The 115,343-nt window shown below is 47.4% G+C and carries 96 protein-coding genes (2 of these 96 cut by a window edge); 93 read left to right on the top strand and 3 right to left on the bottom strand.

Going from position 1 to position 115,343, the window contains the following annotated elements; translation table 11 throughout:
* The 56 genes from LK536_RS44815 to LK536_RS44540 all read left to right on the top strand — a co-directional run.
* Positions 1–228: the 3' portion of an alpha/beta hydrolase gene (locus tag LK536_RS44815; RefSeq protein ID WP_227796226.1), read on the top strand. It extends 576 nt beyond the left edge of the window; only the last 228 of its 804 coding nucleotides appear in the window; the start codon falls outside the window, past its left edge; it ends in the stop codon at positions 226–228.
* A 214-nt stretch (positions 229–442) separates the two neighbouring features.
* Positions 443–2,230: a cache domain-containing sensor histidine kinase gene (locus LK536_RS44810; protein ID WP_227796227.1), complete on the top strand. Its 1,788-nt coding sequence runs from the start codon at positions 443–445 to the stop codon at positions 2,228–2,230.
* Positions 2,223–3,830 carry a response regulator transcription factor gene (locus LK536_RS44805; RefSeq protein WP_025486011.1) on the top strand — a complete coding sequence of 536 codons (1,608 nt, stop codon included), beginning with the start codon at positions 2,223–2,225 and terminating at the stop codon, positions 3,828–3,830. Before LK536_RS44810 ends, LK536_RS44805 begins: the two co-directional genes overlap by 8 nt.
* Positions 3,831–4,461: 631 nt before the next feature.
* On the top strand, positions 4,462–5,493 hold the full coding sequence (locus tag LK536_RS44800) for an ABC transporter substrate-binding protein (RefSeq protein ID WP_227796228.1): 1,032 nt from the start codon (positions 4,462–4,464) through the stop codon (positions 5,491–5,493).
* 199 nt (positions 5,494–5,692) lie between these two features.
* On the top strand, positions 5,693–7,210 hold the full coding sequence (locus LK536_RS44795) for a sugar ABC transporter ATP-binding protein (protein ID WP_227796229.1): 1,518 nt from the start codon (positions 5,693–5,695) through the stop codon (positions 7,208–7,210).
* Positions 7,203–8,162 (top strand): ABC transporter permease, encoded by a 960-nt coding sequence (locus LK536_RS44790; protein WP_050927259.1) that lies wholly within the window; start codon positions 7,203–7,205, stop codon positions 8,160–8,162. Before LK536_RS44795 ends, LK536_RS44790 begins: the two co-directional genes overlap by 8 nt.
* A gap of 12 nt (positions 8,163–8,174) precedes the next feature.
* Complete coding sequence (locus LK536_RS44785; RefSeq protein WP_120057803.1) at positions 8,175–9,158, top strand: ABC transporter permease; 984 nt, start codon at positions 8,175–8,177, stop codon at positions 9,156–9,158.
* Between the two features lie 14 nt (positions 9,159–9,172).
* Complete coding sequence (locus tag LK536_RS44780) at positions 9,173–10,132, top strand: ribokinase (protein WP_227796230.1); 960 nt, start codon at positions 9,173–9,175, stop codon at positions 10,130–10,132.
* A gap of 20 nt (positions 10,133–10,152) precedes the next feature.
* A complete protein-coding gene (gene hxlB, locus LK536_RS44775) occupies positions 10,153–10,722 on the top strand; it encodes a 6-phospho-3-hexuloisomerase (protein ID WP_227796231.1) in 570 nt (189 codons plus the stop codon).
* A gap of 901 nt (positions 10,723–11,623) precedes the next feature.
* Positions 11,624–12,547, top strand: a complete 924-nt coding sequence (locus tag LK536_RS44770; RefSeq protein ID WP_227796232.1) for a tyrosine-type recombinase/integrase — start codon at positions 11,624–11,626, stop codon at positions 12,545–12,547.
* Positions 12,548–12,878: 331 nt separating this feature from the next.
* A complete protein-coding gene (locus LK536_RS44765; protein WP_227796233.1) occupies positions 12,879–13,610 on the top strand; it encodes a CpsB/CapC family capsule biosynthesis tyrosine phosphatase in 732 nt (243 codons plus the stop codon).
* A gap of 43 nt (positions 13,611–13,653) precedes the next feature.
* Positions 13,654–14,418: a YveK family protein gene (locus LK536_RS44760; RefSeq protein ID WP_331472189.1), complete on the top strand. Its 765-nt coding sequence runs from the start codon at positions 13,654–13,656 to the stop codon at positions 14,416–14,418.
* Between the two features lie 15 nt (positions 14,419–14,433).
* On the top strand, positions 14,434–15,162 hold the full coding sequence (locus LK536_RS44755; protein ID WP_130789692.1) for a CpsD/CapB family tyrosine-protein kinase: 729 nt from the start codon (positions 14,434–14,436) through the stop codon (positions 15,160–15,162).
* 122 nt (positions 15,163–15,284) lie between these two features.
* Positions 15,285–16,244, top strand: a complete 960-nt coding sequence (locus LK536_RS44750; protein WP_506092163.1) for an LCP family glycopolymer transferase — start codon at positions 15,285–15,287, stop codon at positions 16,242–16,244.
* A gap of 62 nt (positions 16,245–16,306) precedes the next feature.
* The gene (locus tag LK536_RS44745) at positions 16,307–16,984 is read left to right on the top strand and encodes a hypothetical protein (RefSeq protein WP_227796236.1); all 678 of its coding nucleotides are present in this window, start codon (positions 16,307–16,309) and stop codon (positions 16,982–16,984) included.
* Between the two features lie 95 nt (positions 16,985–17,079).
* Positions 17,080–19,023: a polysaccharide biosynthesis protein gene (locus LK536_RS44740; RefSeq protein WP_420315230.1), complete on the top strand. Its 1,944-nt coding sequence runs from the start codon at positions 17,080–17,082 to the stop codon at positions 19,021–19,023.
* Between the two features lie 234 nt (positions 19,024–19,257).
* Positions 19,258–19,770, top strand: coding sequence for an antiterminator LoaP (gene loaP, locus LK536_RS44735; protein ID WP_227796237.1), 513 nt, complete (start codon positions 19,258–19,260; stop codon positions 19,768–19,770).
* Positions 19,771–19,866: 96 nt separating this feature from the next.
* Positions 19,867–21,051 carry a nucleotide sugar dehydrogenase gene (locus tag LK536_RS44730; protein ID WP_227796238.1) on the top strand — a complete coding sequence of 395 codons (1,185 nt, stop codon included), beginning with the start codon at positions 19,867–19,869 and terminating at the stop codon, positions 21,049–21,051.
* 30 nt (positions 21,052–21,081) lie between these two features.
* Positions 21,082–21,753, top strand: a complete 672-nt coding sequence (locus tag LK536_RS44725; RefSeq protein WP_227796239.1) for a PIG-L deacetylase family protein — start codon at positions 21,082–21,084, stop codon at positions 21,751–21,753.
* A gap of 13 nt (positions 21,754–21,766) precedes the next feature.
* Positions 21,767–22,441 (top strand): sugar transferase, encoded by a 675-nt coding sequence (locus tag LK536_RS44720; RefSeq protein WP_227796240.1) that lies wholly within the window; start codon positions 21,767–21,769, stop codon positions 22,439–22,441.
* Positions 22,438–23,595, top strand: a complete 1,158-nt coding sequence (locus tag LK536_RS44715; protein WP_227796241.1) for a carboxylate--amine ligase — start codon at positions 22,438–22,440, stop codon at positions 23,593–23,595. The genes LK536_RS44720 and LK536_RS44715 overlap by 4 nt, the downstream gene beginning before the upstream one ends.
* The gene (locus tag LK536_RS44710) at positions 23,592–24,791 is read left to right on the top strand and encodes a glycosyltransferase family 4 protein (protein ID WP_227796242.1); all 1,200 of its coding nucleotides are present in this window, start codon (positions 23,592–23,594) and stop codon (positions 24,789–24,791) included. Before LK536_RS44715 ends, LK536_RS44710 begins: the two co-directional genes overlap by 4 nt.
* Before the next feature lie 9 nt (positions 24,792–24,800).
* Positions 24,801–25,847, top strand: coding sequence for an acyltransferase family protein (locus tag LK536_RS44705; protein ID WP_227796243.1), 1,047 nt, complete (start codon positions 24,801–24,803; stop codon positions 25,845–25,847).
* 3 nt (positions 25,848–25,850) lie between these two features.
* Entirely contained in the window at positions 25,851–26,873 is a 1,023-nt protein-coding gene (locus LK536_RS44700) for a beta propeller repeat protein (RefSeq protein WP_227796244.1), read from the top strand.
* 18 nt (positions 26,874–26,891) lie between these two features.
* Entirely contained in the window at positions 26,892–27,500 is a 609-nt protein-coding gene (locus LK536_RS44695) for a CatB-related O-acetyltransferase (protein WP_227796245.1), read from the top strand.
* Entirely contained in the window at positions 27,497–28,648 is a 1,152-nt protein-coding gene (locus LK536_RS44690; RefSeq protein ID WP_227796246.1) for a glycosyltransferase family 4 protein, read from the top strand. Before LK536_RS44695 ends, LK536_RS44690 begins: the two co-directional genes overlap by 4 nt.
* A 23-nt stretch (positions 28,649–28,671) precedes the next feature.
* A complete protein-coding gene (locus tag LK536_RS44685) occupies positions 28,672–29,889 on the top strand; it encodes an O-antigen ligase family protein (protein ID WP_227796247.1) in 1,218 nt (405 codons plus the stop codon).
* 33 nt (positions 29,890–29,922) lie between these two features.
* Positions 29,923–31,140: a lipopolysaccharide biosynthesis protein gene (locus tag LK536_RS44680; RefSeq protein WP_227796248.1), complete on the top strand. Its 1,218-nt coding sequence runs from the start codon at positions 29,923–29,925 to the stop codon at positions 31,138–31,140.
* 38 nt (positions 31,141–31,178) lie between these two features.
* Complete coding sequence (locus LK536_RS44675) at positions 31,179–32,219, top strand: polysaccharide biosynthesis protein (RefSeq protein ID WP_227796249.1); 1,041 nt, start codon at positions 31,179–31,181, stop codon at positions 32,217–32,219.
* A 10-nt stretch (positions 32,220–32,229) separates the two neighbouring features.
* A complete protein-coding gene (gene wecB, locus LK536_RS44670; RefSeq protein ID WP_235712171.1) occupies positions 32,230–33,402 on the top strand; it encodes a non-hydrolyzing UDP-N-acetylglucosamine 2-epimerase in 1,173 nt (390 codons plus the stop codon).
* 40 nt (positions 33,403–33,442) lie between these two features.
* Entirely contained in the window at positions 33,443–34,642 is a 1,200-nt protein-coding gene (locus tag LK536_RS44665) for a polysaccharide biosynthesis C-terminal domain-containing protein (RefSeq protein ID WP_227796250.1), read from the top strand.
* 99 nt (positions 34,643–34,741) lie between these two features.
* Positions 34,742–35,281, top strand: a complete 540-nt coding sequence (locus tag LK536_RS44660) for a VanZ family protein (protein WP_227796251.1) — start codon at positions 34,742–34,744, stop codon at positions 35,279–35,281.
* Between the two features lie 143 nt (positions 35,282–35,424).
* Positions 35,425–36,783, top strand: coding sequence for a phosphoglucosamine mutase (gene glmM / locus LK536_RS44655; protein ID WP_227796252.1), 1,359 nt, complete (start codon positions 35,425–35,427; stop codon positions 36,781–36,783).
* A gap of 1 nt (position 36,784) precedes the next feature.
* On the top strand, positions 36,785–38,638 hold the full coding sequence (gene glmS / locus LK536_RS44650) for a glutamine--fructose-6-phosphate transaminase (isomerizing) (protein ID WP_008718941.1): 1,854 nt from the start codon (positions 36,785–36,787) through the stop codon (positions 38,636–38,638).
* A 43-nt stretch (positions 38,639–38,681) separates the two neighbouring features.
* Positions 38,682–39,161: an AfsR/SARP family transcriptional regulator gene (locus tag LK536_RS44645; protein ID WP_008718940.1), complete on the top strand. Its 480-nt coding sequence runs from the start codon at positions 38,682–38,684 to the stop codon at positions 39,159–39,161.
* A gap of 22 nt (positions 39,162–39,183) precedes the next feature.
* Entirely contained in the window at positions 39,184–40,137 is a 954-nt protein-coding gene (locus LK536_RS44640; protein ID WP_331472192.1) for a sugar phosphate nucleotidyltransferase, read from the top strand.
* Entirely contained in the window at positions 40,134–42,392 is a 2,259-nt protein-coding gene (locus LK536_RS44635; protein ID WP_227796253.1) for a hypothetical protein, read from the top strand. Before LK536_RS44640 ends, LK536_RS44635 begins: the two co-directional genes overlap by 4 nt.
* A gap of 21 nt (positions 42,393–42,413) precedes the next feature.
* The gene (locus LK536_RS44630; RefSeq protein WP_268886791.1) at positions 42,414–43,610 is read left to right on the top strand and encodes a nucleotide sugar dehydrogenase; all 1,197 of its coding nucleotides are present in this window, start codon (positions 42,414–42,416) and stop codon (positions 43,608–43,610) included.
* Positions 43,611–43,672: 62 nt separating this feature from the next.
* A complete protein-coding gene (locus LK536_RS44625; protein ID WP_329602242.1) occupies positions 43,673–43,942 on the top strand; it encodes a glycosyltransferase family protein in 270 nt (89 codons plus the stop codon).
* A 1-nt stretch (position 43,943) separates the two neighbouring features.
* Positions 43,944–44,795 carry a glycosyltransferase family 4 protein gene (locus tag LK536_RS44620; RefSeq protein WP_329602243.1) on the top strand — a complete coding sequence of 284 codons (852 nt, stop codon included), beginning with the start codon at positions 43,944–43,946 and terminating at the stop codon, positions 44,793–44,795.
* 38 nt (positions 44,796–44,833) lie between these two features.
* A complete protein-coding gene (locus LK536_RS44615; protein ID WP_227796254.1) occupies positions 44,834–46,363 on the top strand; it encodes a lipopolysaccharide biosynthesis protein in 1,530 nt (509 codons plus the stop codon).
* On the top strand, positions 46,360–47,403 hold the full coding sequence (locus tag LK536_RS44610; RefSeq protein ID WP_227796255.1) for a glycosyltransferase family 2 protein: 1,044 nt from the start codon (positions 46,360–46,362) through the stop codon (positions 47,401–47,403). The genes LK536_RS44615 and LK536_RS44610 overlap by 4 nt, the downstream gene beginning before the upstream one ends.
* 4 nt (positions 47,404–47,407) lie before the next feature.
* Positions 47,408–48,676, top strand: coding sequence for an O-antigen ligase family protein (locus tag LK536_RS44605; protein WP_227796256.1), 1,269 nt, complete (start codon positions 47,408–47,410; stop codon positions 48,674–48,676).
* Entirely contained in the window at positions 48,673–49,944 is a 1,272-nt protein-coding gene (locus LK536_RS44600) for a hypothetical protein (protein ID WP_227796257.1), read from the top strand. The genes LK536_RS44605 and LK536_RS44600 overlap by 4 nt, the downstream gene beginning before the upstream one ends.
* Positions 49,941–51,740 carry a diguanylate cyclase domain-containing protein gene (locus LK536_RS44595; RefSeq protein WP_227796258.1) on the top strand — a complete coding sequence of 600 codons (1,800 nt, stop codon included), beginning with the start codon at positions 49,941–49,943 and terminating at the stop codon, positions 51,738–51,740. Before LK536_RS44600 ends, LK536_RS44595 begins: the two co-directional genes overlap by 4 nt.
* Before the next feature lie 15 nt (positions 51,741–51,755).
* Positions 51,756–53,450 carry a glycosyltransferase gene (locus LK536_RS44590; RefSeq protein WP_227796259.1) on the top strand — a complete coding sequence of 565 codons (1,695 nt, stop codon included), beginning with the start codon at positions 51,756–51,758 and terminating at the stop codon, positions 53,448–53,450.
* Positions 53,451–53,480: 30 nt separating this feature from the next.
* Complete coding sequence (locus LK536_RS44585) at positions 53,481–54,335, top strand: 6-hydroxymethylpterin diphosphokinase MptE-like protein (protein ID WP_227796260.1); 855 nt, start codon at positions 53,481–53,483, stop codon at positions 54,333–54,335.
* Entirely contained in the window at positions 54,332–55,348 is a 1,017-nt protein-coding gene (locus LK536_RS44580) for a glycosyltransferase family 2 protein (RefSeq protein ID WP_227796261.1), read from the top strand. The genes LK536_RS44585 and LK536_RS44580 overlap by 4 nt, the downstream gene beginning before the upstream one ends.
* Positions 55,349–55,388: 40 nt before the next feature.
* Positions 55,389–56,054, top strand: coding sequence for an acylneuraminate cytidylyltransferase family protein (locus LK536_RS44575; RefSeq protein ID WP_008718915.1), 666 nt, complete (start codon positions 55,389–55,391; stop codon positions 56,052–56,054).
* A gap of 21 nt (positions 56,055–56,075) precedes the next feature.
* Positions 56,076–57,281, top strand: a complete 1,206-nt coding sequence (locus LK536_RS44570) for a glycosyltransferase (RefSeq protein ID WP_227796262.1) — start codon at positions 56,076–56,078, stop codon at positions 57,279–57,281.
* Positions 57,282–57,292: 11 nt separating this feature from the next.
* Positions 57,293–58,291 carry a radical SAM protein gene (locus LK536_RS44565; RefSeq protein ID WP_227796263.1) on the top strand — a complete coding sequence of 333 codons (999 nt, stop codon included), beginning with the start codon at positions 57,293–57,295 and terminating at the stop codon, positions 58,289–58,291.
* A gap of 24 nt (positions 58,292–58,315) precedes the next feature.
* The gene (locus tag LK536_RS44560; protein ID WP_227796264.1) at positions 58,316–59,989 is read left to right on the top strand and encodes a two-component system response regulator; all 1,674 of its coding nucleotides are present in this window, start codon (positions 58,316–58,318) and stop codon (positions 59,987–59,989) included.
* Positions 59,990–60,027: 38 nt separating this feature from the next.
* Complete coding sequence (locus tag LK536_RS44555) at positions 60,028–60,204, top strand: hypothetical protein (RefSeq protein ID WP_008718910.1); 177 nt, start codon at positions 60,028–60,030, stop codon at positions 60,202–60,204.
* Between the two features lie 50 nt (positions 60,205–60,254).
* The gene (locus tag LK536_RS44550; protein WP_227796265.1) at positions 60,255–60,764 is read left to right on the top strand and encodes a hypothetical protein; all 510 of its coding nucleotides are present in this window, start codon (positions 60,255–60,257) and stop codon (positions 60,762–60,764) included.
* 77 nt (positions 60,765–60,841) lie between these two features.
* Positions 60,842–62,245, top strand: coding sequence for a sugar transferase (locus LK536_RS44545; RefSeq protein ID WP_227796266.1), 1,404 nt, complete (start codon positions 60,842–60,844; stop codon positions 62,243–62,245).
* 260 nt (positions 62,246–62,505) lie between these two features.
* On the top strand, positions 62,506–63,063 hold the full coding sequence (locus LK536_RS44540) for a transglutaminase domain-containing protein (RefSeq protein ID WP_162158544.1): 558 nt from the start codon (positions 62,506–62,508) through the stop codon (positions 63,061–63,063).
* Positions 63,064–63,102: 39 nt separating this feature from the next.
* Here the strand turns inward: LK536_RS44540 and LK536_RS44535 are convergent, their stop codons facing one another.
* Entirely contained in the window at positions 63,103–64,371 is a 1,269-nt protein-coding gene (locus tag LK536_RS44535) for a glycosyltransferase (RefSeq protein WP_227796267.1), read from the bottom strand.
* Positions 64,372–64,383: 12 nt separating this feature from the next.
* Entirely contained in the window at positions 64,384–64,893 is a 510-nt protein-coding gene (locus LK536_RS44530; protein WP_008718902.1) for a DedA family protein, read from the bottom strand.
* Between the two features lie 311 nt (positions 64,894–65,204).
* On the opposite strand from LK536_RS44530, the gene LK536_RS44525 reads away from it, so the two are divergent.
* From LK536_RS44525 to ilvD (LK536_RS44455), 15 genes are all read left to right on the top strand, one after another.
* Positions 65,205–65,843, top strand: a complete 639-nt coding sequence (locus LK536_RS44525) for a hypothetical protein (RefSeq protein ID WP_227796268.1) — start codon at positions 65,205–65,207, stop codon at positions 65,841–65,843.
* A 259-nt stretch (positions 65,844–66,102) separates the two neighbouring features.
* Positions 66,103–66,633, top strand: coding sequence for a GNAT family N-acetyltransferase (locus LK536_RS44520; RefSeq protein ID WP_025486099.1), 531 nt, complete (start codon positions 66,103–66,105; stop codon positions 66,631–66,633).
* Between the two features lie 421 nt (positions 66,634–67,054).
* Entirely contained in the window at positions 67,055–67,735 is a 681-nt protein-coding gene (locus tag LK536_RS44515) for a FadR/GntR family transcriptional regulator (RefSeq protein ID WP_025486100.1), read from the top strand.
* 396 nt (positions 67,736–68,131) lie between these two features.
* Positions 68,132–69,352 carry a DUF3798 domain-containing protein gene (locus tag LK536_RS44510; RefSeq protein WP_025486102.1) on the top strand — a complete coding sequence of 407 codons (1,221 nt, stop codon included), beginning with the start codon at positions 68,132–68,134 and terminating at the stop codon, positions 69,350–69,352.
* A gap of 157 nt (positions 69,353–69,509) precedes the next feature.
* Positions 69,510–71,111 (top strand): sugar ABC transporter ATP-binding protein, encoded by a 1,602-nt coding sequence (locus LK536_RS44505; protein ID WP_008718892.1) that lies wholly within the window; start codon positions 69,510–69,512, stop codon positions 71,109–71,111.
* Positions 71,112–71,113: 2 nt separating this feature from the next.
* A complete protein-coding gene (locus tag LK536_RS44500) occupies positions 71,114–72,196 on the top strand; it encodes an ABC transporter permease subunit (protein ID WP_008718891.1) in 1,083 nt (360 codons plus the stop codon).
* Positions 72,197–72,198: 2 nt separating this feature from the next.
* Positions 72,199–73,536, top strand: coding sequence for an ABC transporter permease subunit (locus LK536_RS44495; protein WP_120057808.1), 1,338 nt, complete (start codon positions 72,199–72,201; stop codon positions 73,534–73,536).
* A 9-nt stretch (positions 73,537–73,545) separates the two neighbouring features.
* Entirely contained in the window at positions 73,546–74,751 is a 1,206-nt protein-coding gene (locus LK536_RS44490) for a M20 metallopeptidase family protein (protein ID WP_130789718.1), read from the top strand.
* 106 nt (positions 74,752–74,857) lie between these two features.
* Positions 74,858–76,252, top strand: a complete 1,395-nt coding sequence (locus tag LK536_RS44485; protein ID WP_165443065.1) for a Sapep family Mn(2+)-dependent dipeptidase — start codon at positions 74,858–74,860, stop codon at positions 76,250–76,252.
* 8 nt (positions 76,253–76,260) lie between these two features.
* On the top strand, positions 76,261–77,337 hold the full coding sequence (locus LK536_RS44480; RefSeq protein ID WP_227796269.1) for a M24 family metallopeptidase: 1,077 nt from the start codon (positions 76,261–76,263) through the stop codon (positions 77,335–77,337).
* A gap of 25 nt (positions 77,338–77,362) precedes the next feature.
* Complete coding sequence (locus LK536_RS44475; protein ID WP_008718886.1) at positions 77,363–78,766, top strand: Sapep family Mn(2+)-dependent dipeptidase; 1,404 nt, start codon at positions 77,363–77,365, stop codon at positions 78,764–78,766.
* A gap of 64 nt (positions 78,767–78,830) precedes the next feature.
* The gene (locus LK536_RS44470) at positions 78,831–79,769 is read left to right on the top strand and encodes an ABC transporter ATP-binding protein (protein WP_040380016.1); all 939 of its coding nucleotides are present in this window, start codon (positions 78,831–78,833) and stop codon (positions 79,767–79,769) included.
* Complete coding sequence (locus LK536_RS44465; RefSeq protein ID WP_227796270.1) at positions 79,766–82,030, top strand: ABC transporter permease; 2,265 nt, start codon at positions 79,766–79,768, stop codon at positions 82,028–82,030. The genes LK536_RS44470 and LK536_RS44465 overlap by 4 nt, the downstream gene beginning before the upstream one ends.
* Positions 82,027–83,442, top strand: a complete 1,416-nt coding sequence (locus LK536_RS44460; RefSeq protein ID WP_227796271.1) for a DUF4340 domain-containing protein — start codon at positions 82,027–82,029, stop codon at positions 83,440–83,442. The genes LK536_RS44465 and LK536_RS44460 overlap by 4 nt, the downstream gene beginning before the upstream one ends.
* Positions 83,443–83,495: 53 nt before the next feature.
* On the top strand, positions 83,496–85,280 hold the full coding sequence (ilvD, locus tag LK536_RS44455; RefSeq protein WP_235712172.1) for a dihydroxy-acid dehydratase: 1,785 nt from the start codon (positions 83,496–83,498) through the stop codon (positions 85,278–85,280).
* Positions 85,281–85,352: 72 nt separating this feature from the next.
* On the opposite strand, the gene LK536_RS44450 is transcribed toward ilvD (LK536_RS44455), so the two are convergent.
* On the bottom strand, positions 85,353–86,816 hold the full coding sequence (locus LK536_RS44450; RefSeq protein ID WP_227796272.1) for an FAD-dependent oxidoreductase: 1,464 nt from the start codon (positions 86,814–86,816) through the stop codon (positions 85,353–85,355).
* 298 nt (positions 86,817–87,114) lie between these two features.
* On the opposite strand from LK536_RS44450, the gene LK536_RS44445 reads away from it, so the two are divergent.
* From LK536_RS44445 to LK536_RS44340, 22 genes are all read left to right on the top strand, one after another.
* Positions 87,115–89,265: a M13 family metallopeptidase gene (locus LK536_RS44445; RefSeq protein WP_227796273.1), complete on the top strand. Its 2,151-nt coding sequence runs from the start codon at positions 87,115–87,117 to the stop codon at positions 89,263–89,265.
* Positions 89,266–89,389: 124 nt separating this feature from the next.
* The gene (locus LK536_RS44440) at positions 89,390–90,274 is read left to right on the top strand and encodes a LysR family transcriptional regulator (protein ID WP_506092162.1); all 885 of its coding nucleotides are present in this window, start codon (positions 89,390–89,392) and stop codon (positions 90,272–90,274) included.
* 200 nt (positions 90,275–90,474) lie between these two features.
* On the top strand, positions 90,475–91,287 hold the full coding sequence (locus tag LK536_RS44435; RefSeq protein ID WP_025486122.1) for a DUF3100 domain-containing protein: 813 nt from the start codon (positions 90,475–90,477) through the stop codon (positions 91,285–91,287).
* 14 nt (positions 91,288–91,301) lie between these two features.
* A complete protein-coding gene (locus LK536_RS44430) occupies positions 91,302–91,763 on the top strand; it encodes a hypothetical protein (protein ID WP_025486123.1) in 462 nt (153 codons plus the stop codon).
* A gap of 58 nt (positions 91,764–91,821) precedes the next feature.
* Positions 91,822–93,159, top strand: coding sequence for an amidohydrolase family protein (locus tag LK536_RS44425; RefSeq protein WP_227796274.1), 1,338 nt, complete (start codon positions 91,822–91,824; stop codon positions 93,157–93,159).
* A gap of 247 nt (positions 93,160–93,406) precedes the next feature.
* Positions 93,407–95,194, top strand: a complete 1,788-nt coding sequence (locus LK536_RS44420) for a sensor histidine kinase (RefSeq protein WP_227796275.1) — start codon at positions 93,407–93,409, stop codon at positions 95,192–95,194.
* Positions 95,195–95,212: 18 nt separating this feature from the next.
* Positions 95,213–96,763 carry a response regulator gene (locus LK536_RS44415; protein WP_008718873.1) on the top strand — a complete coding sequence of 517 codons (1,551 nt, stop codon included), beginning with the start codon at positions 95,213–95,215 and terminating at the stop codon, positions 96,761–96,763.
* A gap of 72 nt (positions 96,764–96,835) precedes the next feature.
* Entirely contained in the window at positions 96,836–97,711 is an 876-nt protein-coding gene (locus LK536_RS44410) for a carbohydrate ABC transporter permease (protein WP_025486129.1), read from the top strand.
* 2 nt (positions 97,712–97,713) lie between these two features.
* Positions 97,714–98,517, top strand: a complete 804-nt coding sequence (locus tag LK536_RS44405; RefSeq protein ID WP_227796276.1) for a carbohydrate ABC transporter permease — start codon at positions 97,714–97,716, stop codon at positions 98,515–98,517.
* Positions 98,518–98,548: 31 nt separating this feature from the next.
* Positions 98,549–100,429 (top strand): glycoside hydrolase family 43 protein, encoded by a 1,881-nt coding sequence (locus tag LK536_RS44400; RefSeq protein WP_227796277.1) that lies wholly within the window; start codon positions 98,549–98,551, stop codon positions 100,427–100,429.
* 85 nt (positions 100,430–100,514) lie between these two features.
* Positions 100,515–101,921, top strand: coding sequence for an ABC transporter substrate-binding protein (locus LK536_RS44395; RefSeq protein WP_025486131.1), 1,407 nt, complete (start codon positions 100,515–100,517; stop codon positions 101,919–101,921).
* Positions 101,922–102,223: 302 nt separating this feature from the next.
* The gene (locus tag LK536_RS44390) at positions 102,224–102,742 is read left to right on the top strand and encodes a hypothetical protein (RefSeq protein WP_227796278.1); all 519 of its coding nucleotides are present in this window, start codon (positions 102,224–102,226) and stop codon (positions 102,740–102,742) included.
* A 407-nt stretch (positions 102,743–103,149) separates the two neighbouring features.
* Positions 103,150–105,177, top strand: a complete 2,028-nt coding sequence (locus LK536_RS44385) for an oxidoreductase (RefSeq protein WP_227796279.1) — start codon at positions 103,150–103,152, stop codon at positions 105,175–105,177.
* A gap of 11 nt (positions 105,178–105,188) precedes the next feature.
* Positions 105,189–106,211 (top strand): zinc-dependent alcohol dehydrogenase, encoded by a 1,023-nt coding sequence (locus tag LK536_RS44380; protein WP_227796280.1) that lies wholly within the window; start codon positions 105,189–105,191, stop codon positions 106,209–106,211.
* A gap of 15 nt (positions 106,212–106,226) precedes the next feature.
* Positions 106,227–106,994, top strand: coding sequence for a 3-ketoacyl-ACP reductase (locus tag LK536_RS44375; RefSeq protein ID WP_227796281.1), 768 nt, complete (start codon positions 106,227–106,229; stop codon positions 106,992–106,994).
* Positions 106,995–107,023: 29 nt separating this feature from the next.
* On the top strand, positions 107,024–108,118 hold the full coding sequence (locus LK536_RS44370; RefSeq protein WP_227796282.1) for a TAXI family TRAP transporter solute-binding subunit: 1,095 nt from the start codon (positions 107,024–107,026) through the stop codon (positions 108,116–108,118).
* Between the two features lie 31 nt (positions 108,119–108,149).
* A complete protein-coding gene (locus LK536_RS44365; protein WP_025486137.1) occupies positions 108,150–110,072 on the top strand; it encodes a TRAP transporter permease in 1,923 nt (640 codons plus the stop codon).
* Positions 110,073–110,074: 2 nt separating this feature from the next.
* The gene (gene ilvD / locus LK536_RS44360; protein WP_025486139.1) at positions 110,075–111,745 is read left to right on the top strand and encodes a dihydroxy-acid dehydratase; all 1,671 of its coding nucleotides are present in this window, start codon (positions 110,075–110,077) and stop codon (positions 111,743–111,745) included.
* A 24-nt stretch (positions 111,746–111,769) separates the two neighbouring features.
* Positions 111,770–111,994: a hypothetical protein gene (locus LK536_RS44355; protein ID WP_025486140.1), complete on the top strand. Its 225-nt coding sequence runs from the start codon at positions 111,770–111,772 to the stop codon at positions 111,992–111,994.
* A gap of 12 nt (positions 111,995–112,006) precedes the next feature.
* Positions 112,007–113,968, top strand: coding sequence for an FAD-binding protein (locus tag LK536_RS44350; protein ID WP_506092161.1), 1,962 nt, complete (start codon positions 112,007–112,009; stop codon positions 113,966–113,968).
* Positions 113,969–114,084: 116 nt separating this feature from the next.
* On the top strand, positions 114,085–115,086 hold the full coding sequence (locus LK536_RS44345; protein WP_025486143.1) for a LacI family DNA-binding transcriptional regulator: 1,002 nt from the start codon (positions 114,085–114,087) through the stop codon (positions 115,084–115,086).
* 18 nt (positions 115,087–115,104) lie between these two features.
* A protein-coding gene (locus LK536_RS44340; protein WP_025486145.1) for a cupin domain-containing protein crosses the window boundary here: on the top strand, positions 115,105–115,343 show its 5' portion. The gene runs 139 nt beyond the window's last position; only the first 239 of its 378 coding nucleotides appear in the window; it begins with the start codon at positions 115,105–115,107; its stop codon lies off the right edge, out of view.

Raw genomic sequence — 115,343 nt, 5'->3', positions numbered from 1 at the left:
ACACTTAAAAAATTAAAGGCCCGGGGAACGGAGCTGCCGAAACTGTATCAGGCGTGCGGTACCGAGGATTTTATATATGGGTTAAACTGCCATATCCGGGATGAAATCCGCAGTATGGGCGTGGACCTTACTTATGACGAAGAGCCGGGCGCCCATACATGGGATTACTGGGACCGGAATATCCAGAAGGTACTGGACTGGCTGCCGCTGAAACGCGATCTGGTTTAGGGGAATGGCATAGGGATGCAGGGGAATGGCATGAAGCTGTTCCCCTTTTTTATCATTTTGTTTCAAATCCATTTAAAATACAACACCCGAGGAGTATCCCAAGGAAAGATATCTGCTGCCCCATCCTTCCCACAAATCCAATGGTCAGACACAACGCGATATGATACAATGATAACCATCAAGATTAACAATCAAGAGAAAAACGAGGCTGATTATGAGAAGGAACTTTAAAAAATGGAAATATTCCATTCAGGCCAGACTTTTAATCTATTTTGCAATCCTGGCAGCGCTCTTCCTGGTGAGCATGGCCGTGTGTTATTTTATCAGTATGAACAGCGTATACCGTCTGACAGCGGATTCGGTGGGGAATTCCCTCCGCCAGATTAACATTGATACGGACCGGGTCCTCTCGGATGCCCAGCATATGGCGGAGGTGACCTCGGAGGACAGTGATATCCAGAAGGCCCTTCGAAGGCCGCTGCCGGATACGGATAAAGAAATTTATAAGGAACGGATTAATTTCAATAATTCATTGTATTACACCTGGAGGAGTTCGGAGAATATCAACGGGATTTACGTGCTGGGGGCCAACGGGGCTATTTTCCGCAGCTATTACAGCCTTCATAAGGAGGAGTACCGGGACGAGCCGTGGTTCCGGACCGTGATGGAGACAGGTAAACCCTTATGGATGGAACCTCATGAAGGCTCCAGTGTGGCCAACAACCTGAACCTTCTGACCATCAGCATCATAGTGCCCATACATGATAAGGCATCCACGGATATACTGGGCGTCACCGTGGTGGACGTGCTGGTGGAAGACCTTAAGTCCATCCAGGACGGGGAGATGGTTTTCGGCGGGAATACCTTCATCTTAAACGAAGACGATAGGATCATATATGCCAATAATGATGAACTGTCAGAGGAAGATATAGGGACAATCAATGCAAGCATTGCAGGGCAGGACAGCCTTCATGAGGGCGACGCCCTGGAACTTGACATCGGGGGCAGGAAGTATCTGGGAGAGCTGATTCCGCTGTCTGACAGCAACTGGAAGATACTGGGACTTATATCTTATAAGGATATGTATGCAGAGGCCCAGGTGATGCGCAACACAATCCTGGTTTTCATTGTGTTTTTCGGCGGCGCATCCCTGTTCATGGCCTGGTTTGGGGCTAAGAACATCGCCGGACCGCTGGGCAGGGTCCTTGACGGCATGAGGAAGGTGGAGGATGGGGACTTCTCGGTACGGATTGAGGAGGACAGGAAGGATGAAATCGGGGATTTGATCCATGGCTTCAACCACATGGTATATAAGGTGGATGACCTGATGGCCAGGGAGAGGGACACCAGGCAGAAGCTGGTGCAGGCGGAGTTTAATGCCCTCCAGGACCAGATTAAGCCGCATTTCCTGTATAACACCCTGGATTCCATCAACTGGATGGCGCGTATGAACCGGACGGATAAGGTGTCGGAGATGATTGATTCCCTGACAGGCTTTTTGCGGATTGGGCTTAGCCGGGGGAAGGATTTCATCAGCCTGGCAGAGGAGATCAGGCATGTGGAAAGCTACATTTCCATCCAGAAAATACGATATGACAGGATACTTGATTATAAGATTGATGTCAGTGAAGACCTGATGGGGTACAGGGTGATTAAGATGATTCTGCAGCCTCTGGTGGAAAATGCCATCTATCACGGGATTAAGGAAAAGGATGAGCACGGCACCATCACCATCACCGGGGAAGAGACAGAGGACCGGCTGGTTCTGTGCGTATCTGACGACGGGCTTGGTATGAAGCCGGAACGGCTGGCGCAGATTAGGGCCATGATGGCATCCGGGGCAAGGTACAATGACAATGCGTACGGGGTAATCAATGTCCAGAGGAGGATTCAGGCATATTTCGGGGAGGAATATGGTCTGGATTTCAGAAGTGAGTATACAAAGGGGACGCAGGTATATATCACATTGCCCAAGAAGGAGGAGGCAGCGCAAAATGCTTAAATTAATGATTGTGGAAGATGAGGAACTTCTGCGCATGGGGCTGGTAACCTGTGTGGATTGGGCGGACCTGGGCTATGAGATCATCGGGGAGGCAGGGGACGGCGAAAAGGCGCTGAAGCTGGTGGAACAGAATCCGCCGGATGTAATCATTACGGATATCAAGATGCCGCGGCTGAACGGCATTGATATGGCGGAGAAATTAAAGGCGGATTATCCTGGGATACGGATTGTGGTCATCAGCGGATATGATGAGTTTGAGTATGCCAGGAGGGCACTCAAGATGGGGGTATCGGAATACATCTTAAAGCCCATCAACCTGGAACAGCTAAAGAAAACCGTGGTGGAACTGCGCATGGAAATCGAGGAAGAGCGGAAGAAGGACCGGGAATTCATGGAGCTTAAGTCCATGCGGTATGAGGACATGCAGGCGCTCCGCCAGCAGATGTATACAAAGCTCCTGCTGCAGAAATGCAGTGTGGAGGAGCTGGGGGATTACATAGGACGTCTGGGTGAGCCTGTGCTGGACCGGTATTATGGAGCCGGAATCCTTGCGATTGAGGGATTCCCGGTCATCAGCATGGAGTGCGATTATCTGCATGTCATCGATATGGACAGGAGTCTGGAGGATTTTGTGAACCGTACCTTAAAAGGGCTGTACGGCGAAGACGGACAGAACGGACTTACGGTACTGCGCGCCAATGCGGGGGAGCGGATCCTGTGCATCTGCGGTGAGTCGCCTGGGGAGGTGAAACAGGAGGGCAGACGTGTCCGGGAAGCCTTTGGGACATTTAATGAGGAGACAGGGCCGGTGGAACTGTTCTTTGGAACCATATCCAGGGGGCTGGAAGGTCTGCATCAGTCCTATCTGAATGTCAGGAAGGACAGCGAGGTCCGCTTCATGAAGAGCCTTGCGGCACCGGACAGCAGCGGTTCTGCATTTTCTTCCTTTGATTTACCGGAATTTGACAAGGAAAACCTGTTCTTTGAGATAAAAAGCGGAAGTCCCCAGGGAATTGAGGATGCGCTGAGGGAACTGCAGGATACCTTGTCGGGAAGGCAGGTCCTCTCCTATATGCAGCTGGTGCTGATCATCACCAATCTATATGGGGAATGCATCCGGCTGCCGGAGGAGGCGGGCGGGAACGCCGAAGAAATCCTGGGGGACCCAAGGCAGTATTATCAGAGGATTCTTGAGAAAAAGAAGCGCAATGACATGATTGAGGAGCTGGGCCGCGCATGCTTCTTAATCCACGCCTATTTTGAAAAGATATCCGGTAGCCGGTACAAGGGAATCATGGAGCGGGCCGCGCAGTATGTGGAGGAGCATTATTCCGAGGAAGGCCTTTCCATGGGCGATGTGGCTGCCTATGCCCACGTCAGCGTATCCTATCTGGGGATGATTATTAAGAATGAGACCGGGCAGACCTTTATCGAGTATCTGACGGGAATCAGGATAGAGAAGGCGAAGTATTTCCTTAAGCATACGAATATGAAGAATTATGAGGTGGCGATTGCCTGTGGGTATGCCACGCCGTCTTATTTCAGCACGGTGTTTAAGGGGATGTGCGGGATGACGCCGTCGGAGTACAGGAATGGGTAGGTGAGGGAAACACGCGTATGAATGCGTATGAAGACGCGCGTATGAGCGTGTGAGCGGTCATCCTGCGTTGCGTCTGGATTTTCTTAATGCTAAAATATATATGTATAATTGAATATAGAAGTAAGAGGATAGTCTGATGGTTTCCTTCGGAAATAATCGAAGGAGGATATGTAATATGGATACGCAGAATGTGTTGACATTGGTGCTGGTGATATTTGCGGCACTTGCTTACATAGATAACCATCAGAATAGAAAATAGCTATCCTCTACCGCCATAGAGGATAGCTCGTAACTATAAATTACCGTAGTAATCCGAAGCGCAATCATCAGACACACCACGGTCTTTTGATTACTTCTAAGTAAATTATACACAGGGTACTTGATTTTTTCAAGTACCCTTTTGAATTTTTGTTGCCATATTGGATGCCATATCCACTACCCATTGCAAAATATTAAAAGAAAAACAGCAAATATTGAAAGCATATCCCTTTTACCAAAACAGCAGGCCCTGTTTTCGTTCCATCCATTGCTGAATTTTAAAATAAGTGTGGGAAATATTGAATTTCAATCCATAGGGGTGTCCGCTATAATAAAGCTATCAAATCAAACAGGGCAATCGAGGAGGTTCTAAATGAAAAAGAGATTAGTAAGCGTATTACTTGCGGGAGCGATGATGATTTCCATGTGTGCCTGTGGAAGCGGCGCCGGTACGGACAGTCAGGCAGCCGGGACAACCGGCGGTAACGCGGCTGGTACAGAGGCTGTGGAAGCGGCGGGGAGTGCGGCGGCCGGGAAGGGGCTGGAAGGCATGACCATCGGATTCTCCCAGTGTGACAACAGCAGTAACTGGAAGATAGTGGAAACAGAGAGCATCCAGGAGAAGGCCAAGGAGCTGGGGGTAAACCTGATTTATACGGATGCGTCCGGCAACATTGCCAAACAGGCGTCTGACATTGAAGATATGGTTTCACAGGGAGTGGAATATATCATCGTGGCTCCTCAGGAGGAGGATGGGCTGCAGTCCGCGCTTAAATCTGCCATGGACGCGGGAATCGGAGTAATCCTCATTGACCGTTCCATTAACGGCGAGGCAGGCAATGCATACACCACCAAGGTCATGTCAGACTTTGTATGGGAAGCGGAACAGGTTGCCCAAAGGGTAATCGAGGTGACCGGCGGCGAGGGCAACGTGGTCATCATCCAGGGGACCCAGGGAGCCACATCCACCACGGAGCGTCAGAAAGGATTCATGGACGCCATTGCGGATACGGACCTTAAGGTCATAAGCGACCAAGTGGCTAATTACAGCATGCCTAAGGCGCAGGAAGTGATGGAAAATGTGCTCCAGGCCCAGGGCAATGATATCGATATCGTATACTGCCACGGTGCAGACATGGCCATGGGCGCCATTGCAGCCATTAAGGCAGCCGGATTTGAGCCAGGCAAGGATATGCAGGTGGTATGCGTGGACGCGTCCAAGGATGCCATGGAAGCCCTGATTGCAGGTGAACTGCTGTGTACCTGTTCCTGCTCCCCTTACTTTGGCGAGGTGACATTTGACCTGATTGGGAAAATGGCGGCAGGGGAGACGGTGGAAGCTTCCTACATCAATGAAGATACGCTGTATGACGTCAACAATGCAGATGTGTCCCTTGGATATTAGGGCCTGTTTGAAAATAGGATAAGATTGACAATGTTTTTCTGATACGCCGGAGCAGGACTATAAAAGTAACAGACAGCCATTCTGATTATAACGGTAAGACAAAAGCACTGAATTTGGGATGGCTGTTTTTTGTACGCAAAATCAGGGAAATCACGGATAAAAACCCAGGTTTCCCATTGAAACAGACAGGGGTGAGAGGATGTCAAGAGGAAAAATCATATTATCAATGAAAGGAATCGTAAAGGAATTTCCGGGGGTGCGCGCCCTGAAAGGGGTGGATTTCTCGGTGGCGGAGGGAGAGGTCCATGCCCTGATGGGGGAAAATGGCGCCGGGAAATCCACATTGATTAAGGTACTGACAGGATTTTACCAGAAAGATGGGGGCAGCATTGAGTTTGACGGCCGGGATATTAATCCAAGGACTGTCCTGGAGGCACAGGAGGAAGGAATCAGCACCATTTACCAGGAACTGAACCTGGTGCCGTTCCAGACCGTGTACGAGAATATGTATCTGGGCAGGGAACTGATGACCAGGTACAGGACCATTGACCGGAAACGGATGATATCCGAATGCGGACATATCCTGGCTGATTTGGGAATCCATGTGGATGTGACCAGGCCGCTGTCCGACTATGGGACCGCGGTCCAGCAGATGGTGGCCATCGGGCGGGCCATTTCCGTCAACGCCAAACTGGTCATCATGGATGAGCCTACCTCTTCCCTGGATACAAAGGAAGTGGAAGTGCTCTTCGGCGTCATCCGCAAGCTGAAGGCAAGGAATATAGCCGTTATCTTCATCAGCCACCGCCTGGATGAGATATTTGAAATCTGTGAACGGATTACAATCCTGCGGGACGGGGCGCTGACCGGTTCCGTGGACATCCATGAGATAGACCAGAGACAGCTGATATCAGCCATGATCGGCAAGGAGGCAAAGCAGCTGGAGCGGACGAAAAAAGGGTATCTTCTGGAACAGGCACAGGTCCTGGCCAAGATGGAAGGAATCCGGCAGGGCACCAGGCTGAACGGTCTGGGGATTGAAATCAGGAAAGGCGAGGTAGTGGGGCTTGCCGGCCTTTTGGGAGCCGGGCGCACAGAGCTTGCCAAGGTACTCTTCGGTGCGGCGGTGCCGGACAAAGGAACCGTCTACTGGATGGGTAAGGAATGCAGGTTCAGATGTCCGGCAGACGCCATTGCCTCGGAGATGGGATTCTGCACAGAGGACAGGAAGGTGGAGGGAATCCTTCCCCACCTGTCGGTCAGCGAGAACCTGACCGTGGCCCTCCTTCCCAAAATCAGCCGTTTCGGAGTGATTCCCAGAAAGAGACAGGCTGAAATCGTGGATAGCTACATAAAAAGCCTGGGCATTAAAACGCCCGGACAGGGACAGGCAATCAGGACACTCAGCGGCGGAAACCAGCAGAAGGTGCTGCTGGCCAGATGGATGTGCACAGACCCTAAGCTTATCATCATGGATGAACCGACCCGCGGAATTGATGTTGGGGCAAAAGGCGAGATTGAGGCACTGATACGGGAGCTTTCGGAAAAAGGAATCAGCATCCTCATGATATCCTCTGAGATGGCGGAACTGGAGCGGAACTGTGACAGGGTGGTGGTCATCCGGGACGGACGTAAGATGGGGGAGCTTCTGGGCGATGAAATCCGGCAGGATGTCATTATGGAAATGATAGCCGGGGGAGGTGAGGACAATGAGTAATCAGGCAAGGACAAAAGCAGATAACCGGGCAATGATCCAGAAATACAGCGCATTTATCTTACTGGCAGCCATACTGCTGCTGAACATAGCGGTTACCCCCAACTTCTTCAGCGTAGGGACGGCCTGGAACATCGTGACGCAGACATGTGTGGCAATCCTTACAGGAATGGGGATGACCATGGTCATTGCCACGGGCGGGATTGACATATCTGTGGGAGCCGTCATGGCGCTGGCAGGCATTGTTTCAGCTAAGCTTCTTCCCTATGGACTGTTGGCGGCCATCCTTGGCGCGCTGATCCTGTGTTCGGTTTCGGGCATGATAGCAGGCGTCATGGTGGGAAAACTCCGCGTACAGCCCATGGTTGTCACCCTGGCCCTGATGATTGGAGTCCGGGGCGTGGCCCAGGTGTTAAACGATGCCAAGATATTCAACATAACAGGTCCCCACGCAGAGGCGTATAAAATGCTGGGAAGCTATAAACTCTTCGGAATACTGCCCTTCCAGATCATACCCATCGTGGCGGTAATCGCCCTGGTGTATTTCATCATGAGGAAAATGGTGCTGGGCCTGTACATACAGGCAGTGGGAGACAACCAGAGAAGCGCAAGGATGGCGGGCATCAGCGGGGCAAAGACCATCATGTTCGTCTATATGGCAAGCGCCGTGCTGGCCGGAGTGGCCGGAATCCTGGCAACCGCTAAAATCGGCGCAGCGGACGGCAATTCCCTGGGCCGTCTGGCGGAACTGGACGCAATCGCCGCGGTTGCAGTGGGCGGGACCAGTATGTCGGGAGGCCGTGTGAAGATATTCGGGACCGTGGTGGGCGCGCTGATCATGCAGCTTCTGACCATCATGGTGAACATGAATAACATTCCATATGAGTACGCCAATATCTTTAAGGCCGTGATTATCGTGGCTGCGGTGTATATTCAGCGGGAAAGGTCCGTATAAGGAGGGGCAGACGTGAATATCAAGAAGAAAACAGACCAGTTGATTCAATCCAAAAGTACCATTGCAGTGTTTTTTATCCTGTTCATCCTGTCCGGTATCCTGTTTGCGGACAGAAATTTCCTATCCTTTGCATCGGTCCAGAACCTGGTAAAAAAGGGAGCCAGCGACGGCGGTTTCCTGGCGCTGGGAATGACCTTTGTCATATTGATTGGCCAGATTGACCTGTCCGTGGGGTCCGTGCTGGCGCTGGGCGGCGTGCTTATGGCAATGTTCGGCAATGATAACATGCTCCTGGGCATAGGGCTGGGACTTCTGGCCGGCGCTGCATGCGGTTTCCTGAATGGATTCATGGTGGCTAAGATGAAGATTTCATCCTGGATTGCCACCCTGGCCATGATGCTGGCAGTGCGGGGTATGATCATGCTGATGACATCCAAAAAACCCATTCCCATCACCAATCCGGCCATATCCCTGCTGGGGGACTCAAGGCCCTTTGGAATCCATATCCTGATTATCGTATTGGCTGTCCTTACCCTGGCCTGCATGTTCGTCAGCAGAAGGACGAAACTTGGGATGGCGCTCTATGCGGTGGGCGGCAACGAGGAGGCGTCCAGGATGATGGGGCTCAAGGTAGATACGGTGAAGATTGCGGCATTTACAATCTGCGGACTCTTTGCATCCCTGTCCGGCATGCTGCTGGCCTCCAAGCTGTATACCGCCCAGCCCACGGCCGGGGACGCATGGGAGACAACTGCCATTGCCATGTGCGCGCTGGGCGGGGTGAAGCTGTCCGGAGGCGAGGGCAGGTTCAGCGGTACATTTTTCGGCATCCTCATCATTTCCATCATCAACACCATATTTAATTATGCGGGAAACTTAAATTCCTGGTGGCAGAACATTGTGATGGGGGGATTGATATTGGTATCCATCGGTCTGCAGTCCGATATCTTCCATTTTTCTAAAAAAGCAAAATGTGCGGAAGGCGTGCAGTCATAGAGGAGGGGAGTCAGATGAAGGAAGGAAAACCTAAGATCCTGGTTGTGGGAAGCATGAATATGGATTTAATCATGTACAATGTGGAGCGGATCCCGAAGATGGGCGAGTCCATTTACTGTACAGGTTATGAATATGTTACAGGCGGAAAAGGCTCGAACCAGGCTTACGCGGCATCCATGCAGGGAGCAGATGCGTATCTGGTGGGGCGGATCGGCACGGACGACAATGGCCGGGCGCTTATGAAGCAGCTGGAGGAGGCTGGAGTGGATACATCCTTTGTGGTCAGGGATGAGGGACATCTTACGGGATTGTCCACAATGAACATTGACGCGGACGGAAATTATTTTTCCATCTTTGCATCAGGGGCCAATGACCATATAAAGCCGGAGGATGTTGAATGGGCAATGGACCAGGTGGATTTCGACATGGTGGTCATGCAGCTGGAGATGCCCCTTGAGACGGTTTACCAGACTTACGGGATGGCCAGGCAGAGGGAAATCCCGGTATTCCTGGATGCCGGCCCGGCCATGTCCATACCCCTGGAGCGGCTGAGGGGGATTTTCATCATATCCCCTAACGAGGCTGAGACAGCTGCGCTGACAGGAATCGTGCCGGATACAAAGGCGCATACGGAGGAGGCTGCCAGATGGCTCTATGAGAAGGCGGCTCCCAGGTATGTGCTCCTGAAGCTGGGAAGCAGGGGAGCGCTGCTCTATGACGGCAGGGAAATGAAATGGGTGAAAGGGTACCATGTAGACGCCGTTGATACCACCGCAGCCGGGGATACATTCGGCGCCGCCCTGGCCGTGCAGTACTGTAAGGGGGCTGATATGGAAACGGCTATAAGGTATGGACACGCGGCGGCAGCTATCTGTGTCACGAGGAAAGGCGGGCATCCGTCCATTCCGACGGCAAAGGAAGTGGAACGGTTCCTGCTTGAAAATAAGGTTGGAAGGCGGGAGCAAAATAAGTGAGAACGAAAGGTGGGATTATCATGTTTAATCAGGAACTATATAACCATATGGAGAAAACAGTCATAGCAGAATGCGGGGAAGCCCTGGCAGCCATACGGTACGATGAAATCCAGGCATACCTGGACGCCATATTAAAAGCCGAGAAAGTATTTTTCGTAGGCGTGGGGCGTGTTCTCCTGGCCCTCCAATGCATCGCGAAGCGGTATGCCCATCTGGGGATACGGACCGTGGTGGTGGGGGAGATTACAGAGCCGGCCATCACGGATAAGGATGTCCTTGTGGTAGGTTCGGGAAGCGGCGAAACCCTGTTCCCGGCAGGCATTGCCAGAAAGGCAAAAGCGCTGGGGGCCACGGTTGTACACATTGGTAGCAACCCCAGAAGCGGGCTTAGGGATGTGGCGGATGTGTTTGTCAGGATTCCGGTGGAGAGCAGGGCAAAAGCTGAGGATGAAATCCACTCGAAGCAGCCCATGACTTCCCTGTTTGAACAGTCCCTGCTGCTGTTTGGGGACACCACGGCCATGATGATGGTGGAGGACAGGGGGATTGACGTGGGGAAGCTTTGGCAGTATCATGCGAATCTTGAATAAAGTGGATTTGAGACAGTAAATGTTCCTGGGAAAATAAATGATTTTATTGCCGCTATATGATATGATGATACAAATGGATTTACCAGAAACGTACCCAAGCTTTCATGTTCACGGATTATCGGATTCCCAATCAGAATATACATTGTTGATGCATTCTATTGGATAATATGGATTTAAGGTAAATATCATAAGATGAATATCAGGAAGTGATTGGCTATCGGTATGTCTTTGGTAATGGAATCCATATATTTTCTATAAATATTGGGAAATGCTGAATCAAGCTATAATCCCCGTACAGATGGAAAAAGCTTTGTTGATATTTAATATTTTTATAAAGGGTGATTAACTCTGACGTGAAAGTTATTACAAGCATCCGTTCCACTGCAGCAATTCATAATGCTGCAATGGAATAGATGCTATTCGTTGTATTATAAAACAGCATTTATCATACACCATTGACACTGTTGGCGCTATAGTTTAGAAATGCAGCAAAATCGCGCTGTAACAGATATATTTATATTTATGAAACGGGGGAGTATAATATTATAGGAAGATTTGAAAGGACACTCTACGTATTGTTCGTCAGGATGCGTTTGAGGGGGGACAACAATTGATATATGGTTATTTAAGGCAGCCTTGTAAAGAGCGTTTCTTTACGAGGCTCTTTTTTTGCAGGGGGGTTATTGCTTTGGGATATTGAGAATCCTATTCCCACAAAACATGGTGGATATTCTGCATGTACGGTTATGTTTGGAAATAATGATAGCTCTAAATAATCGGACAATATTAAACATTCTGCGTAGTATGAAAAGATTCTAAATCAGGGAGACTAAAATCAGGAATAATCAATTAACTTTATCAGGAATATTAATCAGGCATGTGAAGGACAATGGAGGCGTTTATGACAGAAGGATGTATCAATGAATTTCAAAGCTACCTGAGAAATGAAGAAAAAGCCGAAACAACAATCAGTAAATACCTGCACGATGTAAAAGAGATGCTGGTCTTCATTGAGGAGATGGATTTAAACAAGGAGTCCCTTATAGAATACCGGAAGTATCTGAGCAGCCAGTACAAGCCGCAGACTGTAAATGGAAAGCTTTCAGCAATCAACGCATTTTTAAAATTTAAGGATTTATTGGAATTTAAGGTGAAATTCTTAAAAGTACAGAAACGGGTATATGTAGACGAAAAACGGGAGCTTACGGAACAGGATTTCAAAAGACTGATAGCGGCGGCCGACAGAAACGGAAATAAGCAGCTGTACTATTTAATGATGGTCTTATATGGTACAGGGATACGGATTAGTGAACTTCCCTTTGTCACAGTGGAAGCCATAGAAACTGGAAGGGCTGAAATATCCATGAAAGGAAAATACAGGGTAATCATCTTTCCTAAGAATCTGGTCCGTTTATTAAAAGAATATACAAAAGTATCCAACATAAGACAGGGCTGCATCTTCCGGACAAGAAGCGGAAGAAACCTGGACAGGAGCAATATATACCATTCCATGAAGAGACTGTGCAGGGATGCGCAGGTCCAACCATCAAAAGTATTTCCCCATAATTTCAGGCACCTTTTTGCAAAATGTTTTTATTCCATTGAAAAGAACCTGTCCCATCTTGCTGATATCCTCGGACATTCTTCAATCGAAACCACAAGGATTTATGTGGCGGCCAGTATTAAACAGTACGAAAAAATCATGGACAAGATGAGGATTGAAGTTGACAAACAAAAACCACAGAATAACTATTCTGTGGTGCCTCCATCGAAGGAAAGACCACAGAATAACTATTCTGTGGTACTTAGCAGTTACACGATTTAACAAAATCTAGTGTTGCTTGTATTTTATACCAAAATGTCGGTGGCGTCAATATACATATAGCTATTTTTTCCATACCACAAGAAGGCCGGGAGCAAAATAATGTCTAACCGGCCTTTTTGGCATGGATGTTATTTTGTTGTTTGTATCAGAATATTAAAACAATCTATTTTCGTAATGAAATTTATGACTAAAACCGTTAGGAATGTACCACAGAATAGTTATTCTGTGGTATGCATAAATATAAAGGATTTCAGAGGGCAGCCAGGTTTGAAAAAGAACTGTAACAATAGCTGTTATCTGAACTCTTTATAGGCGCATGGAAGAGGTATTGATGAATACGAAGTTTCCTAGCAAAGGCTGGATTGATATACATGCACATATATTACCAGGAGTGGATGACGGAGCCCATGATTGGGATGAAGCCATAACATTATTAAAACTGGCATACGGGCAGGGAATCCGGCACATTATAGCCACGCCGCATTTTACATGCAATCAGGACACAGGGCTGCTTCAGGAGTCATGCATCTGTCTGGATTACCATGCGAAAGCCATAGCAGACGGCTTTGGTGTCAGCCTTGGACAGGAAATAAAGTATTTTGAAAATCTCATTGAATATCTGAATCAGGGAAGGGCCCTTACATTGGCTGGCAGCAGGTATGTGTTGGTGGAGTTTGAACCGTCGGATAGTCTTGGCAGAATGAAGAGGGCTGTGCGCCAGCTGATTCAGGCATCCTATTTCCCGGTAATTGCGCATGTGGAGCGTTATAGATGCCTTTTTGAACAGGAGCGCGCACAGGAGCTAGTTGAATATGGGGCGTACCTTCAGATAAACTCCCGGAGCCTGAATGGGGGATGGATGGATAAAAAGGCCCGCTGGTGCAAAAAAAACTTAAAAAAAGGAACGATTCATTTTATTGCCACGGATATGCATAATTCATCGGACCGTTCCCCGGACATCCAGACAGCGGTTTCGTGGGTTGAACACAATATGGGGGTAAGGACATCTGACCGGATTACCAGGACGAATCCAGGGTTCATCCTGCAGGACAGAATGTTATAGCAAAAGAAAAAGTATGGAAAAGGTAACTGTAATGGAAAACAAAATGTATGAAGAAAGAAATGAAGATGCAATTGAGATTGATGTGGTTGAGCTGCTGTTTGCTTTAAGAAAAAAACTATGGATGATTATTTTGGCAGCAGTGATAGGGTGTCTTGGGGCGGGGATATACAGCAAAATAATTTTAAGTCCGGTTTATACATCCACTTCCATGGTGTATGTGCTGTCAAAGGAAACAACACTCACTTCCCTGGCTGACCTGCAGATAGGAAGCCAGCTGACAAAGGATTACAGTGTAATGATTACCAGCAGGCCCGTGCTGGAGGAAGTAATCGAAAAACAGAAACTGAGTTTATCCTATAACCAGTTAAAAAGTATGATCCGCATCTCAAATCCTGCCGATACCAGAATTCTTAACATGTCTGTGTCAGATACTGATCCGGTCAGGGCAAAAGCCATTGTGGATGCAGTAGCAAAGGCATCCTCAGACTATATTGGGGATATCATGGAAATGATACCGCCAAAAATCATAGAAAATGGTGTCGTGCCTGACAACCCCACCTCCCCTAACATAAAGAAGAACGCTGCTTTGGGAGGTCTTGCTTTATCCGTGGCGGCATGTGGATTTATTGCGCTTCAGGTCATCATGAATGACACCATCCGTTCAGAGGAAGATGTATCCCGTTATCTTGGCATCAGCGTACTGGCCGTTATTCCGGAGAATAACAGCGAGGAAAAGGATGACCCGGCAAAGGGCAGTGAAGGCAGGAGAAGCAGGAAAAAACGGAAAAACCAGGCAAAAAAAGGCTGAGAGGAGAAGTAAGACGTGGAACAAATTTTGAATCTGCAGAATACAGGTGAGAAGGACTATCATTTTGAAGAGTCCATCAAGACACTGAGGACTAATTTACAGTTTTGTGGAAGCAGCCTGAAAACAATCATGTTTACAAGTTCATTGCCCAATGAAGGAAAAAGTGAAATCACTTTTTCTGTCGGAGCATCCTTTGGAAGTATAGGAAAAAAGGTTTTACTGATAGACGCGGACATACGTAAATCTGTATTCATAAAAAGATATGAAATTAAAGGTAACCCCAGCGGGCTGTCCCAATATCTCAGCGGCCAGAAGACAATGGATGATATCTGTTATGCCACTGATGTGGAGAATTTCGACATGATTCTGGCTGGTCCATATTCCCCCAATCCGGCAGAACTTTTGGAAGACCCATTATTCAATGAATTATTGGAAAAAGCCAAGGAGAAATATGATTATATCATCATAGATACGCCGCCCATGGCAAATCTTATTGATGGAGCCATTATTGCCGGTCAATGTGATGGAGCGGTCATTGTAATCGAAAGCGGTACAATCAGTTACCATCTGGCCCAGAAAGTGAAGGCACAATTGGAAAAGAGCGGATGCCGTATTCTAGGAGCGGTCCTGAACCGGGTGGGGATGGACTACGAAAATGGATATTATAAAAAATATTATAGGAAATATTATGGTAAATACGATGGGGGGGGGGGTGAAAATCAGGCTGTGGAAAACAATAGATAAAGGACAATATGAGACGGAGAAAAAACATTCGGTTCCAAAACTGTAAAAAAAGGATGGCTGCAGTCTTGGCATTGGCATCGGTTCTTACTGCATTTTTTCTTTACCGGACAGGCCAGCTGTATTTGGAAAAAAGAGCATTGGCAGAAGATGTCCTGCAGTGGCATCAGGAACAGGACTTTGATGGGGAAGAAAGTAAGATAGATAGAATAGAGTATCAGGGTAAGATTTTCCGCCGCAATACCTATGTCAAGGCAATCCTGTGCATGGGAATAGACAGGCTTGGAAGTCTGGAGGAAACCATGGTTGCCGGGTCCGGAGGCCAGGCAGATGCAATCTTCCTTGTTGCCCAGGATATAGCCAGGGATAAGATTAAAATCCTGATGATACCAAGGGATACCATGACGGAGATAACCCTGACTGATTTAAGCGGCAATGTCCTGGGCAAGGATATACAGCACCTTGCATTAGGTTATGCCTATGGAGATGGCAGGGATAAAAGCTGCCGGTATATGAAGGAGGCTGTGAGCAATCTGTTAGGAGGACTGGCGATTGACGGGTACATGGCAATCAGCATGTCTGCCCTTCCAATCATGAATGATGGGGTGGGAGGCGTTACCGTTACCGTGGAGGAACAGGGGATGGAACGGGTGGATCCTGAATTCATTTACGGAAAGACAGTCACGCTTAAAGGCACGCAGGCAGAGGCGTATATCCGTTACAGGGATACCGGACAGGCCCAAAGTGCATTGGGACGTGCGGAACGCCAGAAGTCTTATATAGAAGGGCTGCTTCAGGCTGCAAAGATAAAGTCAGGAACAGATGACAGCTTTGTGTCCGGACTGTTAAAGGAGATGGAACCTTATATGGTGACTGACATGACAAAAGACAGGTATATGGACATGGCCCTAGCCTTTTTAGGAGGAGGCCAGGAACTGGGAGTGACAGATATGCTGACACTACCGGGAAAGGCAGTGGAGACCCCTATTTATGACGAATACCATCCTGATAAACCGCAGATTCAGCCGATTATCCTGGATATGTTTTACAGAGAGGAAACGGATGGCATGGATAAAGGAAAATAGGTATGAAAACCAATACTTATTATAAACATTCAATTTAATTCAAGAAAGGAAGGGTAAAGATTATGAGAAAAGGGATTACAACAATTGCGTTAATAGCTGCACTTGCAGCATCACAGGCAGTGATTTCCTTTGCCGCTATCAGTCCCGGTACAGGCCCGGTAATTGGTGGAGGAGATAGTGATTATGACATTGGGGAGAGGGTAGATAGTGTGTTAGGTGGAGGCGCCTCAGCAGGAAGTTCTACCGTAACCGGTTCAGGTCAGGGAACCAATGCGGTTGGAATTGGCGTTGGCCAGGCAGTTGGGGAAACAACGGTTACAACAAACAGCAGGGGACAGGCTGTTGTGGGAAATACTGCACTTGAGTTTGTACAGGGAAGCGGCGGAGCTGTATCAGGGCTTCCTGAGACCGTAGTAAATGCCATTAATGGTATAAACAGCGGGCTGCCACTGAACCAGGTAATCCCTGATGTGGATTTAACCGGTTATAATGCGTTGGTAGGCACCCATGCAATTGTGACTAAAGATGCGGAAACCAATGCAGAAAAAGCAGGACCGGTGGAAGTCCCGTTATATGTTCCGAATCTCGTTGATGGACTGGGGGAAGTGCAGGTACTCTTTTATAATAACCTGACAGGTACCTGGACCGTAATACAGCCAAGCAGGATTGATGCAGCGTCCAAGATGATTTGGTTTAATATTCCTAACTCAGGTACGCTTTCTGTAATCTACAAACGATGACGCCCTGAATTACGGCACAAAAGGGGAATGTGAAAGTGAAAGGTAAAAACAAACTTGTATTAGAAAAATACCTTCCCCACAGTAAAAAGGTGAGGATGAGGATACTCTGGGGTTATGATATGGTCATGGTATGGATCTGCGCATGCCTGGCCCTGGGCTTAAGATTTGACCTGAGTCTATCCTCAATTCCCATTGAGTATGCCAGGGAAGTATGGAAGTACGGACTTTTGCAGATGGCCGTGGTGTCCCTTATATTTTATGCGGGGCACCTTTACGCCATCATGTGGGGAGTTTCGGGCGTCCGGGAGATGATGCAGGTCCTGCTGGCTTGCCTGGTTGCTGCTTTGGCACAATCCGTAGGAATTTTGTTATTTGATGCGCGGATGCCAAGGAGCTATTATGTGCTGTGGTTTGTTCTGATGTCTGGGGCAGCCATGAGTGGACGGGTCAGTTTCCAGGTGCTTCAGAAAATTACGGACAGGATAAACCGCTTCCTTGAGAAAAGCATTCCGCCCCGGGTGATGATAATCGGTGCGGGAAAAGCGGGAACGCTTATACTTAGGGAAATGAAAGCCAGTGAAAAGGTCCATGGATATCCTGTCTGCTTGATTGACGATGACAAGGATAAACAGGGACGGGTCATTGACGGAGTATCCATTGTTGGTGACCGAAAGGATATAGCAAGGATTGTAAGGGAGATGCAAATTGATGAGATTTATGTGGCCATTCCTACTGCTTCTCCTGAGGATATAAAGGATATTCTGAAAATCTGCCAGGGAACAGGGTGTCAGGTCAAAATACTTCCCGGTGTATACCAGATCATGAACGGCGAGGTTACGATTTCAAGACTCCGGAAAGTGGAGATAGAAGACCTGCTGGGAAGGGAACCGGTAAATGTTAATCTGGATGAAATCATGGGCTATGTCAAGGGAAAAGTAGTGCTGGTCACCGGTGGAGGCGGTTCCATTGGCAGTGAGCTGTGCAGGCAGCTGGCAGGCCATAAGGTAAAACAGCTTATCATATTTGACATATATGAAAATAATGCTTATGAAATCCAGCAGGAATTAAAACGTAAGTATCCCCATCTGAATCTGGTGGTACTGATAGGCTCTGTGCGCAATACGAACCGTCTTGATTATCTTTTCTGTACATACAGGCCTGATATCGTCTACCATGCAGCGGCTCATAAGCATGTGCCACTGATGGAAGACAGCCCCAATGAAGCAATCAAGAATAATGTGTTAGGCACTTATAAAACAGCCAGGGCCGCCATTAAATATAAGGCAAAACGTTTCATACTCATCTCAACGGATAAGGCAGTGAACCCAACGAATATCATGGGGGCAAGTAAGCGCCTTTGTGAGATGGTGGTTCAGATGAGCAATCAGAAGAGCAGTACGGAATTTGTTGCGGTCCGCTTTGGCAATGTGTTAGGAAGCAATGGCAGTGTGATTCCGCTATTCAAGCAGCAGATTGAAAGCGGCGGCCCGGTGACAGTTACGCACAAGGATATCATACGTTATTTTATGACAATTCCGGAAGCAGTAAGTCTTGTGATTCAGGCCGGCGCCTATGCAAAGGGCGGAGAAATATTTGTGCTGAATATGGGCAATCCGGTCAGGATTCTGGACATGGCAGAGAACCTGATCCGTTTATCCGGTTATGAGCCATACAAAGATATAGATATCTGCTTTACCGGATTGCGTCCAGGAGAAAAACTGTATGAAGAACTCCTCATGGATGAAGAAGGATTGCAAAAGACGGTCAATGACAGGATATTCATTGGAAAGCCGATTGATATGGATTATGACCGGTTTGAAAGGGCGTTAAACCGGCTGGGGGAGGCTGCCCTTAGTGAAACAGCAAATGTGAGATGGATTGTGCATGAACTGGTACCTGAATACCATTATAAGAATATGGATTCAGACATTGCAGCTGCAGAGGCAGCGGTCAGCCGGGATTCCGCAGTTACACCTTTGAATCCGGAACGGTTTGCACTGCATAAGAAGATAGCAATGTATAATCTGGGAGTGAAGTAAGGAAAAGGGTATGAAGGCAGAATTGTCGCTTTGCCGCATTCTGATGTCATACCTGTTATATTATTAAGTATGTCTACGGGCAGATTCACATTACTTTGGATAAAAGTAAAAATTCTGGTTCTGTCTGTGGAAGGGCGAAGCATACCCTTTTGCACAAAGTAACGAACCATAGGATAATATATACTTTGTGGGGCGAAACACGATTAAGTCCTAGAAAAGTTGGAGGATAGGCGAATGGACAACTGGTATGTAGTGCAGGTAAGAACCGGTAGAGAAGAAGCAATCCTACAGTTAGTAAAAAAAATTGTTGATAGGACTGTATTGATTGACTGTTTTGTTCCATATTGTGAACGTTTAAAACGCTATCGAGGAGAATGGCATAAGGAGCAACATATTTTATTCCCAGGATATATTTTTTTGGTAACAGGACAAGTGGAAGAACTATTTTTACAACTAAAAAAGATTCCTGAGTTTGTAAAGATACTTAGGAATGGTATGGAGTTTATTCCTGTAAAGGAAGAGGAAAAAGGGATTCTTAAGAAAATGGGGGGAGAATCGCACTTATCTGAAATATCTAAAGGGGTCATTATAGGAGATAAGGTTGCTATTACATCTGGCCCTTTAGCTAAAATTAAAGGAGATATCATTTATATTGATCGTCATAAGCGGATGGCTATAATGAGAATTGAAATGTTTGATAGACAGTTGATGCTAAAGATGGGACTGGAAATTGTATATAAAGAGTGAATGTGAAACTGTATTGAACAAGCTGGATTTTTTCGAATCAATAAAAATAGATACTGATTTTTAATATATGATTAGTCACAATAGGAGTAATAAAGTATGAATATAGCAGTAGCAGGTACCGGATATGTTGGGCTTTCTTTAGCGATATTATTATCACAACATAACAAAGTGACAGCGGTAGACATTATAAAAAGCAAGGTTGACTTAATAAATACTGGAAAGTCCCCGATTGTTGATCCTGATATAGAAAAATACCTTTCAACAAATAGTTTAAACCTTACAGCAACTACCAATGGAGATAAAGCATATGAAGATTCAGAACTCGTTATTATATCAACTCCAACTAACTACGATGAGAAGAGAAACTATTTTGATACTTCTTCAGTAGAATCAGTTATAAAACAAATCATTAGGGTTAACTCTAAAGCAATCATAATTATAAAGTCTACAGTTCCGGTAGGTTTTACAGAAGAGATGAGAACACGATATTCTTATGATAATATTTTGTTTTCTCCAGAGTTTCTCCGTGAGGGAAGAGCCCTTTATGATAATTTATATCCATCTCGTATTATTGTAGGGGTACCAGCTGAAAATATAAGGCTGATGAAAGGCGCAGAAAAATTTGTTAACCTTCTTAGGGAAGGGGCAGAAAAAAAAGAGATTGAGATAAGATTCATGAAACCAACAGAAGCCGAGGCAGTCAAGCTTTTTGCAAACACATATCTTGCGCTTCGTGTTTCTTTCTTTAATGAGTTGGATACATATGCAGCAGTCAGGGGGCTGGATACCAAATCAATTATTGAAGGCGTTGGGCTTGATGCACGCATTGGTAACCATTATAATAATCCTTCCTTCGGATATGGTGGATATTGTCTACCAAAGGATACAAAACAACTCCTTGCTAATTACAATAATGTGCCTCAGAATATAATCTCGGCAATCGTTGCTTCTAACAGTACCAGAAAGGATTTTATAGCCGAACAGGTTCTTTCAATAAATCCGAAAACGGTTGGAGTATATAGATTGACAATGAAATCTGGCAGTGATAACTTCAGACAGAGTTCTATCCAAGGCGTAATGAAGAGAATTAAGGCTAAAGGGATAAGGATAGTAATCTATGAACCAACAATAAAAGAAGAATATTTTTATAATAGTCGTATTATAAAAGATTTAGATGAGTTTAAAAAAATAAGCGATGTAATCATAGCAAATCGGTATAATAATGAAATTCAAGATGTAGTTGATAAAGTTTATACAAGGGATTTGTACAAAAGGGATTAGAATTCTAATATAAAAACAGGGAGGAGCAAAATGAATTATTTGTTTGTAGTTGCACATCCAGATGATGAAGTTTTGGGAGCGGGTGCAACAATACACAAGTTTGTAGAAGAAGGGAATGAAGTGGCGATTGCGACACTTGCGAATCACGTAGCTGCACGGGCAAATATTTCTTCAACACTTACCCAGGACCAATCTAATGCTATGAAAATTCTTGGCGTATCAAGATGTTATACCGCGGATTTCCCAAATATACAGATGAATATTGTACCCCATTTAAATCTTGTTCAGTTCATTGAAAGGTGCATTGAAGACTTTGAGGCTGATTCAATATATACCCATCACCCTGCAGATACTAATAATGACCATGTGATGACAAGTTACGCGGCTCAGGCTGCATCGAGGTTGTTTCAACGTAAGGAGGGGGTACCATCACTTAAACAGTTTGTTTATATGGAAGTGCCCTCGTCAACAGAGTGGTCACTAAATACTTCTGCCAATAGATTCTTGCCTAATCTTTTTGTGGAGATTGGTAAAAGTGGGGTAGAAATCAAATTGCGTGCATTATCTGCATATGAAGGGGTAATGAGGAGTTATCCCCATCCTCGGTCTATAGAGGCTATTCAAGGTCTAGCCGCATACCGTGGTGGACAGGCAGGATGTAACTACGCAGAAGCTTTTGAAACTGTATTTCTTAGAGATTAAAGGGAGTAACTAGGTGAAGCGCACAGTTTATTTATTATCAAAGAGGCTGTTTGATATTATTTGTTCAGTAATTGGAATCATAATCACTTCTCCTATATGGTTAATAGCTATTATTGGAATTGAACTTTCAGATTACGGTCCTGTTTTTTATATAGCTAGAAGAGTTGGTAGGCATAATAAAGAATTTAGGATGTATAAATTTAGGTCAATGCGTATAGAAACGAATGCAAATGAATATGGGTTTAAAGCGGATGTTGACAGAATTTTTCCTTTTGGTTGGTTCATGAGAAATAGTAAAATTGATGAATTACCTCAGCTTATAAACATTTTGTTAGGCAATATGAGTATTGTAGGACCACGTCCAGCATCAATTGATCAGGTTAAGACGGTCAGAATGGGTAAATACGAGATATCCGCCAATGTAACGTCCGGGTTAACGGGCCCATCTGCGCTATACGATTATATCTATGGCGATACGATTGATAATGAACTTGAATATAAAGAGAAAGTTCTTCCAACTAGATTGGAACTGGACGCCTGGTATGTGAAGCATATGACCCCTTGGCTGGATATTAAAATGATTTTGTATACAGTTGTCTGTGTGTGCACATCAATTTTGAATAAAAAGCAGGAAAAGATTCTTAATGAAATTATAGAATACATTGAGTCGGAGGATGATATGGTATGAATTTTTATGGAAAGCGCATCTTGATTGCGGAAGGACGGGCGAGACAAAGCCTTCCATTATCTCGTGCCTTCAGGAATTTGGGTTGTAATGTTTCAGCGCTATGTGGATCAAAATTAGATGTATCTTATGCTTCTAGATTTATTAATAATAAAATACTCGGTGTATGTGACAATGAAAGAATTGATGAAACAACGAAACAACTGAAGGTTTTGATAGAAACGGGAATTTATGATTTGGTGGTTCCAACAACAGATTTTTCTGCATCGATTCTTTCAAAAAATAAATCCTATTTATCGAAATATACGAAAGTAGCATCAAATGATTGGGATATATTTCGGATAGCTAGTGATAAACTTAAAACAATGGAAGTCTGTATGCGTGAAAATATTCCTTGTCCCTTTACTTTATCTGAAGTAACCGATTTAAATCAGGTACTTAATTCGCACATCAGATTTCCTATAGTAGTAAAGCCACGTATAGGATATGGGGCGATTGGTTTTAAAATTATTCAATCAAAGCATCAATTAGTAGAACTTTTTAAAGATGGTAATGATGACTTATCTCTTTATGTTTTTCAGGAATTCATTCCACAGACTGACATTCAATATGAATGCGCAATGTTTATGGATGATAACAATGATGTAAAAACATCAGTGGTATTTAGTAAAAATAGATGGTTTCCAATAGATGGAGGCTCAAGTACACTAAACATAACCGTGAATCGGCCTGACATAGTTAAAAGCTGCACACAATTGCTGAAGGCAATCCATTGGCATGGCGCTGCGGATATTGATTTGATACAAGATCCAAGAGATAATTTGGCAAAGATAATGGAAATTAATCCCCGAGTATCGGGTAGTGTAAAGATATGCTTTGATGCTGGTGTAAATCAGGCTCTCCAAATGCTTGAACTCGCATTTGGCGAGCCTGTTACGAAGTATGAATCTTATGAGGCTGGTTGCAGACTACGTTGTTCTCAATCTGATTTGCTGTGGTTTATAAAATCCCCTAATCGTTTTAAAGCATCCCCATCGTGGTTTAGTTGCTATAACACAAGAGACCAGATATTTACTTTAAGTGATCCCTTACCATGGTTTGTTTTTTCGCTTCATGGTCTACTTGATTATAAAAAGGAAATGAATAAAAGAAAATGAAGATATTGATTGTATCCCAGTATTATAATCCAGAACAGTTTTTAATAAATGATATTGCGCCGGCACTTGTGAAAAAAGGACATGACGTAACTATATTAACAGGTATTCCTAACTACCCACAGGGAAAAATATATAAAGGATATAGATTTGGAAAAAGGTGTGAAACAATAGATGGTGTGAAAGTAATTAGGTGTTTTCAATTTGGTCGGGGTCGAGGGAAAGTAGGGCTGATGCTTAATTTCATTTCGTTTGCTATATTTGGTTCTATAAAATCTCTCTGTATATCAAGACAATTCGACTGTGTGTTTTGTTATCAGCTTTCTCCCATAACCATGGCATTACCGGCTATCGTTTATAAACGAAGAACACATACACAAATATTTTTATACTGTCTTGATATATTTCCAGAGTCTATTCTTTCGCATATCAGTAAGGACGGGGTATTGTATAGGATGGTTTCTGTTATTTCAAGAAAAATTTATAATTACTGTGATTGTATCGCGGTAACATCTAAACCGTTTATGGAATATCTAATGAAAGAGAATCTGGTTGTTGAGAAGAAAATTGTATATATTCCACAGCATGCAGATGCTGATATGCTGTTATATGATTTTGCTTCAGAAGAGGATGGTATTGCAGATTTTTTGTTTGCCGGTAATGTTGGATATGCACAAAATATGGAAACAGTTGTTGCCGCAGTTGATTTTTTGAAATTACGAAAAGATTTTAAGGTACATATTGTTGGTGATGGTTCAAGGCTTTCTTATTTGAAAGATTTAATTTCCCAAAAGCATCTTGAGTCTTTTTTTGTATTTTATGGAAAACATTCAAAAGAGAAAATGCCTGCTTTTTATCAAAAAGCAGATGCACTTCTTCTTACCCTTAGAGGAGATAATCAGGTGGGGAATACAATGCCAGGAAAACTACAAACATATATGACAGTTGGTAAACCAATTATTGGTGCGATAAATGGTGCGGCAAAAGAGGTGATTAAAGAATCTGGAGCCGGAATTTGCGTTGATTCTGGAGATGCATCTGGTTTGGCAAAATGTATGCAGATGTATATTTGTAATCCTAAAGCGTTTGAAAACTGTGGAAAGAATGCTCGGAATTATTATATAAATCACTTTACTTTGGATATATACTTAGAAAATATAATTAAAGAATTAAAACAAATCAGTAAAAAAAAGAATTGAGATGAAATTATGAATAAGAAAAAAAAGAAATATACGTATATATCCATAATGCAGATAATAAGTGCACTACTTATTCTTTTATTGCATTCTAATCCTGATAATGTCTCCTCCGTTGTAATGAGTAAGGGTTGGTATAGAATATTTTATTTTATTTTATACCAAATCAGGGTGGATCATATAGCGCTAGTTGTATTTATGGGAATTAGCGGAATGTTGTGTACACTGTCATCTACAAACCTTTGGGAGCGAAAAAGTTATCTGGAGTATGTAAAAAGAAGAGCCTTAAGACTATTGCTACCCTATATCGTGATAAATATACTTTTATATTTGCCAAAAGCCTTGCTCAATGATTATATGCAGGCTGACACACAGTTAAGTGTTAAGTTTTTTTTGAATATGATTACTAATCCTCGAAGTGGTGTTAGTGCGAATTTATGGTTTTTGCCAACATTATTTTGGCTTAGTGTTATGTCACCGATTCTGCAAAAAATAGCAAAGTACGAAAAATTATGGGTAAGATATACGTTCATGGCATTGTTTGTCCTAATACACTGTCTACCTGATGTGACGAATACACTAGCCTTAAATGATGTAAAAAAGTATCTTATGTTTTATTATCTAGGAATGTTAATAAACAAACAAATCATTGATTTTAGTTATACACAAATTAGATACATATTATTATTGCTGGGCTGCGGATTGATAGGTTTTGTAATTACCTTGTATTTTCATGACAATTTGTTTGTTGATACTATTTATCTATGCTTTGGTGGTATTGTGGTATTCACACTTTCCCTACTTTTGGAAAGATTCTTTTATGAGAATAAAGAACCATATTTAGGTGACAAAACAATGAGTATATATTTGCTATCATTTCCTGTTACTACGGCCATTGATATTATCTTTGGTGTTCTGGGAATTAATACAATTATTACAGTAATATGTATGTTTTTATTTGGCTTGTGCATACCGGTCATAATACACATATTGTTCAATAGATTTTGTGAAAAGATAGGAAGGAAACTGCCAGTTCTAGCGGCAATCATTGGTGGCTGATTTATGGAAAATATACGTAAAATAGGAAAAGTTCGTGTACTGTATGCAAATGATAAAGAGATATGGGTTGCCAGTGGAATGAAGTTTTGGAAAACGGATTATTCAGGACAGCGGCTGACTCCTAAGTTTAAAGTGGGTACTATGAAATCTGGTATATTTGCATTTAACAGACTGTCAAGCCAGCTATTAAGAGTTGGTATACATCATATTATGCCATTAAAAAATGGTAATACCCTTGTATCTACAAAAAAGGCTACATATATTGTTGATTGTGATGGTAAAACAATAAGTATTTTTACTGATTTTAGAGGTAATAAACCTGCCCAATTCGGAATATGTGAATCTGATAATGGCTACATATATTTTGGCGAATATACAATTAATCTCGGAAACGATCATCCAACATCGTTGTACTGTAGTTACGATAATGGAAAAAGTTTTAAGGAACTATACCGCTTTGAAAAGGATCAAATCCGGCATATCCATTTTATTCAATGGGATGGTTATGAACGATGTTTGTGGATGGGAACAGGAGATAAAGATAAAGAGTGTCTGCTGATGAAGAGTGAAGATTATGGCAATCATTGGTCTATAGTCGGACAAGGATCACAGTTGTGGAGAGCTATTGGAATTGTATTTACTCCGGATTTTTTATACTGGGGAACAGATGCAGGTAGTGTGCCTGATCAGAATCATGTTATTAGAATGAAACGTTCAGATTATCAACTTGAAATTATTGCAGATTTACCAGGTCCATGTCACGGTATAACATCTACATCGGATGGAAAAATATATATTTCCACGGGAGTAGAGGGGGGAGAAAATGAGAAGGATAGATTTGCACGTATTTTCAAAGTGGAAGGAAATAATATTACGGAAATTATTAAAATTAAGAAAGATGTATTTCCTCTTATTCTGCAATATGGTGTTTTCCATTTTCCCAGAAACAGTGGAGAATGTACTAAGCTTGCGTTTTCGGCTTTCGGTTTGAAAAAGAATGGAGAATCTTCATTTACAATCGATTAAACAGAGGTGAAGTATACAATGAAATTATCTTATATATGGGCAAAAGTACTTTTAAAATTGCGTGGCAAGGCTGTTAGAGGAAGTTATATTGATAAAACAGCATTTATAAACACTGGTTGTAATATTGTAAATTCATATATTGGCCGTTATTCATATTGCAGCTATGATGCATGGGTTATAGAAACAAAAATTGGCAGTTTTTGTTCTATTTCTAATAATGTAAGAATTGGAGGTCCGGCACATCCAACCGAATGGGTTTCAACCTCTCCGGTTTTTTATAGTGGAAACAATGTTTTTAGCAAACATCTGGCTGAAATAGAATATGAGCCATTTCAGAAAACAATAATTGGGAATGACGTTTGGATTGGTGAGAATGTATTGATAAAAGCAGGAGTAAATGTAGGAAATGGTGCGGTGATAGGTATGGGAAGTGTTGTGACGAAAAATATTGGAGCTTATGAGATTTGGGCTGGTAATCCAGCGAAGTTCATTAGAAAACGCTTTAATGATGAACTTTGCATTCTGATTAACAACAGTAACTGGTGGGAACTCAGTGATAAACAGTTGGCAAAGTGTGCATTGAATATTTCAAATCCGGAATTATTTATAAAGGGGTGTAAACAATGAAGAAAATACTGCATCTTTGTCTCTCCTGCTTTTATATTGATGGTTATTCTTATCAGGAAAATTTGTTACCCAAATATCATAAGAAATTGGGGTATGATGTGGAAATTATTGCCTCTCTAATGACGTTCGATAGTTGTGGAAAAAGAAGTTACTTACATAATGCATCCAGGTATATGAATGAATTTGATATTCCAGTTCAACGACTGGCGTACAAGATACCAACTAAATTGGGCAAAGTTTTCAGGGTATATGAGGGGACCTTTAGTTCTATTGAGAAAGCTCGACCAGATATCATTTTCATGCATGGCATACAATTCGCAGATATTAATTCCGTAATAAGATATGTCGAGAAATATCCAAACACTATGATTTATGCAGATAATCATTCTGATTTTTCAAATAGTGCAACAAATTGGATTTCGAAAAATATACAGCACAAAATAATATGGAAATATTTTGCGAAAAAGTTAGTGCCATATGTAAAAAAGTTTTACGGTGTTCTTCCGGCCAGAGTCAATTTTATGGTCGATTTATATGGGCTTCCAAAGGAAAAGGTCGAGTTATTGGTTATGGGAGCAGATGACGAACTTGTAAATCAGGCAGTAAATACAGATATTCCGAAACGTATTCGTGTAGCACATGGTATTGATGAAAAGGACTTCTTAATCATTAGTGGAGGTAAGATTGACCAATGGAAACAGCAGACTCTTTTATTAATGGATGCTGTTAATAAAATAGAAAGAAATGACGTAAAGTTAATTATATTCGGCTCAGTAACAGATGAATTAAAAGATGCAGTGGAAGGGCGATGCTCAACTAGGGTTCAATATATAGGATGGGTAAAATCAGAAGAATCATATGGATATTTTGCTGCTGCCGATTTAGTAGTGTTTCCGGGGAGGCATTCTGTGTTTTGGGAGCAAGTTGCCGGGCAGGGAATTCCAATGATTGTAAAGTATTGGGAAGGTACTACGCATATCGATTTCAATGGTAATGTTGAGTTTTTATACAATAATCAAGTTGAGGAAATAGCAGATTCTATCACTAAATTACTTGATAATGATACTTATACTAAGATGAAACAAGCTGCTCAAGATGCAAAAGGGAATTTCCTATACAGTGATATTGCAAAAAGGAGCATATCATAATATTACATACAGGAGAAAGCAGCATGGAAGGTTTATTGTTTCTAATCTCAGTTTTTAATTATTCCTTTGGTCTGGTACTAGCGTTTGTATTTAATATAGATGAAAGCACCATGGTTAGAGCTACTGCTATTTTTGCCCTTTGTTTTTCGTTTTATGAGTTATTAAAATCATGGGGAGGTTTTGAGTCCAAAGTTGCAAGAAGCAGAAAATATAAGTTGTTGCTGTTTTTCGTGTTTTTGTTATTAAGTTTGATTATGACAATATTACTTCATGGAGGAGAACTTCCACCAAAAGTAAAAAGTGCATTTCTGACGCTTGGCACACGTGTATTATCCGGAATATTGCTTGGAATTGCATGGAACAGAAGGAACGTTGCTAAAAAAATTGTATCATGGATTGAACCATACTGTCTTTTTAATACAATTGTCTTGCTTTATGCAGTTAGCTTGAATAAAGGACAATTGGCTATTAATCTTGCAGTTAGCCGGCAGACTTTATCGTACAGTGGCGCTTATTGTATAGCTCTTTTATTGTTTCTCAATTTTAATCATAGTTCTTTAAGTTTACCGATATTGTTAAAATACACTTTTTGGAAGTGGATAAACTGGGGACTGGTTGTATTAGACTTATATATCGTTTTTGCTGGTGCCGGGCGTGGTGCTTTTGTTCTCTCAGGAGTTATATTAATTTACTTTGTATTTACTCAAATAAAGACAATGGACTTTATGAAAATTGCAGAGGTGGCAGCATTGATATTCATCGCTTTTGCAGGCATTGTTTATGCCTCAAAATCAAGCTCAATATCAAGTGGCTTCCAAGCTATTGAGAGTCTTTTTCTTAATGGTTTTACCGACCGAAGTTCAACAGAACGACTTGATTTTTATTATGAAGCGTATGAATATGCAAAGAATAATTACTTTATAGGTGGAGGTACCTGTACTGTTGAATACGTATTAGGTAACTATTCTCATAATATGTTTATGGATATATTGGTTGATTTTGGTTTGATTGGTGTATTATTTGCACTTTATAAATTTGGGGGAATTGTATGTAAAGGTATGAGACTAGCGGATAAACATTCTTATTTTCAAATGCTTTTTATAATGTTTCTGTGTGGCTTTATTGGATTGCAATTTAGTGGTTCATGGTTAGCTGAAACAGCACTTTGGTTTCCTTTTTCTGCCATATATCTATATATTGAAAAGAATAGAAAAACACAGGAAATCATATTGCAGATATAGAACGTTGTGGATAATTAATATGGAGAGATTTGCGTGAACATTTTAAAACGGTTCGGAGAAAAAATAAAAACAGTATCCAGAGATTTCATATATAATATTATGGCATCGGTGATACTTACTGGAACAATGCAGTTAATTGTATATCCTTTTCTTGCCAAAAAGTTAACATCTGGTGATTATGGAACAATTGTTACTGTTATGGGAGTCATTAATACGATTGCGGGTAGTCTTGGTACGGCACTGAATAATACGAGAATAATTATGAACAATGATTATGCTAAGAAGGGGGAAATAGGAGACTTTAATCCTTTATTGATTGTGGTACTATTTCTATCTTTTTTCAGTATAATTGGTATTTCATTTTTTTACTTTGGATACGCCTTTGGAACTTCTTTGATATTAGGATTAATTTCACTTTTTGTAGCGGCAAGACAGTATATAACGGTTGAGTATAGGTTAATATTAAATTTTAAGAAGTTATTAGTTAGTAATATATTTGGTGCAATCGGATATCTAATAGGTTTATTTTATGGTGGAAGATATTGGGCTCTGATGTTTTTGACCTCTGAAGTATTTGCCATGATATATGTCCTATATTCAACATCGATTTGGAAAGAAAAATTAATCGTCACCCGTTACTTTGAAACAACTGCAAACAAAACAATGATACTATTAATATCCGTATTTTTTTCAAATACACTGACTTACTTTGACAGAATCTTTTTGTATCCTACCCTGGGTTCTGAAGCGGTATCAATATATACGGTTGCATCATTTATGGGAAAGTCTTTGGCTATTGTATTTACGCCTATTGGCGGTGTTCTGTTAGGCTACTTTGCACAAAATTCATTTAGAATGAGTAAAAAAAAGTTTAGATTATTTAATGTATCGATACTGGGCATTTCAGCTTTTTTTGCAATATTAATTTTTCTAATAGGACCATTTATAACAAGATTACTATATAGCGAGATATATCCTATGGCTAGGGAGTATTTGTTTATTGCCAATGGTGCAGCTGTTGTTGCTGTTATCTGTAATATGATTCAGACAGTAATTCTGAAATTTTCACCTACCTATTTCCAAATAGTAAAAGAAATATTATACCTCTTTACATATCTATTGCTGTGCTTTTTATTAATTCCTACATATGGACTTGTAGGGTTCTGTATAGCAACCTTACTTTCAAATATTATAAAATATATTACTATAACCGTTATGGGAGAACTTACATTTAGGGCTATACATAGATAGAGGAATAGAGGAATACTTAAATAAGAAGGAGAAACAACATGTTTAAAGATAAAACACTAATGATAACTGGTGGAACTGGATCCTTTGGTAATGCGGTCCTTAATCGATTTATAAGGACTAATATAGGAGAAATAAGGATTTTCTCCAGAGATGAGAAGAAACAGGATGATATGCGTCATGAATATCAAGCAAAAATGCCGGAAGTAGCAGACAAGATTAAGTTTTATATTGGTGATGTAAGAAACCTTGAGTCAGTAAAAAGTGCAATGCATGGCGTGGACTATATCTTTCATGCAGCTGCGTTAAAACAAGTTCCTTCATGCGAATTTTTTCCAATGGAAGCTGTCCATACCAATGTAATAGGTACTGAACATGTGCTGACAGCAGCAATCGAGGAAGAAGTCAAGTCTGTTATCTGTCTGTCTACTGATAAAGCTGCGTATCCTGTCAACGCCATGGGTATTACTAAGGCGCTGGAAGAGCGTGTTGCAGTGGCAAAAGCAAGGACTACAGAAAAAACGAAAATCTGCTGTACGAGATACGGCAACGTGCTGTGTTCCCGCGGATCAGTAATTCCATTGTGGATTGACCAGATTAAAAATGGTAATCCAATTACCATAACTGATGGAAATATGACACGATTTATTATGTCACTGGATGAGGCGGTTGATCTTGTTTTATTTGCATTTGAGCATGGGAGCCCTGGAGACATTCTTGTACAGAAAGCACCTGCGTGCACCATCCAAGTCCAGGCAGAGGCGGTCTGTGAACAGTTTGGTGGCAATAAGGAAAAAATTAAGGTCATAGGTATTCGTCATGGAGAAAAAATGTATGAAACACTGCTTACGAATGAAGAATGTGCGCAAGCTGTTGATATGGGGAACTTTTATAGGGTACCCTGTGATAAAAGAGGATTAAATTATGATAAATACTTTAATGAAGGTTACGCAGAACGCAATACACTAACTGAATTCACCAGTAACAATACCACCCTTTTAACGGTAGAACAGGTCAAGGAAAAGCTTTTGACACTGCAATACATTAGAGACGAACTGGATTTCATGAAAATAAATTATTGAGGTAAAAAAGATGTTTGATGATGTAAAATGGCAGGATAATGGTAAATTAAAATTGTTAATTATTGTTGGTACACGGCCTGAAATAATACGCCTTTCTGCAATAATTAATAGGTGTCGCCTATACTTTGATACCATTCTTGCCCATACAGGGCAAAATTATGATTACAATCTCAATGGGGTGTTTTTTAAAGAACTAGAACTTTCTGCCCCGGAAGTTTATCTTGAGGCAGTTGGTGCAGATTTAGGGGAAACATGTGGTAACATTATTACTAAGTCGTATCGATTGATGACAAAAATCAAACCAGATGCCGTTCTGGTGCTTGGTGATACAAACTCATGCTTATCTGTTATAAGTGCAAAGAGGCTGCATATTCCGATATTCCATATGGAGGCAGGAAATCGTTGTAAAGATGAGTGCTTGCCAGAGGAGACCAATCGCAGGATTGTAGATATTATTTCCGATGTGAACATGGCATACAGTGAACATGCACGCCGCTATCTTGCTGAATGTGGCTTGCCAAAGGAAAGGACATATGTTACAGGTTCCCCTATGGCAGAAGTATTGAACAATAACCTCATAAAAATAATGATAAGCGATATCCATACTCGTCTAGGTCTAAAAAAGAGTAAATATATCCTTCTTTCTGCTCATAGAGAAGAGAATATTGATACTGAAAAGAACTTTATTAGTCTATTTACGGCTATTAATAAGATGGCTGAGTGGTATGATATGCCGATCTTATATTCATGCCATCCAAGATCTCGAAAGCGTCTGGAATCATCGGGTTTTATACTTGACAAAAGAGTTATACAACATGAACCACTTGGATTCCTTGATTATAACTGCCTTCAGATGAATGCTTTTTGTGTTGTCTCAGACTCGGGTACCTTACCAGAGGAAAGCAGTTTTTTTACATCTATTGGTCATCCGTATCCAGCGGTTTGTATCCGCACATCTACAGAGCGTCCTGAGGCATTGGATAAGGCTTGTTTTATACTTTCGGGTATTGATGAGAAGGGATTGATGCAGTCAATCCATACCGCTGTTACAATGAATGAAAACGGGGACCATGGTACTCCTGTGCCTGATTATATTGAAAAAAATGTTTCGTGCAAAGTGATTAAAATTATTCAGTCCTATACAGGCGTTATTAATAAAATGGTTTGGAGAAAAGAAATTTGATATTTGAAATTTTAGATAAAATGATAGAAGGATAACAAATATGAATATATTGGTAACGGGATCTGCAGGATTTGTGGGCCGCAATTTGGTAGAAAACTTAAAGAATATAAGGGATGGAAAAAATAGAACAAGGCCAAAGATACAGATTGAGGATATTTATGAGTACGACCGTGGGAATACAGCAGAGGATTTGAATAGATATTGCAGGGAATGCAACTTTGTTTTCAACCTTGCTGGGGTAAACCGGCCAGATAATTCAGAAGATTTCAGGGTTGGTAACTTCGGATTTGCTTCTGAGTTATTAGATACTCTTAAGATCCATCATAATACATGCCCAGTAATGTTAGCATCCAGTATACAGGCAACATTAGAAGGACGTTTTGGTAATAGTAAATATGGCCGTTCAAAGAAGGATGGGGAGGAGCTATTCTTTCGCTATGAAAAGGAGACCGGTTCTCATGTTCTGGTTTATCGTTTCCCGAATTTGGCAGGTAAGTGGATACGGCCAAACTATAATTCTGCGATTGGCACGTTCTGTCATAATATAGCAAATGATATGCCAATTACCGTCAATGATCCCAGTATTGAATTAGATATTCTTTTTATTGATGATTTGGTAGAAGAAATGTTTAATGCATTGGAAGGAAATGAACACCGTTGCGAGTATAAAGGTGTAGAGCCTATTTTATGCGAAAATGGAAGATACTGCTTTGCGACAGTAACGCATAAGGTTACTCTGGGATATATTGTAAAATGCCTTCATGAATTTAGTAATCAGCCAAAGACGTTTATTATGCCTGAAATCCCTCCTGGTAGTTTTGAGAAGAAGCTTTATTCCATGTATCTCTCTTATCTGCCAAAGGATAAAGTGGCCTTTGACCTGAAGATGAATAAGGATGATAGAGGCTCATTTACAGAACTTTTAAGGACAGCTAACTGTGGTCAATTTTCGGTGAATATCAGTAAACCAGGTATTACTAAAGGACAGCACTGGCATAACAGCAAGTGGGAGTTTTTTATTGTCATTTCTGGTGAAGGATTGATTCAAGAGAGGAAGATAGGGACAGATAAGATATATGAATTTAAGGTATCTGGAGATAAAATCCAGGCAGTTCATATTCTTCCAGGATATACACATAATATTATTAATCTATCTGAAAAAGAAAACCTGATAACAGTAATGTGGGCAAATGAGCAGTTTGAGCCAAATCGCCCTGATACATTTTGGGAATTGGTGTGATGCGAATATTAAAATCAGTTCTAAGAACTAAAGGTTTGATTCTGCTAAACAATCTATGAGTTATAACAAATAAATATAAAGGAAACGAGGCTTTAAAGCTTGGATTTATATCAGGTCTTTATTACTCATAATGGGGCATGGACTATTCAAGATATTATCTGCCTTTTAGCTTTATTCATTCTGGCAGCAATATTTACTTGTAGACAGCTTTGTAGACAGCGCATTGTAATGTCACAGGCTGTGGCGGGCTTGGCACTATTCCTATTTATAGGAGTGGTTTTCGGTTCCACAGTATTTACACGTATGCTTGCGGAGCGAAAGTACAATTTAGAACTCTTTTGGTCTTGGAAGGAGATTATAAATGGTAACCGGGATTTGTTAAAGGAGAATTTTCTAAACTGTATACTTCTGATTCCTATGGGATTACTATTACCTGCAACACTGAACCATAGAATTAGCTGGTGGAAAGGAATGCTAATAGGGGTAACGACCTCAGCAATAATAGAAACCAGCCAGTTGATTTTTTGTAGGGGATTGTTTGAATGGGATGACATGATTCATAATGGAATTGGTTGTATGATTGGGTGTGTCATAGCAAATATGATAAAAGAATGTTTAAATAAACATAAATTGCAGTAATATGATAAAGATTAACTGAGTTTATTAATAATCTCTATAAAATATAATGGAATTCGTATTAGTATATTCTCTCAATTCGTTATCGATTAAAATTGGATTCGTGTTTGATTGTGTCCCATATCACTTAAATAAGGAGAAACATCATGGCAAAATACTTCGGCACCGACGGCTTCCGCGGCGAAGCCAACAAAACACTAACAGTAGAACACGCATACAAAATCGGCCGGTTCCTGGGCTGGTACTACAGCAGAAATAAAAAAGATAAGAGATGCCGGGTTGTCATTGGAAAAGACACCCGGCGTTCTTCATACATGTTTGAATATTCCCTGGCCGCCGGGCTTACGGCATCCGGCGCGGACGCCTATCTTCTTCATGTGACCACAACTCCCAGCGTTTCCTATGTGGCCCGCACCGAAGGCTTTGACTGCGGCGTCATGATATCAGCCAGCCACAATCCCTACTATGATAATGGCATTAAATTGATTAACGCCCAAGGAGAAAAAATGGACGAGGATACCATCCTGAAGATAGAAGCCTACATCGATGGCATCTCAGGTGAAATCCCGCTTGCAGTCAGGGAACAGATTGGGCGTACCGTGGACCATGCGGCAGGCAGGAACCGCTATACGGGTTACCTTATTTCCCTGGCAACCCGTTCCTACGAGAATATGAGGGTGGGCCTGGACTGTGCCAACGGAAGCGCCTGGATGATTGCCAAAAGCGTGTTTGACGCCCTAGGAGCAACCACCTATGTGATTAACAATGAACCGGACGGCCTGAATATCAATACTGACTGCGGTTCCACCCACATGGACGGACTTATACGGTTTGTCAAGGAAAAGAAATTGGATGTGGGTTTTGCGTTTGATGGGGATGCGGACCGGTGCCTGTGTGTGGATGAAAAGGGCAATTTAGTGGATGGGGATCTTATCCTCTACATATATGGCCGCTATATGAAGGAACGGGGGAAACTCCAGGGCAATAGGATTGTCACCACGGTCATGTCCAACTTCGGCCTGTACAAAGCCCTGGATGAGGCCGGAATTGAATATGAGAAAACAGCGGTGGGGGATAAATACGTATATGAAAACATGGCCTCCAACGGCTACCGTATTGGCGGCGAACAATCCGGTCACATCATCTTCCGCAAATATGCAACCACGGGGGACGGAATCCTCACAGCCATCAAGATGATGGAGGTCATCCTTGAGAAAAAGCAGCCTCTCAGCAAGTTAGCAGAGCCGGTGCATATCTACCCGCAGGTCCTTAAGAATATCCGGGTAAAGGATAAGAAGGCAGCCAGGGAGGATAAGGATGTACAGGATGCTATTAATCAGGTGGAAGCGGCTCTGGGAAAGGATGGCCGGATCCTTGTAAGGGAAAGCGGGACAGAGCCTGTCATGCGGGTGATGGTGGAGGCAGCGGAACCGGCCAGATGCCGGGAATTCGTTGACCGGATCATAGAGGTCATCATATCCAAAGGCCATCAGGAGGTATTGTAGCATGTGCGGGATTGTAGGATATGCAGGAGATATGCAGGCTGCCCCCATCCTGTTGGATGGCCTGGCAAGGCTTGAATACAGAGGCTATGATTCAGCCGGAATCGCGGTGGCGGGCAGGCCGGAGGGCAAGGAAGAGGATGGAACAGGAACACTGGAAGTGGTTAAGGCAAAAGGCCGCTTAAAGGTTCTGTGTGAAATGACGGATAATGGAAGGGCAGTGGCCGGTACCTGTGGTATCGGCCATACTAGATGGGCCACCCATGGGGAACCATCGGTGGCCAATTCCCATCCGCACTGCGCAGGGAATAAGAGGGTCGCGGTAGTACATAATGGAATCATAGAAAATTTTCAGGAAATAAAAGATAAGCTGCAAAAAAGCGGTGTGGAATTCATTTCCCAGACCGACACGGAGGTACTGGCCCATCTCCTGGATAAATATTATAACGGGAATCCCATTGAGACCATAAGCAAAATGATGGTACGGATCCGCGGATCCTATGCCCTTGGCATCCTGTTTAAAGACAGGCCGGGAGAGATATACGCTGTCCGCAAAGACAGCCCATTGATTGCAGGACGTTCCGGCTGCGGTAATTTCATAGCGTCCGATGTGCCGGCCATCCTTAATTATACCAGGGATATCTGTTTTGTTAAAAATATGGAAATCCTCAGTATAACAAAGGATGGCATCCGGTTATATAACATTGACCAGGATGAGCTGGAGCCGGAATTTTCCCGTATAGACTGGGACACGGAAGCAGCGGAGAAGAATGGGTTTGAGCATTTCATGCTGAAGGAGATCCATGAACAGCCAAAGGCAGTACGGGACACCCTGAGCCCAAGGATAAAAGACAAACAGATCGTGTTGGATGAGTTAAAGATGACGGACGAGGAAATATGCGGTTTAAAGAGAATCCAGATGGTTGCATGCGGTTCCGCCTATCATGTGTGTATGAGTGCAAAATACATTTTCGAACAGTTGGCGCGGATACCTGTGGATGTGGATCTAGCAAGTGAACTGCGCTACAGGAATCCTGTGTTTGAGGACCACACCCTTGCCATTGTGGTGAGCCAGTCAGGGGAGACGGCGGATACCCTGGCGGCATTGAGGGAGGCCAGGAACCAGGGACTTCCGGTCATGGGGATTGTCAATGTGGTGGGAAGCTCCATTGCCAGGGAGGCGGATTATGTGTTTTACACATGGGCGGGTCCTGAGATTGCGGTGGCCACAACCAAGGCATACAGCGCCCAGCTGGCAGCGGTCTATGTACTGGCCATCTATTTTGGCCGGGTAAGGGGAAAACTGGATGACGGGACATATCAAGGTATGATTGAGGAACTTTTACTCCTTCCTGATAAAATCAGCCGGATCCTGGAGGAAAAAGAGCGGATTCAATGGTTTGCCAATAAGTTTTCCCATAACAATGATGTATTCTTTATCGGCAGAGGCCTGGATTATGCGGCTTCCATGGAGGGTTCCTTAAAACTCAAGGAGATATCCTATATGCACTCAGAGGCGTATGCTGCCGGAGAACTGAAGCACGGGACCATTTCCCTGATTGAGGACGGTATATGGACCATCGGTATTGCAACACAGGGCAGCCTGTTTGAAAAATTAATCAGCAACATGGTGGAGGTCAAAAGCAGGGGAGCAAATATCCTGGGGATTACTAGTTACGGGAATTACAGCATGGAGGACACGGCGGATTGTACCATATACGTTCCCAAGACATTGGAATGTTTTTATCCCAGTCTGGTTGTCATCCCTCTTCAGCTTCTGGCCTATTATGTATCCCTTTCTAAGGGACTGGACGTGGATAAGCCAAGGAACCTGGCAAAATCGGTGACCGTGGAGTAGCGGGTAACAGAAGGCTTGATACAAGAGAGGAGGGAAGACAGTCATGTCTGCAGACAGTCATATTTTCATACAGACCTTTAGCGGTTTTGATCTGTTCGTTGACAATCAGGTAGTCTATTTTTCCAGCAAAAAGTCGAAGGAACTATTGGCCCTCCTGGTCAGCAAAAGAGGAGGCAGCGTACCTCTTTCCGAGATAGCGTATATCTTATACAGCAATACACCGGAAAGAACAGCCAAAAATAATATAAGGGTCATTGGGTACAGGCTGCGCCAGATTTTAAGGGAGTATGGATGTGAAGGACTGTTGGTCCACAGGCCCGGGGTATACTCAGTCAACACAGAACTGTTTATCTGTGACTACTATGAATTCATGAAAGAAAACAGGACGTACATTACTGCCTATACGGGGAAATATATGCCGGAATATTTGTGGGCATCTGAGGCAGTTCCATATTTAAATGCGATATACAACTCATATAATGAAAAGCATTCCCTGCAGGAGAATCAGGTTAACAAATGCTAAGACAATACTAAGAGGGAAAGAAATGAGGCAGATGAATACAACATTAATTATAATGGCGGCTGGAATTGGAAGCAGGTTCGGAAACGGTATTAAGCAGCTGACAAAGCTTGGTCCTTCCGGGGAAATCATCATGGATTATTCCATCCATGATGCAATGCAGGCAGGCTTTAATAAAGTAGTGTTTATCATACGTAAGGAGATTGAAAAGGAATTTCAAAAAACGATTGGAGACAGGATTAAGGGACTGGTGGATATAGAATATGTATTCCAGGAACTGGAGGATGTACCTGACGGATACATTGTACCGGATAAGCGGAAAAAACCGTGGGGAACCGGTCAGGCGGTTTTATGTTGTAAGGATATAGTCAGGGAACCTTTTGCTGTTATTAATGCGGATGATTTTTATGGGAGTGAAGCCTTTGAAAAACTCCATGAATTTCTGGTGGGGAATCATGACGGTGCCTATCAATATGAAATGTGTATGGCAGGTTTCCGTCTGAAGAATACATTGTCTGTAAATGGCGGGGTTACCAGAGGTATCTGCATATCAGATGATAATGGACTACTGAAGGGCGTGGTTGAGACTCCCAATGTCCGTATGGGCTGTAATGGAGACATCCTTCATGATGGAATAAGGGATATGCAGATAACAGCGGATCAATATGTATCCATGAACATGTGGGGCGGATACCCTGCATTTTTCGGGTGTCTGGAACAGGAATTCCGGGGATTTTTAGATGATCTTACAGACAGTACGCAGGACAGCGGGGAGTTTCTTCTGCCGGCTGTCATAGATAAGCTGGTAAAGTCAGGGGAGGCAAGGGTAAGGATTCTTAAGACCAATGGCAGATGGTTTGGGGTTACTTACGAGGAAGATGCCCAGTCTGTCAGACAGGCATTGAAACACCTAACCGTTGAAGGCGTCTATGAAAACGCTCTGTGGAGTAGTTTCCGGCAAGGAGTAATTACATTATGAAGAGAAAAAAAATCATGCCAATCATCATCTGCACCGCCGCATTCGTGACAATCCCGTCCATATCCGCATTTGCCTTGGACGGATGGCAGCAGGATTCTGCCCAGGAATGGATTTATAAGGAAAATGACAGGAAACTGGTGAATCAGTGGGTTGCATGGGCAGACGGAACCCTGCGGTATGTAGGGGGAAATGGACAGATTGTTAAGAACAACTGGGTGAATTCAGGCGATGGACGGTACCGCTTAAAAGAGGACGGTACAAGATATGAGAACCAATGGTTCAGCACCACCTCCAATCCCGCGTTGCCTTCCTCAAAGCCGGTCACCAACTGGTATTATGCGGGGGCTGACGGTAAGATACTGAGGAATGGCTGGTATGAACTGGGAGGAAAATATTATTACTTCTATGAGTGGGGCAATTCCCCCAGAAAAATGTTCTTCAATCTTGAGGATAAGCGCTACTACGTGGATGAGGAAGGCGCCAGGAAGGCGCCTGGCTGGTTTTCCATTGACAATGTGAACAGCAAGGGACAGCCTTATACCAACTGGTATTATGTCACGGAAGATGGTTCCGTCTTGAAGGATGGGTGGCATGATTTGGAAGGAATGACCTGCTATTTCGATGCCTATGGCATAGCTTACCGCAGCAGATGGTTCAATCTGGGGGATGACCGCTATTATGTGGATGGGAACGGGGCGCGGCAGAGTGGGTGGTTTTCCATTACAGGCACCAACAGCAATGGACAGGAGTATACCAACTGGTATCACGCTGATTCCAATGGCGTGTTATGGCGCAATGGCTGGAGGGAGTTGGACGGGAACTGGTATTATTTCGATGCCAACGGCCTTAATTACCGGAAACGCTGGTACACAGACGGGAATGGGGACAGGTATTACCTGGATGAAAATGGAATCCTTCAGGATGACGGCTGGTTTAAGCTTGAATATACCAACAGCAGTACCGGAGCCATAACTGAAAACTGGTATTATGCATCTGAATCCGGTTCCGTATTCAAAGGCGGTTTCAGGGAACTGGAGGGAAAACGATATTATTTTGACGCTAATGGCCTTAATTACCGGAAACGCTGGCTGGCTGAGGAAAACGGTAAGAGACGCTATATTGGGGATGAGGGATATTTATATCAGGACCAGTGGTTTGTCATCAGCGGCCTGGACTCCAGGAATTCAGATTACAATAACTGGTACTATGCGGCAAATGATGGATATGTGCGTATGGACGGCTGGTATAAAATTGACGGACAGCATTATTGTTTTAATACTTCAGGCGTCATGCGGACAGGCTGGCTGACAGAGACAGCGGATGATGACGATGATGAATACTCTTATTATTACTGTGGGAAGGACGGAGCCAGGGTAACTGGCTGGCAGTGGCTGGAAATCCCGGAAAGCTGGATGGATAATTCGGATGTGGTGGATTACGTACAGGACCACGGCCAGTCAGCTTATTTTTATTTTAGTAAATCCAACGGAAATAAGAAGCGTTCCTCCAGTGGAAAAAGGGAAGTCAAGGTGGATGGGGTAACCTACTGTTTTGATGAAAAGGGTATCATGCACCAGGGCTGGGTAAAACTCAGCACAGCAACGCCGGAGATAAAAGGTTACCGTTACTTCTACCAGCCGGAATCCGAACAGGATAAGACATTCATCCAGGGTGAACGGGCAGATGGGACATGGTTAAAAATAGACGGCCCAGCGGACCTTAACAGTTCCGGGCAAAAGGAATGGTATTACTTCGACCAGTCAGGAAAACCGAAATGCGGCAATGAAAACAGCTATGCCGTTGAGAAAATCCACGACAGCTACTATGTCTTTGACATGTATGGGGGTGCGCAATACGGTCTCATTGATGTGAACGGGGAATTCTATTATTGCGGAGGTCCGGACGGGAACCGGAAGTGTGTCACTGGTAAGACCATGCTGAATGACGGCATAGGTGCCGCCCGTTCCCAATATTATTTTGACCTTAAGGGAAAAGGAATCACCGGCATCAAGGACGGGGCATTTTACTATAAGGGAAGGCTTCAGAAAGCGGATTCCTCGGCAAGATATGAAGTATTTGACATACCAGGAAACGGAAAACGGTTGGTTAATTCTAGCGGGAAAATCATGAAAAACACCAAGGTAACTGACGGGAATGACCAGAAATGGGTTCTTGGCTCAGGCGGGAAGATCCTCACCTATGGTTCCGATGAGGTGGCTGAAATACTGGCGCCCGAGGCTACTGTTTCCTATTGATGTGGCAAAGGAGGTGGGCGGATGGAAAAACAGATGAAAATAGCAGTGGCTGGAATGGGGTATGTGGGACTGTCCAATGCGGTGCTGCTTTCCCAGTACAATCCTGTGTATGCAGTGGACATACTTCCTGAAAGGGTAGATGAAATTAACCGCAGGCAGTCCCCGGTTGCGGATTCTGAACTGGAATCATACTTAAAAGAGAGAAGCCTTAATCTGCTGGCCACGGCTGATGCAGAGGAGGCATATGGAAATGCTGATTTTGTCATCATAGCAACCCCGACTGATTATGATACGGAACAGTCCAGGTTTGATACATCCTCTGTGGAGATGGTCATTGACACGGTAATGCGCATGAATCCAAGGGCCTGTATTGTCTTAAAGTCAACGGTTCCATTGGGATTTACCGATGAGATGCAGGCCAGGTACCGGACAGGCTGCATCCTGTTCTCCCCTGAGTTCCTGAGGGAAGGCCGGGCTTTGCATGATAATCTGTACCCATCCAGGATTATTGTGGGCCTGGATACACGCAATCCCGTCCAGCAGGAGAAGGCCCGCATATTTGCAGGCCTGTTAAAAGCCGCTTCCCTAAAGGAGGAGGTGCCAATCCTCTATATGGATTCAACCGAGGCAGAGGCCGTAAAACTGTTCTCCAATACATACCTGGCCATGAGGGTGGCTTTTTTTAATGAGCTGGACACCTATGCGGAGGCATTCGGCTTGAATACTGAAAGTATCATAAACGGGGTGTGCCTGGATCCGAGGATTGGCAACCACTACAACAATCCTTCCTTTGGATATGGCGGATACTGCCTGCCAAAAGACACACAGCAGCTGCTGGCCAATTATGGTAATATACCCAACTGCATCATGACAGCCATTGTAAGGGCCAATCAGACCAGGAAGGATTTCATTGCAGGGCAGATATTAAAGAAATCCCCTGAGGTTGCAGGAATTTACCGCCTGACCATGAAAGCGGATTCAGATAACTTCCGGCATTCCTCCATCCTTGGAATCATGAGGCGGCTGGAAAGGAAGGGCGTGAAAATGGTCATCTATGAACCTGCAATCAAAGCAGATTCGTTTTTAGGGATGAGGATTATCCGTGACCTGGAGGAATTTAAACAGATATCGGATGTGATTGTGGCCAACCGGTATGACCGGCAGCTGGCAGATGTACGGGGAAAGGTGTATACAAGAGATTTATTCCAGTGCGATTAAGCATCCGGGCAGCATAAGATAAAACATGGAATACCGTACAGGATGGAGGGGAGCGGGACAGCATGAAGATTGCAATGATTGGACACAAACGGGTACCATCCAGGGAAGGCGGGATTGAGGTTGCCGTGGAGGAACTGTCGGTCCGCCTGACAGCCTTGGGACATCAGGTTGACTGCTATAACCGGTGGCAGGATTTTGGCGCCGGGGCAATCCGCCTGCCCCGGGAATATAAAGGAATACGGCTCATAAGGATACCTACCTTGGCGAACCCCTCCCTGAATGCGTTCATCTATTCCGTGCTTGCCGTGCTGCGCGGTAATCGGCCGGTATGACGTGATACACTTCCATGCAGAAGGCCCCTGCGCCATGACATTCCTGCCCAGGTGGCTGGGAATCCCGGTTGTATCAACCATACATGGACTGGATTGGCAGAGGGCCAAGTGGGGCCGGTTTGCAACGCGCTACCTCCTGTGGGGAGAACGGAATGCGGCGCGCTATTCCGATGCCCTGATTGTATTGTCAAATGGGAACCAGCGGTATTTCAGGCATACATATGGGCGGGAGACAATCTATATCCCCAACGGTGTAAACCTGAAACCCTGCCTGGAGCCGGAGGAGATTGGCCGCAGATGGAATCTGGAAAGTAATGGTTATATCCTTTTCCTGTCCAGGCTGGTGCCGGAGAAAGGCCTGCATTATCTGATTAGTGCATATAAAAAAATGGACACAGATAAGCGGCTGGTAATTGCAGGTGAACTGACGAAAAACAATGAATATGTAAAGTTGATACGCGGTATGGCCGGAGATGACCCAAGAATCCTGTTCACTGACTTTGTCCAGGGGCAGGTGCTGGAGGAACTGATGGCCAATTGCTGCGTATATGTGCTGCCCAGCGATATCGAGGGCATGTCCATCAGCCTTCTGGAGGCCATGAGCTATGGCGTCCGGTGCCTGGTCAGTGACATTGAGGAAAATGTTGATGTTTCAGGGGGATTCGCCATGAGCTTTCCAAAAGGAAATGCAGCCATGCTGCAGTCATGCCTTGAACGGATGCTGGGTGAGGACGTAAGCCTTCATGACCGGGAAGGGCAGATTGCATTTGTAAGGGAAAAGTACAGCTGGGATCATGCGGTGGATGAGCATATACGCGTCTACGGACAGGTAAAGAGGAAAAAAACAAAATAAGATAACATCAAAATTAGAAAAGTATGTCTGGTGTCCATATGAGAACAGAAAAAAGTATACGTAACATAGTTTACGGCGAGGTGAACGTAATCCTGACCGTCCTTTTGAGTATGGTTACCAGAACCGCCCTGGTCCGTATCCTGGGACTTTCAGCGGTCAGCCTCAATGGTTTGTTTACAGAAGTAATCGCTGTCTTATCCCTTGCGGAACTGGGGGTGGGTTCTGCCATAACATATAATCTCTATAAACCATTGGCAGGACAGGACGAACAGAAACTGACGCAGCTGATGTGGTTTTACAAAAGCGCATATCGGCTCATAGCAGGATTCATCCTGGCGGCCGGATTATGTTTCCTGCCCTTTGTATCATGCCTAATCAGGAATGCGGAATATGACATGGGATATCTTAGGCTTGTGTATGTGATATTTTTGCTGAAGACAGTCAGCTCCTACTTCTTTTCATACAAACGGACCCTGCTGGATGCGGACCAGAAGATGTACCTGATTTCAGCCGCCAATACCCTGTTCCGTTTCATTACGGTGGCTTCCAATCTGGCGGTTTTGATGCTGACCCACAATTTCATTGCATACCTGCTGTCGGACGTAGGTGTGACCCTGGCCAATAATGTGGCCATTGCCCATATTGCGGACAGACAGTATCCTTTTTTGAAAAAAAGGGACAGGCTTCCCACGGAAGAAAAGAAAAAGATTTTTGCCAATATGAAACATATTTTTATTGGGACCTTATCCGGGAAAATCACCAACTCCACGGATAACATACTGATATCAGTTCTGGTGGGGACCCTGCAGGTTGGTCTGTATTCCAATTATTCATTAATTATATCAAATGTACGGAAGATATTGCTTCTGATTCCCGATGCGGCGGCCGGGAGCATAGGGAACCTGGCCGTGTCGGAAAGCAGGGAGCGGTGCCACCAGGTCCTATGCAGGATGACATTTATCATATACCTGGTAACCACATTCTGCTCCGCCTGTATCCTTTGTATGTCGGACCCCTTTGTTGAAATCCTGTTTGGCAGGAAATATCTGATGGATGATATCCTGCAGTATTCCTTTGTGGTGAATTTCTTTTATTTTGTGGTCAGGGAGCCACTGTGGCGGATGATGATGGTGTCGGGATTGTTTGCCAAGGATAAGAACATATCGATTCTGGGAAGCAGCATAAACCTGGTTGTCTCCATTGTGCTGGGGCTTAAGTGGGGCATACTTGGAATCATGCTTGGAACCACGTGCACGTTAATCATCCAGATCATATTAAAAACCAGGCTGCTGTACCGGGAATTCCTGTACCTGGATGCGGCACATTATCAATGGCTTCTGATTAAAATATCCGCGGCTGCCTTTGCAGGGCTGTATATCAGCAAACTCCTCTGCCATATGATGATACCGGCATCTCCATATGGAAGGCTGTGGGTGTATTTTATGGTGGCGTGTATTGTATCGGTGTCCCTGAATGTGGTCCTTTTTTATAGAACAGAGGAATTCATCTACTGCAGGAACCTGGCTGTCAGGATGCTTAAGGAATATGTGAGTGCGAAAGGTAAATGAAAATGGAATTTTCTCTTGTGGTACCTGTATATAATACGGATCCGGCTTATTTTCATCAATGTATGGATTCCATACTGGGACAGGATTATGAAGGTGACTATGAAGTAATCCTTATTGATGATGGATCCACTACAGATATAGGAAGCGTATGTGACAGCTATGGGAATAAGGATTCACGTATCATGGTTGTACACCAGGAGAACCGAGGGGTATCTGAGGCAAGGAATGAAGGCATACGCAGGGCGGGTGGGGACTGGATATATTTTATTGACCCGGACGACTGGATTGAATTAAATGCACTCTCAGGTGCGGCTGACATATTGGAAAAATACAATCCGGACATCCTGTACGTTGCCTATGAAGAAAACATGGCCCATGCCTCGGTATTGCATGGATATGGCCCTAAAGGCTGGCTGGCGCTGGATACGGATGGTAAGGAGGACCTGGGTTTAGGACTGCTGGACAATACATACTGCGGCCTTCCGTGCTGTTTTGGTTCGGTATGCACCCAGTTCTACAGAACCGGTTTTTTGAAAAAGAATCAATTGTATTTCCTGCCGCAGCTTCGCAGGATGGAGGATACCATGTTCAATCTCCATACGCTGGATGCCGCCTCCAGCCTGGGTGTCCTGGACCAGGTGGTTTATCATTACAGGAAGAACCCACAGTCCATCTGCAACCGGTTCAACCCTGCCATCCAGGAGTATATATTGGAGTTTAACAAAGTGTTACATGAGTACATCCAGGGAAAACCAGAGGACTGGAACCGGGCGTTTGAATATAAAGCCACAAGGAATTACTGTGAAATCCTCCGCCTGTATTACCTTAACCCCGGTTGGAACGCGGACAGGAAACACAGGAAAGCGCAGTGGGAACAGTTAATAAGACGCACTGCCTATGCCTGGTATCTGGGAAAGGACAGCTATAAACGTATTCTTAAAAAGAGCAGGAGATACGCAGTCATACTATTCCTGACCTATAACATACAGTCCTTTTTCCTGTTGGAATGTTTTTGGAAAGCATATAATCTGGTCAGGTGATTCTTTGGATATAAAAAACAGTGAAATTGTAAAAAAGAGTATGGCAGCGGCATTCATCCTGATTATGACTGCTGCATTTTACGCCACCGCTGAATACCGCGGCGGCCTGCCTGCATTGCCGGTGAGTACACGTTACGTGGCGGACGTCCTGGTGATTGGCATGGGACTCTTATGGATCCTGGTTACGGTGGACTTCCAAAGGATACGGTTCCTATATTCTGTCTCAATGATCATGATGGTCCCGATAATCGGCATCGGGCTTATATCCATGGTGATATGGCTGGTGCGGTGCCAGGAAACATCCTTTGTCACAAGGGGGACCATCAATGTTGTATGCCTTCTTCTTAATATACTGTGCGCGGCAGCGGGCTATTATATGTTTGGGAAGAAGACTGTTTCGTATATGCTGTACGCGTCCTGCACAACGGTTTTTGTGATTTTGCTGGACCTTATCAGGAACCATGGAGCCGGAAGCTTCCTGTCGGAATATATCGCGTTGATTACTACCTTTGCGGATACAACAGGCCCAATCATGAGGAAGATGGAACTGCATGACCTGACCCAGGGGCTGGGTGTGTTTGTGATGTATTATCTGTACTGTGCCAGGAATAAGCAGTGGTATGTTGTGGAATTCATATGCGCAGCATTTTTCTTTTCCACCGGATTAAAGAGAATCGATGTGCTGGCTATCCTGGCAGCGTTATTGGTGGGAATCATATATGACGCTGTGTCTGAGAGAATGAAGACCGCATTCCTGGCCGTTATTGTGTCAGGAATGTTTATTTTTTCGTACCTGTACCTGTATCTGATTAAAAAGGGCTGGTATCAGCCGCTTATGGATTACTTTGGGATTGACACCATGAGCAGGGGGTATTTATATGACTTCTTTAAAGAATACTATGAGATGTCTCCCGCATTCCTGGGATATGGAATCCGTTATATCTTTAAAATCAGGAACGATTATAAGACAACAGGGGTGGGCACCTATGTCCCGGGCATGGCCCACAATGATATAATGACACATTTCATCGAATTGGGTTTTTGGGGATTCATCTACTGGCTGTGGAGCAATACCTGGTATAAAGTTTCCGCTGTGAAGAAAAAATTCGGTTCCAGGGCATCCGGATTCATGCTTCTGACGGTCATATACACATTCATTACATACCTTACGGATAATACCTTCTTTTATTATTCAATTAACATAGTGGCACACATTACGGTTATTGCATATGTGGATGAACACAGACTGGTTCAGGAGGAGGGCAGCTTATGAGTCATAAAGGCAATGTATTCTTAATCATAAATACATTCCGTACCTATAAATGGAAACTGATGCTGTGCATGGCCATTGTCACGCTGGGCCTGGGATGCAGATTCTACATAAGCAGCTTCCAAGCCTCAACCATCTGGTTTGCATATAACTATGAAAGGGCGTCCAAAGGGCTGAATCCCAATGGTTCACGTTTCAATGCATATGAAATCAAGTCAGAGGCAGTGCTTGAAAGGGCGCTTGAGCTTGCCGGGGTCACGGAGATAAGCTCGGAAGAACTGGGGGAGAACATAACCATCCAGGTACCGGTGAAAAGCGGAAGGGATTACATCGCAACCCAGTACAAGGTTACATATATTGCCAATAAGGAACTAAAATCCGTGGACGCCCAGTCCATGCTTCAGATGGTCGCCTACGCGTATCTGGAATATTTCTATGACAACTATACGGACAATACATCAATCCTCCAGTACAGACCGGCGGATACGGAGGGCTTGGAGTATCGCCAGATTGCCCGTTATTACAACACCAAACTGATACAGCTTAAGAATTATGTGAATGGCAGGATTGAGGAGAACAAAAGCTTTGTCTCGGACGAGGGCATCACATTCCAGGATATCAGGGCCAAGGTCGATAACCTGCTGCGTATCAACCTGTCTAATTTCCGTTCATTTGTTACCGAGAAAGGCCTTTATAAAGAGCGCCAGTCCTATGTTGAACTGCTGGATTATAAAAATTATAAGGATGACAACATATATTCCCTCAATACAAAGACATATAACCTTTATAAAAGCTGCATCGAGCAATATGACCCCAAGCTGACCGGGGTTGTGCTGGTCCCGTCGGTTGACAGGAATCAGGATTTCTATATGTCCAAGACAAAGACGGGGATTGACCATCTGGCGGAAAATGCAGTGGGCGCGGAGGAAACCGCTGAAAAGAAACGGGCGGATATAAAAAACAGGCAGTCCATCATTGACCATATTAAGGAATCGGATAATCAGGCATCCGATCTTAAAAAGGCCGATGAAATGATATGGAAGATTGACGCGGAATTAAAGAATGTGTCCAACCAGGCCATGCAGATAGATGTGGAATACTCCAGATATAAAAATAAGGATTATGTGACGGTAAAAGATAATCCGTTGGGGCTCATGACCAGGATGAATTTCACAAAGGCAGTTTTGCTGTCAGCGGTATTTACAGCAATGGCGGCAACGGCCGTAATGTACAGGGAGAATAAGCGCAGTACAAGGGAGGACGGGCAGTGAAAGAATTCCAGATTGTTCGATATGTAAGCAATTGGAAATACCTGATTGCTTTGTGCACGGTCCTGGGCGGCATTATTTTTTATGGTTATTTCAGCCGGCAGCAGGTATACACTGCCTACGCAATCATTTCCTATACGAATACAGAGGCTAAAAGCGGAAAGACCCCGTCAGGAACGGACATCGATGTCAGTGAAATATACTCCCCCAATGTGGTGGCGGATGCAATTGAAAAATTGGAAAGCAATGTCAGCGTGGATTTTGTTAGGAGCAGGATTAAAGTTGAACCCATTATTTCAGATGAGGAGCAAAAGCGCAAGGAAGCCATCCTGAAGGAGGGGGAGGAGTATGAAGAGTCCCCTACGGACTATTATATATCCTTTTCCGTGGGAAAGGACTATTCTGAGGATTTTGCTAAAAACATGCTGAACACGGTCCTCAGCAGCTATTTTGATTTTTACAGTGAAAAGTATGTCGCAAAGGCAGTCATACCCAACAATGTGGAAAATATAGGTAAGGGTAATTACGATTACATTGAGAGCATCGATATCATGAAGCAGTCCATCGGCGAGATACTGGAGTATCTAAACAGCAACCAGGCAAGCTTTCGTTCTTCCAGGACAGGATACAGCTTTTATGATTTGATTACATCCTACCAGCTGCTGGAGGAAGTAAGCCTGGACCGGCTGTATGTGGACGTGCTTTCGGGGCGTAAGACCAAGGACCGGGCGGTCCTGGTTGAAAAAACCAATGATGAAATCCAGAGCCTTCAGATCCAGCTGGAAAAGATGAAGGCACAGTCGGACGAGCTGCTTCTTACCATAGGGCAGTATAATCCGAAAATCCTGGAAGCCCAGGAATACAGCACGGATACGAAAGGTGCGGAAACCGCCAACTCCATCATCCTTCAGGATATCTATGAGAGAAGGGATGAGGAGGGGAATATCTTCTACAGTGAGAATACATATGATACATTGATATCCCATTATGTGGATTATAACAAAGAGATATTCAGCCTGGAACAGCAGATTGAGGAAAAAAAGTATATCCTCGAATGCTTTCAGGACAATACCGGGGCAGCCTTGTCTTTGAGCAATGAAATGCTGGAGGGCCGTATCCGCCTTGTGGCAGACAGGATGGATTCCCTTTATGGGATTGTGGCCCGGACCGGGAGGGAATATAACAGCTATCTGGTCAGTAAGAATATTGCAATGCAGAACAGTGTGGATGCATATGCGCAGCTGAACCTGAAGCTTTATATGACAATGGCGTTTGTCCTGTTCTTCGGCATCGGATGCTGCGGGGCAATCCTCATCGGCCGTATCGGTGATATTGTGGAATACACTTTATATGTGGACAGGAAGACCAGGCTTCCAAGCAGGCTCAGCTGCGATGAACGGATTGAGAAGATTAAGAAAAGAGGGGCGCTGGGAACATTTACCTGTGTGGTGCTTTCCATTGAAAACCTGAAAGAGGTCAACCGCACCATCGGGTATTCCGCAGGCGACAAGGTTCTGGAAGAAATTGGAAACATATTAAAATCACTGTCAAAGGAATATGGATTTATTGGCTATAATGGGGCGAACCAGTTCCTGTGTCTGCTTGATAACTGTACCTATGGAAAAGCGGAATTCATGGTGAGCCTGTTAAGCGAGGCCATTAAACACTTTAACGATGGGAATCCAGGGGTCATGATTGAGATGAAGGCCAGGATTGCGGATTCAAAGAAGACAGGGATTTATCAGATTAACAAACTTATTTCAAAAGCTTATGAGATGGAAGGGATAACAATAGGTTAGACAATGGAAGCAGGTTTGGTCAGTGTAATAATCACCACATATAAACGGGAATTCACCATGCTGAAGGAAGCGCTTGACAGTGTGCTGTCCCAGACATACGTCCCTGTGGAAATCATAGTGGTGGATGATAACGGAGGGAACGGGGAATATACCCTCCGGATTGAGGAGGGACTGAAGGCATACCCGGAAATCATATACATAAAGCAGCCTCATAATTCCGGTGCACAGGCAGCAAGGAATACGGGAATCATGGCCAGCCATGGGGAGTTCATTGCGTTTCTGGACGACGATGATTTATGGGAACCGGAAAAGCTTGCCATGCAGATTCCGTGCTTTGAGGATCCCGGGGTAGGGCTGGTGTTCTGCCAGGGATATGTGTTTGATGACGGCGATATAGGGAACAGGCGCTTATACCACCAGGAAGGAACGTTTAAGGAGGAGCCTGATTTTAACGGGATGCTTGAAAATGACACAATCGGAACCACTTCCCAGGCCGTTGTCAGGAGAACCGTATTCGATGACTGCGGAATGTTTGATGTGGGCTTCCCGGCAAGGCAGGACTACGAGATGTGGCTGCGGATTCTGAAACGGTATAAGGCAGCAGGGATAGATGTCCCCCTATTCAATATGAGGGTGCACAAGGGGGAGCGGATTACCTCTGATCCGATGCGGGGAATCCGCGGATACCAGAAGGTATATAAAAAATATAAAAAGGATTTCAAACAGAACAGGGCAGCCCGCACCAACCTGCTGAATGAAATCTGCTGGAGATTGTGGAAACAGGCGCACCGGTACCCGGAAAGCATCCTGTACGCAGTCCGGCTGTTCTTTGTAAATCCTGGTTTTGTGCTGGGCAAGGGGCGTATGGGGAAGCTGGGCCGCATTTTAAAAAGAGTCATGATTGGTATTGTAGCCTTATTGGCCCTGGCGGCTGTGTGGCAGAAAATAATGTCGGACCAGGATACGCTGGAACTTTCCTTTTATCATGTCAAGTCGGAGAAGGTCAGGGAAGGGTTCCGTATTGTACAGCTGTCGGACCTACACCTTAAGGAATTCGGGGAAAATAACCAGGAACTTGTTGCAAGGGTGAAGCGACTGGAGCCGGATATCATTGCCATTACCGGGGACATGAATATGGAACATAATGATGACTATCATGTGGTCCTGGATCTGTGCAGGCAGCTGGTGGATATAACCGATGTATATTATGTGATGGGCAACCACGAACTGGTGGACTATGCGCACCGCAAGACCAAAATACGGGATGATATTGAACAAACAGGCGTGCACATGCTCTTTAACGATGCGGAAATGATTCAGGTAAATACCAATGACATCTATATTGCCGGTTTGATTAACGAACCTTACAATTACGTGGAGTACGGCGGGAAGCGGTTTATGGATGAATATGTCAGGAGTGAGGAGTTCAAGCTGCTGCTGGTGCACTATCCGGAGTATTTCATGGGGGAACTGGAGGACATGCCGGTTGACCTGGCTCTCTGCGGACACGCCCATGGAGGGATAGTCCGGATTCCTTATCTGGGAGGTGTCTATGCCACGGAACAGGGCTTTTTCCCGCCTCTTACAGAAGGACAGCATGAGATAAATGAATCGGTTGTCATTATCAGCAGGGGCCTTGGGCAGAGCCATCCCTTCCCGCGGATTAATAATAAACCGGAAATTGTTGTGGTGGACGTGAACTGGTATTGATGGGTGACAGATGGGAAGGTGGGGGAACCAATGAAGGAACTGATTAAAGACATAGTGGTCCGTTCGGATTTTTTGTCAGCCCTGCGCAGGTGGTTCAGGGCCGGTGTGGGGGCGCTGTCATTTTACAGGATGAGGAAATCCTATGGCAAGACCACCTATGGGACGAGAATCAACATGTATAAAGGAGTCTATGAAGGACAGCGGTGCTTCATCATAGGAAACGGTCCAAGCTTAAAACCTGGGGATCTGGAGCTTTTGAGGAATGAATACACCTTTGCGGCAAACCGTATCCACCTGATGTATGACAGGACCAGATGGCGGCCCACATTTTATCTATGCCAGGATAAGGATATGCTGAAAGCAGAGGAGGAAAACATAAGGAAAATCCAATGTGACTGCTTCATTGGTTATAATTCCATGGTGAGGAATGGAACCTGCCTTGCCAATGTCAATGCATATCTGATGGATGACAGGGCAATCCTGCGGAGGAAAAAGAAGATTCCGTTTTCTTATGACTGTGAAAAGACAGTGGTCGATGCCTCCACGGTGACATACTCAAGCATCCAGCTGGCGGTGTATATGGGGTTTTCCAAAATCTATCTCCTGGGAATGGACCATCATTTCCCCCATACGATTGATAAAAACCGAAGAATCACATATGATGCATCGGTCCAGTCGCATTTTGACACAAGATATAAGGATGTGTATAAGGCTGCGGAGCAGAAGAAGAAAATCGTTCTTGCTGTCTACGATAAGGAGATGGCGGAAGAGGCATACAAGAGTGCATTGGAAGCAGCCGGGCAGATGGGGACAGAGATTTATAATGCAACCAGGGGCGGGGAACTGGAAGTGTTCCCAAGAGTCAGATTGGAACAGGTGATATGAAGAAACGGCTGTCAGTTATTATTCCCATGTACAATGCCCGGGCCTACATAAAGCGATGTATTGATTCAGTTTTAAACCAGGGATTTGAGGGATTGGAAATCATTGTAGTTGATGACGGTTCAACCGACGGAGCCAGCTCCGTAATCCAGGGCTATGGCGATGAACGGATCCGTCTGGTCAGTCAGGAGAAGAAAGGCGTATCCGCGGCCAGGAACGCCGGACTGGATATTGCACAGGGAACGTACGTTGTTTTTGCGGATGCGGATGATTACCTGCTGGACGGTTCACTGAAAGCCATGTATGGCACCATATCCGCACAGGATGTGGAATTGGCTGTATTTGGCTATATCAATGAAAAAAACGGGGCGTTTTATAAGAAGCAGTATGCCGGGCTTCAGGTCATGGAGCGGGAGTCTGCCTTTGTCCAACTGTTCAGGAACCCGGCATTCCGAGGCGTTTTATGGAACAAGATTTTCATCAGGGACATAATAGAGGAAGCGCAGATCCGTTTTCCCGTGGAATACACCCACGGGGAAGATCTGATTTTCGTGACCAGGTATCTGAAACAATGCAGCAATATCTGCGTGAATCCCAGGCTGGTGTACATGTACGCTGAGAATCCCGATTCACTTTGCAGGCAGATGTACCATAAAAATGAGTTCAATGGAAAGTATCTGGTCCTGTACGATGCGGAAAAGGTTGTATTTTCCTGTATTGCCCAGGAGAGCCGCCCGGTATTGGAAGCATTTGACCTGAAGCATGTGGAAACCTGCATCGATATATTGAACCGTCTGGCGCATTTTAAGCTGTACAATCATGAAAAGGCCGGCGCGGTTGCTTCTGATGTAAAAAGCCACGCAGTTCAGTATCTGTCCGCGCAGGACCAGCATCCAAGGAAGACGGTGAATATCATAAGCATACTGCTTATCTGCCTCTCCCCACGGCTGTTCATGAGGGTATACCATACGGTGAAGACACTGGCCTGGAACCTGGGATTCAGGAGCAGGGCATGAATGTTAATTGGAATGTCCCACACAAAGGAGGAACTGTCTTATGAAGACTGCGTGTTTTATTCCTATCAAAGCCAATTCAGAACGTGTCCCGGGCAAAAACTTCCGGGTGCTGAATGGCAAAAAGCTATATGAGTACATTATTGAACATACCATGGATGCGGACTGCTTTGATGACATTTATATTGATACCAACAGTCCTGAAATCACAGGCTATGCCCTTGATCATGGACTTCATGTGATTGAACGCCTGGATGCGCTCACACATAATACGGCCAATGGGAATGACCTGCTTGTTTACCACCATCAGCTTCATCCTGAATATGATTACTATTTCCAGCTGTTTGCCACGGCGCCGTACCTTCAGGCGGATTCCATTAAAAAATGTGTCAATACGCTGATTGACAGTGAGACATATGATTCCTGTTTTACTGCATTGAAGAATCACGGCTTTTACTGGGTCAATGGCCAGCCGGTAAACTACCGTCCGGGTATCCTGCCGAGAAGCCAGGATATGCAGCCGGTGATTGAGGAAACCACTGGTCTATACGGGATTTCCAAGGATTCCCTGGAGCGGTACCGCTGCCGTATCGGCAGGAAGCCGTATATTTACTTTGTGCAGAAATTCGAAGCCGTGGACATCAATACGGAAGAAGATCTGGTAATGGCTGAGTACGTAGGCAGTACCTATTGGCATTATAACGGATGAATCCCCAGACAGGAGGACGGGATGAAGGTTTTAATCGTAAATAAATTCTTAAAGCCAAAGGGAGGCTCAGAAACCTATATCATCAAGATTGGCGATTGTCTGAAACAGAAAGGCCATCAGGTCCAGTATTTCGGCATGGATGAGCCGGGCCGCACCCTTGGGAACCGCATTAATCAATATACAGCCAGCCTGGATTTCCACACAACCGGATACAGGCGTCTTCTGTTTCCATTTAAAATCATATATTCCAGGGAAGCCAGGGTAAAGCTGATGCGTGTCCTGGAGGATTTCCAGCCGGATGCGGTCCATATCAACAATTTTAATTATCAGCTGACCCCTTCCATCCTCTATGGTATCCGGGATTTTGAAAAAAAATCGGGAAAAAGGACAACCGTCCTGTACACTGCCCATGATTACCAGCTTATATGTCCAAACCATATGCTCAACTCCCCCGGGGACGGACAAAACTGCGAGCAGTGTGTGGGCGGTCGTTTTTTTGGCTGTATCAGGAAGCGCTGTATCCACCAGTCCCTTGTAAAGAGCATACTGGGCGCTGCCGAGGGAGCCATATACAGAAAGCTGAAGGTTTACCGCTGCATTGACCGGATTGTCTGTCCAAGCTATTTCCTGGAAGATAAATTGAACCAGGTGGAATTATTCAGGAACAAGACCATTACATTACATAATTTTGCTGACCGGATGGAGGCAGGACCTGCCCGGAAGAGAGACTATGTCCTGTATTTTGGAAGATATTCCAGGGAAAAGGGAATCGGGACCCTTCTTAAGGCGTGCAGGGAACTGCCGGATATCCCCTTTGTCTTTGCAGGGGACGGACCGCTGGCAGACAGTGTGACCGGGATACCTAACATTAAGAACGTGGGATTCGTTAAGGGGGATTCACTGGCCCAGCTGATACAGGAGGCCAGGTTCAGCATTTATCCGTCGGAATATTATGAAAACTGTCCGTTTTCCGTCATCGAATCCCAGCTTCTTAAGACACCTGTGCTGGGAGCCAGGATTGGAGGAATCCCGGAGTTGATACAGGAAGGTGTAAACGGCTCCCTGTTTGCCAGCGGAAACCTGGAGGAGCTGAAAGAGAAGATACGGCATCTGTGGGATTCCCCGGGGCTTTGCGCCAGTTGGGCGGAAAACTGCGGGGACATCCGGTATGACACCCTGGAGATGTACTGTGACAAGCTGCTGAAACTATATGAAACAAAACAATGAGGTAAGGAAATATGGCAAGAAACCTGTATGGAACCGTGATTGTAACATACCGCTGCAATGCACACTGCAACATGTGCGACTGTTTTAAACATCCCACTAAGCCGGAGGAGGAGATTACCCTGGATGTAATCAGGAAACTTCCGGAAATGGCATTTACCAATATAACCGGAGGGGAACCCTTCATCCGCAGGGATATACCGGATATCGTAAGGGAGCTGTATAAAAAGTCGGACCGCATCGTCATTTCCACCAACGGCTACTTTACGGACCGTATCATCAGCCTGTGCAGGGAATTCCCCAAGGTGGGCATACGCATCAGCATTGAAGGGCTTCAGAAGACCAATGACAGCATCAGGGGCATCCCGGATGGGTACAGGCGGGGATATGGGACGCTGACGGCCCTGGTGGAGATGGGACACCCGGACGTGGGATTCGGAATGACGGTCCAGGACATGAACTGCGGGGACCTGGTGCCGCTTTACCTTCTGTCGGATAAGATGGGGATGGAGTTTGCAACCGCGGCCCTTCACAACTCCTTTTATTTCAGGAAATACGACAACCGGATTGTGGACAGGAAACGGGTGGCTGAAAATTTTGAGAAGCTGATTAATGAACTGCTCAAAAGCAATTCACCGAAAAAATGGTTCCGGGCCTACTTCAACCATGGCCTGATTAATTACATATATGGCAATAAGCGTCTTCTGCCGTGCGATATGTCCAGGAATGCATTTTTTATCGACCCGTTCTGCGATGTGATTCCGTGTAACGGGATGCTGCACAAGGCGGTCATGGGAAACCTGAAGGAACAGGAGTGGGAGGAACTGTGGAATTCAGAGCAGGCCAGGCAGGTGCGGCGCATCACAAAAGAATGTGACAGGAACTGCTGGATGATTGGAAGCGCATCGCCTGCCATGCACCGGTATATATGGATACCGGCCTGGTGGGTGATAAAACATAAATTCCTGCAGGGCGGAAGGTATTCCCTGGATGAAAATCCCTTTATCAGGTAAATGGATGATGGAAGGAGGGAAGCCATGGATGAATACAGAAAAACCATAATGGTGGTTGAAAGCCGGCCCGAAGAAAGGGAGGCGGTAAAGAAGATACTTTCTGAAGAATATAAGATCCTGGAAGCCGGAAGCGCAGGGGACGCCATGCTGCAGATATCATGCGGAAGTATGGTGGATGCCATCCTGCTGGGAAACCTGCAGCAGGACGGCAGGGAAGTGGGATTCCTGGATAAAATCCATAACTCAGGATATGCCTCCATTCCGGTCCTCGTTATCCTGGAGGATGCAAAGGAGGATCCTGGCCTGGAGGCCCTGGACCATGGGGCATGGGATTATGTGACCAGGCCCATCCGGGCTAAGACATTAAGGAACCGGCTGGACCGTGCGGTCCGGCACTGCAGGATACCGTCTTATGAAGGACTGCTCTATATGAGTGAGCGGGACAGGCTTACGGGGCTGTATAACCGTGAGAAGATGTTTGCGGAAACCAGGCGCATGATAGACCGGCATATGGATATCCTGTTTGTATTCCTGCGTTTCGACATAGACCGGTTCCGGCTGTATAATGCCGTATTCGGTGAGCTGAGGGGAGATAAGCTCCTTATAACGATGGCGGAAATCATAGAGGGCATAGCCGGCTGCTTTGAGTTCAGTACCTATGGAAGGATTAACGCAGACACATTCTGCATATGCGAGCCTTATGACAGTGAAAGGCTGCACATGCAGGTCCAGATGGTAAAGGAGGGACTGGCCGGGTTTGAGAAGAATTATCTCCTGGAACCCACAGTAGGCGCCTATATCGTGGAAGAGCCTGACCTTGCAGTGGAGGAAATGTACATAAGGGCTTTTATCGGCAGCAAAAAATGCAAGAACAAGTTTGCGTCTTACCTTGGATTCTATGATATGGATGAGGGAATCCGGGAAGTGGAGGAGGCAGCCATTGTCAGCAGTATGCAGACCGCCATGGACGAGGAACAGTTTGTGGTGTATTTCCAGCCTAAATTTGATATTGCCAATGACAGGGATATAGGGGCGGAAGCGCTGGTACGCTGGAAACATCCCGACACGGGCCTGATGCCCCCGAAACATTTCATACCTATTTTTGAAAAGAACGGCTTCATTTCCAGGCTGGATTACTATGTGTGGGAGCATGTATGCCAGCTCATACACAAATGGCTTGGGGATGGGATCTGTCTGGATCCCATCACGGTGAACATCTCAAGGATCAGCCTTTATAACCCCAGGCTGGCGGACATACTGTCCGGCCTCATTGAACAGTACGGCGTGCCCATCGGCCTGCTGAACCTGGAGATAACGGAAAGTGCATATGTGTCCGACCCGGAATTAATCCAGGAAGCAGTCAGGAAGCTGCACCAGGCAGGCTTCATACTGCTGATGGACGATTTCGGCAGCGGGTATTCTTCCCTGAACATGTTAAAGGATATCGATGTGGATGTGCTTAAGATTGACATGCAGTTCCTGTCCGGCGGGGAATCGCCTGGCAAGGGGAAAATCATACTGGAATCCGTAATCCAGATGGCCAATAACCTGGGGATGCCTGTCATAATGGAAGGGGTTGAAACCCAGGAACAGAAGCGTTTCCTTTACAAAATAGGGTGCAATTATGTCCAGGGGTATTACTATGCCAGGCCCATGCCCCAGGAAGAATATGAGAAAAAGTATATATACAGATTATAAGATCCAGCGGATAAAGCAATACGGAGGAGTCTACATCCATGAAAGAGGAAATACGTAAGAAAATCCGCCTTTACGGGATGGACTGTGCAGAGCATTTAAAACAGTATGGGTTCAGCATAACGCCCTATAGGGTGAAGGACTGTCTGGACAGGAAAATGATTAAGAAACTTTCGCTGATACCGGACGATACTGTATTCTTCTGCAGGAGTTTATAGGCGGGCCGGAGTGGATGGAGCATACATACATTAAGAAAAGGAGTTACATTATGAAACAGAACGAAGACAGCAGTCAGGATATTGATAAGTACCTTGAAGATATGGCCGCCTCAGGCTGGTTCAGCATCATGCTTATCTGCATGCAGGGAAAGACCCAGGATGGCGTCTATGGACATATCTGCAGCTATTATCTGAAAGACCCGGTACCGTTTACCGGCACCGGGGACATGGTACTGAAAATGGATGAAATCTGTAACTGGCTGGGGGCGCCCCAGCGCACGACAGACCCACGTTTCATGAATAAGGAAATGAAAAAAAGATATGAAAGCGCCGTGGCTGCCCATCCACAGGGCTTAAAGGACAGGATGCTGGAACGAAGCAGCCTGGTGCCTTTCCCGGAGGCGCGAAAGGCAAAGGAAGTGCTGATTGCAATTGTAAAATACCGTCAGAATTCCACTATGCAGGGCAGCATCAGGGGCAGGCTGACCAACAGCGTGGATGTGAACTTCAGAAGTGCGCTGGAACTGATGCGCATGGTGCAGATGATAGAAATCGTATAGACAGGTACTGCCTGGGGGAGCCTGTCCGGCCCCAGGGACCGGCAGGGCGGGCGTGAATCCATAAGGGGAGGCGCGGAATGAAGAACGCAAGGACGAAACATCTGGATTTTATCATTGGGGATATGGTGGCCTTAGGCCTGGCCCAGTTCCTGATGGTGTTATTGAACCAGGACAAACTGAATCCGGTGCTGTATGTGTATTATGTCCAGCTGGGTCTGCTTCTGGTCATCATCACGTTATCAGTTGCATTCCTGACGGATGGTTATAGGAATATCCTGCACAGGGGATATCTGAAGGAAATCATTGCAGTCATCCATCAGATGACCATAATCTTTGCCACGGAGGTCATATGCCTGTTCTCCTTCCGGCTTGTCGGACTGTTTTCCCGCCTGGTCCTGTTTGCCACGTTTTTTGTGGGGATCCTGTTCATGTATGCGGAACGGCTGATGATTAAGAACTGTCTGCGCCGGAAATTCCAGAATATCAAATACGCCAGGACCATCATGGTAATTGCAACGGAACAGCAGGCGGGAATCCTGATCAGGCAGTTGTCCTCCAGGATCCTGACCATCTTCAAAATCCAGGGAGTAGCAATTACGGACCGTGACATGAAGGGACAGACAATCCAGGGAGTCCCGGTCAGCTGCTCCATGGATGGGTTATCAGAATACATAACAGGCCATATTGTTGATGAGATACTTTTAAGCATTCCGGATGACCCCAGGCAGGAGGCGGAGCTGGCAAAACAGTTTCTGTCCATCGGTATGGTGGTCCATATCTACATGGAACAGTTTTTGCAGGATATCCCCAGGAAAACACTGGAGCGGGTCAGCAACATGAACGTGATAACCTGCTTTAACCGGGAGATACCCATGCGGCGTCTGTTCTGTAAACGGCTCCTGGATATCCTGGGCGGTGCAGTGGGATGTGTGATGACCCTTGTAATCGGACTCATAATCGGCCCCATGATTTTCATCCAATCCCCTGGCCCTGTCCTCTTCTCGCAGATAAGGGTAGGTAAGAACGGGCGTAAATTCCGTATATATAAATTCCGTTCCATGGTCATGGACGCGGATGAACAAAAGGAAATGCTCATGTCCCGTAATAAAATCCGGGGAAACATGTTTAAAATGGATGATGACCCCAGGATCATCCCGGGAATCGGCCATTTCATAAGGAGGACCAGCCTGGATGAATTTCCCCAGTTCTTTAATGTTCTCAGAGGGGACATGAGCCTGGTGGGGACAAGGCCGCCAACCGTGGATGAATATGAAGCCTACAGCTTTTCCCATAAAAAGCGTCTGGCCATGAAACCGGGAATAACCGGATTGTGGCAGATAAGCGGGAGAAGCGATATTACGGACTTTGAGGAAGTGGTGAAACTGGACGGGCAGTATATAGATCAGTGGGACCTGGAAATGGATGTGAAGATTATTTTTAAGACAATCCTTGTAATCCTGAAACGCAGGGGAAGCGTATGATAAGGCCCGACAGGAAAGGGAGGAGGTCCGGGCAGGCCGTTTTCCGCGCAATCATGCGGGCCGGTCTGGGGCTGATGCTTTTAATCGCCCTTACATACATACCTGCAGATATGAGTAGGGTCCGCGCTGAGACAGTCCCATTGCCTGAGGACCCCTCTGCTTATACACAGAAAAAAAACAATTATATACCAGAATACGAATATTGCATGCACCGGCTCTTCTCCCAGTTGCCAGAATTGGGAAATGAGCCGGTTTTTGTTATGGTTCCGGGATTTTCCGGGGATATGGAGGAAGTCAACGCATTTGCCCGGTACGTCTATCAGAACTACGATTATACGGGCAGGCTGCTGCTTTCCTATCTACCGTCCAATGTGCAGGGACAGTATATCCTGCAGGTACGGCTGGACAACCCTGGTGAGATATACAGGATGCAGGAGGCGGTGGAATCGGAATTAATCCGTTTCAGCCGGACATTGGACGGGATGGCGGAACGGGATAAGGTGATAGCCATAAACGGCTGGATAGCCGCAAACGCCGTATATGATACCACCCTGGAGAAATCCAGCTGTTATTCCAATATCATGGAGGGCACCTCTACATGCAACGGTTATGCAAGGGCTTTTCTTGCCCTGTGCAGCTACTCTGGGATCATATGCGAAAATGTAAGAGGATACACGGACGGCAAACTTCATATGTGGAACCGTGTAAAGCTGGGAGACGGCTGGGAATACGTAGATGTAACCTGGAACAGCATGGCAGGGTCTGACCGATGGCTGCTGGTTTTGGAGGCAAGGATGAGGATGGACCATGTGTGGTGATGGCTTACCAGTAAATCGGTAAACCGCCACCCCGCCCGGTCAGGCCGCTCCGAACAGCCGCAGAATAGACGGTACAAACATTCTTTTTCCATGTTCCCCATAACCGGCATCCTTCTTCTGCCTAATCATGAATCCGTACTGTTCTGCCGCCAAGGCTGCAATCCGTCCGGATTCATATGATTGGGCCGTCCTGCGGGCTTCATCTGACATCCTGGACCATACATCCTGATCCAGGACCAGCCGGGCTGCAGCCGCGGCAAAGGCATCCGGATCTTCTGCGGTCATATACCCGTTTACCCCCTGCCTGACCACATCCACCACACCGCTTGCCCGTACGGCTGTTACGGGACAGCCCGCAGCCATGGCCTCCAGGAGCACGATTCCCTGAGTTTCAGACCTGGATGTGAAAAGAAAGGCATCTGCCGCATTCAGATAATGCCGTACCTGGGTATTCTCAATCTTCCCTGTAAATACAATCTGGCGGCTGATTCCAAGCAATCCGGCTAATTCATCCAGGCGGGCCCTCTCGGTGCCGTCCCCAATCACCATCAAACGGAATCCCTCGCCCAGTATGCCCTTGAGACATGCTGCTCCCCGCAGAAGGAACTCCAGGTTCTTTTCCTTCTCCAGACGGGCGGTGGTGGCGAACAGGTATGGACATCCGTCACTGTACAAAGCCCTGATTCCGGCGGAATGTATCTTATCGGATTCAAATGCAGCCTGGTCCAGCCCTGTGGGCAGTACGGATATCCTGGTTTTGGTTCCCTGTTCCAGAAGATGCTCCTTTATGGTGTTGGTAGGGGCAAATACCAGGCCGCACTTGTTGGTGAAAGCGGTGATGAGGGATGGCACCAGGACCTCCTTTCCGTACCTTGCAATCCAGCTTACCGGATATTCCTCGGAAGCCATGGCCTCATATAATTTAAAATGGTGGAGATATTCCTCATACCGGGTGTGGTAGGTGTAGGCCACAGGTATATTGTATTTCTTTCCCAAATACAGGGCAGTCTGTCCCACCAGTACAGGATGGTGGACATGGATTACGTCAAATTCCCCATCCCTGAAACATGTCTCAATTTTCTTATCAAAACAGTTTCCCAGGGCCATCCCCCGGTCCGCCTTCCGGTAAATAACCTTAAAACGAACCACATCCTCTTCAGGATTCCCTGACAGTCTGCCATCTGGTTCCGGGGCAAAGACGGTCACCTTATGCCCAAGTGACCTCAAGCCTTCCGACAGCCGTTCAATGGAAATCGGCACCCCTCCAATAAATGGTTTATAATTGTTGGTAAACATTGCAATATTCATGTGGACCTCCTCCTATGATAACAGATGAAACACCTGGTCACCCATCATATACCCTGCCCCAATCAGGAAAAAATTCCATACAAAGATGCCGAGGGCTGAACTTATGGTGTATTTAACAAAATTCATCCGGATAACGCCGGCAGGAATGGAGATAATGGTACGGATCATAGGAATCAGCTTGCTGATGAAGATTCCTGTTGCGCCCCTGGTCCTGATCAGGTCAAAATTTTTTCGGATGACTGGTTCATGTTTGGGGAAACGTTCCAGATAGCGGTCCAGAAACAGGTTCCCGCCCATCCGGCCGATGCCGTATAAAATCCAGCTTCCCAGAAGCCCGGCCGCCAGGGCCAGGGCCATTACCATGAAAAAACTGATCTGTCCCCTGGCTGCCCATATGCCCGCCAGCGGCATGATGATTCCTGCCGGAAATCCCGGAAGGTTCATGTATTCCAAAAGAATGATGACAAATATAAAAACAGCTCCATATTGCAGGAAATATTGTGTTAATACCTGAATATCCATATTATGAGTCCTCCTGATGGACCATATCATAAGTCAGGAATCTAAACAGGCCCCATAGAAAAAGCAAAAATATTTCTAAAGAAGTTATAAGTAATCACCTGTCCCTTATTAAGAAAAATCCGGGAATTTCTGTTGTTGGAATTAAGATGCTATGTAAAAATAGGATATTGCCACTTATGAGCAGGCAGGAGAGGATATACAGATAAGTGATTTTATTGCCGGTATGTGATATGATGGAGTTATAAGAAAGATTTACTGTCAGGCAGGCGCCTTGGCCCGCCAGGCCTGCAGCATCATGATACGGAGCAGATATGGAACAGAAGAAAATATCCTGGTACAGTCATATAAGATGGGGATGTATCATTTACCACTACAGCGACACCGCAACGCTGATTGGTAACTTGGGAATGATTTTTGTTTTTATGGGTGGAATGCGCCTTTTGGCTGCGGCTGGCGGTTTGGAAATCATATGGAACCTTGAGGACATCCTGTTCTGTATGACGGGTATCTTGGGCCTGTTCATGCTTTACGTGGCATATCGGTTGAATGACCGGGCAAAGAAGCGTTATGATGAGGAGCACGGCACATTGATCGAGCAGTTTGAAGCGGTTAAGAATCGGAATCTGGTGTCAGATAAGCCTGTTGGAAATATGCCCAGGAAGCACGCAGCCACTGCAAAAGTCCGCGGGAGAACCGTCAGGACGATACTTCAGTCATTTGGGGCAGAACGGATTACGCTGCGTTCCGGTCCGTGCTGGATGCTGAACGGGGTATATTTCCGCTTAAGTGTCTTAAAATTACCATCCAGGTCATTTCTGGTTATTAAGTGGACGGACAATATTGAGGCGGCAGGGAACAATGTGTTTGAAAAAATCCAATCATTTCCCTGGGATTTGGATGATGAGGAATTTGCCGGGGAATTGATACATGTTTTGTACGGGTTTATATAATGGCATGTTCCAGATGTATACAGGCCAATTAATAGTACCTGCATCGGTGGAGGAGGAAGGCCTGTAAACTTAGCTGGCGGGGATGGAGGTTACCGGTAGACATTGCGGTCTATCTGGACCATGATTGAAGGTGTGTATGAAAATGAGGTTTTACTTATACCTCCATATAGTGTATACTGGGATTTAATTGCGCCGTCCATTGTGTCCGGCGCTGGGGAGGAAGCATTTTCCTCTATATAACCTGCCTGGAGGATGAGTGATGATAAGGAAAGCAACGGAACATGATATTGATGCGGTGGAGCGGGGCTACACAGAGTTGTTGACCCATGAAAAGGATAACGGCAGCAACTCCAACTGGGTGCTGGGCGTGTACCCCACCAGAAGCGTGGCTGAGGACAGCTGTAGGGCCGGGACGCTCTATGTAATGGAGTGTGATGGCGGAATCTGTGCCAGCATGATACTGAACCAGGTGCAGTCCGAGGAATATTACGGGATTGCCTGGGAATATCCGGCCAGGGATGATGAGGTCCTGATACTGCATACACTGTGCATACCGCCCTCAAACGCCGGACGCGGATACGGAACAAAGATGGTGCGCTACGCCATAGAGGAGGCAAGGCGGATGAAGTGCAGGGTAATGCGCCTGGATACATATGCGGGCAATCAACCGGCTTCTGCACTTTACACAAAGCTGGGATTCCGGTACGCAGGCATTGCTAGCGTCATGCTTCAGGGGCTGATTCCGGAGGAACAGATATTTTTTGAGTTGGATTTAGATCATGGTATGTGAATCATGGGTTGTAGTTACCGGCTCATCTGGAACCGGTAAAACTACAACCGCATCAGTTGCTGCAGCTGAATCTACCTGTGGCAGCCTTTACGGCGTTTCAAGTCATTTTTCTGCATATCCATCCATTATCTCAAAAGAACCAGGTTCGTCATCCTATGCGCCGATGTGAAGGATTTCAATACACCTGCTGTCCGCCATGGTTTCAAAACATATTTCCCCATATAATGGATTGACCTCCATCCAATAGGAAATAGACAATTCTGAATGCTCTGCTTTCTTGTGTCATAATCACTTCTGTTCCATATTATAGCGGATAATCTGTCTTGACAACAGGCGGCCGACCGAATAATATGGATTAGAAGCGCGTATGCAATAAATGGAAATGGCATAGCCGGGAGAGCGATTGGAATTGGAGGGGACCATGGAGAAACAGGATGAACGTTCGCTGCCTGAGAAGGTATCGGAGCGCCTCATTGAATACATATTGGAGAAGAAGCTGCAAAAGGGTGACAAGCTTCCCAATGAGCATTCACTTGCACAGATGTTATATGTGGGCAGGGGAACTATCAGGGAGGCGGTCAGGATATTGGAATCCAGGAACATTGTAACGGTAAAGCAGGGGGCGGGTACATTTGTCTGTGAAAAGTACGGGGTATCGGATGACCCGCTGGGGCTTTGCCTTATAGAGAACAAAGAGAAGGCTGTAAAGGACCTGGTGGACATGAGAATTATCATTGAGCCTGAAATTGCTGCCCTGGCTGCCCAGTACGCAAAAGAAGATGATATCAGGGAACTGGAACAGCGGTGCCTGGAAGTGGAATATTGTATTAGAAGCGGGAAGTCCCATGTAAAAAGTGATGTGGCCTTCCATTCACAGATAGCAGTGTGCAGCCAAAATTATATTGCAGCCAATATCATTCCGATTATTGCATCTTCCGTACGGATTTTTTCGGAACTTACCAACTATACCTTATTGGAGGAAACCGTGGTGGGGCACAGGGAGATAACGGAGGCAATTAAGCGGCATGACTGCCGGGATGCAAGGGAGTCCATGATGCTGCATGTCATGGCTAATAAGAGGAGGCTTTCACAGCCGCTATGATGGCTGTGAAAGCCTGTAAACTCTGTCTGGTTACAGTGATAATAGGAAACAATAATAACAAGGTGGTATGATGATTTTGTAAAATGCAGAAAGTCATCATATCTTTTTTTTATTTTAAAGCCCCCTCCCGTTGCTTGGAAAAGGTAAAAAAACATGCAAAATAACCAAAAAATAAGAAAAAATATAGGTAAAACTAACATTATTATGATAATGAACAAAAAAATATTGACGTTCGATTAGCATGTTGCTATAATACAAATTAGCGATACGTCATACCTATTTGGCAAAAGTCCTTTTTAAGAACAAGGGGAGGATTTAGGCGGGTAATGACATATTAATGGCACGAATGCCAGCTTAATGAAACGTTAAGCATCATACAAAAGGAGGATTTTGATTATGAGAAAGAAAATTCTATCAGTAATGCTGTCAATCACCATGATGGCAGGTCTTGTGGCCTGTGGCGGCGGCTCCCAGGCACCGGCTACCACAGCAGCAGCGTCCGGGACAACGGCAGCCGAGGCAGCGGCAGACAGCGGGGCAGCTGAGGGCAGCGAGGCTCCTGCGGAAGCAGCAGGCGATTACAAGATTGGTATCATGACCACGACAGTTTCACAGAGTGAGGAGAGCTACCGTGCGGCTGAGATGCTTCAGGAACAGCATCCGGATACGGTTGTGCTGGCAACCTTCCCTGATAAATTTGCAACTGAGCAGGAGACAACCATTTCCACAGCCCTGAGCCTTGCCTCTGACCCGGATGTGAAGGCAATCATCTTCAGCCAGGCCGTACAGGGCACTGCGGCAGCATGCCAGAAAATCCGTGAGGTACGTCCTGACATCCTTCTGATTGCAGCAGGCTACCAGGATGATTCCGCCACAACATCTTCAAACTGTGACGTTTTCTATCATTCCAATGTTCCGAAGATGGGCTTTCAGATGGTGGATGAGTTAAGCGATATGGGCGCTAAGACATTCGTGCACTACTCCTTCCCCCGTCATCTGGCATGGCAGCCAACCGCTGACCGTCTGCAGAACATGAAGGACCGCTGCGCAGAGCTGGGCCTGACCTTGGTAGAGACCACCACACCTGACCCCATGTCAGATGCAGGTACCTCCGGAACACAGCAGTTCGTATTAGAGGATGTTCCGCGCGCAGTTGACCAGTATGGCACGGAGACCGCTTTCTTTGGCACCAATACCAGCCAGCAGGAGCCGATGATTAAGTGCGTGGTTAACACAAAGTCCTACTTCACCATGCCGTCCGATCCTTCCCCATTCGTCGGTTTCCCATCAGCCCTGGGAATTGAGGTACCGGCTGACAAGTTATATGATTCCGATTACATGATGAACGCCATTTCTGAGAAACTGGCAGAGGCAGATATGACAGGCCACATGGGAACATGGACCGCACCGCTTATGACCCTGTTCATGACAGGAAGCTATGCTTATGCTGAAGCGTTCTGTGAAGGCAAGACAAACGGAGAGAAGCTGGATGCAGAAGTATTTAAGCAGACCCTGAGCGAAGCAGCAGGCGGCGAAGTGGACGTAGAGAACATCACGGACGGCGGAACCACATATGACAACGGCTTCTTCATCATGTGTAGCTACGAAAGATTTTAAGGATTAAATCTCTCTCTATCAATTTTTATATGGGGAACGAAACTTCCCTGATGCTTTCAAAAGGAAGGGATGCAGATAAGCAGCATCCCTTCCTTTTATAAAAGACAGGTAAGTAAAACCCTGGGATAGCTACGGGTTACTGGAAAGGAGAAGAACATTGAGCAGTAAATACATATTAGAGATGAATCACATTGAAAAGGATTTCTTTGGAAATAAAGTCCTGAAGGATGTGAGCATAAAAGTGAAGCCAGGTGAGATTGTGGCATTGATTGGGGAAAACGGCGCTGGAAAATCCACCATCATGAATATCCTCTTCGGCATGCCCGCAATCCAGCAGACGGGAGGCTTTAAGGGCAGCGTCCTGATTGACGGAGAGGAAGTACATATCAAATCCCCCATAGAGGCCATGAAATACGGAATCGGCATGGTGCATCAGGAGTTCATGCTGATTGACGGCTATGATGTGGCTGAAAACATTAAGCTGAACAGGGAGAATGTGAAAAAGACACCGGCCAGCCTGGTCTTTGGCAAACGCCTGGACCTGGTGGACAGGGCGTCCATGCACAAGGAGTCCAGGGCCACCCTGGATTCCCTGGGAATTGAACTCAGCGACAGGACCAGGGTGGGAAGCCTTCCGGTGGGATATAAGCAGTTTGTGGAAATTGCCAGGGAGCTGGATAAAAAGAATACCAAGCTGATCGTGCTGGACGAACCCACCGCGGTGCTCACCGAGACAGAGGCAGAGCAGTTCCTGGCCTGTGTGCGCTCCGTGGCGGAGCGCGGGATTGCTTTCATTTTCATCAGCCATAAGCTGGATGAGGTGAAGAATAATACCCATCACGTGTTTGTCCTCAGGGACGGCGAGATGGTGGGGGATTACCACACGGCTGACCTGAGCACGGTTAAGATGTCACAGCTTATGGTAGGCCGCGAGGTTGAGATACTGAACCGGGAGATGGGCCATGAGGTGGAAAATGAGGAAATCTGCCTGGAATTCAACCATTTCGGGGTCAGCATGCCCGGCGAGGTTGCCAGGGATGTGTCCTTCCAGGTAAAGAAAGGCGAGATTTTCGGAATCGGAGGACTGGCCGGACATGGGAAAATCAGCATTGCCAACGGGGTCATGGGGCTTTATCCTTCCAAGGGTGAGGTGAAGGTACACGGCAAGGTCCTGGATGTGACAAAGACAAAGGACACCCTGGACGACGGGATTGCATTTGTGTCTGAGGACAGGCGCGGCGTGGGCCTGATGCTGGACGAGTCCATTGAGCTGAACATTTCCATTGCGGCCCTTAAGACAAAGGACAAGTTCATCGTGAAAAAGTTCGGCATCCCCTTTTATGATAAGAAGGGCGCCGTTGAATATGCAAAAAAGATGATTAAGGACCTGGATATCCGCTGTACCGGACATGCACAGCCGGTAAAGAGTTTATCAGGAGGCAACCAGCAGAAGGTGTGTATTGCCAGGGCGCTGACCCTGGAGCCGGATATCCTGTTTGTATCGGAGCCCACCAGGGGCATTGATATCGGCGCAAAGAAGATGATACTGGATTCCCTGATGAAGCTGAATAAGGAAAAAGGGGTTACGGTCATCATTACCTCCAGTGAGCTGGCAGAGCTGCGTTCCGTGTGCAACCGCATTGCCATTGTCACGGAGGGAAAGATAGCCGGAATCCTCCGTTCCGATGATAAGGACTACAAATTCGGACTGCTGATGAGCGGTTCTAAGCTGGTAGATGCAGATGAGGAGGCGATATAAGAATGAACCAGATAAAAAGAGCTGTTAACTTCCTGGGCGTTTCGCGCCTTGTGGTAATTGGATTCCTTTTGGTGCTCATGGTTTCCGTATTCCCTCTGGGAATCAATCCCGGCATGATATATTCAGACTGCCTGGTGCGTATCGGCATGAACGGATTCCTGGTCCTGGCCATGATGGTCTCCATTGTCTGCGGGGCCGGACTGAACTTCGGCCTTCCCATCGGCATCCTCTGTGGCCTTCTGGGCGGCTCCATCGCGGTCCAGTTTAACTGGAGCGGTCTGGCGGGGTTCTGGGGCGCGTGTATCGTATCGGTGCCATTTGCCCTCATAGCGGGGTATTTTTACGCGGTGCTGCTTAATAATGTAAAAGGCTCTGAGATGACGGTCGGAAACTATATGGCGTTCTCCATCGTATCCCTGATGTCCATTGCCTGGCTGGTGCTCCCGTACAACAATCCCAAGATTGTGTGGCCCATCACGGGCGTGGGACTGCGTACGACCATGACGCTGGAAGAAAACTATGACAAAGTGCTGGATAATTTCCTGAGGATTGATTTTAAGCAGATGGGTATCCTGCAGAACAATCCGTATTGGAAGGATTTCTCCGTGTCAACCGGACTTTTGCTGGTATTTGCAGTGGGCTGCCTTCTCATGTGGCTGTTCATGAAGACAAAGGCAGGGGTCATCATGCGCTGCAGCGGCGTGAACCCGGGCTTTTCCAGGACCTTGGGCGTGAATAACAACAAGGTCCGCACCATGGGTATCGTGGCCTCCACCGTGATTGCGGCCATCGGCATTAACATCTATTCACAGAGTTATGGTTTTTACCAGTTCTATTCAGCTCCGTTGATGATGGCGTTTCCGGCCATGGCAGCAATCCTGATTGGCGGCGCCACACCGAAAAAAGCAAGCGTATTCAATGTGGTCCTGGGGGTCATCCTGTTCCAGTGCCTTCTGACCCTGGCAACCCCGGTTGCCAATGCGGTCATCAATGCGGGAAGTATCTCTGAGGTGGTCCGCATCATTGTCCAGAACGGCATCATCCTGTACGCATTGACCAAAATTAGAGCGAATGGAGGAAAATAACCATGGAAAATAAGAAACGTAATAAAGTGTTAGACTTCCTTCAGGGCAATATGGTCCCTATCCTTTTCACCGTACTGTGTCTGGCAAGCATTAAGATATCCGGACAGAATGCGGGCTATGTGATCACAGAGACCGTATCACGTGTTGGCAGGAACGCAATCCTCATTGTATCCCTGATCCTCCCGGTGCTGTGCGGCATGGGACTGAATTTCAGTATCGTGCTGGGCGCCATGGCAGGTGAAATCGGACTGATCCTGATTACCCACTGGAGTTATGACGGCTTAAAGGGTATCATCCTGGCTGGCATCATTGCAACGGTCCTGTCCATTGTCCTTGGAACCCTTACAGGAATCCTTTTTAATAAGGTAAAGGGACAGGAAATGATCACGGGCATGATACTTGGGTTCTTTGCAGTGGGTGTATATGACCTGATTTTCATCTTCATGGTAGGAAGCGTCATCCCGATGGTAAACCCCGAAATCATGCTGAATTCCCAGAACGAGGCAGGCGAGACCATCTATGTGGGCCTGAGGAACACCATTGATTTCCACGCCGAGACAAAGTACGCGGTGGACAATGCATGGAAGGTGATGTTCGTGAAGCTGCTTCCATGGCTGCTGGCTGCTTTTGTGGCGGTGACCGTGTGTATCCTGGCTTATAAGATAGTGAAAAAGAAATCAGATGTCAGGGAAGCCCTGTTTACGACCAAAGGATTTCTGGCGGCCAGCATTCTCCTTGCAGTGCTCCAGATCCTCATGAAGACCGTTAAATCCGTGCAGAAGGCATTTTTCATTGTACAGATTCCCATGCTTACAGCCATCGTGATTGCGGTTGTCTGCCTTCTGGTGGTGTTCATCACAAAGACAAAGCTTGGACAGGACATCAGGACCGTGGGCATGAACATGCAGGTGGCCACGGCGGCCGGTATCAATGTGGATAAGACGCGTATCGTGGCGACCGTGCTGTCAACCGTGATTGCGTCCTGGGGGCAGATCATTTTCCTTCAGAACATCGGTAATGTGCAGACCTTCAACAGCCACGAACAGGTGGGGACCTATGCCGTGGCAGCCCTGCTGGTGGGCGGCGCGTCCATTGACAAGGCAACCATGGGCCAGGTGTTCTCAGGAACCATCCTGTTCCATATCCTGTTCTTCATCACCCCCCTGGCCGGCAAGGTGCTCTTTAACGATCCCCAGCTGGGCGAGTATTTCCGGGTATTCCTGTGTTACGGCATCATCGCGGTATCGCTGATCCTGTATGCATGGAAGAAGATTGCAGCGGACAGGAGAAGGATTGAAGAAGAAAACCGTCAGCAGCTGGCTGAACTGGATGCAAAATAGGAGGGACATATGTCAGATATCATTACAAAAGATCTTGCTAAATCAGTGGAAAATCTGGTCATCGGCTGGAGAAGGGAACTTCACCAGTGCCCGGAGCTTGGGATGAAGACCGTGGAAACCGAGAAAATCATCCTCAGGGTGTTAAAGGAAATCGGGATAGAGGAAGTGCGTTCAGGAATCGGCGGGGAGGACTGCCACGGCGTGGCGGCCGTGATCCGTGGCAGCCTTCCGGGGAAATGCCTTGGAATCCGGGCTGACTGTGACGCCCTGCCCATCCTGGAAGAGACAGGACTTCCGTTTGCCTCGAGGAATCCTGGCTGTATGCATGCCTGCGGCCATGACGGTCACACGGCCATGGGCCTGGGAATCGCAAAAATCCTGTTCGAGAACAGGGATAAGCTTCGCGGCACCGTGAAAATGATATGGCAGCCAGGCGAGGAAGGGGATAACGGGGCGCTTAAGATGATAGAGGACGGTGTGCTGGAAAATCCGAAGGTGGACGCCATGATTGGCCATCATTCAGGCACCAGCCGTTTCCAGGAGGTAGGGCCTGCCCAGATCGGCTGGACACCGGAACCTTCCTCCTTCTGTATCACTGGCTGGTGGGCTAAATTCCATGGAAAGAGCGCCCACATCGCGGAGCCCCATCTTGGGGCGGACCCGCTGCTGGCTGCCTGCTACGCGGTAACAGAGCTTCAGGCCGTGCTCAGCCGGGAAAAGCAGCCCAACAAGCCGGCCATCTGTGCGGTGAGCATGTTCCATGCAGGGGATAAGAATAATATCATCCCCGATACCTGCTGCCTGGAAGGTTCCATCCGCTCCAACAACGAGGAGGACCAGGCGTTCTATTACCAGCGTCTGACGGAAATCTTCGAGGGCGTGGCAAAGACCATGCGCTGTACGGCTGAAGTTGGATACGGCCATTACCTGGGCACCACGGACAACGACCCTGAGATGGTGCGAAGGTTTGTCCCCATTGCCGAAAAGGCCCTGGGAAAGGAAAATGTGATAGAGGTAAAAATCGCAATCCCTGGCGGGGAAGATTTTAGTGAGTTTACAAAACGGGTTCCCTGCGTGTATTATTATCATGGGGGAAACTTTGGGGATGAAAGGGATTTCCCGCAGCACAGTTCCAGATTCGATTTGAATGAACAGACCCTTTGGTCCGGTGTGGCAGTCATGACCCAGTTCGCCTTTGACTGGCAGGATATGTAAACCCCCAATCCATACGTATCATCATACGGACCCCTGCCTGACCATACGGTTCGGCAGGGGTCCTGTTAAAAGAAAAGCACATTACATGCCCATAAGGAGGAGAGATATGACAGAACAGGAATTACTGCGCAAGGCAGATGCGTTCATAGAGGCAAACATGGAGGATATCATAAAGGATATAAAGGCAGTGGTGGATATCCCCAGTGTGAAGTCGGAGGCGGAAACAGGCGCCCCCTTTGGCAGGGAGATAAGGCGCGCCCTGGACAAGGCATTGGAGATTGCAGGCCGTATGGGATTTAAGACCGTGAACTGTGAGGATTACCTGGGCTACGCGGAGCTTCCCGGCGAAAAAGAGGCGTACATCGGCACCATTGCACACCTGGATGTGGTTCCTGCGGGCAATGGATGGAATACAGACCCGTATGACATGGTGGTAAAGGACGGTTACCTGATGGGACGGGGCGTTGTGGATAATAAAGGCCCCCTGATCCTCACCTATTATATGGGAAAGTTTTTTAAGGACCTGGGCGCCCCCCTTCCCTACAGCCTGCGGATGATGGCAGGATGTGATGAGGAAAGCGGCATGGAGGATGTGGAATACTATATCCATCACTATGAGGAGCCGGTATTCCTTTTTACACCGGATTCGGAGTTCCCGCTGTGTAACGGGGAGAAAGGCTGCCTGTGCGGCAATTTTACAAGCGGGCGGTTTGAAGACGGGGCAATCATGGATTTCCAGGGCGGTATGGCCCATAACGCGGTAGCCGATCAGGCGTCCGCGGTTATCCGCGCCAATCCGGAACAGTGCCCGGAGGCAGACCGGATTACGGTTACTGCCGTGGACGGGGGCGTAAGGATTGAGGCTGCCGGTATTGGAGGCCATGCCTCCCATGCAGAGGGGACCATTAATGCCATCGGCCTGATTGCGGATTATCTCCTGGAAAACAGCCTTGTGACCAAAGAGGAAGAAAAATTCCTGAAGGTCGTTTCCCTGCTGTGTGAGGACTACCAGGGGCATGGGCTGGGTATCCAGTGTGACGATGGCATTTTCCCGCCGTTAAGCATCATCGGCGGGATGATAAGGATGGAGGACGGTGTGCTGAAGCAGAACTTTGATTCCAGATATCCAACCAATACCACTGGCAGTGACCTGGTGAAGAAGCTGTCCGATCTGGGCGCCCAGTATGGGGTAAAGGTAACGGATGTGGAGGACAGCGTTCCCTTCTATATCGGTGTGGATAAGCCGGAAATCAAAGCCTGCCTGGATGCCGGCAATGAAATCCGCGGGGTGGACGGCAAGCCTTTTACCATGGGCGGAGGCACCTATGCCCGTCATTTTAAGAACGCAATCAGCTTTGGGACTGAGATCCCGGCTGAGCCGCTTCCTGATTTTGTGGGGAAGATACATACATTTGATGAGGGAATCGGCATTGACCGGCTTAAGATGTCATTGAAGATTTATATCCTTGCGCTGTACAGGCTGATGCAGATTGAATTTTAGGAGGGCATATGAAGAAGACGAGAGTGGATGAAGTACTTAACAGGCTGGAACGGATGGGACTGGAACAGATGATCATAACCGACGCCAACTCCATCTTTTACCTGACAGGCATCTGGGTGGATGCAGGGGAGCGCCTGGTGGCATTATACCTGGGCCGTCACAGGGATGACTGCTTCTTTGTGAACAATATGTTCACCCTTCCGCCAGATCCCGGTGTGAAGACCGTGCGTTTTTCTGACACGGACCCGTATCTTCAGATGCTGGCAGACTGTACGGACCATGCCAAACCCTTGGGAGTGGATAAAAATATGCCGGCGCGTTTCCTTCTGCCCCTGATGTCCATGGGATGCGGCACGGAATATGTGGATGCATCCATCTGCGTGGACGGGGCCAGGGCCGTGAAGGATGAGGAGGAAATGGAGGCCATGCGCAGGATTTCCGCCATCAATGACAGGGCCATGGCTGAATTTAAGGCGCTGTTAAAGGAAGGCGTGACGGAGCGTGAAGTGTCCAACCAGATAAAAGAGATATACCAGAGGCTGGGGGCCGATGACCTGTCATTCCCTCCTTCCGTGTGTTTTGGGTCCAATGCGGCCATAGGCCATTACCGCTGTGGGGACGTTGCCCTTAAAAGAGGGGACTGCATACTTCTGGATGTGGGATGCAAGAAGGACAGTTATTGCGCGGACATGACAAGAACCTTTTTCTGCGGGGAAGTGTCCGATGAAGAACACCGCAGGGTTTATGAACTGGTGCTTCAGGCCAACCGGGCAGCAGAGGCAATCATAAAACCAGGCGTCAGGTTCTGTGATATTGACGCGGCGGCCAGGAAGGTGATTGAGGACGCTGGTTACGGCGATAAGTTCACCCACAGGCTGGGGCATTTTATCGGGATTGAGGTCCATGATTATGGGGATGTGTCCAGTGCGAACCAGGAAACAGCCCGTCCGGGCAATATCTTCTCCATAGAACCAGGTATCTATCTGGAAGGAAATGTGGGCGTGCGCATTGAGGACCTGGTGCTGGTGACCAGGGATGGGTGCGAGATACTTAATTCCTACAGCAAGGAACTGGAGATTGTCTGACAGGGAGAAAGGATGGATCAGGACGATGATGGAAGAATTAAACAGTTGTATTGAAAAGAACAGCGCGCAGATGGTGGAGTCGCTTTCTGAGATTGTACGCATACCCAGCAAATACGGCGAGCCGAAGGAAGGCGCACCCTACGGGGAGGCGTCCCGGCAGGCCCTGCAGTTTGCCATGGACCTGGGCAGGAAGCTGGGCTTTGAGACGGTTGTAAATGTGGGCGACAGGGTATGCTATATTGAATACGGCACAGGAAGCAAGGTGGTTGGGGTGTTTGCCCATCTGGATATTGTGCCGGAGGGGGATGGATGGACGTATCCTCCCTTTGGCGGTGAAATCCACAATAACCGGGTTTACGGACGTGGCACCGTGGACAATAAAGGCCCCTTCATCGCTTCTCTTTATGCCCTTCATGCCATTAAGGAATGCGGACTGCCCCTTGGGGATTACCGTATCCGCATCGTGGGCGGGACCAATGAGGAAAAGGGCATGGATGACATGAAGTATTATGTATCCCAGTGCGGGGCGCCTGACGCCGGATTCACGCCGGACGGACTTTTCCCCATGTCCTTTACGGAAAGGGGGATTAACTATTATTTCATGTCCTATGGTTTGGCTGGGAAATCCACTTCCAAGGTCAGGGTCGTGGGACTGCATGGAGGGGAAATCCTCAACATGGTACCGGACAGGGCTTCGGCAGAGCTGGAGGCCTCGGATGAAACAGAGGCAGGGCGCGTGATGGGACTGGTTGAGGAGTACCGCCGGACCACCGGAAGGGATGTGACGGCCAGCCGGGAGGGGACCAGGATACGGCTTACCTCCAGGGGACTGTGCGCCCATTCCTGTACGCCTTTTAACGGTAAGAATGCCATTGTGGCAATCCTGATGTTCTTAGACGGGCTGGGCATTGACGGCTCCATGGGGACCTTCCTGCGGTTCTTTGCTGAGAAGATAGGAATGACCACGGACGGAAGCCTTCTTGGCATGAAACGCGAGGATGAGTGCGGCAGGCTTACGTTCAGCCTTTCGAAGATGGATGTGGATGAGGACGGACTGAAATGGGTGGTCAATATCCGCTATCCCTATACCTACAAGGACCAGGTGACAGCGGATTTTACTGCCCAGGTTGTTCCGGCGGGAATGGTGATAGACGAGGTGGATGCCCATAACACATACAGGTTCCCCATGGACCACCCCATGATCCGGACGCTGCGGGGCGTTTACGAGGAACTGACGGGCAGGGATTCGACCCCCAGCCATGAGGGCGGGACCTATGCGCAGGTGGTGCCGAATATCGTGCCCTTCGGCTCCATTTTCCCGGGAACCCCGGATCTGTGCCACAGGCCGGATGAGTGTATTGACATTGATGAATATATCCTGGACGCAAAGCTGTTTGGAAATGCCATGTATGCTTTGACCAGGAACTAGGGCCTGACTGGCGTTGACGCGCCGGGAGGCACTAAGTGCCAGATATGAGGGAGGAAATGGACCAGTGATAGAAGTAAAGGACCTGGTAAAACAATATGGGAGCTTCCGGGCAGTGGACCACTTGAGCTTCACAGTGGAAAAAGGACAGATATACGGCTTTTTGGGACCTAACGGAGCAGGTAAATCCACAACCATGAATATAATTACCGGCTATCTGTCTGCCACCGAGGGAACCGTGCTTATTGACGGACATGACATTTTTCTGGAGCCGGAGGAGGCCAAACGCCATATCGGGTACCTGCCTGAGATCCCTCCCCTGTATCCGGATATGAATCCCCAGGAGTACCTGAAATTTGCAGGGGAACTGAAAGGTGTCCCAAGAAAGGGACTTCCCGGGGAAGTGGAGCGGGTGATGGCGCTGACCGGCATCACCCACATGAGGCTGCGCCTGATTAAGAACCTGTCCAAAGGGTACAGGCAGAGGGTGGGCTTTGCCTGCGCCCTGTTAGGGGACCCGGAGGTCATTATCCTGGACGAACCCACCGTGGGGCTGGATCCCAGACAGATCATCGACATCCGGGAACTCATAAAATCACTGGGGAAAGGACATACCGTGATCCTCAGCAGCCACATATTGTCTGAGGTCAGCGCCGTATGTGACCATATACTGATCCTGTCAAAGGGGAAACTGGTGGCCAGCGATACGCCGGAGGGCCTTGGAAGACGGATGCAGCGCACCAATGTCTATGATATGCTGGTCCAGGGTGAACCGGGACTTCTGCGGGAACTGCTGAAAGGAATCCAGGGGCTGCGGGCCATTACCACGGCGCCCCATGAATCAGGCTTTGCAGCCGTCCACCTGGAGACGGATGAGGATACGGACCCCAGGGCACAGGTGTTCCGGCTGCTGGCAGGAGCCGACTGTCCCATAATGGAGCTTCAGTCCGCCGCCATGAGCCTGGAGGACGTGTTCCTGGAACTGACGGGGAGGGACAGATCATGATAGCGATTTATAAAAAAGAGGTGCTTTCATTCTACCGCTCCATGATGGGGTACCTGTATATGGCGTTCCTGCTGCTGATTGCAGGGGTATTCTTCACTGCCTTCAACCTTCAGGGCGGCGTGCCGGAGTTCGGGTATGTGCTGGGCAATACGACCGTTGTGCTGCTGATCGTGATACCGGTCATTACCATGCGCGCACTGGGGGAGGAGCAGAGACAGAAAACAGACCAGCTTCTGTTCACGGCCCCGGTAAAGGTGGGGAGGATCGTGCTGGGCAAGTTCCTTGCCATCCTCACCGTGTTTGCGGCGCCGCTTATCATACTGGCGGCCTGCCCGCTGGTACTGTCCCTCTATGGGGCGGTGCCCCTGAAAGAATCCTATTCCTGTTTCCTGGCATTCTTCTTCATGGGGGCGGCCTGCATTGCCATAGGCATATTTATTTCCAGCATTACTGAGAGCCAGATCATAGCGGCTGTGGGCACATTTGCAATCATGCTCTGCAGCTACCTGATTAATGGCATGAGCGGCCTGATCGGCATCCAGGCGCTCCATTCACTGGCAGGTTTCGGGGCTGTGATCGTGCTTGGCGGTATCCTGCTTGCGGTGATGACGAAAAGCCTGTCCACGGGCGTCCTGACAGCCAGCGTATGTGAAGTGGCGCTGGGGGCGTGTTATCTGGTGGACAGTTCCATGTTTGAAGGGGCGTTTCCACGCTTTTTAGGGTACTTTTCCCTGTTCCGGCGGTACTATGATTTCGTGGATGGGATATTCGATGTCACCCATCTTGTATATTATCTGGGGGTTGTGGTGCTGTTCCTGTTTTTTGCGGTACAGTCAGTGGAAAAGCGCAGATGGGATTCATTGAAAAGCAGGCATTTTAAGATTGGCCTGTATGCAGTGGCAATGTGCATCCTTATGACCGTGATCGTGGTGTTAACCAATATGATTTCACATAAGCTGCCTGGACGGTACACCAGGTATGACACGTCCGCCTCCGGGCTTTACAGCATTTCCCCCCAGACCAGGGAGCTGGTGGGATTAAACACCTCCCCTGTCAGCCTGTATCTGATTGCGCCTAGGGGAAAGGAAGACCAGAAGCTCACGCAGCTGCTGGAGAAATACAGGGATTTAAACGGAACTATCACGGTGGAATATGTGGACCCTGTCCTGACGCCTGCATTTGTGTCAAATTATACGTCCGATAAGGTCAGTGACAACAGCATCATAGTGGTGGGGGAAAACCGTTCCAGGGTACTGCGCAATACGGACCTGTATCCGGTCAACTATGATTATGATACGGGCAGGACCTCCACTGATTTTGACGGGGAAGGCCAGATTACCAGCGCCATCCACTATGTGACTTCGGATGTCCTGACCAAGGTTTATCTGATGAACGGACATGGAGAAAATGAATTGACGGAGTCCTTTGCCGCCGCAATGGAAAAGGAGGGCGTGGAGACCGGGAGGCTGAACCTGACTGCAGCAGGACAGGTGCCGGAGGATGCGGGCTGCCTGTTCCTTAACGTTCCGGTTTCTGACCTTACCGGCCGGGAGAGGGAGGTGCTTACCTCGTATCTGGAACAGGGAGGACGCATGCTTTTGATTACCGGTATCACCGCGGCGAAGATGCCGAACCTGGATCAGGTGCTGGCCGGTTACGGCGTATCGGCGGTTCAGGGCATGATTGTGGAAGGGGACAGCAATTACAGCATCCCATCCTACCCCAACTTCCTGCTTCCTGAAATCAGGAGCAGTCAGATAACGGAGCCGTTCATTGCAGAGGGCAGCCTGCTGCTGATGCCCAATTCCCACGGTATTGTGAAGACGGAGGATGTGCGCAGTACGGTGGAGGTAAAGGGGATCCTTACCACGTCCCCCAATTCCTATATAAAGACAGACAGCTCTTCCCTTGGATATAAGCGGGGGGACCCGGCAGGGCCATTTGCAACCGGGGTGACTGCTTCGGAGCAGACCGATGGAGGCATGACCAGGATTGTCTGGTTCTCCAGCTCCAGTATGCTGATGGAGGAAATGGATGAAATGGTCGGGGGCAATAACACCAACCTTGTATTAAATGCAATCGGATGGATGACAGAACAGGAGAACAGCATGACCATCCGTCCAAAGCCCACCTCATCCGCATCCTTAAGGCTCACCTCGGCCCAGGCCATGGGCTGGAGCGTACTGTTCGTGCTGGCAATCCCGGCTGCCGTGATGGCTGGCGGCAGCATCCTGTGCATAAGGAGGAAGAGACGTCAATGAAAAAAGAACAGAAAAGAAACCTTCTGCTGGCGTCAGTGACCGCGCTCCTGCTTCTTATCATCTATATCATGATGCCCTCTGGCGCCGGGGGAAAGGCAGGGGAAGAGGAAAGCCTGGTGGTGTATTCCATGGATGCGGATACGGTGACCGGGATTGCCTTCCAAAGCGGTGACGAAAGGATTGTCCTTGTAAGGCAGGAGGATGGATGGGTATACGCGGAGGATGGGACATTTCCCCTGAACCAGGGCTTTGTGGACACCATGCTGGATAAGACCGCGCGGCTTACCGCCCGGCGCTTTGTGGCAGAGGGAAGCGGGTATTTTGGCGGGTATGGACTGGACCATCCCACCAATGTAATCCAGGTGACTGGGTCCGGCCGGACAGAAACCATCTATCTGGGCAGTACCAACAGCGCCACGGGGGACTGTTATATGGCGGTAGAGGGTTCGGAGAAAATATATACGGTGGATTCCACATTTTCCAACCTGTTCTCAAGCAGCCTGAACGCCATGGCAATCCGTGAGACACTGCCGGGAATCAGCCTGGACAACATGACCATGGTAACCATTGAGGAAAAGGGAGGAACATTTACCTTTCAAAGGCCGGGGACAGGGGATGGCGCCTGGAGCGTCTCGGAGGATGACGGGGCGTTAAGGCCCGCCGACACCGGGCTGGTATCCGGATGCCTGGGCAAGCTGGTGAAGCTCAGGTATGAGGAGATGGCGGTATACCGTCCGTCGGAAGTCCAGATGGAGGAATACGGACTGGGCGGGAAGGAAGCGGGCGGTCTGATACGGATTGCTTATCAGGACAGCTCCCGGCAGGACGGTTCCCGCCAGGAGGATGAAACAGGTGCGGTCCAGGATTTCGTGCTCCATATTGGAAAGGACAGCGGGGATGGACGGTATACCTACGTGTATCCGGAAGGCGGACAGGGAATCTATACCGTCAGGAAGGACGGGCTGGAACCGTTCATGCATCTGGCGGCGGAGGATTTCCTTTCCTTAAGCATCGCTCCGGTTAAGGCGGAGACGCTCACCAACCTTACGCTGACGTGGGACAACGGGAAGGCGGAGTTTGCCGTCACCCATCCAGAGGATGGGAACAAGGCGGCCTATACCCTGAACGGACATGAAATCACGGAGGCTGAGTTCAATGCCTTTTATTACCCGCTCTATGGTTTTGCGGCGGAAAAGCGGGTTTCGGACATGGCCTCCCAGCTGATTGGCCCTCCAATCCTTACCATCGAATACCGGTGCATACCGGGAACCGCTGGGGACATGACCGTGGAACTGATTCCCTATGACCAGAACTATTATGGGGCAAAGGTGGATGGACAGGCATTCCTGCTTGTGAACAGGCAGAGGGTCAACAGCCTTATCAATGAAGTGAATAAGCTTCCTCTTTCATGAGGCGGCCTGGTTTTATAACCACAAAAAAAGATGATTCTATAGGAGAAGATATTATGTTAAGAAGCCAAAAAGTCCGCAAGCTGGCGCCGGAGATGGATCCGCTGCGCCTTGGGATGGGGTGGAAGCTGGACGACCTTGAGAAACCCCAGATAATGATTGAAAGCACATATGGCAACAGCCATCCGGGGTCCAGCCACCTGAACCAGTTTGTGGAAGAAGCAGTACGGAGCGTTGATGAAAATGGCGGGAAGGCTGCGCGGTATTACGCAACGGACATGTGCGATGGAATGGGACAGGGGCATGACGGGATTAATTATTCCCTGGCCCACAGGGACGCCATCGTGAACCTGATTGAAGTACAGGCCAACGCCACCACCTTTGACGGCGGGGTATTTATAGCCAGCTGCGACAAAGCCATGCCAGCCATGCTCATGAGCATCGGCCGTTTAAAGGAAATGAGCGCAATCATGGTGACAGGCGGTGTGATGGAGGCATTTACACTGCCCCCCGAATATACGGAGGATGACCCGGGCTGCGCCATCAACGAGCTTCTCACCCTGGAGCAGATCGGCAAGTTCAGCGCCCAGTATGAGCGCCATGAGATACCAGATGAGCAGCTGACCTATTATAAACAGCACGCATGCCCCAGCTGCGGCGCCTGCTCCTTCATGGGGACTGCATCCACCATGCAGGTGATGGCGGAGTCATTGGGCCTGATGCTTCCGGGAACCGCCCTGATGCCCGCGACTGCGCCGGAACTGCGCCAGGCTGCTTATGACGCGGGAAAACAGCTGCTTCAGCTGGTCCGGCAGGGCATCACGGCTGCGGACATTGTCACGATGAAGAGCTTTGAGAATGCCATCATGGTACATGCCGCAATCTCAGGCTCAACCAACGCGGTGATGCATATCCCGGCCATTGCCCATGAGTTCGGTATTGAGATTGATGCGGATACCTTTGACCGGCTTCACAGGGGCGCCCATTACCTCCTTAACATACGCCCGGCCGGAGACTGGCCGGCCCAGTATTTCTACTATGCAGGAGGAGTTCCCCGGGTCATGGAGGAGATTAAGGAAATGCTCCACCTGGATGTGATGACCGTTACGGGAAAGACGCTGGGGGAAAACCTGGAGGACCTTAAAAAGAGCGGTTACTATGAACACTGTGATGGGATACTTAAGAGCAAAAGCCAGGCAATCCACAGGGACATTGCCAGGACGGACATCATCCGGGACTTTGACCATGCCATCGGCACCAATGGAAGCATTGCCATATTGAAAGGCAACCTGGCGCCGGAAGGGGCGGTCATCAAGCATACGGCCTGCCCGCCCGGCATGTTTAACAGCCGCCTCACGGCGCGTCCCTTTGACAGCGAGGAAGAAGCCATTGACGCCATCCTCCACGGAAAGGTGAAACCGGGAGACGCCGTGTTCATCCGCTATGAAGGCCCAAGAGGAAGCGGTATGCCGGAAATGTTCTATACCGGCGAGGCCATCTGTTCCGACCCGAAGCTGGCGGCAAGTGTCGCGCTGATAACAGACGGAAGGTTCTCAGGCGCATCCCGCGGCCCGGTCATCGGACATGTGTCCCCGGAAGCAGCCGCAGGAGGCCCCATTGCATTGGTTGAGGAAGGGGATCTGATTGAACTGAATCTGGAAAAGAGGTCCCTTAATATCGTGGGTGTCAATGGAGTGGAAAAGACGCCTGAGGAAATGGATGTGGTTCTTTCACAGAGAAAGAAGGGCTGGAAAGGGTTTAAGAGCAAATATACAAAGGGTATCTTAAAGCTGTATGCCCAGCATGCGGTCAGCGCCATGAAGGGCGCGTATATGGATTAGGGACAGGTCTGTTTTGGGAACACGGCAGATTTATGGATGGGGAGGGAACCCCAGAAAACGCCAGGGAACGCCTTAAAAAGCGTTCCCCTTTTGTGCCGGATTGTCAATCAGTCTGCCGTCATAATCGAACCGGGAACCGTGGCATGGGCAGTCCCAGGTCTTTTCCGCCGGGTTCCACTCCAACTCACAGCCCAGATGGGGGCACCGGGCAGAGGTTTTGTGCAGGACTCCCTTTTCGTCCTTATAGCAGGCATACCGTTTGAATCCGATTCTTATGATGCCGCCATGACCCTCTTTCAGGTCCGCGGCACGGAGGGGCAGGTGGAAAGCGCCCTTTGTAAGGGAGATGGCACTTTCACCCATATCGGCCAGAAGGCTTGGGAGGGATGCCCTGACATGGAATCTCTGGGGGCAGAAGAGTCTTGCGTATGGGTTTTGAAGTCCGCAGATCTGGTCCCTTATGATCATTGCGGACAGCATGGAAGAGGTCATCCCCCATTTTTTGAAGCCGGTTGCAACATACCAGAAGGGCCTGAACACGGAATACCTTCCGATGAACGGGATGTCATCATGGGGCATGCAGTCCTGGGCAGACCACCTGGCAATGATCCTGCTGTCCGGGTAATACTGTTTTGCCGCCTGTTTCAGGCGCTGGTATTCCCCGCCCGTCCTGTTTTTTCCGGTCCGGTGCGAATTGCCGCCAAGGAGGAGGGCGCCGTGGGTCCATCTGAGGGAAAGTCCGTCCTTGTCCTCGCTGTAGAACATGCCGTCAAGCTTATCCGGGTGGTCCAGGCACAGCACATAGCTTCTGTCCTGGTGCTGGCGTGCAAAGAATATGCCCGGCAGGTTCACGAATGGGTAATGGGACGCAAAAACCACATGCTTTGCATTTACCGTGCCATGGTCTGTCCATATCATATGCTTTTTTACCTTCAGCACACGTGTGCCCTCATAGACAGTCACTTTTTGGGATAAATGTTTTAGGAACGCCAGGGGATGGAACTGGGCCTGCCCTTCAAAGCAGACGGCGCCCATGGTATCAAAGGGAAGGCCGTGAATCTGGGTGAAATGGGCCGGTATTCCCAAGGCGGAGGCGGCCTGGGCTTCCTGCTCCAGCCTCACCACCATGGACGGTTCCCTGGTGTAAAGGTAGGATGGAAGCCGTTCAAAACCGCATTCAATCTTCTCTTCCCCTACAATCTCCCCGTAGGCCCGGATAGCTGCTTCGTTGGCAAGGGCGTACGTCCTTGCCTTTTGTTTCCCCAGCTTTTTAATCAGGTCCTGGTAAATAATCCCGTGCTGGCTTGTTATTTTCGCAGTGGTGTTTTTTGTCTGCCCGCTGGCAACCTGGTCTGCATCCAGCACAATTACATCAATTCCCTGCTTCTGAAGAAGGTAGGCGGTTAAGATTCCGGCCATGCCCGCGCCAATGACGGCCGCCTCCACGGTCAGGTCCCCGGGCAGGGGATTCCTGGGCGGCAGGTGGGTTGTCATGCTCCATATTGATTTTGATTTTTCAGTATATTTGTTTTCCATTTTTCTGCTCCAATCCAGGTTTTCTGCCAAGCATATAACGGTGGCTTTTTTCATTATCTATCGGCCCGGCTGCCTTTTTATATAGTCTTTACCGATTATCTGATTATTAAACGAAGGATTTCCCAACGGAAGAATAGGAAGGCCCACGCCTTTTTTTCTGCAGCGGTATGGGGTATAATGGATTGGATACCGCAAGTTTTATTAAGATACGGAAATGCAGGATAACCAGTAGAAACGGGTTATAATAAGAAGCGTGTACAGGATTGGTTTTAAAGGCATGGTAAAGGAGAAGAATAAGATGAGACATATAAAATGTATGGCAGCAAAAGGGATGATTGCCGGGGCCATGGCGGTTGCTGTGGCAGCCATGGTATGGGGCTGTTCGGCGGGCAAGACGGAACAGGACCCTGGAACGGGGATGGAATCCCAGGCAGGGATGGACTGCGACGGACAGGCCGTGGCCGCGTCCAGACAGCCGTCTGCATCCGGACAGGGCAGTGCGCCGGACTATGTGGACGATTTCTACAATGCCGTGAACCACGTGACCCTGGACGGCTGGGAAATCCCTGCCGACCAGCCGGAGATGAGCTGGTTCCGTAAGGTGAGTGAGGAGAACTATAATAAGGTAAATGATATTATCCGGAAGGTTTCATCAGGGACCGGGACCGGAAGCAGGGAAGATGGCGGCGGGACCCCGGCCCAATCAGACACCGGGGAAATCCGCGACCAGGAGAACATCCGCGCCCTGAACCTGACCGGACTGGACCGGGAGGCCAGGGAGAAGGGCGGTTACGGCCAGCGGGCAGGGGAATTCCTGAATAAAATTGAGGATGCAGGCACGGTAGGGGAGCTTTTAAGCGCATCCCTCCGGTTCCAGAAGGATTACGGCATCTATAGCCTGGCGGGGCTGGTATATACAGGGGACAGCGATGACTCCTCCGTTAAGTCCCTGTATTGGTTAAAGCCGGACACGGGGCTGAAACGCGAAGTCTGGTTTTCCGAAGAGGAATCCAACAAAAAGCGGGTGGAGGAATATAAACGGTATCTGACCAGGCTCCACGAATCCAATGGCATGGATACCAGGGAAGCAGGGGAAACAGTGAAACGTGTGACCGCCATGATGAAGGACCTGGCATCCAGCTCCCTGAAAATAGAAGAAACTTATGATGCAAAAAAAACCAACAATGTATATACGGCCAGGGATGCGGCGGCGATTTATCCGGAAGCCCTTTCCATGGAACTGTTAAGCGGGATTTATGGCATCAGGGAGGATGAGAAGACCGTGGTGGCGGAACCGGACGTATGCAGGAAGCTTGGGACCTATCTCACGGAGGACAATCTGCCTCTTTTAAAGGAGTATGTAAAAACCTGCCTTTATGCCGACCTTTCCGCCATGACAGACATGGAATCCCTGAATGCGGCCCAGGAATACCAGATGGCGGTCAGCGGGACGGAAGAAAAAAAGCCTTTTGAGAGGACCGTATCAGAGTCTGTCCAGCAGGAACTGGGATTCCAGTGCGGAAGGCTGTTCTGCCTGAAGTATTTTGATGATGATGCCAAACAGGATGTGACGGACATTGTCCGCAAGGTCATAGACGTGTATGACAGAAGACTGGCGGACATGGAGTGGATGACAGAAACCACCCGGTCAGAGGCGCGGAAGAAACTGGCCGCCATCATGGTGAAGGTGGGGTATCCTGAACAATGGCCCCAGGACCGATACAGCCTGAAGCTGACGGCGCCGGAGGACGGCGGCCTCTATGTGGATAATATCCTGGCCATCAGGAAGGCTGACCAGGATTATATGTTCAGGACCAAGGATGACCCTGTGGACAGGATGGAATGGGAAATGACGCCTCAGACCGTTAACGCCTACTACAATCCGGGCAACAATGAAATCGTGTTCCCGGCAGGAATCCTCCAGCCTCCTTTTTATGACCCCGAGGGCGTGCCGGTCACCAACCTTGGGCGTATCGGCTCTGTAATCGGCCATGAAATCACCCATGCCTTTGATACAAGCGGCTCCCAATACGATGAAAAGGGCAACCTGCGCGACTGGTGGACTGCTGAGGATAAACAGCGGTTTGAGGAGCTGGCAGCCAAGGTGGTGGACTATTATGACACCATGGAGGTAAACGGAACCAAGATAAACGGAAGCCTCACCGCCACTGAGAATATAGCTGACCTGGGCGGGGTTTCCTGCGTGACGGAGATAGCAAAAGATGAGGGATACGACCTGAGGGAGCTTTATAAAGCCTACGCAGCCTTATGGGCCGGTAAATACAGGGATGAGTACCTGGCCTATGTCATGACCAACGATGTCCATTCCCCGGGAATCATAAGGGTGAACGCAGTGTTATCGGCAACCAGTGACTTTTATACTGCATTTCATGTAAAAGAAGGGGACGGGATGTATCAGAAGGTTGAAAACCGCCCCGGAATCTGGTAAATTCATAGATAAGGGAAAGAGGCACGGCTATTGATAGGGCAGTGTTCCGGAACACGGGCGGATGGATGGGGATCCGCGCCCGCCCTGGAGAAAGGAATGAGACCAGGTCATGACATTACAGCAGATGAAATATTTTGTAGCGGTAGCTGATTCAGGCTCCATCAGTGAGGCGGCCAAGCGGCTGTTTGCAGCCCAGTCCAGTGTTTCGGAGGCAGTGCGGGCAGTGGAGGGGCATTATGGGATCAAGGCATTTTTAAGGACGCCCAAAGGCGTCATGCTGACTGGTGACGGCAAGGAGCTGTTCATTGAGTTCAAGGGAATCTTGAACCGCCTGTACTATCTGGATTTAAGGTATGAGGACAAAAAGGACAGCGGTCACGGCTTCTATGTGGCGGCCCAGCACCATATCTGCGGCATGGATTCCTTCATGTCCATCATACAGTCCCTGGATGTGCCTGAATATAACGTGGGATTCAGGGAGTGCAAGACATCCGGGGTCTTTGAGCAGGTGGAAAAGGGGCTGGCGGATCTGGGGGTCATCTTTTTTGCGGAACAGCTGAAAGGCCAGATGATGCAGGAACTCAGGGGACGTGGGATCATTTTCAACCATATTGCCTACCGGACAGCCCATGTCTATCTCCATGAGGGCCATCCCCTGGCAGGATGCAGCCAGATACGGACCGAGGAAATCATCCAGTATCCATTCATCACCTATGACAGGAGTACGGATGCCAATCCGGCCTATACGGAAGTCATCATCCCCCACTACCGCATGAAGAAGGTGATTTCCGTCACGGACCGCGCAGCCGCGTATTCCATCATGCGGACAAACCAGGGGTTCGTGGTGGGAAGCGGATACCATACGGCGGACAGGGCTTATGGGGATATCCGGGCCATCCCCATTAAGGATGGGGTGAACCTGGAGATTGGCTTTATTGTGAAGGGGAATTACCTGCTGTCGGACATGGCCCAGCGTTTCATTGAACTGGTGGGGGAAAAGGAGGCATAGCAGGGAAGTAAGGTTAAGGAACCATGGAAATATCATATAGTATCAGCAAAAACGATGGATTCCCATCGTTTTTTTCTGTCTACAGAAGTGAAAGGCCCTGTGATATGATGAAATCAACAAAAGGTATCCTGTCAATCCCGGTGCGCTTTCAAACACGCTCTAGCACCGGAGGCATACAGAAGAAAGGGGAAATGAAACGTATGGAACAAGTAAAGGCCGTCATAAGAAAGTACTGGAAAGTCTATGCAGCGGCAGTAGTGCTGGCATTGGTCTGTGATTCAGTGGGAACCATCAAGATTAACATCGGGATCGGCACCCTGACCCTGTTTCCCATGGTATTCGCAGTCATACTGGGCGGACTCCTGGGACCGGATGTGATCCGGATGTTCAATCAGGGGGAATGCAAGCTGGGAGGAAGCCTGGTGCTGGTGGCGCTGGCGCCCTTCATGGCCAAGATGGGTGTTTCTGCCGGAGCCAACCTGGCCAAGCTGGTGGCGGTGGGACCGGCCCTGATCCTGCAGGAATTCGGCAATCTGGGAACCATTTTCATCTCACTTCCCATTGCGCTGCTGCTGGGCCTGAAAAAGGAAGCCATCGGCGCATGCTACTCCATTAACAGGGATTCAAACCTGGGCCTGACCACGGATATCTACGGGCCGGATGCAAAGGAGACAGAGGGGACGTTTGCGGTATATATTGTTGGTTCTGTCATCGGAACCGTGTTTGTCAGCCTGCTGGCAGGCGTGGTCGCATCCTGGAATATCTTCCATCCACTGGCCATGGGCATGGCAAGCGGGGTGGGCAGCGGTTCCATGATGACCGCGGCGGCAGGGACATTGGGGGAAATATATCCCTCATACGCGGAAGACATCATGGTAATGGGCGGCGCCAGCGACATGCTGACAGGAATCACCGGAATCTACATGGGAACCTTTGTGGGACTTCCTGTTACCAGGAAACTGTACGCGTGGCTGGAACCCAAAATCGGACGCAAATCAAATCACAGGAAATAAGGGAGGGAACGTAAATGGTAAGGAAATATTGTATCCAGCAGGCCGGTCTTCTGTGCCTTGTGGCAGTAATCATGATACTGACCAATATGATTGGTTATCAGATGCCCCTGGCTGATTCCATAGCAGGAATCCTTGTACTCTGCGCCATTGCCCTGTTCGGCCTGACAGTCAGCAGGTTCATGAGCCGTTTTATCAAGCTTCCGTCCATGATGTATGTATCCCTTACAGGGCTGCTTCTGGCCTGCCCCGTATCTCCGGTCAAGGACGTGATCATCCAGGTCACATCCCAGGTGGCATTCATGGCTCCTGCCACCGCATTAGGTGCGTTTGCAGGGATTTCCCTTGGCAAGGACCTTAAAAACTTTGCGAAAATGGGATGGAAGATGGTTGTGATTACATTGCTTGTGATAACAGGAACCTTTATATTCTCTGCCTTCGTGGCAGATTTGGTGCTGCGGGCCACGGGAGCAATCTAAGCCGTGCTGCCGGACAAAGAGGCGTAAAGCCATGATAGCGAGGAGGAAATGATCCAGAATGGAAAAATGTGATATTTTAATCAACGGATGCCGGGTCCTTAACCCGGACATGACGGTTTCAGAAGAACGGAGCGTTGCCATCCATGATTCATGGATTAAGAAAATCGGACCCTCCGGGGAAATGAAAGAGAACTTCCAGGCATCGGAAACCCTGGACGGGACAGGCAAGCTCCTGATGCCTGGCCTTGTGGACGGTCACACCCACACCTGCCAGCAGCTTCTGCGTGGAAGGGTTTCGGATGAATACCCCATGGTGTGGACCAGGTTCCTGGTTCCCTTTGAGAGCAACCTAAGGCAGGAGGACTCCTATATCAGCGGACAGCTGGCCTGTCTGGAGATGATTAAGAACGGGACCACTTCATTTGCGGATTCCGGCGGCGTCCATATGGAACGTGTGGCTGACGCGGTGCTGGAATCAGGCATGCGTGCGGCCATTGCCAAATCCACCATGGATATGGGCAATGCAATTACCGGAGCAATGAAGGAGACGGCAGAGGAAGCAGTCAGGCACACCAGGGATTTGTACCAGGCATATGACGGCAAAGGGGACGGGAGGATATCCATCTGGTTTGCCATCCGACAGGTCATGACCTGTTCAAGGGATTTGATTGCCATGGTAAGGGATGCCGCTGCTGAACTGAACACGGGAATCCATGCCCATCTGTGTGAGCACAAGGACGAGGTCAGCTTCTGCCTGCAGAATTACCAGCTGCGCCCGGCCCAGTTCCTGGAGTCCATGGGCGTCCTCGGCCCCAACCTCCTGACTGCCCACAACGTCATGCTTTCCGACGAGGACATTGCCATCATGGCCAGCCGGGATGTAAAGGTAATCCACTGCCCAAGGGCCAACCTCTCCAACCATGGATTCCCAAAGACGCCCCAGATCCTTCAGGCAGGACTTAGCGTGGGCCTTGGCTGCGACGGCGCGGCCCCATCCAACCTGGATCTGTTTGATGAGATGAAGGTGCTGCGCTACGGCATGATGGCATACTGGGGACTCCCGTCCTTTAACCCGGTGGTCATGACCTGCCCCACCCTTCTTAAGATGGCTTCCTGGGGCGGCGCCAACGCCATTGGCAAGGGCGGCATCCTGGGCACGGTGGAGGAAGGGAAGAAAGCGGATGTGATCCTTCTGAACATAGACCAGCCCCATCTGACCCCCACCCAGAACCTGATTAACACGGTTGTGGAGGCAGCCAACGGGCATGACGTGACGGATTCCATCATCAACGGCAGGATAGTCATGAAGAACCGGGAAGTACTGACCCTGGACGAGGAGAAGATACGCAGGGAAGCGCAGGTACATATGGAGGAGATCATTAAGCGCGCATATTAGATAGGACCGTGGAATGCAACCGTTATGAAGCGGACCCCTTTTGTCAGACAAAATAGTCTGATGAAAGGGGTTTTTCCGATGTCCGGAAGAAAAATGTATGGCAATGAATGAAAGCCAGGAATGGCACTGCGGTATTAGCAGGGGATGGGAACGCAAAAAAACATAACAAACATCAAAAACTCATATAACATATTTGCCAATGCAATGCTACAATGGTAAAAGGAAGGGTCTGTTGTGGGAGGGTGATATGAAAGGTATGGGGATGCCAAAACACATGGCGATGATAAAACATATGGCAATGATAAAACACATGACAATCAGGAACAAGATACTGCTGGTCATCACGGCTGTCCTGATGCTTTGCAGCATCCTGATAACCTCGGTCTGGTATACTGCCAGCAGTAAGATGGCAGGTACATACCTGAAGGACATTTCAGAGAGCACCATGAGGGATGCGTGCCAGGCCTTTGAGTATCTGCTGACAGATACCTCCTATATGGCGGCCATGGTTTCGCTCAATGACAGGAACATCATACGGCCCGTGGAAGCCTTGAATGAACGGACCATCATGGAGAACGGCCAGTGGAACATGGAATATCTGAAAAACAGGAGGATCATAAAGGAATTCATCAATGACCTGAACGGCTATAAGTACTATATCGTGGGAATTGGCGTGATCGTAAATGAAACATGCACCTTTTCCACCTCCCATCTGGTGGAGGGGCAGGGGGATGTCTATGAACGGATCATGCAGCTGGACCAGGACAGGCTTAAGAAGAATATCGTCATGCTGGAGCCCATCCACGTGGAGGGCGGTAAGTCCACCTATAACAGCGACTACGTGGTTCCGGCTGTCAGGGGGATTACGGACTGGAACCAGAGGATAATCGGCTACACCGTGATGTATTTTGATTACGGCGTCATAGAGGACATGTTTTCCTCCAACCTTCCGGAGGGAAGCCGGTTCCAGGTTGCAAACGGAAGCCGGTCCCTTATTTTCTCCAACTGCGGCGATGAACTGCTGGATATCTCCCATCCCATACAGGGGTATGTGTATAATACATTTGAAGCCGATGATGTGGACTGGACCTTTACCATGGCCCTGCCATCGGATTATTATACGGCGGATATATACCGGACCGCGCTGTTTACCGGGGCCATCATGGTTGTGATCCTCCTGCTGGCAGGCCTGCTTTCCGGCCTGGTGGTGTCCAGGTCCACCAGGGAAATCACGGTGTTAAAGGACAGCATGCAGAAGGTTTCCGCAGGCAACCTGTCCGTGAGCTATGCCGTCAGGGCCGAGGACGAGATAGGGCAGATGGGGCATACCTTTAACCACATGGTAGTGCGTATCCGGGAACTGATGCACCGGATTACTGAGGAGGAAAAGCAGAAACGGCTGATTGAGATGGATTTCCTCCAGGCCCAGATCAATCCCCATTTCATCTCCAATGTGCTTAACAATGTGGTCTGGATGGCAAAGCTGCAGCACGCGGACAACATCGTCCCCCTGATCCATTCCCTGAATGCCATGCTTCAGAATGTGATGCACCGCAGGAACGACATGATAACCCTGGAGGATGAGCTGGAATACGTGGATAATTACCTGACCATTGTTGAATACAGCGGAAGCTATGACTTTGTCGTGGAAAAGAAAATCAGTGAAGATACAAAGGAACTGTACGTGCCCCGATTCATCCTGCAGCCCATCATGGAAAATGCAATCTACCACGGCCTGCCCGCGGACCTGTCCAGGCAGGGGACCATCCGGATTGAGGCATGGAGGGAGGAGGACAGGCTGAACATCGTCATAGAGGACAATGGGGAAGGGATGACGGAGGAGCAGATAGAGGCAGTCCTTGGCACCCCGGCAGGAGACAGGAAACGTTTTAACGGGATCGGCATTTCCAATGTAAATGCCAGGATCCGTCTGTTCTTTGGGGAGGACTACGGAATCCGTTATGAAAGCAGCCCGGGGGAATATACAAAGGCTGTATTAGTCCTGCCCGCAGTGGACAGCGCGGGGGAGGAATAAGGAGGTATGAGGGGATAAATGGCAAAAATAAAGCTGATGATTGTGGATGATGAGCTGATAAGCAGGAATACCATTAAAAAACTGCTGGAGAAAAACGAATCCTACGAAGTGGTGGCTGATTTCTCCGATGGAAAGGCGGCCCTGGACTGGCTGCGGGGAAATGATATCGACATCCTTCTCTGCGACATGCAGATGCCGGGGATGAACGGCGTGGAGTTAATCCGTATGATCCATGTAATCAATGAGTTCCTTCCGGTCATAGCAATCAGCGCCTTTGACAATTTTGACTATGTAAGGGGAAGCCTTGTAAACGGCGCAGCCAATTACCTGCTGAAACATGAATTGACCAGGAAACATCTCATATCAGCCTTGGACCAGGCAAGGGATAAATATAAGATCGTGCCGGAGGAACGGACCATCCGGCACCGTGTCGGGTATTGCTTTTATGACAGGAAGGAATTCACGGCGGACAATATCAGGAACATGGCGGACAGCGGCGTGCTGGATTTTTGCTGCTCCAATATGGCTGCCATTGCAATCAGCCCGGATTACAGCTTTCCGCCGGGGGTAAAACCGGCTGATTATAAGCACGATATCTGCAAGGCGGTGATTGATATCCTGGGGCAGATCCTGGGCAAGGAATATGGGTACCTGATCTGGCAGACCAGGCAGGAGCACCTGATCCTGCTGGTTTCATTTAACGGTGTCACCAGCACCCTTTACATGCTGAACGTGATAAAAAACCTGGCAGGAAGGCTTCAGCGCCAGATCATCCGCATGCTGGACCTTACGGTTACCATCATATGCGGCAATCCCCAGACGGACCTTCAGGCAGCGGTGAAGGACGCCTGTCAGATGGATGGGCTGCTGGAGGACAAATTATACATAGGCGGGAACCGTGTCACTGCGGCTGCCATGGCCAGACGGCTTCATTACGGCACGGAAGATGTGCCTCCCAGCTACTGGAAGCAGCTGGTATTTGAACTGGAAAGCGGTACGGGAGGCACTGCGGAAACGCTGAACGGATTCTTTGGCTGGATGGAAGAGATAAGGGCGCCCCTGGAGCGGGTCAGGGATATCAGCCAGCGTCTGGCGGGCCTGATTGCGCAGGGCCGGGTAGTGGATGAAAAGGACAGGGATGCGGTTCTGGAACGCATCCGGGAGTATGAAATCCTGGAGCAGTTCCGGGAGGACATCCTGGAGTTATATGCGCGCAGCCGGGAAGCCGGTCCGCAGCCGGATAAGCAGGCATATTCCCCTGTCATACAGCAGGTCCTTAACTATGTCCAAAAGAACTTTGCCAGTGACATTTCCCTGGAAAAATGCGCCGAGGTCACTGGCAGCAGTTACACCTATCTCAGCAGGCAGTTCAAGCAGGAGACAGGACAGCGGTTTGTGGAGTATCTGAACCAGCAGAGGGTGAACAAGGCTAAGAGCCTGCTGATACGCCATGATATGACCATGAAGGAAATAATTGAACAGTCGGGGTTTCGCAGCTACACGTATTTCTTCAAGATATTCAAGGAATCTGAGGGGCTGACGCCCAGCGAGTTCATGGCAAAAAATTAGAGTAAATCCCAAAATATTAGTATCCATTTTATGGCCGCCTCCTTTTATAATATGTATCAGGAGGTGGCCATAATGAATAAATTAGGGAAAAAAAACAACTGGTCCGCGTATCTTTATATCCTGCCGCTGATGGTCCTGTCTTTTGCGCTGATTTACTACTGTATCATCTGTACGGTGGGAACCAGCTTCACGGACTGGAACGGGATGTCTAAGGAAATGAACTTTGTCGGCTTTAAGAATTACACGAAAATGCTCCATGACAAGACCTTCTGGACAGCGGTGGTCAACAATGTGATTTTCTTTTTTGGGACAGTATTCATCCAGGCTGGGCTGGGATTTTTGCTGGCAGTGCTGCTTAAGAACCGGCTGCCGGGCAGCAATCTTTTCAAGGCCATATACTTTATGCCCATTGCCATGGCAACGTCCATCATCACGGCTATTTTCCGTATCCTGATGGATCCGACCAACGGCGCCCTCAATACATTCCTCAGGGCGGTGGGGCTTGATGTATTTGCAGTCAGCTGGCTGGGGGATCCCAGATATGCGCTGTTATCTGTCATCATCGTCAACATTTTCCAGTGGATGGGCTTTTCCATGATCATCTATTATGCCGGGCTGATGAGCCTTCCGGATGACGTGTATGAGGCTGCCAGGATTGACGGGGCCGGGTTCTGGAGGACCACCTTATCCGTCACATTCCCCATGGTAAAGGGAACCACCAATGTCCTTATCATACTTGGGATTGTGGGGTCCTTAAAGACATTTGACATTGTAAAGCTGCTGACAGGAGGCGGTCCGGGAAGGTCCAGCACCGTGCTGAACACCTACCTTTATGAAAAGGCCTTTAAGGACTTTAACGCAGGTGGGGCGGCCTCCATCGGCGTTGCCATCCTGATTATCGCGGTCATCATGTCGTTTCTGCAGATTAAGCTTGGCAAGGAGGATTGAGGATGAAAAAGAATCAATGGAAAACAGCGGCGCCCACGTACCTGGTATTTGTCCTCTGCGCCCTTATATGGCTTCTGCCAATCGGCACTGCCTTTGTAAAATCCTTTCAGATTAATGGAATCGGAAACTATCAATATGTACTCAGCTATGACAAAATCAGCTACTTCAGGGTAGTGTTCAACAGTATGTTCATCGCGGTGAGTACCGCGGTCCTGGTCACGCTCATAACCACCCTGGCTGCATTTGCTTTTTCGAAAATGCAGTTTTTCGGAGGAAAGCTTCTGTACGGCGCAATCCTCGCATGCCTGGCGGTCCCGGTGGCTGCCGTGACCAGCCCCCTCTTTGCGGCCATCAAGAATTTTGGGCTTTTGGATAAGCATCTGGGGGTCATGATCCCGCTGGTGGCGTTCAACGCGCCCATGATGCTTTTGATGATTAAGAATTACTTTGACACCATTCCGGATGAGCTTTTAGAGAGCGCCAGGATTGACGGTGCATCCAGTTTCCGCATCTGGCTGGAGTTCATGGTGCCCTTAAGCGGACCTATCATAGCCAATGTGCTGGTGCTGACCTTCATCTATTCATGGAATGACTATCTGGTTCCCCTTCTGGTCATGAGAAGCGAGAAAAACTATACGGTCACCCTGGCGGCCCAGTACTTTGTATCCAGTACCTACCAAAGCCCGGCGGACGTGGCCAGGATTTACGCGGTCATGATGCTTCTCACACTGCCGTCCATCATCGTATATCTATTCAGCCAGAAGTTCCTGGTGGGGGGAATTACCAGCGGTTCGGTCAAAGGCTGATTCAATCATTAATTTAATCTGGAGGTCACATATGAATGATTTCATGCCTGTAACAGGCAGCAGCACCTATTGTAACCCGGTCCCGTTTTCAGATGGGAAGATCCATACAAACCCGGATCCCTTCATCCTGCGCTGGTGCGGTCTGTACTACTGTTATGCGTCCGATGAACACGGTGCAAAGGTAAGTGTTTCAGAGGACCTGGTGCACTGGGAGGACAGGGGATATGCAATCCGTGAACAGGGGTACCACCATTACTGGGCGCCCTCCGTCATCTATCTGAACGGTACATTTTACATGTATTATTCCAATATCCCCATGGAGGAAACAGACTGTCATGAGCAGCATCTTAAGGTGGCAAAATCAGATGATCCCCTTGGCCCCTTTGTGTGGGAAAAGACATTTTTTGACCACTTCTCCATTGATTCCCACCCGGTGATGTGGGGCGGGAAAATGTATATGTTCTATTCTGTCAATGACTGGTTCGGGACAGAGGATAAGGTGGCCGGGACCTGTATCCTGTTAGACGGGATGCGCACCCCATACGAGTTTTCCGGCCATCCAAGGCCGGTAGTGGCGCCCGGTATCCGCAAGGAAATATTTGAAGAAAACAGGTTTGGGGATGGAAGGGACTGGTACACCATCGAAGGGGCCTGCACCGTGTCCCATAACGGGAAGACGTGGCTTCTCTATTCAGCCAATGCCTATGAGCATGAGGACTATTTTGTGGGGACCTCGGTGGCGGATGAGAAGGCAGTGTTCCATGAGATGGAGTGGCACAAGTATCCTGACCCCTATACCTGGTGTCCGCTTTTAAAGAGGAATGAGCTGGTGGAAGGCACCGGGCACAACACCGTGACAAAGGCGCCTAACCTGGTGGACGACTGGATTGTATACCATGGAAGGAATGCTGCGGATGAGCTTGTTCTTGGAACGGAACAGAGGAATATGCGCATTGACCCGCTGTATTTTAACGGCAGCCATATGCTGTGCTTCGGTCCATCCATGTGGGAAAAATCCAGCCCCTTGGCGCCCCATATCATGGTGCGGGAACAGGAGGTAAAGGAGATTTTCTGGGCAGGGGAAAGCCCCCTTGTTTACCGTATGGAGTGCTGGATAAAAGCAGGAAGGAGCCACAGCGGGGCCAGGTACGGAATCTATCTGGATTACCGGGATGAGAGGAATTATGTGGAGGCAAGGCTGCATTCCGGACAGAGGAAACTGACGCTTTTAGAATGCTTTGACGGGGCGGTGGCAGAACTTGCAGACTGGGAACTGCCTGTGGATTTTGACTACAAAGTGCCTCATCTGCTCCTTGTGCAGAGGAATTTTAACAGCTTTGACCTGTGGATGGATGAACAGCCGGCGATTACCGCCCATACATGTTGCATGGGAATGTGTATGGGAATGGGTGGAGTGGATGACAAGGCAGGAAACGGGGAATGTGCGGCGGGAAAGATTGGCGTTGTACCGTATTTTACCCAGGTCACGGTCAGCAGCATGGCTGTGACCGGACATGCCCGGCTGGAGGGTAGACAGCTTCAGAAAATGACGGCCTTCTATGGATTTTCACATGGAACTGCCAGTGGAAGCGGGCTGTCCTTTGGCACGGGAAAGGCAGTGTTGGCAGAGAAACCATGGGATGAAAACCATACGGAAGAGTTTGAGTTTGCGGTAGACGGGGAACAGCCGTCCATACAGATCATGCGCGGGAATACTGTACTTGGAGAGAAATCCATCCAGACGGGATGCGGCGGACAAAAGCAGTTTTCCCTGTATCATGCGGTGTTCAGGAACCAGGAGTGGATTTTACTGGATGGGGAACCAATTTCCCCTTTACAGAAAGGCGGGGACGCATTTACAATCCAGATACAGGGACTTAAAATAACCCGGTACAGCTATACAAAAATTTAAATGAAACGCAAAAAAATGGAGTCATGCAGACAGTAAAAATAAGGTATGCTTTAGATACAAAAAAGCAGAAACGGGAGGTTTAAAAATGAGAAAGAGAAGGATAATGGCAATGACACTGGCAGCCGTTATGGCGGCTTCGCTGACAGCATGTGGAGGCTCTGATAAAGGAACTACAACCCCTGCCCCTGGACAGAACCAGGAAAGCGCTGCAAAGGACAGCGGGGCAGACAGCGCGAAGGATAGCGCGGAGGGTAAAAACGCAGACAGTGCAGAGGGCAGCGGGGAGCAGGTGACCCTGACATACTGGTCCTGGCTTCCGACGGTTGAACAATCCGGGACAATGATTGCGGATTTTGAGAAGGCCAACCCGGATATTAAGATTGAGTATATCAGGACAGAGCAGGACGATTACTTTGAAAAGCTTCAGGTTGCAATGGCATCCGGTACGGGTCCCGACCTGTTTGGGCTTACCACAGGCCCGATGGCGAAACAGTATGCGCCGTTTACCGAGGATATGAAAGGACTGGCAGACCAGTACCTGCCCGGCTGGGACGGAGTCATCAGCGGGACAGCCGTGAACCAGTGTGTGACCGAAGACGGCCACATGGTAGGTATGCCGCTGCTGGTGGCAGGTATGACTGACCTTCTGTACAACAAGACACTGATGGACGAGTGCGGGATAGAGAAGGTTCCCACCACTTACGCAGAATTAAAGGACGCGGCTGAAAAAGCAAAGGCAAAAGGCTATGTGTGTGTGGCGGCCGGGGCAGCGGATGACTGGATTAACTCCGACTGGTTTGTACAGATCTCAAATGAATTTGAGAAAGGCGCTGTCTATGAGGCGGAGCAGGGAAAACGCCCATGGACAGACCAGTGCTTTGTGGATACCATGAAAGCATGGCAGAACCTGTTTAGCGACGGTATATTTGAGGACGGTGCCCTTGGCGTTGCCACCTATCCGGATGCCCGGGACCAGTACTTCTTTGCAAGAAAGGCCGTGTTCTTCATGACCGGATCCTGGCATCTTGGCCCGGTTTCCCCATCCGCACCGGAGATTCAGGGGACGGAGATTTCCAACCAGAAGGACATAATCGGAATGAGCGTATTCCCATCCATGACAGAGGACGGAACCATATGCGGCACATCCGGCGTGGACATCGTGCTGGCTGTCAACAAGGACTGCAAGGAGAAGGAAGCAGCCATGAGGTTTGTTGAATACATGTCCAACGGAGAGGGGCAGCAGTATTGGGTGAACCGTCTCCAGGGAGCGCCGGTGTCCAGCGAAATCCAGTATACGGGAACCGTTGACGGCGAACTGCAGCAGCAGTCCATTGACGAAGTAAACGATTATGTGAGCAATGCGGTTGGAAACCGTAAACTGGTCAACAGCGAAATAGAGACTGCAATCCAGGTCGCAATGCAGAACGTGGCAGCCGGAGCCGACCCGGCCCAGGAACTGAAGGGCGTTCAGAGTGTGGCTGATTCACAGTAAAACATGATAAAATATACCATCAGGCCCCGGAGCCATGTGGCACGCATCCTTACAGGAGCCGCCCAGGGCTTTTGGATATAAAGAAATGAATAGGAAATAAGGAATAAGGATTAGGGAATAAGGATTAGGAAATAAGGATTAGGAAATAAGGAATCCTGCCGGTCCTGTATGCCGCATCTTTTCCCGCCATGAGTTTATATGAAGTTAATATTGAAATGGTATCATGGGAAACAAAAACAGGGAAAAGGTATATGCCGATGGACAAGTGCCAGCAGACATATCCAATAGGAGGACGATACAGGATGGTAAGAAAAGCTTCCGGTAAATGCAAGGTATTTTTATTAACTGCGATCCTGTCCCTGACCTTCCATTCCTTTCCCGCCTGGGCGGGACAGTGGATACAGGATGAAATCGGGGACTGGTATTATGAGGTGGAAAACGAAGAAACTGGGGACGGGCTGGCCCGGGAAGGCGGCGTCCAGGATACCCGGGAAACGGTCGTCCTGACGGGATGGAACCGGATTGACGGACGCTGGTATTACCTGGATTCCCAGACCGGCGTATGGATTCCCAGACCAAGTCTCACATCCGAGGCAGCCAGCCATCTTCTGGATAATAAACTGAAGGACCTGGGCCTGTACCAGGATGAGGAGGAAGAACTGGAGTTCAAGGTGGATTATGAGGATGACAGCCAGCTTATCCTCTCAGTGGGATATGAGGAAAAACCAGGACAGTTCCACCGTCTTAATTCCTATGGGATTGACAGGAAGAAGGGAACCGCGGAACCTGTCATTGGAAAGGAAATCATTTCATTGTGGTGAGAAGGGGGGAGATACTGGCCTGACCTGTTATTCCTGGGACATTGTTAAGTGTACAGATAAAAAATATAAATTGGATGCCAGCTGGATATATGCCAGCTGGTATTTTTGTGCTGTCTCACCGTATTTTTGGAAAGCATATTTTTCGACAAGAGATACTTTTTTATGGTGGTTCATATTTTTGTATCAGAGTAATGTGGAGAAATAAAATTTATTGATAAAAATGTATAAAAATATATTGACGAAAACGGTTTCTTGAGATAATATATACATAGCAAGTCAAGAAAACGGTTTCATGGGAGGGGGATATAACGGAAGATATCAAGTGTTAGTTAAATATTCATTAAAATAATGTGTTCATCAAAAGTAACCGTCAATTAGGATAATACTGATTCAAAAAGAGGAATGAGATGAAATTTGAAGCATTGGGCCGAGAAGGCAATATTGGCAGTTTAAGTATAAAAAATCGAATTGTTCTCCCTGCATTGAACAATAACTTTACACATAACGGATATATGACAGAAGAATCCATTGATTTTTATGTGTCAAAGGCAAGGGGAGGGGCAGGTCTTGTTATTGTGGAGGCTACTTCCGTGGATTATCCACGCAGCCGTTCTGTATTAAACCCAGCCATTGACCATGAAAAATACATATCTGGTTTTCAGCGCATCGCAGATGGATGCCATCAGTATGGTGCGAAAGTATTTGTTCAGTTAAGCCATGTTGGGCGTCAAAGCAGGAGAAGCACTACTGGTATGGACCCTGTAGCCCCATCCCCCATTGCCAGTAATTCCCCACTCTATCCGGATACGCCAAAGGTATTGGAGAAAGAGGATATTACTGGGATTGTGGACAAGTTTGCTGCGGCTGCGGTAATCGCAAGGAAGTCAGGCCTGGATGGAGTGGAGATTATAATGGGGCACGGTTATCTGGCCAATAATTTCCTCTCTCCGGTTTCAAACCAGAGAACAGATGAATACGGAGGCCTGAAAGGGGGAATTAAATTCTGCTGTGATATCATTTCCGGGATTAAGGCGGCCTGTGGGAATGAATACCCGGTGATTTGCCGGATTAACGGGGATGATTATATTAAGGAGGGTGGAAATAGTATTGTGGAGGCCCAGCTTATTGCGCAGGAATTAGAGAAAGCTGGAGCAGATGCAATTAATGTATCCGCAGGCATGCGTGACTCCCAGTTAAGTTTTAATGACCATACTTCAGGCCAGCCCAGAGGTGCATGGATTCATCTGGCAGAACGTATCAAGAGGGGGATAGGAATTCCGGTAATTATTGTAAAACGTTTTAATCCGGAACTTGCTGAGGTTACACTAGAAAGAGGGCAGGCTGATTTTATTGCATTTGGAAAACAGTTTATCTGTGATCCTGATTTTGGGTCAAAGGTTCTTAATGGGCATTTGGAGGATATCATCCCATGTACATCGTGCTGCCAGGGATGCTACGATGAACTGTGGATGAAGAAACCTATTACGTGTATGGTCAATCCAAGTGTGGGAAAAAAGATGACATACCTGGCTGAACGGGGGAAGAAGAAAGGGAGTAAAACAATACTGGTTGTTGGAGGTGGTCCGGCAGGGTGCGAAGCTTCGCTGGAATTGGCCAGGCTGGGACATAAGGTCACAATGGTCGAGAAGGAAACGGTGCTGGGAGGAAAATATTGGTACTGTACACATACAAAGGCTAAGAAGGAAGTTGAGGATGTTTTTCGCTATTTTGCTTATGCTTTAGAAAAAGCGGGTGTAGATGTGCGGTTAAGAAAAGCATTTTCCAGAGAGATGCTGGATGAATTAAAGCCGGATATATTGATTGATGCTACCGGAGCAGAGTTTAAAATGCCGGATATAGAGGGTATCAATCTTCCCAGTGTCATGACTCCAACAGAGGCTTTGGATGGCTCCAAGGAATTAGGGGAATATGTAGTTGTGGTTGCCTGCAGTTATAATTGTACATGGACCTGCCGTAAGATATCAGAGGATATCCCGGATGATATTGTGGGGATGAAAACCAGTGAAAGCCATGCCTGTTCAGCGGGACATGCAGCAGCAGATGTAGCGGAAGAACTGGCGAATCAGGGAAAGAAGGTCTGTATCATTACAGGAAGGGATGAGTTTGTTCCTGGTATGGGATTTACAAACCGCGGCAATATGCTGAAACGCTATTTCCAGAAGAATATAACTGTTTCTACAGGATTAAAAGTAAAGAAAATACTGCAGGATGGACTTGTATGTGAAAAGGAGGGAATGGAATTCAAGGTATGTGCAGACAGCATTGTGATGAGCACTGGTATGAAGAGCAGCAGTTATATTAAGAAGCAGGCAGAGAACTTTGGGGGTGTCTTTTATCAGATTGGGGACTGTGGGACAATCGGCAATGCCTTAAAGGCATTTCATGGCGCATATGAACTGTCCGGTATGATATAGAGGAGGTAAGAATGGATACGTTTCGTGAGGCTCTTATAACTGAACCTGGAAAAATTGTATTACATGAAGCTGAAAAAAAGACGCCTGGTAGTGGAGAGGTTATGATAAAGGTGGTGTCGTCCGCTATTTGTGGAAGCGATATGCATCTGTATTCAGGAAAACATCCATATGCAAAACTGCCAACTACGGTTGGCCATGAGCTGGCAGGAGTGATAGAAGAGGTTGGCGCGGATGTGACCAGGTTCAAAGTAGGAGACAGGGTATGTGTTGAACCGCTTATTACCTGTGGCCAGTGTTACTATTGTCAGAGAGGGCGATATGATTACTGTGAAAACCTCAGGTTAAAGTACCGCAGCGGCAGCAGTGGGTATGCGGACTACTACTATGCCAAGGAGCGGTGGATCCATCTTTTGCCAGATGAAATTTCCTATGACGAGGGCGCATTAATGGAACCTCTGGCCTGTACGGTTCACGCCGCAATGAAAGCCAGGATTCAGTTGTGTGATTCTGTCTGCGTCATGGGAGACGGCCCTATAGCACTGTTACTTGCACAATTGTCTCTTGCCGCCGGGGCAACCCATGTATATGTACTGGGAATTATGAAAAGAAACCTGGAACTTGCAGAACGGCTGGGCTGCATACCACTTCAGAGTGGGCATGATGCGGTACAGGAGGTGCTTAGGAGAACAGAGGGACGCGGCGTGGATGTTACATTTGAAGCGGTTGGGATTCCTGTTACTTTTAATCAGGCCATGGCTGTAACGAGAAAAGGTGGAAGGGCTGTTATTTTTGGTATATTCGAAGATGAATTCAGCACAAAATCCCTTGTAGATGCAATGGTAAAAGAAATTGAGGTGGTAGGAACCTCCAGTTACTGTTGGGATTTTCAACGGGGAATCGATTTGGTATCATCTGGCCGGATTGATTTAAAGTCACTCATTACCCATCATTTCCCTTTGGATGAAGTACAAAAGGCCATGGATATCAAAAAAAGCCCTGGTGAAGAACCACTTAAGATAATACTAAAACCGTAAAGAAGAGGTGATATTTTGAATAAAATTGCAATTATAACGGGCGGCAGCAGAGGGATTGGATATGGAATTGCCCGTAAACTGGTGGAAGACGGTTATACGGCAGCCATACTGGATATAAATGCGCTCGCTGCGTATCAGGAGAATTTTGATGGACTTAAAGCATTGAATCCGGACTGTATATACTATCAGGGCGATATAACGGACCGGAAGGTCAGGGAGGATTTTGTGGCATTGGTGGTGAAACGCTTTGGCCGGATTGATGTTTTGGTCAACAATGCGGGTGTGGCGCCAAAGGTCCGCACGGATATTCTCGAGATGACAGAGGAGAGTTTTGATTATGTGGTTGGGACGAATCTTCGGGGAACTATGTTTATGACACAGTTAGCGGCAAATCAGATGCTGAGTCAGCCATGGGAAGGAGAAAAACGGGGCACAATCATTAATGTTGGTTCAGCGTCCAGCACTGTATCATCGCCCAACCGTGCAGAATACTGTATGTCAAAGGCCGGACTATCCATGCTGACGACCGTGTATGCTGACCGCCTTGCGGGGGAAGGAATCCTGGTTCATGAAGTCCGCCCGGGTGTCATAGATACAGATATGACGAAAGTGGTACACGATAAATATAGCAGGATGATAGAGGAGGGCCAGTTTCCAATTAAGAGATGGGGATACCCCGAGGATATCGGTAATGTTGTAAGCCTGATGTGCAGTGAGAAATTTGTATATACCACTGGTAACTACATAGACGTAGATGGCGGATTTCATATCAGGAGAATGTGAAACTGCCCATAATCAAAAGGAGGAAACATATGAAAAGGATTCTTGCGGTTCTTTTAGCAATCACATTGACCGGTTCACTGACAGCATGCGGAACTGGTAAGAAGGAAGAAACAAAGGCAGGGCAGGAGACTAAGGCAGCTCAGGAAGTAAAAACGGAGAGCAAGGATGAGACAAGTGCCGCGCAGGAGGAAGCTGCTGCATCGGATGGGCAGACAGAGGGTATAGTGCCGGATTATCTGGAATTTTTCAGCGGTTCCCAAGGCGGAAGTTGGTATCAGGTGGGATCCCAGCTGGCGGCGCTTGCACAGGAAGCAACCGGCATCACATCCAAGGTGGCTGCAGGCGGCGGATCAGCTAATCCTGATACATTGCAGAATGGCGAGGGATATTTCGGTCTTGTGTACAGTGGTGTAGGTTATCAGGCTTACCTGGGTGAGGGGGATTATACAGAACCTCATAGTAATTTGAATGCGGTCATATCAATGTATTCCATGCCATTTCTGATTGTAGCATTAAGCGGTGATGAGTCTGTGAATAGCATATATGATCTCTCAGATAAAAATCTTTCATTAGGTAAGGCAGGGCAGACCGGCTATACCATAGCCCAGGCCGTGTTAAAAGCCCATGGTATTGATCTGGAAGGGGAATCCTTTACCGGAATGAACAGCTTTTTAGGAGATTCGGAACGCATGGATATGCTCAGGGACCGCCAGCTGGATGCAATTACCGGCCTGCTTCCTCTGGATAATTCCACACTACAGAGCATGAGCATGACACCCGGTATTAAGCTGATCAGCATGGATGAAAATGTAATTAACGAAATCCAGGCTAATGTTCCCGGACTGGAGAAGATAACGATTGCACCTCATTCGTTTGATGAGAATCAGGAGGAAGAGATTGTGACTGTGGCGGCAATAACCTCGCTATATTGCCGTGATGATCTGGATGAAGAAACCGTATACAAAATAACAAAGGCTATCTATGAAAATGCATCATCCCTGTATCAGTATTTTGGCGAGGAGAACAGTGTGATTCTGAATAACCCTTTGTCAGGTATTGATGAAAAGATGCCTGTCCATCCAGGCGCTGAGCGGTTCTATCGTGAAATCGGTATCATTAAGTGACAAAAATCTGTCTAGAAAATGAGGTAGTGACATGAGCAGTTTTCAACAAAAAACAGGTCTGTTCGAGTATGCTGTACATCAGAAGAAATTGACACCCCGTTCGTTTCTGGCAATGTTATTGAGTATTATTTCAGTATTTATGGTGGTTTATTTTCTGGTGACTGCTTACTGTGGTACGCCAGTTGCTATTGCCCATCGTCTGCTTTTTGTCCTATTTATTATGCTGCTTGCCTTTTTCCTTCATCCGACAAAGCGTAAGAACTGGTATGAACCGCTTAATATATGGTCTGTGTACGATATTGTATGTGTGGTTTTAGCAGTTGTCTGCGTTGTGTATTATATCAGTGATTTGGACAACTGGCAGCTTCGTATGTTTCGCCCAAGCAGGCTGGATACGGTTTTTGGGACAGTATTCATTTTCCTGGTAATGGATATAACCCGGCGTATGGTGGGAATGACAATGTTTTGTGTGGTCCTCTTTTTTGGGCTTCACACCAGTTTTGCCAACTATTTTCCGGGTTTTCTGAAAACAGCGCCGACCTCATGGGTGCGCCTTGTTGATATATTGGTAAGTGATCAGGGCATATTTTCCGAACCCGTGCAGTCCATGGCTTCTTACATCATACTGTTTTTACTGTTTGGGGCGATTTTGGAGGAAAGCGGGGCTGGCAGGTATTTTATTGATATTGCCTATGCCATAGGAGGACGCTTTACAGCTGGTCCGGCTAAGACTGCAGCAATCTCCAGCGCATTGTTCGGCAGTATATCAGGAAGTTCCGTATCCAATGTTGTATCTACCGGGTGTTTCACGATTCCCTTGATGAAGTCTACCGGCTATTCATCTGAGGAGGCAGGAGCAACGGAGGCTGTTGCATCTACTGGCGGCAATTATATGCCGCCAATCATGGGGGCGGTAGCGTTTGTTATGGCGCAGTATCTGAAGGTCCCATACATACAAATAGTGCGGTATGCAATCATACCGGCCATGCTTTATTACATCGCCCTTCTATCCTATATACATTTCGATGGATTAAAGAAGAACATACATCCAATGGACAAGAACGGGCTGCCGTCCTTCAAAAAAAGTATTATAGAAGGAGGACATCTGATTCTGGCGCTGGTATGCCTGGTTATCTTTTTAATCTATGGATATACAACCAGTATGGGGGCTTTCTGGGGAGTTGTTACTTTATTCTTTCTTACCTTTGTGCGTAAAAATACAAGGCTGAAACCGTCACAGATAATAAAATCGTTTGAAAAGACGGCACAGACCTCCATTTCCGTAGGCATTGCCTGTGCGGCAGCAGGAATCATCATCGGATGTATGTATTCCTCAGGCCTGAGTGTCAGCCTGTCATCCATTATTATTAAAGCAGCGGATGGAAGCCTGTTGATTACATTAATCTATACGGCCTTATTTTCTTTGGTCCTGGGATGCGGCATGCCTTCGGTGGGGGTTTATCTAATCCTTGTGACGACTATCATCCCGGCGCTGACCCAGATGGGGGTAAGCCCTATTTCAGCACATTTCTTTGCATTTTATTTTGCGGTCGTGTCTAATATAACCCCGCCTGTCTGTGTTGCAGCCTTTGCCGGAGCTGCAATTGCAGAGGCATCACCTATGAAAACCGGATTTAAAGCATTTACTATTGGCATAGCGGCCTACATCATTCCTTTCTTATTTGTGTATCATCCCGCAACCCTTGCCATAGGAAGTGCTGGCGAGATTGTCATAGCCATCATTGATGGGGTAATAGCTGTTGTATGTTTATCTGTTTGTGTTGCCGGATACTTTTCACGCCGGCTCAGGAATATTGAACGTTTTCTGGCATTCGCGGTAAGTATATTGGTAGTAGCTCCATTTGCGGCTTCTAACTTTATTGCCTATGTGATTTTTGCATGTATCGCTGTGCTGCAGATTGTGACTATGATCAGACAAAAGAAAGGAGCGTAACCATGGAATATTTCACAAAACAATACATGACTGGGCCAGAGGGGGCACATCGCCGGGCCGTGTATAAGGCAATGGGTTTTACAGATGCTGATTTATCCAGACCATTGGTGGCGGTGGTCAATAGTTGGGGAGAGGTGTGTCCAGGGCATTTTGGTCTTAACATGCTGACCCAAAAAGTAAAGGAGGGAATATGGCAGTCAGGAGCCACTCCGGTTGAATTCTGCACCATATCCCAATGCGGGACCTTGACGCTGGGGCTGGATGGAATCCGCTATGATTTGGCCACAAGGGAGATGGTATCCTTTGATATTGAGACCATTGTACACTCCCAGATGTTTGACGGGATTGTATTTATGACTGCCTGTGACAAGGTGGTTCCGGGTATGCTGATTGCTGCTGCCAGATTAAACCTGCCGTCTATTTTTGTATGCGCAGGTACAATGGAGGCAGGACAATTAAATGGAGAGGCATTTTCATTGTCTGATCTGGATGAAAAGATAATGGGCGGATATCGGACCGGCCGCGTATCCGCGGAAGTCATCACCGCCATGGAAGACAGGGCCTGTCCAACATGGGGAGCCTGTCCGTTAATGGGAACTGCCAATACAATGCAGTGTCTGGCAGAGGCGCTGGGATTGACATTACCAGGAGCGGCCACAATGATTTCCACATCATCGGAGCTTCTTCGTTCTGCTAAATTAAGTGGTAATCAGATTGTTAAATTGATTGAAAAGAATATACGGGCCAATGATATCATGACATTACCGGCGTTGGAGAATATGGTTACCATGATGATGGTACTTGGAGGTTCCACAAACTCAGTAGTGCATATACTGTCCCTGTCAGAGGAACTTGGTTTTGGTGATGCAGTGAACCTGGATAAAATTGCACAAATCAGTAAAAGGACGCCATGTCTTGTGAATGTCAAGCCGAATGGGCCGTACCATCTCACTGATTTTGAAAAATCCGGCGGGATGCCTGCAGCTATGCGTGAGGTCCGCAGCTGCCTGAATACGGATGTCATGACTGTTACCTGTAAAACAATGGCTGAAAACATGGAGAGTCCCCTCAAGTATGAACCCGACAGAAGGGTACTCTATAGCTTTGATTCCCCGATATCCCAGGATGGGGGCATCGCAGTCTTATATGGCAACCTGGCAACTGGAGGCGCTATTTTAAGACAGTCTGCCCGGTATCGTGAAAACCTGTACCACAAAGGCCCGGCTAAGGTGTTTGATAGCCAGGAGGAGGCACTGGAAGCGCTGCATAATAACCAGATAGAACGTGGGGATGTGATGGTTGTCCGTTTTGAAGGACCTTGTGGAGGCCCGGGCATGCCGGATATTTACGCCGTACAGGCAACAGTCTGTGGTATGGGGCTGGATAAAGATGTGGCAGTCATTACAGATGCCAGATTCTCGGGTTTTGCAAGAGGTTTTGGTGTGTGTCAGATTACACCGGAAGCAGCCAAGTCAGGCCCTTTGGCATATCTGAGGAATGGGGATATCGTAATAATTAATGTATCCCAGCGTTCTATTGATGTGGAGAATCCGGCAATATTTGAGGAAAGGGAGCCGGCTGAGAATCCGAAAGATAAAAATACATATAAAGGTGTCCTTAATCTGTTTAAAAAATACGGAGGTCCGGCGAACAAGGGCGCCCGTTTGGAATAAATAAAGTAATGTAGGAGGACATGCATGGATATAAAGAGAGCAGAACAGTTTGAATGGGTGTTTCTTGCAGCTCTGATCATTCCGGTTGTTGTACTTGGAAAAATGCGGATGCATCAGCAGAATCTGGCCCGGTTTTTAATTATCAGCCTTATATGTATCACTATTGTGATGATAGGATACTATGGTTACCGAAGATGGCTTTTGAATCGTAATAATGCTGACAGTGTGGACACTCCTAATCATAACTAACAACTTGTGCAGATGTATTTGAGGTTAAAAATGAGGGTACAACAATTTCGCTTTTGTGGCATGGATATGACAGTCCATTCATTTAATACGGTTATTGTAGGAACCGGGGCAGCCGGATATAGTGCGGCAGAACGGCTTTATCAATATGGACAGACCGATATCGCAATGCTGACAGAGAACATTCTGGCAGGAACATCACGTAATACAGGTTCGGATAAACAGACATATTATAAATTGTCTCTGTCTGGCAGCGAATGTGACAGTGTAAAAGATATGGCTCAGGTATTCTTTGACGGACAGTGTGTGGATGGTGAACATGCTCTGTGCGAAGCTGCTCTGTCAGCTCAGTGTTTTCTGCATCTTGTGGAATTGGGAGTTCCCTTCCCGCACAACCGTTATGGGGAATTTGTGGGATACAAGACCGATCACGATCCCAGCAGACGGGCCACCAGCGCAGGACCCTATACTTCAAAGATAATGACAGAGTGCCTGCAGAAATCAGTTGAGGACAAAAATATCAGGATTTACAATCATCTGCAGGTATTGCGTATACTGACAGAGGGAAGGTTGGCCAGAGGGCTTGTCTGTTTAAATAAGGATAAGCTGACTTACGAAGTAATTAATTGTAAAAATATTATTTTCGCTACCGGCGGGCCGGCGGGGATGTTTGCAGACAGTGCGTATCCGGCAGGCCATTATGGCGCCACGGGTATTGCTTTTGAGGCTGGAGCAATGGGGAAGAATCTGACAGAATGGCAGTTTGGACTGGCATCGTTAAAGCCACGCTGGAATGTGAGCGGTACTTATATGCAGGTTTTGCCCCGTTTTATTTCCACGGATACAGAGGGCAGAAATCCAAAGGAGTTCCTCCTGGATTATTTTCATGATAAAGGAGAAATGTTATCAAAAATTTTCCTTAAAGGATATCAATGGCCCTTTGACGTACGGAAAGTCATGTCGGGAAGTTCTATTATCGATTTACTGGTATACCAGGAAAGTTGTATTAAGGGCAGACGTGTTTTCCTGGATTTTCGGAAAAACCCAGGTGATGCAGAGCTGGACTATGATTGTTTATCAAGGGAGGCATATGATTATTTAAGAAAAGCAGGAGCCTGTTTTGGAAAACCTGTTGACCGCTTGCAGCATATGAATACTCCTGCTTTCAATTTTTATCTTGATAAGGGAATTGATTTGAGGGCTGAGATGTTGGAGGTGGCTCTCAGTGCCCAGCACAATAATGGTGGGCTGAAGGTAGATGAGTGGTGGCAGACTGATATTGAGGGACTTTTTGCAGTGGGAGAGGTCAGTGGCACCCATGGCGTATACCGGCCAGGGGGCAGTGCATTGAATTCCGGGCAGGTTGGTGCAGTCCGGGCGGCGCAGTATATTTCCGCCAGACGGCGGGGAGAGCCAGAAACGATGCTGTTTGATGCATGTGGACAGAGTATAAAAGAGATTATATGTATGGAACAGAGTGCAATGGGAGGACAGGAGGGTTGTCTGAAAGAGTCCTGGCAGAGGATAACCAGACGGATGAGCAGGGTGGGAGCTGCCATAAGGAATGTGGAGGATATACATAATACCCGTTGTGCCATAGAAAAGGAGCTGGAAACTTTTCAAGACACAGTGAAAATAATCAGCCGGCAGCAACTGGGATTGTATTTCCGGTTTCGGGAAACACTGATTTGCCAGTATGTCTATCTCAGTGCTATGGAAGACTATGTTAATCGTGGAGGTTTATCACGGGGAAGTTCCATGTATACGGATTCCAACGGAGAGCTTCCGGCACCTTCCCTGCCTGATATGTTCAGATACCGGTTGGATGATGGATTACATGCTGATCAAATACAGGAGGTTGGTTACAACCGGGGGAAATGCAGTTTTAATTGGAGAAAAGTACATCCGATACCGGATATCGATGACTTTTTTGAGAATGTATGGCGGGATTTCCGAAAAAATAAAAACATATATTAAGGGTGTGGAAAATATAGCTGACATGTAACCGGAGGGGAGGTTTTAGCGGAAAATATCTGGTAAGATTACCGCAGAAATGGTACTATAAAGTAAAATGCGGTTAAAGGAGTGAAGGTATGGTAGGAATTCGTGACGTTGCAAAATATGCGGGTGTATCGCCCAGCACAGTATCCAGGGCACTGTCAGGTGTGGCATTTGTAGAGCCGGAGACAAAGGAAAAAGTAATGAGGGCAGTCAGCGATTTGAATTATAAACCTAATCTGGCGGCCAGAAGCTTGAAAAAGGGCGGAAGCAGGCTTATAGGCCTTATCATACCGGATATTATGAACCCATATTACCCAGAAGTGGTAAAGTACATGGAAACCTGTGCTACTAAAGCCGGCTATTCTCTTATTTTATGTGATGCCTTGGGGGATGTGGAAAAAGAAAAGGAATATTTTGAAACTTTAAAATATCTGTTTGTGGACGGTATACTTTATATTGCATCTACGGAGGACATAGAACATGTGAGACCGTACATAGGTGATATTCCTATGGTTATTGTCAATCGAATTTTTGATGTCGATGCGCCATGTATTAATATTGATAATGTGGATGCGGCGTATCAGGCAGTGAAATGCCTGGCAGAGAACGGACATAAGAAAATTGCGCTTTACATCAGTGATAAAGACCGGCAGTATAACAGGGAGCGTTTGGAGGGCGCATTAAAGGCTCTTTCGGAGTACGGAATAAAGGATTACGAAAAGTATATTATCAGGAATGTAGGCTCTGAAGACGATGCATACTACAGGACGCTTGAGTTAATGCGCAGTGAGGAACGTCCAACGGGTATTTTCATGTTTAATGATTTTATGGCTTATGGGGTATACCGCGGAATCGCCAAAAGCGGTATGCGGATACCAGATAATATATCCGTGGTAGGCTTTGATGACATTCCGCAGGTTAAGTATCTGGATCCCCCTTTGACCACACTTCGCCATTCCTTGGCGGATACAGCGGAAATAATATTTGAAAGGTTAATGGAACAGATAAAGACACAGACATGCGCCCATGGAAGCAGGACCTATTTTAAAGGAAGGCTGATTGAGCGGGAGTCAGTAAAAAAATTGGAGGCATGACGCTTTCGGAGGAATGAGATGCAGAAAGTAAATATTTGGGATATAGAGGGAACGGAATTTCCAGCAGGAAGACGCACCAGGGTAATACTGGGGCAGAATGGAGCGATGAGTGGGGACAAGTTCTGCCAAGGTTTTGTAGTGGTGTACAAGGGCGGCGGTATTCCGGAGCATGAACATGAAACTGTGGAATCATACACTATTTTAAAAGGAACCGGTGTGATGGAAGTAGATGGGGAGGAACAGGCTGTGAAAGAAGG

Origin of the sequence: Clostridium pacaense (assembly GCF_020709765.2) — a bacterium.
Taxonomy (GTDB): domain Bacteria; phylum Bacillota; class Clostridia; order Lachnospirales; family Lachnospiraceae; genus Enterocloster; species Enterocloster hominis.
Note: the sequence above shows the minus strand (reverse complement) of the source record. Positions and strands in the feature narration are given on the sequence as shown.

Excerpts from the sequence above, each read along its gene's own strand:
- LK536_RS44550 (WP_227796265.1), top strand. The coding sequence starts at position 60,255 with ATGAAACAGAACGAAGACAGCAGTCAGGATATTGATAAGTACCTTGAA.
- LK536_RS44405 (WP_227796276.1), top strand. The coding sequence starts at position 97,714 with ATGAAAAAGAATCAATGGAAAACAGCGGCGCCCACGTACCTGGTATTT.
- LK536_RS44445 (WP_227796273.1), top strand. The coding sequence starts at position 87,115 with ATGAGACATATAAAATGTATGGCAGCAAAAGGGATGATTGCCGGGGCC.
- LK536_RS44700 (WP_227796244.1), top strand. The coding sequence starts at position 25,851 with ATGGAAAATATACGTAAAATAGGAAAAGTTCGTGTACTGTATGCAAAT.
- LK536_RS44365 (WP_025486137.1), top strand. The coding sequence starts at position 108,150 with ATGAGCAGTTTTCAACAAAAAACAGGTCTGTTCGAGTATGCTGTACAT.
- LK536_RS44625 (WP_329602242.1), top strand. The coding sequence starts at position 43,673 with ATGAAGATTGCAATGATTGGACACAAACGGGTACCATCCAGGGAAGGC.
- LK536_RS44635 (WP_227796253.1), top strand. The coding sequence starts at position 40,134 with ATGAAGAGAAAAAAAATCATGCCAATCATCATCTGCACCGCCGCATTC.
- LK536_RS44600 (WP_227796257.1), top strand. The coding sequence starts at position 48,673 with ATGAGTCATAAAGGCAATGTATTCTTAATCATAAATACATTCCGTACC.
- ilvD (WP_235712172.1), top strand. The coding sequence starts at position 83,496 with ATGTTAAGAAGCCAAAAAGTCCGCAAGCTGGCGCCGGAGATGGATCCG.
- LK536_RS44350 (WP_506092161.1), top strand. The coding sequence starts at position 112,007 with ATGTATTTGAGGTTAAAAATGAGGGTACAACAATTTCGCTTTTGTGGC.
- LK536_RS44715 (WP_227796241.1), top strand. The coding sequence starts at position 22,438 with ATGAATTTTTATGGAAAGCGCATCTTGATTGCGGAAGGACGGGCGAGA.
- LK536_RS44370 (WP_227796282.1), top strand. The coding sequence starts at position 107,024 with ATGAAAAGGATTCTTGCGGTTCTTTTAGCAATCACATTGACCGGTTCA.
- LK536_RS44565 (WP_227796263.1), top strand. The coding sequence starts at position 57,293 with ATGGCAAGAAACCTGTATGGAACCGTGATTGTAACATACCGCTGCAAT.
- LK536_RS44410 (WP_025486129.1), top strand. The coding sequence starts at position 96,836 with ATGAATAAATTAGGGAAAAAAAACAACTGGTCCGCGTATCTTTATATC.
- LK536_RS44380 (WP_227796280.1), top strand. The coding sequence starts at position 105,189 with ATGGATACGTTTCGTGAGGCTCTTATAACTGAACCTGGAAAAATTGTA.
- LK536_RS44780 (WP_227796230.1), top strand. The coding sequence starts at position 9,173 with ATGAAGGAAGGAAAACCTAAGATCCTGGTTGTGGGAAGCATGAATATG.
- LK536_RS44710 (WP_227796242.1), top strand. The coding sequence starts at position 23,592 with ATGAAGATATTGATTGTATCCCAGTATTATAATCCAGAACAGTTTTTA.
- LK536_RS44385 (WP_227796279.1), top strand. The coding sequence starts at position 103,150 with ATGAAATTTGAAGCATTGGGCCGAGAAGGCAATATTGGCAGTTTAAGT.
- LK536_RS44490 (WP_130789718.1), top strand. The coding sequence starts at position 73,546 with ATGTCAGATATCATTACAAAAGATCTTGCTAAATCAGTGGAAAATCTG.
- LK536_RS44475 (WP_008718886.1), top strand. The coding sequence starts at position 77,363 with ATGATGGAAGAATTAAACAGTTGTATTGAAAAGAACAGCGCGCAGATG.
- LK536_RS44495 (WP_120057808.1), top strand. The coding sequence starts at position 72,199 with ATGGAAAATAAGAAACGTAATAAAGTGTTAGACTTCCTTCAGGGCAAT.
- loaP (WP_227796237.1), top strand. The coding sequence starts at position 19,258 with ATGGACAACTGGTATGTAGTGCAGGTAAGAACCGGTAGAGAAGAAGCA.
- LK536_RS44770 (WP_227796232.1), top strand. The coding sequence starts at position 11,624 with ATGACAGAAGGATGTATCAATGAATTTCAAAGCTACCTGAGAAATGAA.
- LK536_RS44725 (WP_227796239.1), top strand. The coding sequence starts at position 21,082 with ATGAATTATTTGTTTGTAGTTGCACATCCAGATGATGAAGTTTTGGGA.
- LK536_RS44450 (WP_227796272.1), bottom strand. The coding sequence starts at position 86,816 with ATGGAAAACAAATATACTGAAAAATCAAAATCAATATGGAGCATGACA.
- LK536_RS44355 (WP_025486140.1), top strand. The coding sequence starts at position 111,770 with ATGGATATAAAGAGAGCAGAACAGTTTGAATGGGTGTTTCTTGCAGCT.
- LK536_RS44400 (WP_227796277.1), top strand. The coding sequence starts at position 98,549 with ATGAATGATTTCATGCCTGTAACAGGCAGCAGCACCTATTGTAACCCG.
- LK536_RS44645 (WP_008718940.1), top strand. The coding sequence starts at position 38,682 with ATGTCTGCAGACAGTCATATTTTCATACAGACCTTTAGCGGTTTTGAT.
- ilvD (WP_025486139.1), top strand. The coding sequence starts at position 110,075 with ATGGAATATTTCACAAAACAATACATGACTGGGCCAGAGGGGGCACAT.
- LK536_RS44420 (WP_227796275.1), top strand. The coding sequence starts at position 93,407 with ATGAAAGGTATGGGGATGCCAAAACACATGGCGATGATAAAACATATG.
- LK536_RS44630 (WP_268886791.1), top strand. The coding sequence starts at position 42,414 with ATGGAAAAACAGATGAAAATAGCAGTGGCTGGAATGGGGTATGTGGGA.
- LK536_RS44525 (WP_227796268.1), top strand. The coding sequence starts at position 65,205 with ATGGAACAGAAGAAAATATCCTGGTACAGTCATATAAGATGGGGATGT.
- LK536_RS44800 (WP_227796228.1), top strand. The coding sequence starts at position 4,462 with ATGAAAAAGAGATTAGTAAGCGTATTACTTGCGGGAGCGATGATGATT.
- LK536_RS44530 (WP_008718902.1), bottom strand. The coding sequence starts at position 64,893 with ATGGATATTCAGGTATTAACACAATATTTCCTGCAATATGGAGCTGTT.
- LK536_RS44460 (WP_227796271.1), top strand. The coding sequence starts at position 82,027 with ATGAAAAAAGAACAGAAAAGAAACCTTCTGCTGGCGTCAGTGACCGCG.
- LK536_RS44545 (WP_227796266.1), top strand. The coding sequence starts at position 60,842 with ATGAAGAACGCAAGGACGAAACATCTGGATTTTATCATTGGGGATATG.
- LK536_RS44580 (WP_227796261.1), top strand. The coding sequence starts at position 54,332 with ATGAAGAAACGGCTGTCAGTTATTATTCCCATGTACAATGCCCGGGCC.
- LK536_RS44535 (WP_227796267.1), bottom strand. The coding sequence starts at position 64,371 with ATGAATATTGCAATGTTTACCAACAATTATAAACCATTTATTGGAGGG.
- LK536_RS44430 (WP_025486123.1), top strand. The coding sequence starts at position 91,302 with ATGGTAAGGAAATATTGTATCCAGCAGGCCGGTCTTCTGTGCCTTGTG.
- LK536_RS44485 (WP_165443065.1), top strand. The coding sequence starts at position 74,858 with ATGACAGAACAGGAATTACTGCGCAAGGCAGATGCGTTCATAGAGGCA.
- LK536_RS44390 (WP_227796278.1), top strand. The coding sequence starts at position 102,224 with ATGGTAAGAAAAGCTTCCGGTAAATGCAAGGTATTTTTATTAACTGCG.
- LK536_RS44640 (WP_331472192.1), top strand. The coding sequence starts at position 39,184 with ATGAGGCAGATGAATACAACATTAATTATAATGGCGGCTGGAATTGGA.
- LK536_RS44665 (WP_227796250.1), top strand. The coding sequence starts at position 33,443 with ATGAATATATTGGTAACGGGATCTGCAGGATTTGTGGGCCGCAATTTG.
- LK536_RS44790 (WP_050927259.1), top strand. The coding sequence starts at position 7,203 with ATGAGTAATCAGGCAAGGACAAAAGCAGATAACCGGGCAATGATCCAG.
- LK536_RS44555 (WP_008718910.1), top strand. The coding sequence starts at position 60,028 with ATGAAAGAGGAAATACGTAAGAAAATCCGCCTTTACGGGATGGACTGT.
- LK536_RS44440 (WP_506092162.1), top strand. The coding sequence starts at position 89,390 with ATGAAATATTTTGTAGCGGTAGCTGATTCAGGCTCCATCAGTGAGGCG.
- LK536_RS44480 (WP_227796269.1), top strand. The coding sequence starts at position 76,261 with ATGAAGAAGACGAGAGTGGATGAAGTACTTAACAGGCTGGAACGGATG.
- LK536_RS44500 (WP_008718891.1), top strand. The coding sequence starts at position 71,114 with ATGAACCAGATAAAAAGAGCTGTTAACTTCCTGGGCGTTTCGCGCCTT.
- LK536_RS44585 (WP_227796260.1), top strand. The coding sequence starts at position 53,481 with ATGAAGGAACTGATTAAAGACATAGTGGTCCGTTCGGATTTTTTGTCA.
- LK536_RS44690 (WP_227796246.1), top strand. The coding sequence starts at position 27,497 with ATGAAGAAAATACTGCATCTTTGTCTCTCCTGCTTTTATATTGATGGT.
- LK536_RS44425 (WP_227796274.1), top strand. The coding sequence starts at position 91,822 with ATGGAAAAATGTGATATTTTAATCAACGGATGCCGGGTCCTTAACCCG.
- LK536_RS44730 (WP_227796238.1), top strand. The coding sequence starts at position 19,867 with ATGAATATAGCAGTAGCAGGTACCGGATATGTTGGGCTTTCTTTAGCG.
- LK536_RS44395 (WP_025486131.1), top strand. The coding sequence starts at position 100,515 with ATGAGAAAGAGAAGGATAATGGCAATGACACTGGCAGCCGTTATGGCG.
- LK536_RS44575 (WP_008718915.1), top strand. The coding sequence starts at position 55,389 with ATGAAGACTGCGTGTTTTATTCCTATCAAAGCCAATTCAGAACGTGTC.
- LK536_RS44810 (WP_227796227.1), top strand. The coding sequence starts at position 443 with ATGAGAAGGAACTTTAAAAAATGGAAATATTCCATTCAGGCCAGACTT.
- LK536_RS44465 (WP_227796270.1), top strand. The coding sequence starts at position 79,766 with ATGATAGCGATTTATAAAAAAGAGGTGCTTTCATTCTACCGCTCCATG.
- wecB (WP_235712171.1), top strand. The coding sequence starts at position 32,230 with ATGTTTGATGATGTAAAATGGCAGGATAATGGTAAATTAAAATTGTTA.
- LK536_RS44695 (WP_227796245.1), top strand. The coding sequence starts at position 26,892 with ATGAAATTATCTTATATATGGGCAAAAGTACTTTTAAAATTGCGTGGC.
- LK536_RS44345 (WP_025486143.1), top strand. The coding sequence starts at position 114,085 with ATGGTAGGAATTCGTGACGTTGCAAAATATGCGGGTGTATCGCCCAGC.
- hxlB (WP_227796231.1), top strand. The coding sequence starts at position 10,153 with ATGTTTAATCAGGAACTATATAACCATATGGAGAAAACAGTCATAGCA.
- LK536_RS44540 (WP_162158544.1), top strand. The coding sequence starts at position 62,506 with ATGGTTCCGGGATTTTCCGGGGATATGGAGGAAGTCAACGCATTTGCC.
- LK536_RS44560 (WP_227796264.1), top strand. The coding sequence starts at position 58,316 with ATGGATGAATACAGAAAAACCATAATGGTGGTTGAAAGCCGGCCCGAA.
- LK536_RS44520 (WP_025486099.1), top strand. The coding sequence starts at position 66,103 with ATGATAAGGAAAGCAACGGAACATGATATTGATGCGGTGGAGCGGGGC.
- LK536_RS44740 (WP_420315230.1), top strand. The coding sequence starts at position 17,080 with ATGAGGATACTCTGGGGTTATGATATGGTCATGGTATGGATCTGCGCA.
- LK536_RS44675 (WP_227796249.1), top strand. The coding sequence starts at position 31,179 with ATGTTTAAAGATAAAACACTAATGATAACTGGTGGAACTGGATCCTTT.
- LK536_RS44435 (WP_025486122.1), top strand. The coding sequence starts at position 90,475 with ATGGAACAAGTAAAGGCCGTCATAAGAAAGTACTGGAAAGTCTATGCA.
- glmS (WP_008718941.1), top strand. The coding sequence starts at position 36,785 with ATGTGCGGGATTGTAGGATATGCAGGAGATATGCAGGCTGCCCCCATC.
- LK536_RS44415 (WP_008718873.1), top strand. The coding sequence starts at position 95,213 with ATGGCAAAAATAAAGCTGATGATTGTGGATGATGAGCTGATAAGCAGG.
- LK536_RS44610 (WP_227796255.1), top strand. The coding sequence starts at position 46,360 with ATGAAAATGGAATTTTCTCTTGTGGTACCTGTATATAATACGGATCCG.
- LK536_RS44705 (WP_227796243.1), top strand. The coding sequence starts at position 24,801 with ATGAATAAGAAAAAAAAGAAATATACGTATATATCCATAATGCAGATA.
- LK536_RS44515 (WP_025486100.1), top strand. The coding sequence starts at position 67,055 with ATGGAGAAACAGGATGAACGTTCGCTGCCTGAGAAGGTATCGGAGCGC.
- LK536_RS44795 (WP_227796229.1), top strand. The coding sequence starts at position 5,693 with ATGTCAAGAGGAAAAATCATATTATCAATGAAAGGAATCGTAAAGGAA.
- LK536_RS44615 (WP_227796254.1), top strand. The coding sequence starts at position 44,834 with ATGAGAACAGAAAAAAGTATACGTAACATAGTTTACGGCGAGGTGAAC.
- LK536_RS44685 (WP_227796247.1), top strand. The coding sequence starts at position 28,672 with ATGGAAGGTTTATTGTTTCTAATCTCAGTTTTTAATTATTCCTTTGGT.
- LK536_RS44510 (WP_025486102.1), top strand. The coding sequence starts at position 68,132 with ATGAGAAAGAAAATTCTATCAGTAATGCTGTCAATCACCATGATGGCA.
- LK536_RS44765 (WP_227796233.1), top strand. The coding sequence starts at position 12,879 with ATGAATACGAAGTTTCCTAGCAAAGGCTGGATTGATATACATGCACAT.
- LK536_RS44760 (WP_331472189.1), top strand. The coding sequence starts at position 13,654 with ATGTATGAAGAAAGAAATGAAGATGCAATTGAGATTGATGTGGTTGAG.
- LK536_RS44745 (WP_227796236.1), top strand. The coding sequence starts at position 16,307 with ATGAGAAAAGGGATTACAACAATTGCGTTAATAGCTGCACTTGCAGCA.
- LK536_RS44570 (WP_227796262.1), top strand. The coding sequence starts at position 56,076 with ATGAAGGTTTTAATCGTAAATAAATTCTTAAAGCCAAAGGGAGGCTCA.
- LK536_RS44805 (WP_025486011.1), top strand. The coding sequence starts at position 2,223 with ATGCTTAAATTAATGATTGTGGAAGATGAGGAACTTCTGCGCATGGGG.
- glmM (WP_227796252.1), top strand. The coding sequence starts at position 35,425 with ATGGCAAAATACTTCGGCACCGACGGCTTCCGCGGCGAAGCCAACAAA.